The following is a 113,597-nucleotide window of genomic DNA, read 5'->3' as shown; positions in this document are numbered from 1 at the left end:
CAAAGTGACGTTTATCGCGCCGCCAATCGCCCGGTCGGACGCAACGCCGCTGGCAATGTGATAACTGAACGCACAAACATCCGGCAAGGCGCCTACACCGTGGTCAACCTGATGTCACGTTACGAGTTCGACCCGCACCTGTCCGCCTCGCTCAACGTCGAGAACCTGTTCGACAAGAAGTATTACGACAACGTCGGTTTCTATAACGGTGTGTATTGGGGTGATCCGCGTACGGTGACACTGAGCCTGGACTGGAAACTCTAGGCGCAGTTAATTCCCAATCGACGAAATCGGCAGATAATGTTCTCGCGACATTGCTTCATGGATGAAAAGCACCCGATATCCGTTTTGGGAGGCGAACCATGAAATGTACACCCTTGATCGTTGCCGGCCTGATGACGTTCGTTTCGGTCAGCGCATTTGCCGAAGGTGGCGCAGAACGCATGCGCTATTACTACGAAAGCCTGCGGCTCAGCCAACAGGAGAATCAAAGCCAGCAAACCGCTGAGGTCCGGGTTCCGGACGATCAAACGGCGCAAGTGACCGAGCACTACAAGCCTTGAACCGGCGTGGAATCTCGGACCTGTAGGAGCCAGCTTGCTGGCGATGGCGTCTTCAAAATTGCCATCGCCAGCAAGCTGGCGCCTACAGAACGTGGTGCGCGGTAGGTTAAAGAGGTTTGGTCCAGAACAGCATCCGGCCGTGCTCCGGATCGAACATGCCGGCGCTGAAGCCGAATTTAGCGTAGGACGACTGCGCCACGGCATTGCCTTCCAGCACCTCCAGCGTGATTTTGCAGCAGCCGCGCTGACGGGCGATTTCCTCGACCTTTTGCAGCATCTTCTGGCTCAGGCCCAATCCGCGAAACTGTTTCACCACCACTACGTCATGCACGTTGACCAATGGCCGACACGCAAACGTCGAAAAACCTTCAAAGCAATTGACCAGCCCTGCCGGTTCGCCCCCGACGAACGCCAGCACGCTGTACGCATGGGGACGTTTGGCGAGTTCCCTCGGAAGGTGCTCCAGCACCTCGGCCGGCAAAGAATGACCGATACCCATCGGGTCCTCGGCGTAATGATTCAACACCTGACCTATCGCCTCGGCATGCACCGGATTGGTGTAACTGGCCTGAAGCACTAGAATTTCTGCGGATTCCATTTCCACCTCGATTACACATGAATTGCCCCGGCGCGCAGATCGCGCCGCAGGGCACAGCGACCCTATCGCGAGTCCCGTTCATCGCGCAATCTTTAAACAGAGGTGCCCCAGATCAATGCTTCGGTCCACCCCAGTTCGGCGAAATCCGCCGCCCTCAGGCCCGACTCCCCGGCGCAGAAAAACTCGTCCAGTTGTGGTGGCGCAACCGACGTGCCGCTGAGCATGGCGTGTACCTGCCCGCGATGATGGATCTGATGCTCGAGCAGATGAGACAGCAGGCGCAAACGGCTGTCGTATTGCGGCGTGTCTCGGGCGATTGTCACGATTTTGCCCAGGTCGGCGTCGCGCATTTGCTCGCAGTAGGCGATCAAGCGGCGGTCAACCTGGGCCTGTTCGCGCTGCAGGTCAGCGGCAGTGGTGAACGGCTCGTCTTTGTTGAAGAACACCGTGCATTCAGGATGCGGAACATCGCCACGCAACTCCCGTTCCAGCGCATCCATGTAAAACCAGTCGCAGGTCAGGATGTGGTTGAGGGTCGCACGCAGGCTGGGGAAGAAACTGACGCGCGGCGCCGCCAGCTCCTCTGCGCTCAACTGGCTCCAGGCCTTGGCCAGTCGATGATTGGCCCAGGCGTTCTGATAAGCCATGGTCAGCAAATGGTGGGACAAGGGCTGATTCATGTTCGCGGCTCCTTGGGTTCAAGCGTCGGCGAAACGTTGCAGCTGCATTTCCTGTAGGCGACTGAGTGTGCGGCGGAACGGGAATTCCAGATAGCCTTCGGTGTAGAGCGATTCCATCGGCACCTGGGCTTCGAGGTACAGCGGCACTTTGCGGTCATAGCATTCGTCCACCAACGCGATGAAGCGCCGCACACCGTCGTCGTGCACCGACAATTGCGGCAACTCGCGATCACCCGCCACCACCCGCTCGACCCCGTCTTCGGTGCCACGGGCAATGCGGCCGGCGCGTTTTTGCGCGCTGAGGTTGGGCACGTCACTCAACAGAATAGCCCTGAAGGTGTCGCACAGGGCCATGAAATCCATGGCGGCAAAGGGTTGTTCACAGAGATCGGCGTATCGGCTCCAGAGCACGGTTTCACTGGCCTGCACCACATTCAGCGAGCGGTAACCGACCTTGATCGGTTCACTGGAGACTGACTGGCCGGCGGTCAGCGCCTTGAACACATCCTCCAACGCGCCGGGTTGCCCTGGCGCGGCGACCCAATAGCGTTGCAAACCAGCGCCGGGATGCAGGCGATGATCTTCGCCGCCATCCACCGCGATCACCTGCATGTGCTGCTTGATCGCCTCGATCGCGGGCACGAAGCGGTCGCGGTTGAAGCCATCGGCGTACAGCATGTCCGGCGGCTGATTGGACGTGCAAACCACCACCACGCCCTCCTCGAACATCACCTGAAACAAGCGCCCGAGAATGATTGCGTCGCCAATGTCGTTGACGAACAGCTCATCGAAACACAACACGCGGACTTCTTCGCTCAGCTCGCGGGCCAGGGCTTTGAGTGGATCGGCGGTGCCGGTCAGCTGAAACGAGCGTTGATGCACCCACCCCATAAAATGGTGAAAGTGCTGGCGACGGGCCGGGACCTGCAGGCTTTGGTAAAACTGATCCATCAGCCAGGTCTTGCCACGCCCAACCGGTCCCCACAGGTACACGCCCGTGACCGGCGTCTGACCTTCATGCAACGCTTCATGGCATTTTTGCAACGCCCAGACGGCATGTTCCTGGGCTTCGTCCTGGACGAAGCCCTTCTGTTCGATGGCGTGTTGCCAGGCGCTTAACGGGGAGTCGGCATTCATGCGCGGCAGTATGCCATCGTGACGCGACGTCTACAGTGAAATGTCCAGCCGAGCGATCTTGCCCTGCTCGTTCAGGCGAAACATGTAGCGCAATTCCAGCGGGCTGCCGGGAAACGTCCCGGAGATCAGGTTGTGCACCAGCACCTTGCCGGTGCGCTGTTGTACGTCGAGCACTTCGACCTTTGGCTGGTAACGCCGGGCGGTGTCTTGCATCCATTGGGCGATAGCCTGGGTGCCAATCCGGTGTTGACCTTCATCGAACACATTGGCGTCCTCAGCGAAAAAACTGGCGACCGTCGAGGTGTCGCGGGCATTGGCGGCAGCAATGTAAGCGGCGATGGCGGGCGCCAGTGCAGAGGCAGGATGGGACATGGTGACAGCTCCTTGTTGGTTGATTCTGAGGCCATGCTAGAACACGCCTGTGTCAGTTCTTGTCAGGAGTGAAACGCCCGGCTTCATCCAGTTGCATCTGCTTGCGCCAGGTGCGCAGCAGATCGCTGCGCCGCCCCGGATAACGCTCGCCCTGCTCGCTCGCCGCCGAAATCCGGTCGGTACGAAAAGTCCGATAGGCACTACGCAACTCACACCAGGCGACGATGATCCGCACTTCATTGAGAAACCCCAGCGCCAGCGGCCAGATCAGCCGCTGACTCGGCACTTGCTGTGCGTCCGCATAGTCGATGTGCAGCTTGGCCTGATCGCGAATCGCCTGGCGAAACGCATTCAGCGGCACGGCATTTGGCGCGAAGCCATAACCGGGCGGGCCCGGCATCACCGTAGGGTTGCGCAGAGCGTCCAGCGCTTCGGGGGCTAGTACCGCAGCAATCTTGGCCAACGCATCGGCTGCCGCTTTGCTCAACACTTCATCGCCGCGCTGATCCACGTAACGCAGCCCCAGCACGATGGCTTCGGTTTCATCGGCATTGAGCATCAACGGCGGCAGGAACAAACCGCTGCGCAACACGTAACCGATCCCCGCCTCACCGTAGATCGGCGCGCCCAGTGCGGTGAGTTCCGCGATGTCGCGATAGAGCGTACGCTCGGAGATCTCAAGCTCGCTGGCGAGTGTCGCCGCCGTGACCGGACGACTTTTGCCGCGCAGCACTTGCAACAAAGTCAGTAAACGCGTGGTGCGAGACACAATCGGCAGGCTCTTTTAGGAAAGGATGTCGCAGATTAGCAGAGCCCCCTGTCAGAAAGTGGCAGTAACCACGGGCCCGTTTTGCCACTCATGAAAAAGCACCTTGACTGAATACATGACTAGCATCATCTTAAATACATGTCTTACGACATTTATATTAATCCGCAGCGTCTTCCTTCAGGAGTCATCCCATGCATTACAAAGTGTTCGGCCGAAAAACCGGCTTGCGCGTTGCGGAACTGGCGCTGGGTGCCGGTAACTTTGGTACGGGTTGGGGACATGGCGCCGAACGCGATGAAGCCAAGCGCATCTTTGATGGCTACCTGGAGGCCGGCGGTAATTTCATCGACACCGCCAATGGCTATCAGGGTGGCCAGTCGGAAGCCATGCTCAGTGAATTCATCGCCGCTGAGCGCGATCGCCTGGTCATCGCCACCAAATACACGTTGGGGACTACGCCGGCCGCAGGCATTTCCTACACCGGCAACAACCGCAAGAACATGGTCCGCGCCGTGGAAGAAAGCCTGACACGGCTCAAGACCGACCACATCGACCTGTTCTGGGCGCACATGAGCGACGGTGTCACGCCCATGGAAGAAATCCTCCGTGGTTTTGATGATCTTGTGCGCGCCGGCAAGATTCATTATGCCGGGCTATCGAACTTCCCGGCCTGGCGCATCTCCCGCGCCGATCTGCTGGCTGAAGTTCGCGGTTTTGCGCCGATTGCCGCCATTCAGGTCGAGTACAGCCTCGCCGAGCGCACAGCTGAACGTGAACAACTGCCGATGGCCGAAGCGTTGGGGCTGGCCGCGACCTTATGGTCGCCGCTGGGTGGCGGGTTCCTGACCGGCAAATACCGCACCAACGACGAGAACAGCCGTGCCGCCAAACTGGGCATGCTGGTACACGCCGAGAAAAGTGCCCGCGAAACCGCCCTGCTCGACACCTTGCTCGCGGTCGCGGCAGAGCTGGACGCCAGCCCGACGCACGTGGCCATTGCCTGGCTGCGGGAAAAAGCCAAACGCTCGACCACGGCGCTGATTCCGATTCTGGGTTCGCGTACGCGTGAGCAGCTGGATGCGACGTTGGGCGCGTTGGATGTGCAGTTGAGTGCCGATCAGTTGTCGCGGCTGGATGGCATCAGCGAAGTGGCGAAGGGGGTGCCGCATGAGTCCATTGCCGGTTCTTTTGCACGGTTCAGCGGGGGCGAAACCCTGGATCTGCCAATAATCCCGGTCGCCTGAAAAATCTTCGCGGGCAAGCCTCGCTCCTACAGGTCATGCGCTATGTAGGAGCGAGGCTTGCCCGCGAAAGCGTCATCACGAACACCGCAAATCCGTACTACCGATCGACCTTATGCTTAGCCGCATACAAACACAGCATCTCCATCGCCAACGTCGCCGCCGCCAGTGAGGTAATGTCCGCACTGTCGTAGGCCGGCGCCACTTCCACCACGTCCATCCCCACCAGATTGATCCCGCGCAAGCCGCCGAGGATTTCCAGCGCCTGCACCGTGCTCAAACCGCCACACACCGGTGTGCCGGTGCCGGGTGCAAACGCTGGGTCGAGGCAATCGATGTCGAACGTCAGGTAAACCGGGTTGTCGCCGACCCGTGCGCGAATCGCTTCGACAATCGCGTCCACCCCACGCCGATGCACTTGTCGCGCATCCAGCACCTGAAAGCCCTGAGGATCGTCATTGGTGGTGCGCAAACCGATCTGCACCGAGCGCGACGGGTCCACCAGACCTTCCTTGGCCGCGTGCCAGAACATCGTGCCGTGATCGACGCGCTTACCCTCTTCATCCGGCCAGGTGTCGCTGTGCGCGTCGAAGTGAATCAACGACAGCGCCCCATGTTTACGGGCATGCGCCTTGAGCAGCGGGTAACTGATGAAGTGATCGCCGCCGAACGTCAACATGGCGCAACCGGCATTCAGAATGTGCTCGGCGTGGGCTTCAATGCTTTCCGGCACCGACTGCGGCGAGCCGTAGTCGAAGTCGCAATCACCGTAGTCGATCACCGCCAGATGATCGAACGGGTCGAACGCCCATGGCCAATGCCGCTCCCAGGCGATCCCGGTGGACGCCGCACGAATGCCGCGCGGTCCAAAACGCGCGCCGGGACGGTTGCTGGTGGCGGTATCGAACGGCACGCCGCTGACGGCCACGTCGACACCGCGCAAGTCGCGGCTGTACCGGCGACGCATGAAACTGGTGATACCGGCGTAGGTACTTTCGGCGGCAGTCCCGTAGAGACTGTCGCGGGTCATGGCCTGATCGTTTTGCACTGGGACGTCCATCAGGTGCTCCTTCTTGTTTATTTACTGGCGGCTACGGAAAGTGGTCCACAAACGGGTGCGCTGACGCATGTCCTTGAGGCTCATGCTGCGGTCGGCGTACAACCGCTCGCGCACATCGGCGAGGGGGTAAATGTCGGGATCGCTGCGTACTGCCTCATCCACCAGCGGTGTGGCGGCCTGGTTGGCCGTGGCAAAGAACAGCGTGTTGGTCAGCGCCGCCACGGATTCGGGACGCAACATGAACTCGATAAAGGCGCGGGCGGCTTCGGGGTGCGGCGCGTCCTTGGGGATGGCCAGGTTGTCCTGCCAGACCAGCGTGCCTTCCTTGGGAATCCGGTACGCCACTTCATACGGTTTGTTGGCCTTGCGCGCCTGATCGGCGGCCATGCTCGCGTCACCGTTGTAGGTCAAGGCCAGGCAGACGCTGCCGTTGGCCAGGTCGTTGATTTGCCGGCCACTGGCGACATACAGCACATTCGGCTGCAACTGATGCAATAACGCCTCGGCGGCTGACAGATCAGACTTGTCGGTGCTGTAGGGATCTTTACCGAGGTAGTGCAGCGCCAGGCCGATCACTTCCTGCGGCGAATCGATGATCGCCACGCCGCAATCTTTCAGCTTGCTGGCGTATTCGGGTTTGAACAGCAAGTCGAGGCTGTTGAGCGGCACATCCGGCAAGCGCTTTTTCACCGCTTCCACATTCATCCCGAGCCCGAGCGTGCCCCAGGTGTACGGCACGCCGTAGCGGTTGCCGGGATCGACCGCGGCGAGTTTTTCCAGCAAGTCCGGATCGAGGTTGGCGTAGCCCTTGAGGCCTTCGTGGGGAATCGCCTTCAACGCACCGGCTGCCAAACCCCGCGCCAGCACGCTGGACGACGGCACCACCACGTCATATCCGCTGCCGCCGGTGAGCAACTTGGTTTCCAGGACTTCCGAGGAATCGAACGTGTCGTAGCGCACGTGAATGCCGGTTTCCTGCTCGAAGCGCTGCAAGGTTTCCGGGGCCACGTAATCGGCCCAACTGTAAAGATTGACGACCTTCTCCTCGGCATGGGCCGACACGGAGGCGGCAAGGAACAGCGCGGGTAAACACAGCTTGAATAGAGGAGCCATGACGAACACCTGACCAGAGGAAGTGGCCCCAGCATGCGTCGTCGGATACATTGGAAAAATACCAAGTCAGTTACCCTGACTTTATTGCGGAGTAATGTTTGATGCTCGGCCAGCTTCACGATGTGGATCTGCAATTGCTGCGCCTGTTCGTCAGCGTGGTGGAATGCGGCGGTTTCAGCGCAGCCCAGGGTGAACTGGGTCTGAGCCAGTCGAGCATCAGCCAGCAAATGGCCAGGCTTGAAACCCGGCTCGGCTATCGGCTGTGCAGTCGCGGCAAGGGTGGATTCAGGATCACCCCCAAAGGTGAACAACTGTTGACCGCGACACGCGGACTGTTCGAATCCATTGAAGCGTTCCGTCATCAATCCAATGGCGTGGCCGGCCGGCTGATCGGCGAGGTGCGCCTGGGGCTGTCCGAAGCCGTGGATCAATCCGTGCTGCAACGGGTGGCCGAGGCGATCCGGCGCTTTCGCGAACGCGATGAGTCGGTGCGCATCGAACTGATCAGCGCCATGCCCGGCGAGATGGAGCGCTTGCTGCTGCAACAACGGCTGGACCTGGCGATCGGCTATTTCTCACAGGTGCAGAGCGCGTTTGACTACCGCGAACTGTTCACGGAAACCCAGCACTTGTATTGCGCCGCCGGCCATCCGCTGTTCACCGACGAGGCGCCGGACGATCAAGCGTTGCAGGCGTGCGACCGGGTGGATCACCCTTACCGTTTTTTGCGCAGCGACGAGCCCTTTCAGGGCAAGCGGTGCTCGGCGCGCTCGGAACAGGTCGAAGGCACCCTCGCCTTCATTCTGTCCGGCAAGCATGTCGGTTACCTGCCCAGCCACTTTGCCCGCAGTTGGGAAGACAAAGGATTGCTCAGGGCTGTGCGCCGCAGCGACATGAGTTTCGACGTGGCATTCCACCTCGCCCGCCACCGTGCGCAGGTGCCGGGGGATGCGCAGAAAGCCTTTGAAGAGGATTTGCTCGCCGCGTTCCCCTGAAGAACACAACAACCCCCTGTAGGAGTGAGCCTGCTCGCGATGGCGGTGGATCAGTCGACATTTATATTGACTGATCCACCGCCATCGCGAGCAGGCTCGCTCCCACAAGGGTTTTGTGTAAGTCGATGAATTTTCTGGCATCCTGCGCCTCCATTTTCTGACCCGGCCCGCCTTTCGGCACGCAAACCACCATGACCGCCTCTGAAAAAGCCCCTGCCCCGCGCCACAACGACCTGATCTACGGCCTCGACGACCGCCCGCATCTGACCGCCACCGTCTTCGCCGCCCTGCAACACGTCCTCGCCAGCTTCGTCGGCATCATCACCCCGACCCTGATCATGGGCAGCGCCCTCGGCCTGCAAAGCGAAATCCCCTATCTGATCAGCATGGCGTTGTTTGTCTCGGGGCTGGGCACCTTCGTCCAGGCGCGCAAGTTCGGCCCGATCGGTTCCGGTTTGCTGTGTCTGCAAGGCACCAGTTTCTCGTTCATCAGTGTGATCCTCAGCGCCGGTTTCATGGTCAAGGCCCGCGGCGGCGGCACTGATGAGATCCTTTCGACAATCTTTGGCGTGTGCTTTTTCGCCGCGTTCATCGAAGTGGTGTTGAGCCAGTTCATCGGCAAATTGCGGATGCTGATCACGCCGGTGGTAACCGGGACGATCATCACGCTGATGGGGTTGTCGCTGATCAAAGTCGCCATGACCGATATCGCCGGCGGCTTCGGTGCGACGGATCTCGGCGCCGCCAGTCATCTGGCGTTGGCTGCGTTGGTGCTGGGCACCATCGTGGTGCTGAACCGTGTTGATGTGCCGTTCCTGCGCCTGGGCGCCATCGTGATCGGCCTGACCCTCGGTTATCTCGTGGCGTGGCTCATGGGCCACGTGGATTTCGGCAGCATGCCCGACGTACCGCTGATGAGCGTGCCGGTGCCGTTCAAGTACGGTTTCAACTTCGACTGGGTGGCGTTCGTGCCGGTGGCGGTGATTTTCCTCGTGTCGCCGCTGGAGGCTGCCGGTGACCTGACGGCCAACTCGATGATTTCCCGGCAGCCGGTCAAAGGCCCGATCTACATTCGCCGCATCAAATCCGGCCTGCTCGCCGACGGCCTCAACTCGGCCATGGCGGCAGTGTTCAACAGCATGCCGATGGTGACCTTCGCGCAGAACAACGGCGTGATTCAACTGACCGGCGTGGCCAGCCGCTACGTGGCGTTTTTCATTGCCGGCCTGCTGGTGGTGCTGGGGCTGTTCCCGATGATCGGCGCGGTGCTGCAACTGATGCCGAAACCGGTACTCGGCGGCGCTGAACTGGTGATGTTCGGCACCGTTGCAGTGGCCGGGATCAAGATCCTCGCCGAAGCCGGCCTGCATCGGCGCAACATGCTGATCGTGGCGATTTCCCTCGGCATGGGCCTGGGTGTGGCGGCCGTGCCGGAGGTGTTGCGCGAGTTGCCCAAGGCGCTGCATAACATCTTTGAATCGCCGATTACCGTCGGCGCGTTGTGCGCTATCGTGCTGAACATCTTCCTGCCTGAGGAATTCATCGAGCTGGAAGAAGACGATTTCGATCCGGAAGCCTCGATCCTCCAGGTCATGGAAAACCCGGATGTCCCGGCCAAAGGTTAACCCGCCACTCTGTAGGAGCCGGCTTGCCGGCGATGGCGGCCGTGAGACTTGCGTTGATTATTCGGCCGCCATCGCCAGCAAGCTGGCTCCTACAGGGGGTGGTGTGTCAGAGGAAGCGGACACCGGGTTTGGCCCGTTCATCCACGGTCAACTCAAACACATCCGGGCGCGCGTAGTGGCCGACGACGTCGTAGTCGTAACGTGCGCGGATCAGGTCGTCGGTGTCGATTTCGGCGGTGAGCAGGCCGCGCTCACCGCGCAGCGGCCCGGCCAGAATGTCGCCCATTGGGCCAACGATTACGCTGCCGCCGGCAATCAACGGTCGATCCGCCGGCCAGTTGGCTATCTCTACGCCCAGCGCTTGCGGCGAGTCCTGAACCTGACAGGCACTGACCACAAAGCAGCGCCCTTCGTGGGCGATGTGGCGCATGCTCACCTGCCACATCTCCCGCTCGTCCACCGTGGGTGCGCACCACACCTCCACACCTTTGGCGTACATGGCGGTGCGCAGCAGCGGCATCATGTTTTCCCAGCACACCACCGCGCCGATCCGCCCGACCTGGCTGTCGATCACCGGTAACGTCGAGCCATCACCCTTGCCCCAGATCAGCCGTTCGGTGCCCGTGGGCATGAGTTTTCGGTGTTTGGCGACCAGTCCGGCCTGCGGATCGAAATACAACGCGGTGCAATACAAAGTACTGCCGGCGCGTTCGATGACGCCAATCACCAGATTGGCCCCGGTGCGCGCCGACAACCCGGCCAGCGCTTCGGTTTCTACGCCCGGGACGTCGATGGCATTGGCGAAATACCGGGCAAATGCTTCTCGACCTTCCGGCAGGCGATAACCCAGTTGCGTGCCGAACCCCTCGCCTTTCGGGTAACCACCGAGCAACGCTTCGGGCATGACCACCAGCGCCGCGCCGGCTTCAAGGATGGCGTTTTCGTAAGAGAGGATTTGCTCCAGGGTCTCGGCCTTGCCGCCGGGCAGTGCGCCGATTTGCAGTGCAGCAACGATTGACTTGGGCATTGCAGTAACTCCATTCGAATCGGGTGTTGCTCATTCTCAGGCGCTACCGGATCATGAATAAAGCCCCGTTCGCTGCTGAATGATATGAACTCCATGAATATCGCCACCGTCGATCTCAACCTGCTCAAAGTCTTCGAAGCCTTGCATGAAGAGTCCAGCGCCAGCCGTGCAGCGTTGCGTCTGGGCGTCACGCAGTCGGCGGTCAGCGCGGCGTTGCGCCGACTGCGCGAGGTGTATGGCGATCAGTTGTTTGTGCGCACCGGCCGAGGCCTGGCGCCGACGCTCAAGGCCAATCAGTTGAAACCGGTGGTCAGCGACGCGCTGAACAAATGCCGACAAAGCCTGGCGATGGTCGATCCGGCCGCCCATCGATACGAAGGCCGCTCGGTCACGGTGGGCATGTCGGATGATTTCGAAATTGCCTACGGCCGCCGCTTGATCGAAGAGATCGACCGTTGCGCGCCGAAGTTACGGCTGATCTTCCGCCAGACCCACAGCCAGATCGTCGCCCACGCGTTGATGGAACGCAGCATCGACCTGGCGATCACGGCCGGCGGGTTTGCCGAACGGTTGCTGAGTCGTCAGGTATTGGGGGAAGGCGATTATCTGTGTCTGGTTGACCCGAAGAGTCTGGCCGCGGGACAGCAAACCATCGACCTTGAGGAGTTCGTCACCCGTGAACATATTCTGGTGTCATCGGGTGGTTTTATCGGGATCACCGACGAAGGGTTGGCCGCGTTGGGCCTGAGCCGGCGGGTATGCGCTTCGACCACGCATTTCGCAGCGTTACCGCATCTGCTCAAGGGCAGTCAGGCGGTGGCGACCATCCCGGCGCATGCCGCCCGAAGCATCGCCGCACTCAGCGGGTTGACGTTGCTGCCCTGCCCGTTGGCATTGCCGCGTTACCCGATCGAGCTGGGCTGGCGTACCAGCACGCAGCTCGATCCGGTGGTGTTGAAAGTGCGTGAGGCGATTGTCGCGATTTTTGCGTGAAGCCGGCCTTATTTGGCCGCCATCAACCGATTGACTTCACTGCGCACCATGTTGGCGAATTCCGGAGGCGACATGCCGTCGAGTTCGGAGCGAACCCACTCGGCCCATTTGCCTTTGCGCTTGGCGCGTTCGCCAAACAAGCGTGCGGCCTCGCCTTTGGCTTTGCCCAGGTTGTTCTGCCAGAGTTCGAACAGACGGGATTTCTCGTCTTCAAGCGCTGCGCGCTCGGCAAGGGGTTTGTCGGCCAGATTGAAGCTCATGGGGAGTTACCTGCTGCGTAAATAGGCGACATCTTACACTGTAGGAAGAAATGTCCTGCGCAGGATTTTTCTACTGGAGGGCCTGCGCAGGTAAAATCGCTGCAACTTTTTCAATCGCCGCAGACTCCATTGTTCACTGCCCACTCACCTGCAAGGAGTATCCCAATGGCTCGGAAAACCGCCGCACAAGCCGCCGAAGACCAAATCAAGGATCAAGCGTTCAGCGAGCTTCAGGCGCTGATCGAAGAGTCGGAAAAATTGCTGAAAAGCAGTGCCTCGCTGGTCGGTGAGGAAGCGGACACGCTCCGTGGGCAAATCGCCCAGAAACTCCAGCAGGCGCGGGACTCGGTAACCCGCGTTCGTGACCGGACCCTGCCTGCGGTCGAAGCGACAGAAACCTATATCGGTGTTCATCCGTGGCAAACCGTGGCGATTTCCGCCGGTTTCGGTTTGGTTGTCGGGTTGTTGCTGGGCCGTCGTTAAGCCCGCAATAACACGTATTGAAATACGGTCACTGTAGGAGCCGGCTTGCCGGCGATAGCGGTCGATCAGCCAACATCTATATCGGCTGATCCGCCGCCATCGCCGGCAAGCCGGCTCCTACAAAGTCCGTGTTTTGACGCTAGATTCCGGCTAGTTCGCGCAGATTCGCCAGCGTATCCGCATCCAGCTGAATACCATCAGCGTTGGACTTGGCGCGCTGATGATGGCGGCGATCACCCGGCAACCGTTTGAGCCCCACACCGTGCATCTGCCGCACCAGTTCCTGGCTGCGCTCGGCAAAACTCTGCCCGGCGGCCTTGCTCGGATCGATCACGATCAACAGTTGTCCGGTCCATGGCGTCTTGGCACCAGGGTGGTTTTTCCAGTCGAATTCGAAGGAGAAATTGCCGCCGGTCAACGCCGCCGCCAACAGCTCCACCATCATCGACAACGCCGAACCTTTGTGCCCGCCAAACGGCAGCAACGCCCCACCCTCCAGAATCGCTTTCGGGTCCTGGGTCGGCTGACCGAGGCCGTCCACGCCCATGCCCGCGGGCAAGCGCTCACCCTTGCGTGCGGCGATCTGCACATCGCCATGGGCGATGGCGCTGGTGGCCAGGTCGAAGACAATCGGATCACCGTCCGCGCGCGGAGCGGCGAAGGCAATCGGGTTGGTACCGAACAGCGGGCGATCGGCACCGTGCGGCACCACGCAGGTCATGCTGTTGACCACGCTCAACGCCACCAGCCCTTCATAGGCGAACGGCTCGACGTCCGGCCACAACGCCGCGAAGTGATGGGAATTGCGAATCGCCAACACTGCGATCCCGGCGCTGCGGGCCTTCTCTACCAGCAAGGCGCGTGCGGCGGCGAGCGCCGGTTGGGCGAAGCCATTGCCGGCGTCGACCCGGACAAAACCCGACGCCACGTCTTCAACCACCGGCACGGCCAGGCCATTGACCCAGCCGCTTTTCAGCGTTGATACGTAACCGGGAATGCGGAACACGCCATGACTGTGGGCGCCATCACGTTCGGCACCGGCGCAGTTGAGGGCCAGTGCCCTGGCGACTTCGGCGGAGGTGCCGTGACGAACGAAAATGCGTTCGAGCAAAAGGACGAGAGAATCAAAATCCAGGGTTGAGTTGGCCGAACTGACTGCCATTTCAGGCGAAGCGGTCATCTGAAGCTCCAGTGTTATTTTTAGAGGCGGGCGACAGGTCGATTAAGCGCTTTTTTACCGGCTTCCTGTCAAGTCTCTCGCGCAAGCAATATGTACCGCACCCCGCCTTTTCCCGCCCCCTATTGTTGCCCCTCGACCCAACGATCTGCGCTGAACACCGCCGCAGTCCATCGAGGAAATATCATGACGACACCTGCACTGCCGTATTTTTTTGACGAAGCCCTGTCTGCATCCACTGCCGGGCAACCCGGCGAACGGGAAACCGCGCTGGGCTTTACCCTGGACGATCTGGACTGGCTGAACACGGTTTACAAGCCGACCCAGGCAGCCCGCAAAGCCCATGAAAAACCGATGCAGGCCTTCCAACTGCTGCTGTCTTTGCCCGCAAAGGCCGGCATTCCATTGGCCGGTGCCTTTGCCATGAGCCGGCCCAATAATGGCGCGGTCACGCTCTTCACACCGTGCAAAGGCCTGGTCAAATTCGCGGGCATGGCCGACCTCATAAGCAAACTCAAAGAATGGTTGGCGCAGGCCACTGAAAAAAGTGAGCTGTTGCGCTTCCACTCCATCGAACAACGCCTGCCCTTGGCCGCCGCCGCTGCACTCGATATTTCCACTCAGGAAATCGAAGGCACGGTATTCGAAGACCAGGAACTCACGCTCAAGCAACAGCAGGAACAAAACCTCAAGGCGATGGCGGACGAGTTGGTCAAGATGCCCACCTTGCAATCAATGCTGGACGAGGTCCTCAAGCACGCGTTGTCCAAGCCATTCCCCAAACTGGACCAGCGTCTGACGCGGCTGAACAGTTTTGTCAGTACGGGTTCTGCGTTTGATCAACGTGGAACGCCCCATGGGATTGCAACGATGTCACTGAGCGAGGCCCTCCTGCATTTTTACCTGACGAATCAGTGGCCGACGGGGGCCTCCAGGGTGTTTACCCATCCCGAGCACGCCACCGGCAGCAATGCCGACAACCAGACCTGGGAAAGCGCGGTAAAAAAAATCGCGCAAGGTTTTACGCCTCACCTGCACAGCCTGCTCGAGACCTTCTGGGACTCGCTCATGAGCAATGGCTTGTCGCGCCGGGCTTTTTTCACCGAGGGCCTGCAAGACACTTTTCACGCAAGGTTGTTAAACCAGCACCAGCAGGGCACTTTGACGACAGAGCAATACCTGCGACTGATGAATGTCAGCCTCCCCCCGGCCACGGTCGATCCCCTTCGCATCGAAAAAGTGCGGTTCACCGCCCCCTTCAAACAATTCGCAGAGCTTGCCTCGACCTTGATGATCGGCGGCGCGAACACGCTGGGTTTCCTGTACAGCCCGTCCCGCGGCATCGAGGCCACAAGCAACCTGCCAGCAGTGAAAAAAATCGCCCTGCAAATGCTCAACAGCGCAGAGCATGAAGACACGCTGCTCAAGTTCATGTCATTGAACGAACGCTGCACGTTTCTTGGACTGGTACTGAACGATCGGGTGATCGTCGGTGAACCCATCGTCGGCCCGGTGTTTGCAAGCGTGATGACTGACATCATTGATAAACAACGGCAAAACCTCAGCCATGCCTTGAGCCGTTACCGTGAAAGCGAAGGCACGCTGGACCCTCACGCCTTGCTCGACAATGCCCTGGACGTCCGGGCATTGATCGATCCCCGCTTGCTGCTGCCTGAAGCCGTGGGACGCTGGAGCACTCGACCGGACCATGGCGTGAATGCGCGGCCGGCCACCGTGCGCGCCGAGTCGGCCAAACAGGAGCTGTCGCTGCTGAGCTCGGTCGAACAGGCGCTTGATCAAGTCCTTGAAAACCACCCGGTCATTCCCACAACAACCCGCACGTTCGCCGCGGCGTAAAGCCTCGTCAGTTCATCATTGGCAGGTTTGAAATCGAGTTTTACCCACACACTGTCAACGGCACTGCGCAGTGAATTGAAGCTTCGCGCCGTCTCACGCACCCTGGGTGCGGCGGAACAGGCGATCATCAAAACCGTGCTCGATACGCCTACAAGCGCGGACCGAGCGGCATTGAACGGCTTTTTACCGGAGGTCTTTTCCCTGGCTTTGAAGGCCGGCACCGCGGCAACCCCACTGAAACTGGCCAGCTGTTTTGTCCTGACTGAACGGGGCGGCCTGGATCCGCTGCACTCGGGCAAGGCCATTCTGTGGACGCCGGCACTGGGATTTGAAGCCTTCAAGGCACTGACGCCGCTAAAGGAAGAGCTCGAACGACGCCTTAAAGACAAGAATCATCGTTCCATGCTTCTGGAAAATCTTGGCCGTAGCGAGCGATTGCCAGACAGGGCCTACACACTGGCGCCGCTGCAACAGGTCCATGGGCATTTTCTCGACAATGTGCAAAGGCCCTTTGTTGATCTGGACCAGAGCTCCATTACCCGCGCGCTGACCACCCCGCTCTCCCCCGCGCCGCTGGCCAGTCTGCTGAACCTGGTGGCCCTGCGTGAGCCGATGACCGGGCTAAGTCGCGCGAGCGACATTGCCCAGTCCCTGATCACCCAGCAAAAACTGCCGGCCTGGCTGGCCAAGGCGCCGATCAAAGACTTGATCCTGCATGGCGAATTGCTTCAGCAATATCTGCACAACGTCAAAGACGATCAGGACTACCTAACCGGCATCCGCTCATTGCAGCGCACCGCCCACCATGAACTGGAAAAACAACTCAAGGCCGACACGTTCAACATTGATCCGGACAAGGTCCAGGTCGAGATCAGCGCCAGCCCCTGGTCCGCGTCCAGCAAACAGACCCTGACCGATTTTGCGCTGGCTCACCTCAAGGACCTGGACACCGTCTTGCTCAAACTGACGTCGCTGGACACCACGGTCATTCCGGAGGGCATGGACGAACGCTACATCAAAGACCTGATACGCAACCTGAAACCGGGTGAACATCAGCAGAAAATACTCAGCGCGGCCCTTGCCGACACCGTGGCGAACGCGGATCGCCGGCAGCGTTTTTACACGCAACTGCCCTGGCAACTGATGCACCACGCTCACACGGAAAAACTGCAGGAACGCCTGAGCGAAACCGGGTTCGATCTGATCCGCCAGGTCATGGACATGCCAGACACCATCGCCCGTGCAGCCGTCGATGGCGCCCACGCGATCATCCGGCCCCTGGAGTTCCTCGGTGTCAGGATCGGACAAACCGTCAAAGTGCCAGGCGTCTACCTGATCGGCTCATCGGCCGATAGCACGGCGCCGCAGGTGCTTGTCGCCCCTCACAGTCCACGGCACGGGATCAAGGAATACCAAAGCGAAACCCAGCTGCTGGCAGAACTGAAGACGCGTGGCGCACTGCTCGACTGGGTGCTCATGAACCTGCCGCAACCTGAGCGGATCTTGCTCGAAACCCGAATGGCAACGCGCAGCAACCGGGCTACAAGAGCCGCACCTGTGGCAACGGACAATACCGATGCCGACGTCAAGCTGGCGTCCAACCCGATCAAGGGGCACCTGTTCGGGCACTTGTTCCATGAAAATGCCGCGTTGTTGGGCCGGTTGCTCGGTTGTCAGTCCGATAACCAAAAGCAGAGTGCATGGGCAACCATCAAACATGTTCTGGGCGAGGACCTGCACGAGGCGTATTCATTTTTCATGGGCAAGCTCGCCTACCCCGTCACGGTGTACCACAGCTACCTTGACATCAAACAATCCGCCGAAGACCTGCAAACGCACAAATGGGGTGCGGCCCTCAGAGAATTCATCAGCGGCATTGCTCAACTCGCTTCGTTGCGCCAATCGCTGGACACTCACGCACCGCCGACTTCCACGCCAGCCGAACCGCCACCGGAAAAAACCGATGCCCGCTGCAAATGGCAGGACATCAAGGTGACCGCCCCCGAGCGCACAGGCTTGAAGCGTCATGAAAGCCTCCACATCGACCTGGATTCGCTCAAGCCCGACTCAACGCCCGGGCTCTACGCGCACCCGACGACCAAACAACTTTACGGGCCGGTGGAAGGCAAAGTGTTTCCGGTGACCAAACGCGGCACCCACTGGCGTATTGCCGACTCAAAGGCGCTTGGCCCTTACCTACGGCAAAACGAATCGAAACAATGGGTGCTCGACCGGGATGCACCGAAGCCGCAGTTCGGCCTTCTCCGTCGGCTGGATACTCTGGCAGCGGCTTGGGAGGGCATGAACATCGACGCCCATGGAATGCGACAGATACGACGTTTTTACCCGCACAAGGCTCGGCAGATCGACCAGGCGCTTGACCAGGCAACGAGCTATGCCTGGAACAGCTTTCGAAACCTGCAGTTGCTGAAGAACACCAACGACACGGACACCCCCGTGCATCAACTCATCAAGCGTTTCATTGAAGTGCCTGAGGTGTTGCCGGAGCATGTCGAGAAACTGGAAAAAGTCGTGGGCGACATGTTTACCGCGTTGTTGGACCCTACGCTCAGAAAGGCCAGGTCCGATCGTTTTGTCGTCGGCCGGGTAAACGCTGGCGCCGACAGTACATTCGGCCTCACCATCCCGAATGACACCGAGAAGAAAATCTATCTGGCAGAAAAATTCTTCGATCCCGGTTTCGAGCATTACCGCCAATATCTTACCGACACGGCCTTCCCGATCCACACGCATGCCCGGGCGATAACGCTCCTGCATGAGCTTTCACACCTTGTTTGTAATACCGAGGACATTTCCTACCTTGACCCTGGCAGACCTTTCACCGACCTGATCGGCACGGCCAGCGCGACCGCCACTGATCTCAAGAATGCATTGACCGATGCTCAGGACACCGCACTGTCGATCAAGACACCTTACACACAATTGTTCATGACCCAGGATGCCGACACCGGCGTGTGGGAAGACCCGGGAAGTACGACTTATGAAAACACTGACCGGGTAAAAGCCCAACTTTTGACGTTGACCGGTGCAGAAAACCTGAGCGGTGCTCGCGAGACCTTCAAAAGGAACTCACTGACCCGGCTGGCGGTACAACTTGGAAATGCCGACAGCGTGGCCTGGTTAATCAGTCATCTCGGCCGCGAGTTACACGTCAATACACCTTGAGTCCAGAAAATAAACAGCCGTTTGATGGGTAAATGCCATGACGGCTGTTCTCGCAGACTGCCCTCAAGGTTAGAATGCAGGAAATCAGGATGAGTCAATGACCGACACCCCTCTCTCGCAAGCCCAATATGACGCCATCACCGATGCCGCTGCGCACTGGTGCATGCGTTTGCACGCCACCGACTGCACGGCTGAGGAACGGCAAGCATTCGAACAGTGGCTTGACGCTGATCCACTGCATGCGTTCGAGTACGAGGCCATGCTGGAGATTTGGGATGTCGCGGGAGATTTGCCTCGTCCCGAAGCCGTCATGCCCGTCGCTCGCCTCCAACCCACAACGCCTTGGCGCACGTTCGGCATCGCTGCCGCCGTGTGTGCCCTGGCGTTGCCGCTGGCGGCTTTTAGCGGGTGGAGCCTGGGCTGGATTCCCAACTCGTACCAGCATTTCGAAGCCAGCAATACGGTCCGCCAGGTCACATTGAGCGATGGCAGCCAGGTCGAACTGAACCTTGGCACCGAGCTGACTTACAGCAATTACAAGGATCAGCGTCGCGTCAGCCTGGAAAAAGGCGAAGCTTTCTTCAGAGTCAGCCACGACGCAAACCACCCGTTTATCGTTCGGGCGGCGGAAGGCAGAATCCGGGTCACCGGCACCCAGTTCAATGTCTGGATGTACGAGGATCAGGTGCGCGTCAACCTGATCGAAGGTTCGGTTCTGGTCAGTAGCAACAATGACCTGCCAGGTGATGGCCTGCGGCTTGAGCCATCGATGCAGGCGCGCTACAAACACGGCGACTTCACGCCGCAAATCAGCCAGACCTACGCCAACGACAGCTCGCTGGCCTGGCGTCACGGCAAACTGGTGCTCGATAACCTGGCGTTGTCCGAAGCCCTGCCATTGATCAATCGCTACCTGAACACCCCGGTGATGGTCGCCGACAGCAGCACCGGCTCAATCCGCCTCGGTGGCATCTACAACATCAAGGAACTCAACAGCCTTGTGGCGACGCTGCCCAAGGTATTGCCGGTCTACCTGACCCGCAACAAGGACGGCAATCCGGTTCTCAACTCCATGCCGCAGCAACCGCCTAAAAGCTGAAGGCCGCAACCCTTGCGGGGTGCGGCCTTCTTTCTGAACGCAAACACTGTTCGATTTACTGTTTGGCCACCTTCGCGGCTTTTTCATCCTGCTCGCGAATTGTCTGTGCCTGGTATTGCGGGTCCGAAGTGATCTGCTGTTCGGTGAACGGCAACACACTCAACTGTTTCTTCGAGAAGGCCAACGTCTGGTCATTGGCGTGCTTTGAGGCCGGGTCGCTGGACAACGAAAACGCCAACAGCCCTTTGGCCTGCGGTCCCTTGTCGTCGAACGTCACCACTTGCAAATAGCTGGTGCCACTGACCACTTCGCGTTTGCCGTCGGTTCTCGGCACGCTCTGAATCGCGTTATACACGCCCAGGGTGCCCGGTCCGCCGTGAATCGGCGTCTGCTGGCCACCGCTGCTGACCACCTGGATATCGCCCCAGCGGCTGTCCGTCTTGAGCCCCGATGTGTTGACCGATTCCACCGACGCCAGCATCGCCTCGCGCACAGCCTTGGCAACTTCCGCCCGCTCGACCGCCAGGCCGCGAGGCGTGTGTTGCGGGTCTTTCGGATCAAACACCACACGCCAGACATCGGGCGCTTCCTGCAGCGCATCCATGACATTCTGAAAATGTACAAACCCCACGCCGCTGTCCAGATTCGCGCTGCGGTCCCAGGCCTTCAGACTGGCACACAGCGGTGTGAGCGTCGGCGCATCGGCACCCAGGTCTTCAGCGCAGAATTTCAACAAATCAGGCATCACTTGAGTCGCCTGGTACACCTGATCGTCCATCACCATCTGTTGCAGATCGGTCGCGGCAATCGGGCCAGTCTTGTTCAGTGTGGCCAGGCGATCCAGGGCAAAACGTGAGCGCAGGCCCAACGGCTGGCTGTCCTGGCTGATCAGTGGCGAGAAACCGGTGAGCGGTTGTGCCGGGTTGGCCATCCACGCCGAATCGTTGGAGTGCTGCACAAAGTCCTTGCGCAACAGCTGCGGTAATGTGTCCGAGGCATAAATGCCTTTTTGCGCCGCCGCCGGGTCGATGTCCCAGGCACAGGCGCTGTTGGAACCGTCGAGCACGATCATCTGCAACCCGGCCCGTGGATCGCTGCACGCGGCCAGTTTGTCGACACTGACGTTCGGCACCACCGACAGGTTCATGTACAGCGTCTGCCCCTGATCGTCCGCCGCCAGGGTGTTGACCCACGGGATGCCCTGGATCTTGTGAACCGATGCCTGCAATTCCTTGAGGCTGACCGCACGATTCATCGCGTACCACTGCTGCAACACCCGGTCGTTATCGAGGTTGGCATCGCGCAGGCTGTAGGCGAACTGGTTATCCCAGTCCAGTTTTCCCGGCCATTGCACGATCGGGCCGAATTGCGAGCTGTAGATCACGCGAGAGACCGTCCGGGTCTGCCCGTCAGGCTGTTTCACCTTCACGGTCACGGTCTGCTGCTTCATCGGCAGCGACTTGCCGTCGAGCAAATAGCGGGTCGAGTCCTTCGGATCGAGTTGCAGGCGATACAGGGTGAAATGCTTGGACGAGTCCACGGTGTGGGTCCAGGCCAGGTGTTGATTGAAGCCGATGTTGATCATCGGCAAACCGGGCAGCGCGGCGCCCATCACATCAAGTTTACCGGGGATGGTCAGGTGCATCTGATAGAAGCGCATCCCGCCGACCCACGGAAAATGCGGATTGGCCAACAACATGCCACGGCCATTGAAGGAGCGTTCACTGCCCACCGCGACTGCGTTGCTGCCGCGATCCAGCGCGAAGCGTTGAATGCGCGCAGTGGCTAGCTGGAACTGCGCCGAGGCCTGCGTATTCTGCGCGACCGCTTTGGGTGGCGTGGCACCGGCCAGCGCTTCGGCAAACTGCCCGACGCCGCCTTCGACCAACAGGCGCCGCGTCAACTTGACCAGGTCCTGCGCGGTGATGTCCCGCACCCATTCGCCCTGGCATTGCTGCGGCAAACCTTGAGCGCGACGTTCCGCCAGCGAGCGGTTGTAACCGGCCACATATCCTTCAACGAGGTCGCGGACTTCCGGCGTCTGCGCCTGCCAGAACGCAGCGACCGCTTGCGGCGTATTCAACCAGTTGAAAAACACGTCGCTGACCTGATTTTCGCGCTCCTCGACCGTGAACTGCTCCGGGCCGAAATAACGTGAACGCTCGCCGTTCACCGTGGTGATCTCATTGGCCAGCAGGCACAGATTGTCCTGCGCGTACGCGTAGCCGATGCCGTAGCCGAGGCCACGTTCGTTGTCGGCACGAATATGCGGCACGCCGAAGCTGGTCCGGCGGATATCGGCCGTCGCCGAAGCATCCGGCTGGCTGCGCGCGTGTGCCGCAAGACTCAAGCCCACCAACACGGCGGCAAGGCTCAATCGGGTTAACTGCCTGGTAATAATCACACTCGCTCCTGATCCAAATGCACGCAAATAGCCCTTGTAGGAGCGAGGCTTGCCCGCGAAGAAGGAGTCCTGGCCAACATAAGTGTTGACTGATCCCCCCTCTTCGCGGGCAAGCCTCGCTCCTACAGGAACGAAATCCATGACAAAAATTTAGGCCGCCGGAGGGCGTTTCTGCGGGGGTTTACAAGCTTCTGACGTGATGGCAACAAAATTTCTACATCTGATCCTTCATGATTTGGGTGGCTCGTACGTCTTATTGAGTAAGAGCACCCAACACATCTTTCCGGTTCAGGCTCTGAAAAGGAGATATTGCATGTACAACTCGCAACTGCCAACGGACGGTAGCGCTGCGCCAATGGGCACTTCCATGGGCTCGGGCCTGTTCAATCCGCGTACTGAACGACACAGCAACGAACGGATCCGGGTACTGCTCAAGAGCTTCGGCCTGCGCACCAGCCTGATCCGCCTGAAAGTCATCGACGCCTTGCTGACCGCCGCCGAAAGCGATCGCAGTCTGGGTGTGCGCGGCGTCCACAGTCACCTGCTGGACCTGGATATTCCGCTGTCCTTTCTCAGTGTGCGCGAAGTGTTGAAACGCTTGTGCAGCGAAGGCGTGATCACCCTGAACCCGGACAAAAGCTACAGCTTGCACCCGCAGGCGTTCGCCGCATTGCACGGCGAATAACCTGCCCGTGGTGCGTCGCTCAGGGCTTGACCTTGCGACGCATCACGCCATTGATCACCACCACGATCACCGCCACGCCAATAGCGATGTACTGGAACAGTTTTTCGCTGATGACCCCGGCATTCTGCAAATACGAAAGGCCAAACATGATTCCCAGCACCACCAGGGAGATCAGAATCGAGTATTTCAAACGTTGCGACTGGGTCATTGCCCTTTTCCTTAAACAAAAAGCTAAAACGTAAGGCGAACCTGAAAATGTATCGGGTTTGTATCCGAATGCATGCCAAGCCACTACCGTTTTCCGGGGATGGGGCGCTGCAAACGGGGTCTCATGTTACAGCCGATGAAGCCTTTTGGCTGCATAGCGGCGATAACCATGAGGATTTTGAAATGTTCCGTCGAATCACACTGCTGATTCCCCTGCTGGCCATACTTTCCCTGAGCGGCTGCATTATTTTCCCCCACGGCGGATGGCACGGCGGCCACCATTACGACGGCCGTGGCGGACCGGGTTACTACCAACACCGTTAGGATTTTTCAGCGGCCTGAATGCTCTTTGACAAAGCCATTTCCCGGCTGCGCGCAAAGCTCAACCATCCAGTCGACAAACACCCGTACCCGCCGCGACAGCTGACGGTGAGGAGGATAGAGCGCCGCCAACGGCATCCCCGGTGGCGGCACCTCCCTCAGCACCTCGACCAGATTGCCCTCCTTCAATTGCCTGGCTACGTGATAGTACGGGGTCTGGACCAATCCATACCCCGCCTCACACGCCGCCAGATAACCGTCGGCACTGTTGACCGCCACATGTTTGGACAGATTGATCGGTTGTATCTGGCCATCGACCACAAACTCCAGCCCGAAACGTTTGCCGCTGTGACTGGAAACGTACTCCACCATTTCATGCCCCTCCAGATCGGCCAGGCACTGCGGCGTCCCGTGGCGTTGCAGATAACCGGGGCTGGCGCAGGTGACCTGATCCAGCATGACCAGCGGCCGCGCCACTAGAGAGTCGTCCAGTGACGAGCCGCCCCGGAGCACGCAATCGACGCCCTCGCGAATCAGGTCCACCGGCCGGTCATTCAAACCGATTTCCAGCTCGATCAAGGGATAACGGGCCGTGAACTGCGGCAAGGCCGGGATCACGATCAGGCGCCCCACCCCTGCGGGCATGTCCACGCGCAACAAACCCTTGGGGTTGTGACGCGCGGCGGAGAACACCGCTTCGGTTTCCTCCAGATCCGCCAGCAAACGCACGCAACGCGGGTAGTAGGCCGCGCCGTCGAGCGTCAGGCTGATCTGCCGCGTGGTGCGTTGCAGCAACTGCACGCCCAGATGCGCCTCCAGCTGTTTGATCAGAATGGTCACCGAGGCGCGGGGCAATTGCAGGCTGTCTGCCGCTTTGGCAAAGCCTCCCAGCTCGACGATCCGGGTGAATACGCGCATGGCGTTGAATCGATCCATTGTGCAGTCGTACCGGCTGATTATTTAGAAATTACTAATAGTGATAGCAGTTTTAGCTGGTTTATCTGGATTCTGTCGAGGTTAACAATGGGATCCACATTCACAGGGAGCTGATTTCATGCAAACACGTCAATTGGGTAAAAACGGTCCGCAGGTCAGCGCGATCGGTCTGGGCTGCATGGGCATGACCGATTTCTACACCACCGGCACGGACACCCGGGAAGCCACGGCCACCCTGCATCGCGCGCTGGAGCTGGGCATCAACCTGCTCGACACCGCCGACATGTACGGCCCGCACACCAACGAAGAACTGATCGGCAAAGCCATCGCCGGCAAGCGTGATCAAGTGTTCCTGGCGAGCAAGTTCGGCATCGTCCGCGATCCGGCGAACCCGACCGCCCGAGGGGTCGACGGACGCCCGGAATACATACGCGCCTCTATCGATGGCACCCTCAAGCGGCTCGGCGTCGAAACCCTCGACTTGTACTACCAGCACCGCATCGACCCGCAAGTGGCCATCGAGGAAACCGTCGGCGCCATGGCCGAACTGGTCAAGGCCGGCAAGGTGCGTTACCTGGGCTTGAGCGAAGCCTCGGCCACAACGCTGGAGCGGGCGCACCAGGTTCATCCGATCAGCGCGCTGCAAAGCGAGTATTCGTTATGGAGCCGGGATCAGGAAGACAACGGCTGCCTGGCCGCGTGCCAGCGACTGGGCATTGCCTTTGTCCCTTACAGCCCGCTGGGTCGGGGCTTTCTGACGGGCGCACTGAAAAGCCCGGACGATTTTGCGGCGGACGACTACCGTCGGTTCAGCCCGCGTTTTCAGGGTGACAACTTCGCGAAAAACCTGCTGCTGGTGCGGCAAGTGCAGGACCTGGCGGCGGAAAAAGGCGTGACGGCGGGTCAACTCGCGTTGGCGTGGGTGCTGGCCCAGGGTGATTACGTGATCCCGATCCCCGGGACCAAACAGCGTAAATACCTGGAAGAAAACGTGGCAGCGCTGGAAATCAAACTTGGCCGCGAAGAGTTGCACGCGCTGGAAGCGATCTTCCCGGCGAATGCCACCGCCGGCTTGCGTTACCCGGAAGAAATCCTGAAGTTGCTCGACCGTTAACCTGCGTCCGGCCCGTTCAATTGCCTGAACGGGCCGGCGCAATCCCGCCGTCCGTCACCTCCCTCCGTTCTTGTACGATCGTACCTAAAGCTCAACTTGAGCCAGCCGATAGCCCTTTGAAGCGTCCAGTTTCATACCGATACCCACAATAAGATCGCTGCTCAAAAGGACCCGGCCCCATGCCCGCATTCCGCACTATTCAGGCTCGCTACACGCTGTTTCTGGTCCTGTTCATTCTGCTGCTGTCCATTCTCACCGTGGTTGGCATCAGCCAACTGGTCGCGCCAAAGCTGCGCCACACCGAAGAACAAGTCGCGCTCAATCGCATCGCCGAAGTCGCCGAACAAATCCAGGGCGAACTGAGTAAGGTTCAGGCGCAACAGCGCAGCATCACCCAGACCATCCCCCTGCTCGACAGCGCCGCCATCGACACGGTCCTGCCGGGCCTGGTCGATCAGTACGGCGAACTGAAAGTCTTCGGTGGCGGTATCTGGCCCCTGCCCGGCCAGCGTGAAGCAGGACGCAACAAGTTCAGCACGTTCTGGCATCGCGATGCCTCGGGCAAACTGGCGGTCAATACCTTCTGGAACAGCGACGCCGCGCCTAACTATTACGACCAGAGCTGGTACAAGGGCGGCATGCAAACCCCGCGCGGGCAATGCGCCTGGGCAGCGGCCTATAAAGATGACGCCAGCGCCGAGCCGCGCACCAACTGCGCCATGGCGATCCAGAAAAACGGCGCTGCCTACGGCGTCTCGACCATCGACGTGACCCTGGGCTTCTTCAACGACCTGGTGGCGCGCAAGGAAAAAGACCTCGGTGCCGAAATGCTCATCGTCGAGGCCGACGGCAAGATCATCAGCAACAGCTCGCGCATCAGCGGACCGATCGTACTGAAGAACATCAGCGAACTGGCCGGCAACTCACCTTTCGCCAGCCAAGTGAAGGCCGGCTTGCAAAACCGTGATCAGGCGCAGCGCGTCGAGTTCGACAACAAGGGCGAGGCCAGCACCTTCTTCATGCGCCCTATCGAAGGCACGCCGTGGTTCCTCGCCACCGCCCTGCCGACCAAGATGATCACCGCCCAGCGCGACGACGTGCTCAGCACGCTGAGCCTGCTGCAAATCCCGATGGTGATCCTGCTGGTGCTGTTGCAAATCTATGCGATCCGCCAACTGATCCAGCGCATGAAAGCCCTGAAGGCCAATATCGACGCGCTGTCCGCCGGTGACGCCGACCTGACCAAACGCATCACCATTCGTGCCGAAGACGAGCTGGGCGCCATTGGCCACTCGGTCAACGCGTTCATCGCTTACCTGCAAAACATGATCGGCGAAGTCACCCAGGCCACAGGCGCCATGGCCTCCAGCCTCGACAACCTGCAACGCACCTCTGCGCATACCAGCCAGATTCTGGTGCGCCACGCTTCGGAAACCGATCAGACCGTCACCGCCATAACCGAAATGAGCTCGACCGCCGAAAGCGTGGCGCAGAACGCAGCTGAAACCGCCGCTTTCACTCAACGCGCCAACGAAAACGCCGACCGTTCGCGGGTCGTGGTGGGTGAAGCGTCCAGCAGTGTGATTGCGTTGATCGACGAAGTGGCCAGCGCCACCCATAAAGTCGAAAGCATGCAGCAAGACGCCCAGCGCATCACCGAAATCCTCGGGGTGATCGGCGCCATCGCCGGCCAGACCAACCTGCTGGCCCTTAACGCGGCCATTGAAGCGGCACGTGCCGGTGAGCAAGGTCGCGGTTTTGCGGTGGTGGCCGACGAAGTCCGCGCCCTCGCCGCCCGCACCCAGGCCAGCACCTCGGAAATCAACGAGATGCTCACGCGCCTGACCCAAGGCGTCAGTTCGTCGGTCAGCGCCATGGAAAACACCCAGGCCAGCTGCCAGTCAGCGGCCGATGCCACGGCGCGGGTCAACACCGGGCTGGACGAAATGGCCGGTTCCGTCAGCCATATCAACAGCCTCAGCACTCAGATCGCCACGGCCGCCGAACAGCAAAGTGCGGTGACGGAGGAGATCAACCGCAGCATGGTGCAGATCCGCCACATGGTGGATGAACTGGTGAAAAGCGGTCAGGCCAGTGAGCTCAATACCCGGCAGTTGCTGGAAGCCAACTCACGCGTCAGCGCGATCATGGGACGGTTCAAAGTCCGCTGATTGGCTGTAAGGCTTTTGTGTGCATATCCATTGTTTTGGTGATGGCTGATATGGGTTTCGCCCTTACGGCGAGTCACTTGGAAGAGCCCCAAGTAACCAAGGGCTCTTGCCCCTTTCGTTCGGTGCCTCGCTAAGGCTCGGCATGCCCTCGCTCCGGTCCTGCTCCGTGGGCCCGCCGCCATCGGCCATCCATGGCCGGGGGCGGCTAACCCGGCATCCATGCCGGGTTACCCACTACGCAGAACCTGCACTCGGCCTCTCGAGGGGGCGCTCAGATCAAAAGCGGAAGGCGAGCTAACGCTCGACCTGATGAGTGGTGAGAAGCAAAAGCAAACGCGATTCCCTGTAGGAGCGAGGCTTGCCCGCGAAAAACGACCGGACAACGCGTTCATTCAGACAGCACGCGTTATCGTTGACGTCCATCGCCAGCAAGCTGGCTCCTACAAGGGAAATGCACATACGTTTGGATAAATACGATCAACTGTAGGAGCCGGCTTGCCGGCGATGGCATCCGTCCAGTCAACCAATATGCTGGATGCCCCACTGCTATCGCCAGCAAGCTGGCTCCTACAAGGGAAATGCAAATGCGTTTGGATAAATACGATCAACTGTAGGAGCCGGCTTGCTGCGGGCGGCGTTCCGACGATGGCATCCGTCCAGTCAACAAATATGCTGGATGACCCACCGCCATCGCCAGCAAGCCGGCTCCTACAAGGATTGGCGTTTGCTTTTGATCTTCACCACTCATCAGGCCGAGCGTTAGCTCGCCTTCCGCTTTTGATCTTGAGGTGCACGCCCCCTCGAGAGGCCGAGCGCAGGTTCTGCGCAGTGGGCAACCCGGCATGGATGCCGGGTTAGCCGCGCACGGCCAGGGATGGCCGATCGCGGCGGGCCCACGGAGCAGGACCGGAGCGAGGGCATGCCGAGTCACAGCGAGGCACCGAACGAAAGGGGCAAAAGCGCTTTGGTTACTTTCGCGCTTTTCGAAAGTGACTCGCCGTAAGGGCGAAACCCATATCCGCCATCACCAAACCAATGGATATGTACACCAACCAAACCCCGTGCAACCCAGAATCCCCCACAACCCCAGCATTAATTCGAAACAATCTCGTCGCTCTTAACCGGCTAAAGTAGTCAAAATGCCTCTTTTTTGACCGCCATCCGAGTCGAGATCCCTCCATGCGAACCCATCTGCGTCTGGTCGCCCTGAGCGCCCTGTTCATTTCGTCCCTGGCCCAGGCCGCCGACCTCATCCCCATCGAGGTCCACCGCGACGCCAACTGCGGCTGCTGCAAAAAGTGGATCAGCCACCTGGAGGCCAATGGCTTCAAGGTCGAGGATCACGTCGAAGCCAACATGAGCGAATTCAAGCAACAGCACGGCGTGCCGCCACGTCTGGCGTCCTGCCACACCGGTTTGATCAATGGCAAATTCGTCGAAGGCCATGTCCCGGCCGATCAGGTGCTGGCCTTGACCAAGCGTGACGATCTATTGGGCGTGGCCGCGCCCGGCATGCCGATGGGTTCGCCCGGCATGGAAATGGACGGCATGAGCGACGCCTATCAGGTGATCGGCCTGAAAAAGGACGGCGCTGACGTGGTGGTGGCGGACTACCCCGCCGCCCATTGATGTCTGCGGCGTACATCGGGCTGTTTTTCGCCGCATTCGGTGCGGCGACCCTGCTGCCGTTGCAGTCCGAAGCGGTCCTGGTGGGGCTGCTGCTCAGCGAGCAGTACTGGCTCTGGTCGCTGCTGGCAATTGCCACGCTGGGCAACGTGCTCGGCTCGCTGCTGAACTGGTGGTTGGGTCGCGGTATCGAGCGGTTTCGCGAGCGGCGCTGGTTTCCGGTCAGCCCACGCCATCTGGACAAGGCCCGCATTCATTATCAGCGCTACGGTCATTGGTCGTTGCTGTTGAGTTGGGTGCCTGTCATCGGTGATCCCCTGACGCTGGTCGCCGGCGTCATGCGCGAACCGCTGGGGCGCTTCCTGCTGATCGTGACGCTCGCCAAAGGCGCCCGTTACGGCGTGCTGGCCCTGGCGACTCTGGGCTGGATCGGTTGAACCATCACCCGCCGCGATTGCCTGTGCTTAATGCCGCCCTAATCATGCCGATCCAGCATCGCCGATTTCCTCTGGAGTTCCCCATGCCCCTCGCACGCTCCCGCTGGCTTCCGAGCCTGCTGCTGACCGCCGCACTGCCGGCCATCGCGGCCGAAGGCCCGGAATATGGCCCCGAACTGCAAGGCTTCGAATACCCCTATACGCTCAAGCACTTCGCCTTTGAATCCCAGGGCCAGTCCCTGCAAATGGGCTACATGGACGTCGCCGCGCACGGCAAGGCCAACGGGCGCAGCATCGTGCTGATGCATGGCAAGAATTTCTGCGGCGCAACCTGGGACACGTCGATCAAGGCCTTGAGCGACGCCGGTTACCGGGTCATCGCGCCGGACCAGATCGGTTTCTGCACCTCCAGCAAACCGGACAATTATCAGTACAGCTTCCAGCAACTGGCGGCCAACACCCAACAACTGCTCAAAGCCCTCGGCATCCAGAAAGCCAGCCTGCTCGGGCACTCCACGGGCGGCATGCTCGCCACCCGCTATGCGCTGCAATATCCCGAGCAGGTCGAACAACTGGCGATGGTCAACCCAATCGGTCTGGAGGACTGGAAAGCCCTCGGCGTGCCCTATCGCACGGTGGATCAATGGTACGAGCGTGAGCTCAAGGTAACGGCGCAAGGCATTCACGACTATCAGCGCAACACTTATTACGACGGCCGCTGGAAACCCGAATTCGACCGCTGGGTAGACATGTACGCGGGCATGGCCAAAGGCCCGGGCAAAACCCGGGTGGCGTGGAACTCGGCACTGATTTACGACATGATCTTCACCCAGCCGGTGTACTACGAATTCAAGGACCTGAAGGTGCCGACGCTGTTGCTGATCGGCACTGCTGATTCCACGGCCATCAACAAGGACATCGCCTCCCCCGAGGTCAAAGCGAAAATCGGTCACTACGACGTACTCGGCAAACAGGTGGCGAAACTGATTCCTCACTCGACGCTGGTCGAATTCCCCGGCATGGGCCACGCGCCGCAAATGGAAGAACCGGCAAAATTCCACCAGGCCCTGCTCGCCTGGCTGAACAATTCCAACCCCGTTCATTGATGAGGTAAGGCGGATGGCTGTGCAGATTGCGGTACTCGATGACTGGCAGGATGTGGCGCGGCAGGTGGTTGACTGGTCGGCGCTGGACGCCATCGGCCAGGTGAGTTTCATCCATGACTACCCGGCGGATAACGAAACGCTGGCAGCACGGCTGGCCGGGTTTGAAGTGATCTGCGTAATGCGCGAGCGCACCCGTTTCGATGAAGACCTGCTGCGTCGGCTACCGACCCTCAAACTGCTGGTCACCGGCGGCATGCGCAACGCGGCCCTCGACTTGAAAGCCGCTGCTGCGCTCGGTATTCAGGTCAGCGGCACCGACAGTTACAAACACGCCGCGCCGGAACTGACCTGGGCCCTGATCATGGCCGCCACCCGCAACCTGGTTGTGGAAGCCAACGCTCTGCGTGCAGGTAAATGGCAACAAGGGCTGGGGGGCGACCTGCACGGCAAGACCTTGGCGATTCTCGGTTTGGGCAGCATTGGCCAGCGAGTCGCCCAGTTCGGCCAGGTGTTCGGCATGCGGGTAATCGCCTGGAGCGAAAACCTCACAGCCGAACGCGCCGCCGAAGTGGGCGTGACCTACGTCAGCAAGCAGGCGTTGTTCGAACAGGCCGACGTGTTGTCGGTGCATCTGGTGCTCAGCGACCGCAGCCGCGGCTTGGTCGACGCGCAAGCGCTGGACTGGATGAAACCCACCGCACTGCTGGTCAACACGGCTCGCGGGCCGATTGTCGATGAGGCGGCGCTGATCAAGGCGCTGCAAAAACGTCGCCTGGCCGGTGCGGCACTGGACGTGTTCGAGCAGGAACCCTTGCCCGCTCATCACCCGTTCAGGACCCTGGAGAATGTGCTGGCGACGCCGCATGTCGGGTACGTCAGCCAGCAGAATTACCATCAGTTCTTTTCGCAAATGATCGAGGACATTCAGGCCTGGTCAGCTGGAGAGCCGATCCGGTTGCTCAGCTGAGACCCGGTCATCGTTCATCGCCGGCTTGCCGGCGATTGCTCGCACCACAGATCTAACTGGCCTTCACCGCGACAAACGCCGCCGTCACATAAAGCACCGTCACCACGTCCTTGCCCCGCAATTCGGGCTCAGCGGCGATCAGCACGCGAATTTGCCCATCCACCTTCGCCCTTCCTGCACTGATAAAGCCGCGACAAAACGGGTGGACACCCAGATCGACCACGGACCTGTGTGCGCGTGCCTCGAAAAGACCGCCAGAAAGAAATGAATAATTGTTCACCCTGCGGTGTTCATGACAGCGAAGACTCATCATTTCGGCCTGCGGGATAACACCTTGCGTGCATGCTGCCGGGGCGTGGTTGAACTGAAACGAATAAACCAGTGGAGATCATCCATGAATACCCGTCTTACTGTTTTTACCGTTCAGCTACTGCTCGCCTTTGCGTTGTCCGCTACCCTTGCATTGGCCAATGGTGACGATGACGCACCGGCCAGGCCCAACTGCCCGAAAGGTCAGGTCTTCGACTCCAGGTCGCAAAAATGCGTGAGGCAGACCAGCGGCGAGGTATCCGATGCCGACCGCACCGATTACGCCTATCGGCTGGCAAAGGACGGTCGCTACGAGGAAGCCCTGGCACTGCTCGACACGCTGAAAGAACCCGACACCGCCAAGGCGCTCAACTATCGCGGCTACGCTACGCGTAAACTGGGGCGCACCGACGAGGGCATCGGTTACTACCTGCAATCGGTCAAACTCGACCCGCAATACGCGCAAGTCCGCGAGTACCTCGGCGAAGCGTATGTGATCAAGGGTCGGCTGGATCTCGCCCAGGAGCAGTTGCAGCAGATAAAATCGATCTGCGGCAGCACCTGCGAAGAATACCGGGACCTGGCTGAAGCCATTAACGATTCATCGAAAACCTGACAGGACGGAGGTCGCCATCGCCAGCGATCAGGCAATACGGGCAGAGCTGGGCCAGCACCTGGCGCGGTTATGGCGCTACGGCCTGCTGCTGTCCCGGCAGCGGCATGTCGCCGAAGACCTGGTGCAGGCCACCTGCGTGCGGGCGCTGGAGTGTGCCGGGCAATTTGTCCCCGGCAGCCGCCTGGACCGCTGGCTGCTGAGCATTCTGCATTCGATCTGGCTCAACGAAGTGCGCTCGCGCCGGGTGCGTCAGGGCCAAGGGCTGGTGGATGCCGACAACGCCTTGTCGTTCGACGGTGAATACGCCGCGCAAACTCACGTGCTCGCCACGCAGGTGATTCGGCGCGTCGATGCGCTACCTGAAGCGCAACGCGAAACGGTATTTCTGGCCTACGTGGAGGGCCTGTCCTATCGCGAAGTCGCCGAAGTCCTGGACGTGCCCATCGGCACGGTCATGAGCCGCCTGGCCGCGGCGCGGGCGAAACTGGCCGAGTACCCGCCCTTGCACGCGGTGTCGAACCCTTCCACAGGAGAACGTCGATGAACGATCACACGATGCCTACGGACGAGCAACTGGTGGCCTACCTCGACGACCAACTCGATAGCGATCAGCGCAGCCGCATCGACGCAGTCATCGCCGAAGACTCGATGCTCAACCTGCGCCTTCAATGGCTGGCCCGCAGCAGCCTGCCGTTCAAGGCCGCCTACGACGAACTGGCGCAACAGGCGCCCGTGGACCGCCTGCAAGCGATGCTCGACACCTTGCCCTCGCCTGCCCGGCCGGCGATAAATCGGCGCCGGTTCCTCGCGGCGGCAGCCGGCCTGGTGTTGAGCGGCGTGCTCGCGGACCGGTTGTTCCTTGGCTGGCAGGCGAGCCAGCACAAATCCAGCTGGCGAGGGCTGGTGGCGGACTACATGTCGATGTACGTGCCGCAAACCCTGGAACACTTGCCCAGCGACGAAGCCACTCAACGCGCGCAATTGCACACCATCGACGCACGCCTGGGGCTGCGCCTTTTGCCGGCTCAACTGAGCCTGCCACGCGTTGAGCTCAAACGCGCACAAATCCTCGAATACGACGGCATGCCCATCGCCCAGATTACGTATCTGGACCCGGCGCACGGTCCCATGGCGTTGTGCGTCACCCGCTCAAACAGCGGCAGTCGCCACTTCGCCCACGAGCGTCGGCACGGAATGAACGTGGTGTATTGGGCGGACATGGAACATGCGTGGATGCTGATCGGGCACAACCCGGCGTCGGAGCTGGAGGAAATGGCGAAGGTGTTGCGCAGTCGGCTAAGCGCGTGACCTGTCGAAGCCGGCTTGCTGGCGATGGGGCCATCAGACATTGCGTTGAATTCAAGGACGCCATCGCCGGCAAGCCGGCTCCTACACAGGTTTTGCGGCGGTCATCAGGCCGGGACCGGTAACCACAAACGGAACCGTGCGCCGCCCAGCGGAGACGGTTCGACGGTGAGCGTGCCGCCCTGTGCCTCCAGCGCCCGCCGACTGATCGCCAATCCCAGGCCAAAGCCACCCGTCGCCCGATCGCGACTGCGATCCAGTCGATAAAACGGCTCGAAAATCCGCTCGCGCTCGTCATCGGGAATGCCGATCCCATCGTCATCGACCCAGATTTCACACCCCTTGGCACAGACCTGAACCCCGATCTGAATACGCTTCTCGCAGTAGCGCATCGCGTTGCGCAGCAGGTTCTGAATCGCCCGGGCAGTCAGCCGAGGATCGAGTGTGAAGCGTTCGAGCTGGCCGTGAAGCAGCACGTCGATCACGATTTCAGGGGACTCCAGCTCCTCATCGACACTGCCCAGAATGCTGTCGATGAACTCATCCAGCGACACTTCCACCTGTTCCGGTAGCCGGGCCGGGTTTTGCAAGCGGCTATAGGACAGCAGCTCCAGCACCAACTCATCCAGTTCACGAATGTGCGCGACCAGCCCTTGCAGGCGCTCCCGACTGGCAGCCGGCAAATCGTCGGACAGTGCCAGCGCGAGGCCAAAATCCAGGCGGGTCAGCGGTGTGCGCAGCTCGTGAGAAACGGCGTTGAGCAAATCCCGCTGCTGGTTCAGCAGGTTTTCGATATCGCCGGCCATGGTGTCGAAAACGTTGGCCAGGCTACCGATGTTGGAGTGGGTGGGGATCTGGGTGCGCTCGCTCAAATGCCCCTTGCCGAAGCGTTCAGCCGTGCCTTTGAGCCGCTCCAGGTCGCGCCAGTGCGGACGCAGCCACAGCAACAGGCACGCGAGCATGGTCGCGCCGATCAGCACGTTGATGCTCCAGTACAGCAAGTTCACGTCCAGCGGGTCCGGCGGCACGACCATTTGCACGACGGTTTGCGAGTTCAACGGTGCCACCGCCAGCGTGCGCCAGCCCCAGTCGCCGATGCGCACGACATTCTCGCCACGCTGCAAACGTTTCTGTTCCGCCAGGGTCAGGCCGTCATCGTCATTGCGGCTGAGGACGATGTGCAGCGGGTTGAATTCCTTGTCCATCTCGGCCGCCAACGCTGGCCACTGCGTTTCGGGCACGGCGTGAAACTGCTTGACGATCAGCGACTGCAACCCGCGCGAGTAATCGAGGTTGTAGGTGACAAAGCGCTCCTGGAAGACCTTGATCACCACGTCCGGCACCAGATAGATCGCCGCGCTGTACGAAATGATCGTCACCAGGTACAGGCGAAAGAGGATTCTGAACATCGCCTCAGCATTCCCACTCGGAACGGCTGAACAGGTAACCCTTGCCCCACACGGTCTTGATCTTGCGCGCCTCGCCGGCATGGTCGTCGAATTTGCGCCGCAGCTTGGAAATCGCCACGTCCACCGAGCGGTCGGTGCCGTTGAATTCGATGCCGCGCAGGCGTTGCAGAATCTGGTCGCGGCTCAACACTTCGCCGGCATGTCGGGCCAGCACCACCAACAAGTTGTATTCGCCGCTGGACAGCTCGACCAGTTGTTCACGCCAGGTCACGGTGCGTTCGGACAGGTCGATGCACAAATTGCCCATGAGGATGCGGTCGTTGGCAGTCTGCGGTTCGCTGAGACTGCTGCGGCGCAACAGCGTACGAACGCGGGCCAGCAACACGCGGGGTTCGCAGGGTTTGGTGACGTAGTCATCGGCGCCCATTTCCAGGCCCAGCACCTGATCATGGCTGTCGTCGCGGGCGGTGAGCATCAGGATCGGCAGCGTGGCCGAATCCGCGCGCAACAAGCGACAGACTTGCAGGCCGTCGAGCCCCGGCAACATCAGGTCGAGGATCACCAGGTCCGGCGGATTGACCCGCGCACGCTCGCGCACGTGGTCACCGCGGCTGATCACGCTGACGGAGTAGCCGTTGCGTTCCAGGTAGCTGGAAATCAACTCGGAGAGCGCGGTGTCGTCTTCGACCAGGAGGATGTTGGGCATGGGTGTTTCCAGAGAGTGCAGTGGCGGCTGTTCGGGCCTCTTCGCGGGCAAGCCTCGCTCCTACAGGGATTGTTGTCGGCCATGGATTTCGCGGACGACACAAATCCTGTAGGAGCGAGGCTTGCCCGCGAAGGCGGCCTGACGTGCGCAATAAATTTCAAGCCATGAAGGATATACGCCCTCACCCGTGCCTGAGCAAAACCATTACACAATTTCACACAGCACCAACAAAGCTTCACCGCTACCCTCGTCGCCTCCCCGTAGGATGCGGGAGTTCATTATTGGGGTATTTACATGTCGAAGAACCTGCTTGCCAAGCTCAGCCTGCTTGCCCTGGCGTTGACGCTGAGCGCGTGTGACAAATCCACGAACGCTGAAGAGCAGGCGCCGTTGGCCACCGTGCGCATCGAGACCATCAAACCCCGGCCCCTGTCGATCACCAGCGAATTGAGCGGACGGATTGCCGCGCCACGTATTGCCGAAGTGCGCGCCCGGGTCGCCGGCGTGGTGTTGCAACGCGCCTTCCACGAAGGCAGCGACGTGAAAAAAGGCGACGTGCTGTTCCGCATCGATCCGGCACCGTTCAAGGCTGACCTGGACAGCGCCGAAGCCTCGCTGCGCAAGGCCGAGGCCAACGCCTACCAGGCCAGGCTGCAAGAACAGCGCTACGCCCAGTTGATCGAAGGCAATGCCATCAGCGGCCAGGATTACGACAACGCCCGGGCTGCCGTACGGCAAACCGCCGCTGAAGTCGCGGCCAATAAAGCCGCCGTGGATCGAGCGAAATTGAATCTCGGGTACGCCACCGTCACTGCCCCCATTTCCGGGCGCATCGGCCGCGCACTGGTCACCGAAGGCGCATTGGTCGGGCAGAACGAAACCACGCCGCTGGCATTGATCCAGCAGTTGAACCCGATTCATGCCGACCTCACCCAGTCGACCCGCGAACTCAACGACCTGCGCCGCGCCTTCCGTTCCGGCCAGTTGCAGGAAGTGGGTCAGGGTCAGGCCAAAGCCACGCTGATTCAGGATGACGGCAGCCTCTATCCGCTGCCGGGCAAGCTGCTGTTCACCGACATCACCGTCGACCCGGGCACCGGCCAGATCATCCTGCGCAGCGAGTTTCCCAACCCGGACCTCGACTTGCTGCCGGGCAGCTTCGTGCGGGTGCGCCTGGAACAAGCGGTGAACCAGCAAGGCATCAGCGTGCCGCAACGCGCCATTCAACGCGACAGCGCGGGTGTTGCGCAGGTGCTGGTGCTCGATGCGGAACTGCGCGTCGGCCAGCAAACCGTAGAGCTGGGCGCCGTGCAAAACGATCGCTGGATCGTCACTGCAGGCCTCAAGTCCGGCGACCGCATCGTCATCGAAGGCCTGCAACACGCCAAGCCCGGCGAGAAAGTACAGATCGACGATTCCCCTCTTCCACTTGCCCAGGTTTCTGGTCAGTAAGCAGGACGCTTTTCTATGCCGCAGTTCTTTATCGACCGCCCGGTGTTCGCCTGGGTGGTTGCCCTGTTCATCCTGCTGGCCGGTGCCCTGTCCATTCCGCAATTGCCGGTGGCGCAGTACCCCGATGTCGCGCCGCCGCAGATCGAAATCTACGCCGTGTACCCGGGCGCCTCGGCGCAAACCGTGGACGAAAGCGTGGTTAGCCTGATCGAGGAAGAGCTCAACGGCGCCGATCACCTGTTGTATTTCGAATCGCAAAGCAGCCTCGGCAGCGCTACGATCAAGGCGACTTTTCAACCGGGCACCAACCCGGAAATGGCCCAAGTGGATGTGCAGAACCGCCTGAAAGTCATCGAGTCGCGCCTGCCGCAAGCGGTCAACCAGCAAGGTTTGCAGGTGGAGAAAGTCTCCGCCGGTTTCCTGCTGCTGATCACCCTGACCTCCACTGACGGCAAACTCGACGACGTGGCGCTCAGCGATTACCTGGCGCGCAACGTGATGAACGAGATCAAGCGCCTGGACGGTGTCGGCAAGGCCCAGCTGTACGGCGCCGAGCGGGCGATGCGGATCTGGATCGACCCGCAGAAACTGATCGGTTTCAACCTGACACCGGCCGACGTCAACGCGGCCATCGTTGCGCAGAACGCCCAGGTTTCGGCCGGCAGCATCGGCGACCTGCCGACCCGCACCACCCAGGAAATCACCGCAACCGTTCTGGTCAAAGGCCAGCTGTCGACCCCGGAAGAATTCGCTGACATCGTGCTCAAGGCCAATCCGGACGGTTCCACCGTGCGCATCGGTGATGTGGCGCGGGTCGAAATCGGCAGCCAGGAATACCAGTTTGGCACGCGTCTGAACGGCAAGCCGTCCACCGCCGTCGGCGTGCAATTGTCCCCCGGCGCCAACGCCCTCAGCACTGCGACGCTGGTGCGGGCGAAGATGGATGAACTGGCGCGCTACTTCCCGGCGAATGTGGAATACAAGATCCCGTACGACACCTCGCCTTTCGTCAAAGTCTCGATCACCAAAGTGGTTTACACCCTGATCGAAGCGATGGTGCTGGTGTTCGCTGTGATGTTCCTGTTCCTGCAAAACTTCCGCTACACGCTGATTCCGACCCTCGTGGTGCCAGTGGCGCTGATGGGCACCTTTGCGACCATGCTCGCGCTGGGGTTCTCGATCAACGTACTGACCATGTTCGGCATGGTGCTGGCCATCGGCATTCTGGTGGACGACGCCATCGTGGTGGTGGAAAACGTCGAACGGATCATGGCCACCGAAGGCCTGTCGCCCAAAGAGGCGACGCGCAAAGCGATGAAGCAGATCACCGGGGCGATCATCGGCATCACTCTGGTGCTGGTCGCCGTGTTTATTCCAATGGCGTTCATGCAGGGTTCGGTCGGAGTGATCTACCGGCAATTCTCGCTGTCGATGGCCACCTCGATTCTGTTTTCGGCCTTCCTCGCCCTGACCTTGACCCCGGCGCTCTGCGCAACGCTGCTCAAGCCGATTGCCAAGGGTGAGCATCACGCCAAGGGCGGCTTCTTCGGCTGGTTCAACCGGCGCTTCGAGCAACTGACCGAGCGCTATCAGGGCTGGGTCGCTTATGCGCTGAAACGCAGCGGTCGTTACCTGCTGATCTACGGCGTGCTGCTGATCGGTCTAGGGCTGTGCTTCAGTCGTCTGCCCTCTTCGTTCCTGCCGGTGGAGGATCAGGGTTACACCATCACTGACATTCAACTGCCACCCGGCGCGAGCAAAAATCGCACGGTGCAGGTGGTCGAGCAGATCGAAGCGCACAACGCCACCGAACCGGGCGTCGGCGACAGCACGGTGATTCTCGGCTTCAGCTTCTCCGGCAGCGGGCAAAACGCGGCGCTGGCGTTTACCACGTTGAAAGACTGGTCGGATCGCGGCAGCGACGACTCGGCGAGTTCGATTGCCGACCGCGCCAACATCGCGCTGAGCCAGATCAAGGACGCCATGGCGTTCTCGGTCCTGCCGCCGCCGGTGGACGGCCTCGGCACCTCCAGCGGTTTCGAGTTCCGCTTGCAGGACCGTGGCGGCCTCGGCCATGCCACGCTGATGCAGGCGCGTACCGCGTTGCTGGCAGCCGCCGAGAAAAGTCCGATCCTGATGAACGTGCGCGAAAGCGCACTGGCTGAAGCGCCGCAGGTGCAACTGATCGTCGACCGTAAACAGGCGAATGCGCTGGGGGTTTCGTTTACCGACATCGGCAGCGTGCTGTCCACCGCTGTCGGTTCGGCTTACATCAACGACTTCCCCAATCAGGGGCGGATGCAGCGGGTGGTGGTCCAGGCTGAAGGCGATCAACGCAGTCAGGTCGCCGACCTGCTGAAGATCCACGTGCGCAACAGCAGCGGGAAAATGGTGCCGCTGTCCGCGTTCGTCCAGGCCAAATGGACTCAGGGCCCGGCGCAGTTGACCCGTTACAACGGCTATCCGGCAATCAGTATTTCCGGTGAACCGACGCCAGGTCACAGTACCGGTGAAGCCATGGCGGAAATCGAGCGACTGGTCGCGCAAGGGCCAGCGGGCCTGGGCCAGGAATGGACCGGGTTATCGCTGCAGGAACGGCTGTCCGGCAGCCAGGCGCCGATCCTGCTCGGGTTGTCGCTGTTGATCGTGTTCCTGTGCCTGGCGGCGTTGTATGAGAGCTGGTCGATTCCGACTTCGGTGCTGCTTGTGGTGCCGCTCGGTGTACTCGGCGCGGTGTTGGCCGTGACCTTGCGCGGGATGCCCAACGACGTGTTCTTCAAGGTCGGGCTGATCACCATCATCGGCCTGTCGGCGAAGAACGCGATCCTGATCATCGAGTTCGCCAAGAACCTGTACGACGAAGGCCACGACCTGATCGACGCCACCCTGCAAGCCGCGCGCCTGCGCCTGAGGCCAATCGTCATGACGTCCCTGGCGTTCATCCTCGGTGTCGTGCCGCTGGCGATCGCCACCGGCGCAAGCTCGGCAAGCCAGCAAGCCATCGGCACCGGGGTGATTGGCGGGATGATCACCGCGACACTGGCGGTGGTGTTTGTGCCGGTGTTTTTTGTGGTGGTGATGAAACTGGTGCGCAAGCGCCACAAGAAAACCTGACCGCACACATCCCCCTTGTAGGAGCGAGGCTTGCCCGCGAACGCGGTGTGTCAGTCGAGTGAAGTATTGACTGTTACAGCGCCTTCGCGGGCAAGCCTCGCTCCTACAGGGATCGGTGTTGGTCAGAGGGGTCCACGCTGGGCTAAGGTGTTTGCAATACCCCAACCCATCGAGCCTCCATGCCCTTCCTCGCCCGCACCCACCCTCGCCTGTCCGCCGCTGCGACCCTCGGTGTTGCGGTGGGCATTCTGGCTCCGGCCGATTCGATCATCAGCAAAATCCTCTTCGGCTGGAACACCGGGGTCTGGTCGTATCTGGTGCTGATGCTCTGGCTCGCCGCCCGCGCCAAAGCGCCGGATGTGAAACGCATTGCCGAAGTCGAAGACGAGAACGCCGGGCTGGTGCTGTTCGTGGTGTGCATCGCCGCCATCGCCAGCCTGGCGACCATCACCTTCGAACTGGTCGGCAGCAAGGACCTCGAAACCACCCGCAAACTGTTGCATTACGGGTTTACCGCGCTGACCGTCATCGGTTCATGGCTGTTGATCGGGGTGATTTTCAGCGTGCATTACGCCCGCCTGTTCTACACCTGGGCCGGCAAAGACCCGGCGCTGCGCTTCGCTGAAGGGCTGACCACCCCCAATTATTGGGACTTCCTGTATTTCTCGTTCACCATCAGCGCAGCCGTGCAGACCTCCGATGTCGGCGTGGCCACTCGGGAATTGCGCAAGATTGTGCTCGCGCAGTCGCTGATCGGTTTTCTGTTCAACACCGCGATTCTCGGGTTCTCGATCAACATCGCTGCGGGCCTGTTCAACTGAGCCGTGCACAAACGTTCTAGGCATCGCCCTCGCCACGGGCGTTAAATAACCCGGCAATCCGTCTCGCAGGTGCAGCATGACCACTCACAACTGGATCGACCTGGCCCAGGACGCCGACACCGGCATCGAGACGCTGCGCGCGCATTTCGAGGGCCACGCCTACGATCCGCACTGGCATGACAGCTATCTGGTGGGCGTCACCGAGCAAGGGGTGCAGCAATTCAACTGCCGGCGGGCCCGGCACCAGAGCACGCCGGGCAAGGTGTTTTTGCTCGAACCGGGTGACATCCATGATGGCGAAGCACCGACGGCAGACGGTTTCACCTACCGCATGCTGTACCTCGACCCGCAGTGGTTGAAACGCGAACTCAGTGCCGTGTTCGACAACGCGCCGGACAACAGTCAATTGAGCTTCGCCAATACCCTGGCCACCGACGTGCGTCTGGCCCACGCCACCAGCCTGGCGTTTCAGGCGCTGCACAACGGCGAGCTGAAAATCGTCCGCCAGACTGCCCTCGACGGTTTGCTCGAACGCCTCACCACTCACCTGCACTGGCGTGCCCGTTATGGCGAAGACCCGCGATTGCCGTTGGTGGCGCAGAAGGCTCGGGAATATCTGCACGCCCATGCCCACGAGGACATCGGCCTCGACCAACTGGCCGCCGCAACGGGCGTCGATCGCTTTCGCCTGACCCGCGCCTTCAAGGCTGCTTATGGCATCGCCCCGCACGCCTATCTGGTGCAATTGCGCCTGGCCACGGCCCGCAGAATGCTGGCCCGAGGCGAACAACCGGCCACGGTGGCCATGACGTTGGGGTTCGCCGACCAGAGTCATCTGGGCCGTTGGTTCGTGCGGGCCTACGGCCTGACGCCCGCGTTGTATCGCAAGCGCTGCTCAAATCTTCCAGACAGTTAACCGTGGGATTGTGAAGATCGACTTCAATGATCTTCACCGGAGTTTGCCCGCGATGCTGTCCACTTTCCCGACGTTACTGCCCTTCCTGTTGTTTGCGTTCGTGGCGTCGATCACGCCCGGCCCGACCAACATTCTGGTGTTGAGCAACAGTGCCCGATACGGCTTGGTGGCCGCCGTGCCGATCATCTTCGGCGCCTGTGCCAGCGCCGCGACAATTGTGTTGTTGGTCGGCAGCGGTGCCGGAGCGTCGTTGACCGCTTGGCCCTTCGTGCAAACCGCCATGCAGTGGATCGGCGTGGCTTGGCTGAGTTACCTCGCCTGGCAAATTTTCAACGCCCCGGCAGAGGCCGTCACCACCCAAAATGCCGATGCCCGGCTCGGTCTTTTGGGCGCTGCCGGCCTGCAACTGATCAACCCGAAAACCTGGATGATGGCGCTGGCGGTTGTCAGTGTATTTGCCGGGGCCGGCGAACAGCGCCTGACCCATGTGATGGTGTTGTCGCTGGCGTTCTTTCTGATTTCCCTGCCCTGCCTTGGGGTCTGGGCGTTGCTCGGCGCGGGCTCCACGCGCTGGTTGCGCTCACCTCGCTCAATGCAACGCTTCAATCGCTGCATGGCCCTGTTGCTGTTGGGATCGGCCTGGTTGAGTCTTTGGGCCTGAATCCCATTCGTCGGCCATTGTCGGACAATCGACGATGCGGGGCTTGACGGCGTATTTGCTTTTGGTGTCTTCTGAAACCGGTTTCAGTGCGATCTCAAACGCACGGACCTTATAACTCCAATAAGAAGGTTTCAGACCGTGAACGATTTCTCCGCCGCCCAGCGCAGCCGCGTGACCATGCTTGATGTCGCCGAACATGCCAAGGTCTCCAAGGCCAGCGTGTCACGGTTCATCGGCGAGGATCGCGCCTTGCTGTCCGATGCGATTGCATTGCGCATCGAACAGTCGATTGCCGAACTGGGTTATCGCCCGAACCAGATGGCTCGCGGTCTGAAACGTGGACGAACCCGCCTGATCGGCATGCTGGTCGCCGACATCCGCAACCCTTATTCGATTGCCGTGATGCACGGGGTGGAAACCGCCTGCCGTCAACACGGCTACAGCCTGGTGGTGTGCAACACCGACCGCGATGACGAGCAGGAATGCCAGCACCTGGCCCTGCTGCGCTCGTACAACATCGAAGGGCTGATCGTGAACACCCTCGGCCACCACCGCGACGAATTGCAGGAACTGCATCGCGAGATGCCGCTGGTGCTGGTGGACCGCAAGGTCGAGCACCTCGAAAGTGACATGGTCGGGCTGGACAACCCGGCAGCGGTCGAGATCGCCATCGCCCACCTTGAAGAACGCGGATACCGCGATGTGCTGCTGGTCACCGAACCGTTTGACGGCACCAGCTCACGGATCGAACGAGTCAGCAGTTTCAAGGCGCAGATCGCCCGGCGTTCGGCGCTGCGCGGAACGATGAGCGAAACCGGCAGTGACCTCACGGCAAACCTCAAGACTTTTCTCGATACCCCCGGCCCCGGCCCGAAGGCGCTGTTCTGCGCGAACGGGATTGCGGCGCTGGCCGCGACCCATGCGTTGCGCGAATTGCAGTGCACGTTGTTCGAGGATGTCGGCTTGATCGCCCTCGATGATCTGGATTGGTACCCGCTGGTGGGCAGCGGCATCACCGCCCTCGCCCAACCGACGACCGAGATGGGCGCGAGTGCGTTTGAATGCTTGCTCAAGCGCTTGCGCGGGGATGACGGGCCGGTGCGGACGATGGATTTTTCGGCTCGGTTGATTGTGCGTGGGTCGACCCTTGGGAATCTTCGGTGAATGCTACGACCCCTTCGCGGGCAAGCCTCGCTCCTACAGAGGCTCGCGATACCTCTGTAGGAGCGAGGCTTGCCCGCGAAGGGGCCCAAAAGATCACCACAAAACCTCATCCTTTTTTTTGAACAAAAATGAAACCGGTTTCAGAGGTCCATGACAATGCATAAACCACCCGTTTCCATCAGCCTCTCCAGCTACGGCGCCGACCTCGTCCGCCAGCGCGGTCAAGGCAGTTTCATCGATATCCTCGCCGCTGCGGGCGCCAGCCACATCGAATGGCGCGAAGAATTGCTGACCGTTGAAGACCCCACCCAACTGGCCGATGCCACCCGGGCGCAAGGCCTCGAAAGCGTGTATTCCTCGCCGATGGAATTGTGGCTGGCCGGCCAGTCGAAACCCAATCCGCAACTGATCACCGCCCTGCAACGCGCCCAGGCCTTCGGCGCCAATTGGCTGAAGGTGTCCCTCGGTTACTTCACCGACACCAGCGACCTGCAAACCCTCGCCCGGATCCAGGGCAAAAGCGCCGTGCAACTGCTGGTGGAAAACGATCAGACCCTGCACGGTGGTCGCATCGAACCGTTCCAGCGTTTTTTCGCAGCAGTCGAGCAACACAATCTGCCGATCAAAATGACCTTCGACATCGGCAACTGGCACTGGCAGGACCAGTCCGCCAGCAGCGCCGCGCGCCTGCTCGGGCGTCACGTCGGCTACGTACACTGCAAAGCCGTGTCACGCCGGGCCGACGGCAAACTGGTCGCCATGCCGCCTGCTGCCAGCGACCTGCATTCATGGGAACAACTGCTGCGGCACATGGCCCAAGGCGTGATGCGGGCCGCGGAATATCCGCTGCAAGCCGATGACCTGGTGCAACTCACCACCGAGCATGTCGCCGCCCTCGCCCACTTGGGGCAAGCACGCCTGGAGAGCGCTCATGTCTGAGATCGATATCCTGTCGTTCGGCGAAACCATGGCGATGTTTGTCGCCGATCAAAATGGCGACCTCGCCAACGTCGACCACTTTCACAAACGCATTGCCGGGGCCGACAGCAACGTCGCCATCGGTTTATCGCGACTGGGGTTCAAGGTGGCGTGGCTGAGCCGGGTCGGCGACGACTCTCTGGGGCGCTTCGTGATCGACACCTTGAAAAAGGAAGGCCTGGATTGCAGTAACGTTGCCCTCGATGCCGCACACCCGACCGGGTTTCAGCTCAAGTCACGCACCGACGATGGCGACGATCCCAGGGTCGAGTACTTTCGGCGCGGCTCGGCGGCGAGTCATCTGTCGCCGAAGTCGATCATCCCCGAACTGCTCAAGGCGCGGCACTTGCACGCCACCGGCATTCCTCCGGCGCTCTCGGAAACGGCGCGACAGATGTCTTTCGAACTGATGACGCGCATGCGTGAGGCCGGGCGCAGTGTGTCCTTCGACCCGAACCTGCGCCCGAGCCTGTGGGCCAGCACGCAACAGATGATCAGCGAAATCAACCGCCTCGCCGCCCTCGCCGACTGGGTGCTGCCGGGTTTGAGTGAAGGTCGCTTGCTGACCGGCTATGAAGACCCGGCTGACATCGCCGCGTTTTACCTCGACCAGGGTGCCGAAGCGGTGGCGATCAAGCTCGGCCCGCACGGCGCGTATTACCGCACGCATCTGGATGACGGTTTCGTGGCGGGCGTGCCCGTGGAAACGGTGGTCGACACGGTCGGTGCCGGTGACGGGTTTGCCGTCGGCATGATCAGCGCGCTGCTGGAAAACCACAGCGTTGCGGACGCCGTGAAACGCGCCAACTGGATTGGTAGCCGTGCCGTACAGAGTCGTGGGGATATGGAGGGGTTGCCGACCCGATCCGAGATGTCCATCGAATTCGAGACCGCTGTTCGCGGGCAAGCCGCGCTCCTACAGGTTTAGCGCGAACCTGTAGGAGCGAAGCTTGCTCGCGAAGAGGCCATCACTACCACTGCAAAAGCTTGATCTGACCCGTTACCTGCTGCGACAAAAACAACAAGCTCAGGAGCACCACTCATGAAAACCGCAACGCTCGCCACCCGCCGCTGGTGGTACATCATGCCCATCGTATTCATCACCTACAGCCTGGCGTACCTGGACCGCGCCAACTACGGATTCGCCGCCGCCTCCGGGATGGCCGCCGACCTGATGATCACGCCTGGCCTGTCGTCGATGCTCGGCGCACTGTTCTTCCTCGGCTACTTTTTCTTCCAGGTGCCCGGCGCGATCTACGCGCAAAAACACAGTGTGAAGAAACTGATTTTCGTCAGCCTGATCCTCTGGGGCAGTCTGGCGACGCTCACCGGGATCGTCTCCAACGCCTACTGGCTGATCGTCATTCGCTTCATGCTCGGCGTGGTCGAAGCCGCGGTGATGCCGGCCATGCTGATCTACCTGTGCCACTGGTTCACCCGTGCCGAACGCTCGCGGGCCAACACTTTTCTGATCCTCGGCAACCCGGTGACCATGCTCTGGATGTCGGTGGTGTCGGGCTATCTGGTGCAGCATTACAGCTGGCGCTGGATGTTTATCATCGAAGGTTTGCCGGCAGTGCTCTGGGCGTTTATCTGGTGGCGCCTGGCGGATGATCGTCCGGCCCAGGCCAAGTGGCTCAGCGACGCCGAAAAGCACGATCTGGAAAGCGCCCTCGCCGCCGAACAGGTGGGCATCAAGGCGGTGAAGAACTACGCCGAAGCCTTCCGCTCGCCGAAAGTGATCATCCTGGCCCTGCAATTTTTCTGCTGGAGCATCGGCGTCTACGGCTTCGTGCTGTGGCTGCCGTCGATCCTCAAGGCCGGCGCACAAATGGACATGGTCGAAGCCGGCTGGCTGTCGGCGCTGCCGTATCTGGCGGCGGTGATCGGCATGCTGCTGGTGTCCTGGGGCTCGGACAAACTGCAAAAGCGCAAACGCTTTGTCTGGCCGCCGCTGCTGATCGCCTCGATTGCGTTCTACGGATCGTACGCGCTGGGCGCCGAACATTTCTGGTGGTCGTACACCCTGCTGGTGATTGCCGGGGCCTGCATGTACGCGCCTTACGGACCGTTCTTCGCGATCATCCCGGAAATCCTCCCGGCCAACGTCGCCGGTGGCGCCATGGCGTTGATCAACAGCATGGGCGCGCTCGGCTCGTTTGGCGGCTCTTATCTGGTCGGTTACCTGAACAGCTCCACCGGTTCGCCGGGCGCGTCTTACCTGCTGATGAGCGGCGCGCTGATGTTTTCGGTGGTGCTGACGATTCTCCTCAAGCCCGGCGCCAGCGACCGGGAACGTCCTGCGGTTGCGCAAACACGCCCGACCGCCGCCCATCCTTGAATTGATGCAGAGATGAATACGATGAAAAAGCAGGTCGTGCTGTACAAGAAACTCTCACCGTTGCTGATGGCTCGCCTGCATGAGCAGACCGACGTGACGCTGATCGACAACCTCGACGCCGATGGCCTGGCGCAACTGCGCGAGGCCCTGCCCCGCGCTCACGGGTTGCTCGGTGCCAGTCTGAAACTGGACGCGGGCCTGCTGGATCTGGCGCCTAATCTGCGCGCCATCGCCAGCGTTTCGGTGGGCGTCGACAACTACGACATCGACTACCTGACCGAGCGGCGAATCCTGCTCAGCAACACCCCGGACGTGCTCACCGAAACCACCGCCGACACCGGTTTTGCGCTGATCCTCGCGACGGCCCGGCGCGTGGTGGAACTGGCGAACATGGTTCGTGCCGGCCAGTGGAACCGCAACATCGGCCCCGTGCATTTCGGCAGCGATGTGCACGGCAAAACCCTGGGCATCATTGGCATGGGGCGAATCGGCGAAGCGTTGGCCCAACGCGGGCATTTCGGTTTCGGCATGCCGGTGATCTATCACAGCCACTCGCCGAAACCGGCGGTGGAACAGCGCTTCAATGCGCAATACCGCAGCCTGCCAGAGCTGTTGCAGCAGGCCGATTTCGTTTGCCTGACATTGCCGCTGACAGTGGAAACCGAGGGGCTGATCGGTGCTGAACAGTTTGCGCTGATGCGTCCAGAGACGATCTTCATCAACATTTCACGGGGCAAAGTGGTGGACGAAACGGCGCTGATCGAAGCGTTGCGTTCCGGGCAGATTCGCGCAGCGGGGCTGGATGTGTTCGAACGCGAACCGCTGAACCCGGACTCGCCGCTGTTGCAACTGAACAACGTGGTGGCGACGCCGCACATTGGCTCGGCGACCCATGAAACGCGCGAAGCGATGGCGACGTGTGCGGTGGACAATCTGCTGGCAGCGTTGGCGGGTGAGCGGCCGAAGAATCTGGTGAATACGCGGGCGTGGAAGGATTAAGAGATTCGGCGCCTGCAAGTCAGTCTTCGCGGGCAAGCCTCGCTCCTACGGGATTACGCAGCACCTGTAGGAGCGAGGCTTGCCCGCGAAGGGGCCGGCATTGCCAACACAAATCTGTCAGGCCCGGCGCGCTTCCAGAAGATCCGCCGCACACAACGCAATCCGCCGACACGCATCCGCCAGTTTCCGTTGATCCACCACCAACCCGATCCGGATGTGCCCCGCCGCGCTCGGCCCGAACGCTTCACCGGCCAGCACCGAAACGCCATAGCCCTCCAGCAGCCGCTCGGCGAAGTGCTGGGCAGACAACCCGGTCTGGCGCACATCGACCATCACAAACATCCCGCCATCCGGCCGAACCGCCCGCACCCCCGGGCACGCACTCAGGCTCGCGCACACCAGGTCACGGCGTTGACGGTATTCCTCACGCATCATCGCCACTTCCGGCAGATCACCCTCCAGCGCAACCTGCGCCGCCTTCTGCACAAAGTCCGGAATGCCGAACAGCATGCACAACGACAGATGTTCCAGATGGTCAATCAAGGGTTTGGGCCCGATCACCCAACCGACCCGCCAGCCGCTCATGGCGTGGGATTTGGACAGGCTGTTGAGCGTCGCGGTGCGCTCGGCCATGCCCGGCAGGCTGGCCGGGCTGATGTGCTCGCCCTCGTACAACAGATCGCTGTAAACCTCGTCACTGATCAGCCACAGGTTGTGCCGAATGCACAGCGATGCCAGTTCCTGCCAGATCTTCAGCGACAGACTGGCACCGGAAGGGTTGTTCGGACTGTTGAGCAAAAGCGCGCGGGTTTTCGGCGTGATCAGCGCCGCGACATCCGCCGGATCAACGCGAAAGCCGTTCTCCGGACGCACCGCCACCGGCACCGCTTTCGCCCCGCAGGCACCGAACACGCCTTCATAGGTCACGTACATCGGTTCGGCGACGATCACTTCATCGCCCGGATCGAGCAGGCATTGCACGACCGAATACACCCCGCACTGGGCGCCGGGCGTCACAATCACCTGATCCGCATCGACCTCCTGACCGCTGCAACGTCGGTGACGGTTGACGATGCTGTCCCGTAGCCCGCGACTGCCGCGCACTTGCGAGTAATGCGTGTCGCCAGCCAGCAGGCTGTCAATGCACGCCTGGACGATGGGGCGCGGCGTATCGAAGTCCGGATCGCCCACCGACAACAGCAACACATCGACGCCCTGCTCTCGTAATTCCAATGCTCGGTAATGAATCTGCCAGGCCGCAGCGCCGTCTCCGGCAATTCGTTGGGTCAAGGCTGAATAGCGCATGTATTTCTCCAATCGCGCGTGTTCCTAGTCTCAACCCTATCTCAAATCACGAAACGCGCCACCTGCGCGGCATCACCGTGCACTTTGACACCCCTTGCAGAAAACGACCACCTGTCATATCTGACAGTAGACGGGTGCCACGCTATTTCGTTTAACTGGCCTCGATACCTCTGCAGTCGAGACGTGAGGTTCCACTTACCTTTTACTCAGAGCACTTAAATGTCGAATTTAAATCTGCAAATACAAGAACTCGAAGCCCCTGGAATTCTGGGTGCACTGCCAGATCTTCCCGGCGGCCAGGAAAACCTGCTGCCCGTCGAACAGCTTTACAAACCCCTTCTTATGTCAGTTCCTGACTGGGATGGAGTGTTTCCAACGCCACCAAACCAACGAGTACGTTTGGAGCTGCTAGTAAATGATGTTCGCGTCTATCAATTTGATTTCATAACACCCATTGACCCAAAAATATTCCCTCTCCAGCTTCCAATCGAGCCAAAGTACTTCATGGTCGAGGGCCGTTACAAAGCGAGCTACTCCCTGACCATCTCAGCAAACTCGGTTTTCTCCCAAGCGAGTTTTTTTACCGTTGATAAAACACCGCCAAACGCAGGAAACCCGGGCCAACAGGTGGGTATTCCAGATGAAGTCGAACAAAACGGAATCACCACTGCATACTTGGCTGAAAACAATGATTCAGTACCGATCGTCGTTTCTAAATATATTGATCAGCGAGCCGGCGATGTGATTTCACTGCGCCTGGGTAACTTCGCCAGCCCTCCTGTAGTGAATTGCACCGTGCATGACTCGAATTCCGACACGGTCATACCTGTGAAAGGAGAAATTATCCGCGTGATCGGTAATGGATTACATTACTTTTTTTACAGCCTGAAAGACCGTGCTAGAAACGTCGGCCCGATCTCTCAGTACCGCGCTGTCAACATTGTTTTGGATCAAAAATAGAAATCGCATTGCAGATGGCATTTGGCACTGGTTGCTTCCATGATGTGGCGGAACCGCCAGTGCCACGCAGCGATTCAAATCACAAACCGCGCCACCATGGCATTCAAATCAACGGCCAGGCGCGACAGTTCATGGGTGGCAGCGCTTGTCTGATTGGCCCCGGCAGCGGACTGGGTTGCCAGGTCGCGAATGTTCACCAGGTTGCGGTCGACTTCGCGGGACACCTGCGCCTGCTCTTCGGACGCGCTGGCGATCACCAGGTTGCGTTCGTTGATCAGATGGATCGATTGGGTGATCTGCTCCAGCGCGACACCGGCGGCTCGGGCCATTTCCAGGGTGCTGTGGGTGCGCTGATTGCTTTGCTGCATCGACGACACCGCCTCCCCCGTACCGTTTTGGATGCCGGCCACCATCTTCTCGATTTCCTGAGTCGATTGCGCCGTGCGATGCGCCAACGCCCGCACCTCGTCCGCCACCACCGCAAAACCACGCCCGGCTTCACCGGCACGGGCCGCTTCAATCGCGGCGTTCAGTGCCAGCAGGTTGGTCTGCTCGGCAATGGCGCGAATCACGTCCAGCACCTTGCCGATGTCCCGCCCCTGAGCGGCCAGGCCTTCGATCATCAGCGAGGTGTTCTGCACGTCGTGGGTCATGGTCTGGATCGCATCAACGGTTTCCACCACGCGGTCGCGACCTTCACGAGCAGCCTGGGTCGACTGGTTCGAGGCTTCGGAAGTCGACACGGCGTTGCGCGCCACTTCTTCCACGGCGGCGGTCATTTCGTTGACTGCTGTGGCGGCTTGTTCGATTTCATTGTTTTGCTGTTGCAGACCGCGGGACGCTTCTTGCGTGACCGTGCTCAGCTCTTCGGCGGCGGCGCCCAGCTGCGTGGCGGAACCGGCGATTTGCTCGATGGTTTTGCGCAAACTGGCTTGCATCGCGGACAAGGCGCCGAGCAAACGTGCCGGTTCATCCTTGCCATCGACTTCAATGACGTTGCGCAGGTTGCCGCCCGCAATGGTTTCAGCAGCCTGCAATGCACGGTTCAGCGGGGTGACGATGCTGCGGGTCAACAGCCAGGCCAGCAACACGGTCATCAGTGCGGCAATCACCGCAACGACCACGATGCCGGTGATGGCATTGCTGTAGTGTTCGCCCGCTTCGGCCGATGCGGTCTTGGCATCGGTGGTGTTGAGTGCCACCAGTTTATTGAGCTGCTCGCCCATCTGGTCGGTGCCGTCCTTGATCCGCGTATTGATCAGGGTGCGCATCTCATCCAGCTTGTTCTGCCGCGACAGCTCCATCATCTGGTTCTGCGCTTGCATGTAGGTGTCGAGGGTGGCGGTGAACGTCTTGTACAGCGCGGCTTCTTCTGGCTGGGCGGGCAAGGCTGCGTAGCTGGCCTGAGCGCTGCGCAGCTTGTCGGTGAGGACGCTGATGCGAGTCTGGGCTTCCTGCAACGCGGCGGGTTCGCGGTTGACCAACACCCGGAACGAGAGGATGCGCATGCGCAGGACGTTTTCCGTCATGTTGCCCAAAAACCCGATGCTGGGCAGTTGCGTCGTCTCCATGTCGACCGAGGCCTGGCGAATGGTCGTCATGCGGCTCACGGCAAATACACCCAGCACGATGACCAGCAAGGCAATGAAGGCAAAACCCAGGAAAGCTCGAGGCGCGATGTTCAGATTACGCAGGGACATAGGACGATACTCGGGTGATTGAGTCTTCGAGCGTCCTTGCCGTGATCACTGGCGGGCGGGCATTGAGGCGCACCGCTCAGGCTGGCGCCACTGTTGTAATTGGTTTGTGTGCGCCTGATATCTGTATCGGCTGGGGTTGAGGATTTTTGCGGGGATTTGCGAAATATATTTCAAGGGATTACGAGTGTTTCATCCGTGAAACACTGATCTTTGGTTCGCCGCGTCCCCCTGTAGGAGCGAAGCTTGCTCGCGAAGGTCGTCAACGATGACGCAGGTTGTCTGGATGAACGCGTTGCCCTCACGTTCTTCGCGAGCAAGCTTCGCTCCTACAATGGCCGTGGGGTATTCAGGATTGGCGTTTGGCGATACGCCAGACCCGGGCGATGTCGCTCGCCCGCTCACGCAACAACCGTGGCGCCTCGGTACACGCCTGCTCCAGGGTCATCGGCCCGCTCGCCAAGGCAAACGCGGCGTCGATGCCATGCGCGTACAGGGCCTGATAGCCCTCGCCCAAGGTGCCGGCGATGACGATGACCGGCACGCCGTGTTGTCCGGCGATGCGTGCGACACCAAACGGTGTCTTGCCGCGCAGGGTTTGCGCATCGAAGCGGCCTTCGCCGGTGATCACCAGATCGGCGCCCTTGACCGCATCGGCCAGACCGACCAACTCCGCGACCACTTCAACCCCGGCCTTGAACTGCGCGCCCAGGAAGGCCTTGGCGGCAAACCCCAGGCCACCCGCCGCGCCGCTGCCCGGCTCGTCACGCACGTCATTGCCGAGAACCTGGGCGCAAAGCCCGGCGAAGTGCCCGAGGGCGTGATCCAGCTGCTCGACCTGCGCAGGCGTTGCGCCTTTTTGTGGACCGAAAATCGCAGAGGCACCGTGGGGGCCGCACAGTGGATTGTTGACGTCGGCGGCGATGTCGAAGCGCACGTCGGTCAGACGTGGATCGATGTCACTGAGATCAATGCGCGCCAGTTGCGCCAGTGCCAATCCGCCGGGCGCCAGGGTTTGGCCTTGTGCATCGAGCAGTTTCACGCCCAGCGCTTGCATCGCCCCCGCACCGCCGTCGTTGGTGGCGCTGCCGCCAATCGCCAGGATCACCCGTTGCGCCCCGGCGTCGAGTGCCGCGCGGATCAACTCACCGGTGCCGAAGGTGCTGCTGATGCACGCATCGCGTTGCCCCGGCGGAACGAGTTGCAGGCCGCTGGCCTCGGCCATCTCGATGATGGCGGTGAGGCTCTGGGGCAACCAGCCCCATGCGGCGTCGACCGTTGTGCCCAGCGGTCCTTTGACGTGGGTGCGACGGAGTTGACCTTCGCAGGCGGCCAGAATCGACTCGACCGTGCCTTCGCCCCCATCGGCCATCGGGCTTTTGACCAGTTGCGCATCGGGCCAGACTTCAACCAGACCAAGGGCAATGGCATCGGCCACGCCTTGTGCGCTGAGGCTGTCCTTGAACGAATCGGGGGCGATGACGATTTTCATGCGAATTCTCCAGTTCCAATGCCCCCATGCTGCCAGCCGGCCTGAACAATAACGCCGGTCCGCTGCACAAGTGGCACGGAGGATTATTGTTCATTTTCACAAAACCCTGTGGGAGCGAGCCTGCTCGCGAAAGCAATCTCAAGTACGCCGAAAAAACTGTAGGAGCCCGGCTTGCCGGCGATGGCGATTTCGAGGACGCCATCGCCGGCAAGCCGGCTCCTACAAGGACGTGTTCACAACGTCATGGATTTGCGTCGGTTTGGGGGAGTAGTTGCACGCCGAGGTACAGCGCGAGCATGCCATCGAGGCGCAACGGGTCGACGCCGCTGAGCTCGGCAATCCGCTCCATCCGGTAACGCAGGCTGTTGCGGTGAATGCCCAGCGCATCGGCGCAGGCCTGGCTCTGGCCGTCGTGATCGCACCAACTGCGCAACGTCGCCAGCAATTGGCCGTTGCCGTCCTTGGCGATGACTTTGCGCAAGGGTTTGAGCAATTCGTCCAGCGCATCGTCGTTGCGATGGCGCCAGAGCATCACCGGCAATCGATAGCGGGTCAGCGTCAACAGACGAGAATGCGGCAGTACATCGCGCCCATAGGCCAGCAAGTCGCCGACCCGCCGATAGCAACGGCGCAAACCCGACAAGCCGTCGGCCTGCCCGCCCACGGCGATGCGCAAGATATTCCAGCCGAGGCCGTCGAGCTTTTCCAGCAAGCGGTCGTTCTCGATCGCCTGGTTGGCCGGCCGGCACCACAGCAACGACGACTTGGCCGAGCTTACGCACCAACTGTCCGGGTAGCGCGAGGTCAGCCAGGCGCTGAGTGCGTCGACGGTTTGCCCCGGACCGTGCTCCATTCCCAGCTCGAACAAATACGGCACCCGCGTCAGTTGCGGTTTGAGCCCAAGCTGTTGCGCCTCATCGATCAGGCGCGGCGAATCCCCTGCCTCGCTGAGCAGCAACGCCAGCAAGTCATCGCAACGCTGGCGCCGCCATTGCTGTTCGGCCTGCTGATTGCGCTGGCCCACCAGCATCTCGGCGGTCATGCGCACCAGTTCGGCGTAGGTGCGCAATTGCTCGGGTTCGCCGGTGATGCCGAGCACGCCAATCAGCCGTTGATCGAGCAACAGCGGCAGGTTGATACCCGGTTGTACGCCCTTGAGGTGGATAGCGGTTTGCGCATCGATTTCCACCACCCGCCCGTTGGCCAGCACCAGTTGCGCGCCTTCGTGCCGGGTGTTGACCCGCTCCGGTTCACCACTGCCGAGAATCAACCCCTGGCTGTCCATGACGTTGACGTTGTAAGGCAGGATGGCCATCGCCCGGTCGACGATGTCCTGGGCCAGGTCGTGATCGAGTTCGAACATTGTGGTGGTCCTTCAAAGCGCGGTTGTTCACCCGCACAGGGCTTGGTTGCAAACCCTGTGCTCAGGCACAAAGACAGCAGCCCTGAGGGTGGTCGAGACTCTCAGGGCGATCAACGTTACCCTTTGCATCGCAAAAAATCATAATAAAGAGAGAGCCCGCCATGTCACAGAGCGCCGCCGCTACCCAGGCCATCGTTGACGAAAAAAATGCCGTCTACAAACGCATTACCCTGCGTTTGATCCCCTTCATCTTCATCTGCTACCTGTTCAACTACCTCGACCGGGTGAACGTTGGATTTGCCAAGCTGCAGATGCTCGACGCGCTGAAATTCAGTGAAACCGTGTACGGCCTCGGCGCCGGGATCTTCTTTATCGGCTACGTGCTGTGCGGCGTACCGAGCAACCTGGCGCTGACCAAATTCGGCCCGCGCCGCTGGATCGCGCTGATGATGATCACCTGGGGCACGCTGTCGACCTGCCTGCTGTTCGTCACCACCCCGACCGAGTTCTACACCTTGCGCCTGTTCACCGGCGCGGCCGAAGCCGGGTTCTTCCCGGGCGTGGTGTTGTACCTCTCGCAGTGGTTCCCGACCTTCCGCCGTGGCCGCATCATGGCGCTGTTCATGTCGGCGATCCCGGTGTCCGGCCTGCTCGGCAGCCCGTTCTCTGGCTGGATCCTCAACCACTTCGCTGCGGGCCAGGGTGGCCTGGCCGGCTGGCAGTGGATGTTCCTGCTGCAAGGCATCCCGACCGTGATCCTCGGCGCCCTTGCCTACTTCCTGCTGAGCGACAGTTACGCCAACGCCAAATGGCTCACGCCGTTCGAGCGCTCGGTGCTGGAAGCCGACCACGCTGAAGACCTGGCCAACAAACCGAAAACCACCACCGACTCGCTGCTGGCGGTGTTCAAGAACCCGGCGATCTGGGCGTTCGGTTTGATTTACTTCTGCATCCAGAGCGGGGTCTACGCGATCAACTTCTGGCTGCCGTCGATCATCAAGAACCTGGGCTTCAACGATAACCTGGTGATCGGCTGGCTGAGTGCGATCCCGTACCTGCTGGCGGCCGTGTTCATGTTGATGGTCGGCCGCTCGGCGGACTTGCGCAAAGAACGTCGCTGGCATTTGGTGGTGCCCATGTTGATGGGGGCAGTGGGCCTGCTGATTGCCGTGAACTTCGCGACCACGCCTGCCATCGCCATCCTTGGCCTGACGATCGCCACCATGGGCGCCCTCACCGGCCTGCCGATGTTCTGGCCGGTGCCGACCGCACTGCTGAGCGCCGGCGCGGCTGCCGGTGGCCTGGCGTTGATCAACTCGATGGGCCAGATGGCCGGCTTCCTCAGCCCGTACCTGGTCGGTTGGGTCAAGGACACTACTGGCTCGACCGATGCCGCGTTGTACTTGCTGGCGGGCGTGATTGTCTGCGGCAGCCTGCTGGCGTTGCGCATGACCCGCACCCTGCGCGTCTGACATCTGTCCCCTGTGGGAGCGAGCCTGCTCGCGATAGCGGAGTGTCAGTCAACATAGCTGTTGAATGTTGAACCGCAATCGCGAGCAGGCTCGCTCCCACATTTGATTGTGGGGGGGCAATAATTGTGTTTGCCCCATGCGGTTGTTCTGGTATTTGATTGAGCCTTTCCCACTGGTAAAAGGATTTCGTCATGAGCTACCGCACGCTGGGTCACTCGGGATTGCAGGTGTCCACCCTGACCCTGGGGACCATGATGTTCGGCGAACAGACCAGCACCGAAGATTCCCTGCGGATCATCGACAAGGCCTGGGACCAGGGCATCAATTTCATCGACACCGCCGACGTCTACACCAACGGTCGCTCTGAAGAGATCGTCGGCGAAGCGATCGCCGGCAACCGCCACGAATGGGTGCTCGCCACCAAAGTCGGTTTCGGCCCGGTGGACGGTGTGCCGAACCGCAGCGGCCTGAGCCGCAAGCACATTTTCAATGGCATCGATGCCAGCCTCACGCGCCTGGGCACCGACTACGTCGACCTCTATTACCTGCACCGCGAAGACCACAACACGCCGCTGGAAGTGACGGTGTCGGCCATCGGCGACCTGATTCGCCAGGGCAAAATCCGCAACTGGGGGTTGTCTAACTACCGCGGCTGGCGCATCGCCGAGGTCATTCGCGTGGCCGACCAACTGGGTGTCGACCGCCCTGTCATCAGCCAGCCGCTGTACAACATCGTCAATCGTCAGGCCGAAACCGAACAGATCACCGCCGCGCAGAACTACGGTTTGGGCGTTGTGCCTTACAGCCCGCTGGCGCGCGGCGTGCTCAGCGGCAAATATGCGCCGGATGTAAAACCGGATGCCAACAGCCGCGCCGGGCGCGCCGACAAACGTATTCTGGAAACCGAATGGCGCGTCGAATCCCTGCGCATCGCCCAGCAGATCCAGCAATACACGCAAGATCGCGGCGTCGGTATCGTCGAATTCGCGATTGCCTGGGTGCTGAACAACAGCGCCGTCACCTCGGCCATTGTCGGGCCGCGCACCGAAGAGCAATGGGATGCCTACACTAAGGCGCAGGCGGTGAAGATCACGGCGCAGGATGAAGCGTTTATCGACTCGCTGGTGACACCGGGGCATGCGTCCACGCCAGGGTTCAATGATGTGAGCCATTTCGTGTCGGGCCGTAAACCCCGTAACACCTGAAGAAACACATAACCACTGTAGGAGCGAGCCTGCTCGCGATGATCTGTCAGTTGATACCGATGTGGCTGATACACCATCGCGAGCAGGCTCGCTCCCACAGGGTATTGCCGTGTTGCAAATATTGATCATCCGGACAATATTCAGCACAAAAACCACGTATCCTCCGCACCCCGTTTCACGTTCAACTTCGCGAGGACAGTTTGTCTAAAGGTATCGCTCTATCGGTTTCGGCCTCTGTGCTGTTTGCCGTCATGTATTACTACACCTCACTGCTCAACCCGTTGAGCGGTGTGGAAATTTTTGGCTGGCGCATGCTGCTGACAGTGCCGTGCATGACCGTGTTCATGGTGGTGTCCCGCGAATGGAAGCGTGTGGCCGAGCTCGTTCGCCGAGCCATCGCCCAGCCAAAACTGATTGCCGCCCTGATCGCCTCTTCGGCCCTGCTGGGCGTGCAACTCTGGCTGTTCATGTGGGCGCCGCTCAACGGCTACAGCCTTGATGTGTCGCTGGGCTATTTCCTGTTGCCACTGACCATGGTCCTGACCGGACGGCTCGCCTACGGTGAGCGCCTCTCCTATCTACAGAAAGTTGCCGTGTTTTTTGCCTGCCTCGGTGTGATCAACGAGCTGTATCAGGTCGGTGGGTTTTCCTGGGCGACGTTGCTGGTGTGCATCGGCTATCCAACGTATTTCGTCCTGCGCAAGCGTCTGGCGACGGACAACCTCGGCGGCTTGTGGCTGGACATGGCGTTGATGCTGCCGGTGGCCTTCTGGTTCGTACAGACCGGCGAGCAAGGTTTCAATGTGTTTGATCAGCATCCGTGGCTGTCACTGTTGATCCCGCTTCTCGGCGTGATCAGTGCGTCGGCGCTGGTGATCTACATCATCGCCAGCCGGCTGTTGCCCTTCAGCCTGTTCGGGCTGTTGAGCTACGTCGAGCCGGTGCTGTTGCTTGGCGTTGCGTTGTTGCTCGGGGAAAGCATCAAGACCGGGGAATGGCTAACCTACATTCCGATCTGGATGGCGGTGCTGGTGCTGATGTTCGAAGGGTTCAAGCACATGATGCGACAACGCCGCCCTTAACAGACACACAAAACAAATGTGGGAGCGAGCCTGCTCGCGATAGCGTCGTCAAACTCAACATTGATGTTGGCTGACAGACCGCTATCGCGAGCAGGCTCACTCCCACAGTTTTTATCGGTGGATCAACTTAGTCGGTGGAGAGCACACCACGACGAACCTGGTCGCGTTCGATCGATTCGAACAGTGCCTTGAAGTTGCCCTCGCCGAACCCGTCATCGCCTTTACGCTGGATGAATTCGAAGAACACCGGGCCCATCAGGGTTTCCGAGAAGATCTGCAACAGCAGACGCTTGTCGCCTGACTCGGACGAACCGTCCAGCAGGATGCCTCGCGCTTGCAGTTGATCAACCGGTTCGCCGTGGTTCGGCAAGCGGCCTTCAAGCATTTCGTAATAGGTTTCCGGTGGCGCCGTCATGAAGCGCATGCCGATGCTTTTCAGGTGATCCCAGGTCTTGATCAGATCGTCGCTGAGGAACGCCACGTGCTGGATGCCCTCGCCGTTGAACTGCATCAGGAACTCTTCGATCTGCCCTGCGCCCTTGGAGGACTCTTCGTTCAACGGGATGCGGATCATGCCGTCCGGCGCGGTCATCGCCTTGGAGGTCAGGCCGGTGTATTCGCCCTTGATGTCGAAGTAGCGGATTTCACGGAAGTTGAACAGCTTCTCGTAGAAGTTCGCCCAGTACGCCATGCGGCCGCGATACACGTTGTGAGTCAGGTGGTCGATGATCTTCAGGCCGGCACCGACCGGGTTGCGGTCAACGCCTTCGATGAACACGAAATCGATGTCGTAGATCGAGCTGCCTTCACCGAAACGGTCGATCAGGTACAGCGGCGCGCCGCCGATGCCTTTGATCGCCGGCAGGTGCAGTTCCATCGGGCCGGTTTCGATGTGGATCGGCTGAGCGCCGAGTTCCAGTGCACGCTTGTAGGCCTTTTGCGAATCCTTGACGCGGAACGCCATGCCGCACACCGACGGGCCGTGCTCGGCCGCGAAGTACGAAGCGACGCTGTGGGGTTCGTTGTTGAGGATCAGGTTGATCGCGCCCTGGCGATACAGGTGCACGTCTTTGGAACGGTGGGTCGCGACTTTGGTGAAGCCCATGATCTTGAAGATCGGCTCCAGCGTGTTCGGGGTTGGCGATGCGAATTCAATGAATTCAAAGCCCATCAGGCCCATCGGGTTTTCGTATAAATCTGCCATGGTCGGCGCCTCATCATTTTCTGGTCAATTAACGAATCGTTAGTTGCTGGCAATGCTGAGACCGGCGGGTGGCGCGCAGGAGATGCCCCGCACGCTGCGCGCGAGGAAGTCACCGTAGATCAATTGAAACCCAAAACTCTTCATTGTCGACCCAAGGCTATTACGGGCGAGGCTTCTGCTGCCAGAAGCTATTTATTCTTATATGCGTAACCGGATTCTACACAGCGTAAATAGATTTGTCCGCCTTCTGTATCAAATCCCCTTTTTCCCTACTCGCGCAAGGGGTTTGTTGCAGAGGAAAATCCCCGCCAGAATCAGCCCGCCGCCCAGACACATCGTCAGGGTCAATTGCTCGCCGAGCAGCAACGCACCCAGGATGACAGCGGTCAGCGGATTCAAGGCGATGAACACCCCGGAACGGGTCGCGCCGATTTTGCGCAGGCCGTCGTAATAGCCAATATACGCCAGCGCCGAGCCCAGCACGCCCAGATACATCAGGCTCAACCATTGCGACGAGTCAAGGCTGACCAGCGCCGCAACACTCACCTCGCCCCCGACGGCACTGGCCACCCAGAGCATCACCGTGCCCAGCAAAATCGAATACGTCACCGTTTGCACCGGCCCCAGGGTTTGATTCAGATCTTTGGAGAACAGTGAGTAAATGCCCCAACCGAGCACGCAGCCGAAAATCAACAGATCACCGAACCAGGCATCCGCCTGACCGGCCAGCAATTGCGGATGACGACTGACAATCACCAGGCTTGCCCCGGCAATGCAGATCGCGATGCCGATGACTTTAGCTCGACTCAAGCGCTCCTTGAACAACAGCCACGAAGCCAATCCGATCACGGCCGGGTTCAGCGCCACGATCAATGACGCCCGCGAGGCATTGATGTAGTGCAGGCCATAGAAGAAGCACAGGTTATAGAAAAAAATCCCGAAGAAGCCCAACAGCGCCAGTTGCAACCATTGCCGAGGACCCGGCCGAGCCAGTGGAATGCGCGCGAGCAGCAAAAACAGGAGCAGCGCCGCGCTGGCCAGCAAAAAACGCAGGCTGGCAGCGAACAACGGGCTGAGGCTGTCCGCCAGAAACCGCCCCGCGACGAAAGTGCCGCCCCAAATCATGGTGACCGCCGCGAGTTTGAAATAAACCGCGACATCGGAAGGCTCCGACAGGCTTTGCTCACATGCAGTCATAAGTCTCCAGAACGACAGATCGATTCGATGGCGTATCATTTCGCTAATATTCGTTCATCGTAAAATGAGTAAAAGCTCATGACCCTCACTCAGCTGGAGATCTTCTCGCTCGTTGCCGAACTTCACGGCTTTACGGCGGCGGCCAATCGTCTGGGCATTTCTCAATCCGCGGTGTCTCACGCCCTCAAGTCGCTGGAACAGGAACTGGGCGTCGAGCTGCTGCGGCGGCATCAGTCTCAGGTCGAACTCAGTGACATCGGCCAACAGCTGCTGTTGCGCGCCCGGGCAATGCTCGGGTTGGCCAACACCTTGCGCCAGGAAGCGGCGGATGCCCGCGGCATGAAACGCGGCACATTGCGCATCGGCTCGTTCGGCCCGACCTCGTCGATCAAGTTGTTGCCGACGATTCTGCAGCACTACCGCGCCGCGCACCCCGGCATCGAGGTGCACATTGATGAAGGCCCCGACCGCCAGGTGATCCAGTGGCTGGAAGAGCGACGCATCGACATCGGCTTCGTGGTGTTGCCCGAGGAGCGCTTCGACACCTTTGCGTTGTTCGAGGACCAGATGGTCGCGTTGCTGCCCGCCCATCATCCGCTGGCGGCTCGCACCAGCCTGACCCTGGGCGATTTGTGTCACGACCCGTTCGTGCTGACCGAGGCCGGCTCTTCGGAGCTGGTGTCCCGTTTGTTCAGTGCCGCGCGGTTGACGCCTAACATCCGTTATCGCTGCTCGCAGTTGCTCAGCACGCTGGATACCGTTGGCCGGGGCGATGCGTTGACCGTGGTCGCCGAAGGCTCGCTGCCCACGCATCACGACGACCGCTACCTGAAAAAACCGCTATCGCCAGCGATCGCACGCCAGGTCGGCCTGGCCGTGCTCGACCAACGCCAGAGTTCACCGGCGGCACTGGCCTTTATCAAACTGGCCACAAACCTGGCCTACCGTTGAGCGGCATAAGCCACAAAGGCCAACTATCATGGCCTCTGACCGAACTCTTTTGGGGAGGCGTGCCGTTGTCCTGCCTGCATTTGAGAGCCCTATTTCATCGCTACAGGTTTCGCAAATGCCACTGACTGTAAAAACCCGCCGCCAACGCGGCAGACGGATTATTGTCACCGTATTGAGTGGTTTGCTCCCGATGTTGCTCGGGTTCGCCATTCTTTACCTGCAAGCTGAGCGCGCGCTTGAGCAAAGCACCCGACTGACCGCCGAAGAAGCCATCCGCCAATTCGAACTGATGCTCGACAACACCGCGCAGGCCGCACGCGAATTGCTGCCGCTGGCCGGGAAAAGTTGTATTGACGTCAATCTGGCCTTACGCGAGCAAGTCACCCGCCGCCCGTTTGTGCGCTCGACCAATCTGGTGTGGGACGACACCAATTACTGCAGTTCTTTGTTCGGCGACTTTCGCGAAAAAATCGAGGTGGGCGACTACAGCAACGGCACGTTGCAACTGATGAAAGGCAATCTGGTCACGCCCGATTCCGCGGTGTTGGTGTACCGCATCGGCGAAGGAAAAAAAGGCGCGCTGAGCACGCTGGACGGTTATCACTTGAGCAACGTACTGCGCATGATCGGCCGCTCGACAATACTGATGCTGCAAGTCGGCCCCCATTGGCTGACCGCCGATGGCCAGTTCCATCAAGACCCCCTCCCCACTTTGCCCGTGGCGCAAACCAGACTCGGCTCCTCGCGCTACGCGTTCTCTGTAACAGCCGGATTTCCCGAAGGCGAAACGTGGCGCTACATGAGTAGCGAATATCCGCCGCTGTTCAGCTTGCTGATCTTCTTCGGCGTGGTGTCAGGTTCCATCGGGCACATTCTGCAGAAGCGCTCTTCATCGCCGAGTCATGAGCTACAGCGTGCGCTGGAAGCGGCGGAGTTCATTCCTTACTTTCAGCCGGTGGTTCATGGCGACAGCAAGAAATGGTCAGGCACCGAGGTGCTGATGCGCTGGAAGCACCCGAAGGAAGGGCTGGTTCGTCCCGATCTGTTTATTCCGTTCGCCGAGCACTCCGGGCTTATCGTGCCCATGACCCGTTCTTTAATGCAGCAAACCGCCGCATTGCTGGCGCCCTTGTCGACCTCATTCGAAAGCCCGTTTCACGTGGGCATCAACATCACTGCCAGCCACTGCAAGAACCTGGAACTGGTCGAAGATTGCCGGACATTTCTGGGCAACTTTGCGCCGGGCTCCATTCACCTGGTACTGGAGCTGACCGAGCGCGAACTGATCGAGCCCACCGCCATCACGCTGCAGTTGTTCGAGCAACTTCATGCGCTGGGCGTGATGATCGCCATCGATGACTTCGGCACCGGTCATTCAAGCCTGGGTTATCTGCGCCAGTTCAATGTCGACTTCCTGAAAATCGACCAGAGCTTTGTCGCCCTGATCGGCGCCGACGCCCTCTCCCGGCACATTCTGGACACCATCATCGAACTCTCCGCCAAGCTCGATCTGGGCATCGTCGCCGAAGGCGTGGAAACCGAAGAGCAAAGTGACTACCTCACCGCCCATGGCGTGAACTTTCTGCAAGGATATCTGTTCGGCAGGCCGATGCCCGGTGAAGACTTCATTAAGGCATTAAGTCACCATTAACTAATGGCATTAAGCGACGAGACAACGGCGATGCGCACCAAATTGAATCAAAAGACTACTCTCGTTACATGAAGAAAAAGTCAGGATTTACTCTTTGCTCATTAACTACTACAATTTTTCATGCCTGCTATAAATTGGCAGGTGAGCCACTATCACCGAGTCGCTACAAGGCTCTTGGCTTATAGCTTTGTTTGCGGTTGGTATCAGCCAAACACACTATTGGAGTAAAGATATTGTCCAGACTCGCTGAATTTCGTGCAGCTGAAAAGGCCCTTCAAGAGCAGCTCAAGCAGCTGGAATCCCTGAAGAACGATGCCGGGCTCAAGAAAGAAATCGAATTCGAAGAAAAGCTCCAGGGGCTGATGAAAACCTACGGCAAGAGCTTGCGCGACATCATCGCCATTCTCGATCCGAACCCGGCAAAATCCGGTCTGCAGCAGGCCGCCGCGCCGAAAACCCGCCGCGCTCGCGTGGTCAAGGTTTATCAGAATCCGCACACCGGTGAACTGATTGAAACCAAGGGCGGCAACCACCGCGGCCTGAAAGCCTGGAAGGAACAATACGGTGCTTCCACCGTTGACTCCTGGCTTCGCGGCTAAGCACTCGCGGTGACAAAAAAAGCCCTGCATCAAGCAGGGCTTTTTTATGGATACCTGTTAAATGCAACGATTGAAATCGATCAATTCGCTACATATCGACTAACTTTGTGCTTAATCCCTTTGGGTATCTAAACATTGCGAAATGCACGACCGTGCAAACCGTTATCTAAAGTTTCAAGCTGTTACGAGCAGCCTCTATTTCACCCAGGCTTGCCTTGTAAGCCTCTGCCTGCCCTGCGTACGAAAGAACATAAGCCTTATCGGCATCCACCGCCGCGACCAATGTTTGCGAAAGCACGTGGCGTCCGTTCTGCGTAATGGTGCAGGTAGTTTCCAGTGCCTCCAGGCGGCTCAACGTTGCCGAATGGATTTTGTTGCACACGCTTTGATAACCGCCCTGAAAGAAGTCCTTTTGCACGGACTTGCGCATTTCCAGCAGCACACCTTGCAGATTGACCTGATGACCGCTTTCCACTGTCGTCATGGTCAACTCCATGACCATCAACGGCACACCGCCTTGATCGTTTTTCACCGCGCGCTGCCGGGACACTTGAGGCGTGGCCTGATCTGGCGGGGTCGTTTCGACTTCCCAGCCATCTGGCCAGGTCACGATCGGGGCATCCGCATGAGCACAGGTAACGCCTGACAACAGGAAAATCAGAACGAACAGCGATTTACAGGATCGGGTCATTGCAATGAATACTCACGGATTGAGCGATAAAGTCTGAGCCTCGTCCGCCTGTCAGGCAATAGCGGGTGGTTTGGGTTTGGTGATGCCTGCGCCCTTGCGTATCATTGGCGTCATTCGTTAGCCCCACTTATTTTCCGGAGGGCCCATGAGCCTGCACGAATTGAACACCTTCCCAGGCGTCACCGCCCAACCTGACACCGCAACGCAGAACTTCGTGTTCAACCACACAATGCTGCGGGTCAAAGACATCACCAAGTCCCTGGATTTCTACACGCGGGTCCTCGGTTTCTCGCTGGTGGAAAAGCGCGACTTCCCGGAAGCCGAGTTCAGCCTGTATTTCCTGGCGCTGGTCGACAAGAACCAGATCCCGGCCGATGCCGCAGCCCGCACCCAATGGATGAAGTCGATCCCCGGCATCCTTGAGCTGACCCACAACCACGGCACCGAAAACGATGCTGATTTCGCCTACCACAACGGCAACACCGACCCGCGCGGTTTCGGCCACATCTGCATCTCGGTCCCGGACATCGTCGCTGCGTGCGAACGCTTCGAAGCGCTGGGCTGCGATTTCCAGAAGCGCCTGAACGATGGCCGCATGAAGAGCCTGGCATTCATCAAGGACCCGGATGCTTACTGGGTCGAGATCATCCAGCCAGCGCCGTTGTAAACATCACCACGTCCCTGTAGGAGCAGAGCTTGCTCGCGAAGGCGGTGTGTCAGTCTGCATATCTATTGACTGACACACCGCCTTCGCGAGCAAGCTCTGCTCCTACAGGGTTTTGTGTTTTCAGCGTCCGGTTTATGCCGGGGCCGATGTCCGGATCAAGTGATCGAATGCACTCAGGGAAGCCTTGGCGCCCTCGCCTACTGCAATCACGATCTGCTTGTACGGCACGGTCGTCACGTCACCGGCAGCGAACACGCCCGGCATCGAGGTTTCACCACGGGCATCGACGATGATCTCGCCGCGAGGCGACAACTCGATGGTGCCTTTGAGCCAGTCAGTGTTAGGCAGCAGACCGATCTGCACGAAGATACCTTCAAGGTTCACCGTGTTGAACTCACCCGAATCGCGATCCTTGTAGACCAGCCCGGTCACCTTCTGGCCGTCACCCTTCACTTCACTGGTCAGTGCGCTGGTGATGACATCGACGTTGGGCAGGCTGAACAACTTGCGTTGCAACACCGCATCGGCGCGCAGCTTGCTGTCGAATTCCAGCAGCGTGACGTGGCTGACAATACCGGCCAGATCGATCGCCGCTTCAACGCCGGAGTTACCGCCGCCGATCACCGCTACGCGCTTGCCTTTGAACAGCGGACCATCGCAGTGCGGGCAGAAACACACGCCTTTGGCTTTGTATTCCTGCTCGCCCGGCACACCCATTTCACGCCAGCGGGCGCCGGTGGCGAGGATCAGTGCCTTGGTCTTGAGGGTCGCGCCACTTTCGAAGCGAACCTCGTGCAACTCGCCGGGATTCTTCGCCGGGATCAGCGCGGTGGCCCGTTGCAGGTTCATGATATCGACGTCGTATTGCTTGACGTGCTCTTCGAGCGCGCTGGCCAGTTTCGGCCCTTCGGTCTCCTGCACGGAGATGAAGTTCTCGATGGCCATGGTGTCCAGCACCTGCCCACCAAAACGTTCAGCTGCCACACCGGTGCGAATGCCTTTACGGGCGGCGTAGATCGCTGCCGAAGCACCGGCCGGGCCACCGCCGACCACCAGCACATCAAAGGCTTCTTTGGCGCTGATTTTCTCGGCCTGACGCTCGGCGCCACTGGTGTCGATCTTGGCGAGGATTTCTTCCAGGCCCATACGGCCCTGGCCGAAAATCTCGCCGTTCAGGTAAATGCTTGGCACGGCCATGATCTTGCGATCATCGACTTCGGCCTGGAACAACGCGCCGTCGATAGCGACGTGACGGATGTTCGGGTTGAGCACGGCCATCAGGTTCAGCGCTTGAACGACGTCCGGGCAGTTCTGGCAGGACAGCGAGAAGTAAGTCTCGAAGCTGAACTGGCCTTTGAGCGAGCGGATCTGTTCGATCACTTCCGCACTGGCTTTCGAAGGGTGGCCACCGACTTGCAGCAGGGCCAGCACCAGCGAGGTAAATTCGTGGCCCATCGGGATGCCGGCGAAACGCAGGTTGATGTCGGCACCGGGGCGGTTGATCGAGAACGATGGTTTACGCGTGTCGTCACCGTTGTCGAGCAAAGTAATTTGGCTGGAAAGACTGGCAACGTCTTTCAGCAGTTCGAGCATTTCCCGGGATTTCGCACCGTCGTCGAGGGATGCAACGATCTCGATCGGCTGGGTGACCCGTTCCAGGTACGATTTCAACTGGGCTTTAAGATTGGCGTCCAACATACGGGCGATTTCCTTTGCTTTTCTTGAGGCGAAAAAAAGCCCGAGCGAATCTCGCCCGGGCTTTTCTATTGGGCGGTGCAGCTTACTGAGTAGGTGCGGAGTTCCGCCCTTTGAAGCGTGTCACAGACTTAGATCTTGCCGACCAGGTCCAGGGACGGAGCCAGAGTGGCCTCGCCTTCTTTCCACTTGGCTGGGCAAACCTGGCCTGGGTGAGCAGCGACGTACTGGGCAGCCTTGATTTTGCGCAGCAGCTCGGAAGCGTCACGGCCAACGCCGCCATCGTTCAGCTCAACGATTTTGATCTGGCCTTCTGGGTTGATCACGAAGGTGCCACGGTCAGCCAGACCAGCTTCTTCGATCAGTACGTCGAAGTTGCGGGAGATAGCGTGGGTCGGGTCGCCGATCATGGTGTACTGGATTTTGCCGATGGCTGGCGAAGTGTTGTGCCAGGCAGCGTGAGCAAAATGGGTGTCAGTGGAAACGCTGTAGATCTCGACGCCCAGTTTCTGGAACGCGTCGTAGTTGTCAGCCAGGTCTTCCAGTTCAGTCGGGCAAACGAAGGTGAAGTCTGCTGGGTAGAAGAACACAACCGACCACTTGCCTTTCAGGTCAGCGTCCGAGACTTTTACGAAGTCGCCGTTTTTGAATGCGTCAGCTTTGAATGGTTTAACTTGGCTGTTGATGATAGGCATCGTTGACTCTCCGTCAGGGGTTAAGAAGTTGATGGAGTGAACTCTACCCACTCGACGGACGGATGGCTCATTGGCAAACCTCATGCTGCTGATTGGTTTTCGCTATTAGCAGACAGTATTAATAGAAGGAAAAGGTATCTAGGGCGCCAACGGCTTTTCCGAAATCCGCGTCATCCCCAGAAACGGACTGGCTTCTACGTAACGCATGGCCGATTTCATATCCTTCCAGCCGACGTAACTCATCAGCGATTTCAAATCCCAACCGCTTTGATGAGCCCACGTGGCAAAACCCCGTCGCAACGAATGGCTGGTGTAGTGCTCGGCCGCAATGCCGGCGCGCTCCAGTGCCTGGCGCAATAACGGGATGATGCTGTTGGCGTGCAAGCCCTCTTCGCTCAAATGGCCCCAGCGGTCGATGCCACGGAACACCGGCCCGCGCACCAATGCGGCCTCGGTCATCCAGTCGATGTATGCCTGCACCGGACACAATCGCTGCAACGCCGGTGTCTGGTAAGTCTTGCCAAGGTTTTCGCGGTCGCTCTTGCTGCGAGGCAGATACAGGGTGATGCCTGAACCGGCACTGGCCTGCACGTGTTCAATCTGTAGGCGGCATAACTCGTCGCTGCGGAAACCGCGCCAGAAACCCAGCAAGATCAGCGCCCTATCGCGCCGGGCTCTTAACAGCGCCGGTCGATCGTCTTTTGATTTCGCGGTTTGTGCCTCCTGCTCAAGCCAGACCACCACTTGCTCCAGATGCTGAAGCTGCAATGGCTCAGCCTGCTTCTCCTGTGCCGGGTGCAGCGCACGAATGCCTTTGAAGACTTTGCGCACCACGGGCGCCTTGGTCGGATCGGCAAACCCCTGGCTGTTGTGCCACTGCGCCAGCGCCGACAACCGCAGCTTTAACGTATTGATCGATAACTCACCCGCATACGCCACCAGATAGCGCGCAACGCTATCAGCCGTGGCCGGTAGAAACCCGCCCCAATCGACTTCGAAATGTTCGATGGCCGCCCGGTAGCTTCGGCGAGTGTTGTCGCGCGTGGCGGCTTGCAGGTAACGATCCAGATCGCTCATGGCGGTGACTCCTGTAGGAGCGAGCTTGCTCGCGATGGACGTAAACGATGACGCTAACTGCCTGAGTGATCGCGGTGCCTGGAGGTTTTTCGCGAGCAGGCTCGCTCCTACAGGAGGGTTGTGTACGGAAATGGAGCTACGAACAATTCAGGATCGCTGTCACACGGGGTAATACCAGTATATCCCGTGTGAATACTTAACGTATTTAATGTTATTTATTGGCGTGGTACATTGTTCACTTTAGTGGTACGTACCACAGTACGAAATCGTAGGAGAGTTCATGGCACGCGGTGGTGTTAACAAAGCAGTGGTGCAAGCGGCACGCTTGGCAATTCTGGCTCGCGGTGAAAACCCCAGCATCGATGCAGTACGGATCGAAATGGGCAATACCGGCTCGAAAACCACTATTCACCGGTACTTGAAGGAGCTGGATGACGGCGCCGAGCCGGTAGCGCCCTCCTCCGAACCCATCGATGACGAGCTGGCCGGGCTGGTCTCGCGCCTTGCGCAACGGCTCAAAGAGCAGGCGCAGGAACCCATCGATCAGGCACGCGCGCAGTTCGAACAGCAACGAAAAAACCTGGAAAGCCAGCTGACAGACGCCCAGGAAGCCAACAGCGAATTGCAGCAGCAGTACGAGATTCAAACCCTGGCGCTGACGCAGGAGTCCGACACCCTGCACAACACCCTGTCGATGCTGCAGACCGAGCAAACCCGTAACGCAGGAATGAATCAGGCGCTCGCTGATTTCGAGTTGCGCTTGCAAGACAAGGACGAGCAGATCCGCTCCCTTGAGGAAAAGCACCTGCACGCCCGTGACGCACTGGAGCACTACCGCAACGCCGTCAAAGAGCAGCGCGAGCAGGAACAAAGCCGCCATGAAGGCCAGGTGCAGCAGATTCAGATGGAGTTGCGCCAGGCCCAGCAAAGCGCCCTGGTGCGCCAGGATGAAATCACCCAACTGCACCGCGACAACGAACGCCTGCTGACTGAAAACCGCGGCACATTGCGCGAGTTGAGCCTTTTGCAAGAACAGCTCAAGCACACCCATACCCGCCAGGATCAACTGCTGGAACAGGTCAACCGGATCGACAGCGAACGCACCCTCCTCCAGGAACGCCTGCGCGCAGCACTGCTGGAGAGCCAGTCGCTGAAGCAGAACGTCGAGGAACAGTCGCAGATAAACAAGGCGCTGGAAATTGAACTACTGAAGACTCAGGCGAGCCTCGATGAAAGCGTGCGCCTGGCAGCGGTCATTGCGACAGCGCCAGACGCAGCCAAGGCCGATTAACTCGCGACCGGTGTACGCATGGTGACGAACTCTTCGGCGGCCGTCGGGTGCACGCCGATGGTTTCGTCGAAGTCGCGCTTGGTAGCGCCCGCCTTCAAGGCAATCGCCAGACCTTGCACGATCTCGCCGGCATCCGGTCCGACCATGTGGCAACCCAACACCTTGTCGGTTTTGCCGTCCACCACGAGCTTCATCAGCGTGCGTTCCTGACATTCGGTCAGGGTCAGCTTCATCGGGCGGAAACGGCTTTCGAAAATCACCACGTCATGGCCGGCCTCACGAGCCTCTTCTTCCGTGAGGCCGACTGTGCCGATGTTCGGCAAGCTGAACACGGCCGTCGGGATCATCTTGTAATCCACCGGGCGATACTGCTCAGGTTTGAACAAGCGACGCGCAACGGCCATGCCTTCAGCCAGCGCAACCGGCGTGAGCTGGACCCGGCCGATCACATCGCCCAGCGCGAGGATCGATGGTTCGGCGGTCTGGTATTGCTCATCGACCTCGACGAAGCCTTTCTTGTCGAGTTTGACCCCGGTGTTTTCCAGCCCCAGGTTATCCAGCATCGGACGCCGGCCAGTGGCGTAGAACACGCAATCCGCCTCCAGTTCGCGACCGTCCTTGAGCGTAGCCTTCAAGCTACCGTCGGCGAGCTTTTCAATGCGCTCGATGTCGGCATTGAATTGCAGGTTCATGCCACGCTTGGTCAGTTCTTCCTGCAAGTGCTTGCGCACCGCGCCGTCGAAACCGCGCAGGAACATGTCACCGCGATACAGCAAGGTGGTTTCGGCGCCCAGGCCGTGGAAAATACCGGCGAACTCAACGGCGATGTAACCGCCACCGACAACCAGCACACGTTTTGGCAGCTCTTTGAGGAAGAATGCCTGGTTGGAGCTGATCGCGTGTTCATGCCCCGGAATCTCCGGAATCTGCGGCCAACCGCCCGTGGCGATCAGGATGTTCTTTGCAGTGAAGCGCTCGCCATTAATCTCGACCGTATTAGGATCGACGATCTTCGCGTGGCCTTCATGCAAGGTCACACCGCTGTTGACCAGCAGGTTGCGATAGATACCGTTCAGGCGATTGATCTCGCGATCCTTGTTGGCAATCAGCGTTGCCCAATCAAACTGTGCTTCGCCCGGCGTCCAGCCAAAGCCCGAAGACTGCTCGAAGTCTTCGGCGAAGTGCGCACCGTAGACCAGCAACTTCTTCGGTACGCAGCCGACGTTCACGCACGTACCGCCCAGATAGCGACTCTCGGCCACGGCCACTTTCGCGCCAAACCCGGCCGCGAATCGCGCAGCCCGCACACCGCCGGAACCGGCACCAATCACATAAAGGTCAAAATCGTAGGCCATTTTCAATCTCCTCGGCAGGCAAACAGCATACCCGCAGACGTCCGTTGGGCAAGCGCTGCAAACGATATGGGGCCGGAAAATGAAAAAGCCACCCGAAGGTGGCTTTTAAGAAACAAGCAGGTCAAACGCTATCAGTAAGCCTTGCCAGTCTTGTAGAAGTTCTCGAAGCAGAAGTTGGTCGCTTCGATGTAGCCTTCAGCACCACCGCAGTCGAAACGCTTGCCCTTGAACTTGTAGGCAATGACGCAACCGTTTTGCGCCTGCTTCATCAGGGCGTCGGTGATCTGGATCTCGCCGCCCTTGCCTGGCTCGGTTTGCTTGATCAGGTCGAAGATGTCCGGGGTCAGGATGTAACGACCGATGATCGCCAGGTTCGACGGTGCGTCTTCAGGGGCTGGTTTCTCGACCATGTTGCGAACGCGGTAGAGGTCATCACCGATCAGGTCACCGGCAATTACGCCGTACTTGTTGGTTTCCTGCGGATCGACTTCCTGGATCGCAATGATCGAGCAGCGGTACTGTTTGTACAGCTTGACCATCTGCGTCAGTACGCCGTCACCGTCGAGGTTGACGCACAAGTCATCCGCCAACACCACGGCGAAAGGTTCGTCGCCGATCAGCGGACGACCGGTCAGGATGGCATGACCCAGGCCTTTCATTTCGGTCTGGCGAGTGTAGGAGAAAGAGCACTCGTCGAGCAGTTTGCGGATACCGACCAGGTATTTCTCTTTGTCGGTGCCCTTGATCTGGTTTTCCAGCTCGTAGCTGATGTCGAAGTGGTCTTCCAGGGCGCGCTTGCCACGACCGGTAACGATGGAGATTTCGGTCAAACCGGCATCCAGAGCTTCTTCGACGCCGTACTGGATCAGTGGCTTGTTTACCACCGGCAGCATTTCTTTGGGCATGGCTTTAGTCGCTGGCAGGAAGCGAGTACCGTAACCGGCTGCTGGGAACAAGCATTTCTTGATCATAAAAGTCCTTGAAAGGGCTGTGTGTACGAGTTTCGGCGCAGTCTAATCAGGCGGCGTGCACCTTACAATGCCCCGCACTGGCTAACCGATGCCAACATAGAGAAATATTCTTGCGGATAGTTCCGCAGAACGTCGCGATGCCTCTTATAGATAGCAGATTTTCGGGGCTGCACAGGCGACAACCGAGCATGCAATCGCACCCACCCTACACCCATCAACACCGGTTGCGTGCGTTTGGCGTTATCATTGCGCAATTGAACCAGCCAACGAGGCAGATAGATGTCGGTAGCAAAAAGTGTCAACGGGTTCCTGATCAATCAGGCGAAAGACGGCCAGTGGTGGGTAGCCAGCGTCAGCGGCGAGAATATCGCCGGGCCATTCCCGACTGAAGCGTTGGCGATTGAAGTGGCGTCTGTATTGGAACTCGAACACCCGGAGCCGAAGCGCCGCGGCAAGGACAAGTCCTGATCCGGAGCCGATTTGCATGACCAAGCCCTGCCTCGCGCAGGGCTTTTTTGTGATTGGATGAAACGAAGTGGCCTTTCGCTATAACCTTTTGATGCCGGCGCTGTCACAGGCTTAGCCCATCACCCTGACGACGACAACGACATGAATAGATTTTTGCCTTTGATTGCGATATTGGCCCTGAGTGGCTGCGCCACCTCTGAAAAGACTTACCTGGGCAATGGCGAAACAGGCCTGTCCATCGACTGCTCCGGCGAAGCCAATTCCTGGGCCTCCTGCTATGAAAAAGCCGATGCCTCCTGCGCCGGCACCGGCTATCGAATCGTCGGCACTGACGGAACCCCGTCGACCAAGGAGAGCGACAAGACCCTCGGCGTCGACGTAGGCAACTACAAAAACCGCAGCGTCGTGGTGGTCTGCAAGTAAGGCGCCCTGCCCTACATGTGAATTTCGGCGAACTTGATCCCGAGACCGCGCACGGTCTCGATCAGATCGTCGAGACGACTGAAGGATTCGACTTCATCGTTATCGTCCACCAGAAAATAGCTGCGCCCGGCGCTTTTCTTGAAAAACACGATCCATTCCCCCGGATCAGCCGGATTTTGAATCACATGGGTAGCAGAGATGTGACCCTCTGCGTGCCGTTCCCGTACCTGCTCTCGCTTCATGCTCGACTCCAGAAATGACAATGCCGCCAAAGCGTTGCTTTGACGGCATCGATGCTGACTGTCGCCAGTCTATCAGCCGGAAATGCACGCCGTGGCGGCATCGCGCACATCCATGGGGCGTAATGGCACATTGGAGATGCGCTCATGCAGCTTGATGCTGCTGCCACTGGAACGTTCTTCGATATCAAATACAGCGGCCGGACCCGAGGAGAACTTCTGCGGCACGATGACCCGCACGCCGTCTTTGCCCTGGGGCTCGACTTGCAGGGCACCGCGGCTGCCGGCCAGTTTCTCGGTCAGGCATTGCGCGTACTCATGGGGCTTCTTGCCTGAAATCACGTTCATGGTGGGCAGCGTCTCGTTGATTTCCGAGACACTCGCACAACCACTCATCGCCAACACCAATGGCAAAACCCACGCACCCCACTTCATAAAAAACCTCCGATAAAGCCCCTCCGACAGCACAAATGCTGGTTTTCTCCGAGGCCCACTGCTTTTATCGCTCATAGAATTCCGAATAACTGTTTTTAATTGTCAAAGCGGAGCCCGACGACCGGATAATAACCCGTTCGGGCTGATAAACTGCGCCCATCGCCCATGCTATCGTTTTGATTTTGTAGAAAAAGCCCTTCTGGAGGCGCCTCATGAAATTTATCCACCAGCGCGAGCACCTCAATGAAGACGACATCGTCGTCATCCAGTGCTCGCAAATGTGCAACATCCGCTTGATGAACGACGCCAATTTCCGCAGCTTCAAGAATGGTGGCCGTCACACTTACCATGGTGGTGCATTCGACACCTTCCCGGCCCGAATTACTGCACCAAGCACCGGTTTCTGGAACATCACCATCGACACCGTCAACCGTCGGGCGATCAGCGTGACCCGCAAACCGACCTTGTCCCACTCGATCAAGATCATCCGCCGCTCCACCACGAAACTGAGCTGAGCACCGCCCGACTCGAACACAGGCAGATATGACCGTGACCCAAACAACCAAGTACGTCATCAAATACAAACTCAACGGCGAACGCCGCTTCGAATTTGCCCAGCTTGAAAACGGCACCGAAGCAGAAGCCAAAGCCGCGCTGGACGCCATTCATGGCCAGGGCGAAGACGTCATCAGCGAGATCAGCGTCAGCAAAGCGCTGTAACGGGATTCGGAGCGACAACCGGGATGTCTGCTCCGTCCGTTGAATTCGACCGCAAGCGCCGGAGTGTTCACGACGGCAGCGTTCCCTAGACTGGCCACCTCAACCCTGGGTTAAGGAGTCAGCACATGTTTAACGAGCGTACGCTCGATACACTCGACTGGGACAGCCTGTACCAGCAACTCGATCAGGATGGCTGCGCCATCATCCGGTCATTGCTGAGTGCCGAAGAGTGTGACGACATCAGCGCGCTCTATGCGAAACCAGAGCCTTTCCGCTCACAGGTCATGATGGCCCGCCACGGCTTTGGCCGCGGCGAGTACAAATACTTTCGCTACCCGCTGCCGGATCTCGTCTGTCGAATGCGCAATGCGCTTTACCCGCGACTGGTGCCGATTGCCAATCGCTGGTACGAGCAGATGGACTTGCCGATCCGTTTCCCCCCGAAGCACGAGGCGTTCCTTGAGCGCTGTCATGCCGCCGGTCAGGAGCGCCCAACGCCGTTGTTGCTGCAATATGGGCCACAGGACTACAACTGCCTGCATCAGGATCTGTACGGTGAACACGTTTTTCCACTGCAAGTGGCGATTCTTCTGTCAGAGCCAGGCGAAGATTTCACCGGCGGCGAGTTTGTACTGACCGAGCAACGGCCACGGATGCAGTCTCGCCCCCAGGTGATTGGCCTGAAGAAAGGTGACGGGCTGATCTTTGCCGTCAACCAACGACCAGTCAAAGGCGTTCGCGGTTTCTACCGGGTCACGTTGCGCCACGGGGTCAGTCGCCTGCACAGCGGAAAACGGCATACCCTTGGAATCATCTTTCACGATGCGACATGACCCCATGACCCCGAGCACATTCGACCTGTTTGCCGACGCCGAGCCCGAGCAGCTACCTCGGCGCGAGCAGATCGGCGAACAGTCTTGCGTACTGAGAGGCTTTGCCCTGCCCTGGCTGGATCGTTTGCTGCCTGCACTGGATGCGGTTCTGGCCGCCGCGCCGCTTCGGCAGATGGTCACGCCCGGCGGCTTCATCATGTCGGCAGCCATGAGCAGTTGCGGCACCTGGGGCTGGACCACCGACCGCAGCGGTTATCGCTACACCCGCAATGATCCGCAAACCGACGCGCCCTGGCCGGCTATGCCCGCAGTGTTTTTGGCGCTCGCACAAGCGGCAGCGCACGAAGCCGGTTTTGCTGATTTCGTACCCGATTCCTGCCTGATCAACCGTTATGTCCCCGGCGCCAAAATGTCTTTGCATCAAGACAAGGATGAAGCGTCCTACGCAGCACCGATCGTTTCGGTCTCCCTGGGCTTGCCGGCGATGTTCCTGTTCGGCGGGTTTGAACGCAGCGATAAAAGCCAGCGAGTACCACTGTTGCACGGCGATATCGTGGTCTGGGGCGGCGTTGATCGCTTGCGTTATCACGGTGTCTTGCCGATCAAGGACGGTCAGCACCCGCGAATGGGCGAGCAACGGATCAACTTCACATTTCGTACCGCAAAATGAATCCCCGAATTTGACCGCAAGCCCCGGAGTGCGACGACTGCGCCGGCTGGTTAATCTGAATCAAACAGGTCAACGGACAAGAAGCCATGACACGCCAATCGACAAGAATCGCCACCGAAAACGATCCGCGCTGGGCCGCCGTCGTCGCACGCGATCCCCGCGCAGACGGGCAGTTTGTGTATGCAGTGAAAACCACCGGCATCTATTGCAGCCCCAGCAGCCTGGCGCGCTTGCCCAAGCCGCAGAATGTCGAATTCTTCGACACCGCCGAGCAAGCCCAGGCGGCCGGCTACCGCCCGAGCAAACGCGCGGCGAAGGATCAAAGTGACGTCGCCGCGCAACATGCCGCAACGGTGGCTGCCGCGTGCCGTCAGATCGAGACCGCAGAGCATCTGCCGGCACTGAGTGAGTTGGCCGACGTGGCGGGCCTGAGCAGCTTCCACTTTCACCGAGTTTTTAAAGCCGTGACCGGATTGACGCCCAAGGGCTACGCCACGGCCCACCGTTCACGCAAGGTTCGCCAACGCTTGATCGATGGAGGTTCGGTGACCGATGCCTTGTATGACGCCGGTTTCAATTCCAATAGCCGATTTTATGAGGCGGCGGATCAATTGCTGGGGATGAAACCTGGCGATTACCGTGCCGAAGGCCAGAACAACGACATTCGGTTTGCCGTCGGCCAGTGTTCTTTAGGGGCGATTCTGGTGGCGCAAAGCGAACGCGGGGTGTGCGCGATTCTGCTGGGCGATGATCCGCACCAACTGGTGTGCGACCTGCAGGACAAGTTTCGGCGGGCCAATCTGATCGGCGCCGACCACGGGTTCGAGCAGTTGATCGCCCAGGTTGTCGGGTTTATCGAAGCGCCGGCTATCGGCCTGGACTTGCCTCTGGATGTGCGCGGCACGGCGTTTCAGGAGCGCGTCTGGCAAGCCCTGCGGGAGATTCCTGTCGGCAGCACCGCCAGCTACGCCGACATCGCGCAGCGCATCGGCTCGCCGAAAGCGGTGCGCGCCGTAGCCCAGGCCTGCGGCGCGAACAGCCTGGCGGTGGCGATCCCGTGCCACCGCGTGGTGCGCAGTGACGGCAACTTGTCGGGGTATCGTTGGGGCGTGGAGCGCAAGCGGCAGTTGTTGGAGCGCGAAAGCCAATAAATCAAAAGATCGCAGCCTGCGGCAGTCGCAGGCTGCGATTTTTGCTTTCAGCGATTCACATCCACCACCACACGGCCACGCAGCTGACCGGCGAGCAATCGCGGTGCCGCATCGATCGCCTCACTCAAACCGATTTCGTGGCTGATCAGCGGCAGCAAGGCAAAGTCCAGATCCTTGGCCAGACGGTTCCATGCCAATACCCGCTTGGCTTTGGGTTGGGTCACGCTGTTGATTCCGGCCAGGGTCACGCCGCGCAAAATGAACGGGGCGACAGAGGCCGGAAAGTCCATGCCTTGCGCCAAACCACACGCGGCGACAGTGCCGTTGACTTTCGTGCTGGCACAGGCGTTGGCCAAGGTGTGACTGCCGACCGAGTCGATCACAGCCGCCCAACGCTCCTTGGCCAGTGGTTTTCCCGGCTCGGACAATGTCGCGCGGTCGATGATTTCGCTGGCACCCAATTGCTTGAGGTAGTCGTGTTCAGAGGTGCGGCCAGTGGACGCGACCACCCGGTAGCCGAGCTTGTTCAGCAGCGCGATGGCGAAACTGCCTACACCACCGTTGGCACCCGTGACCAGAACGTCACCCTGCTCAGGCGTCACACCGTTATGTTCCAAAGCCAGGATGCTCAGCATCGCCGTGTAACCGGCCGTGCCGATCGCCATTGCCTGGGCAGCGGTGAATTCCCGAGGCAGCGGAATCAGCCAGTCGCCATTCAGGCGCGCCTTCTGCGCCAATCCGCCCCAATGCCCTTCACCGACTCCCCAGCCATTGAGTACGACTTGATCACCGACCTTGTAGTCCGGATGCCCACTGACTTCGACAGTCCCCGCCAGATCAATGCCCGGCACCATCGGGAATTTTCGCACCACCGGGCTGCTGCCGGTGATCGCCAGACCGTCCTTGAAGTTCAGCGTGCTGTACGCCACACGCACTGTCACATCGCCCTCGGGCAGTTGATCGTCATTGATCTCTTGCAGTGTGGCCCGGTAACCGCTGTCGTCTTTGTCGATCAAAATGCCTTGGAACATTGTCGTCTCCTGTCAGATCATTCAGTTGTCGTGCTACTGGAATATCACACTGCAACCTTTTGCCGTACCCGACTTTAAGCCAATCCAGGAATGCCCCATCCTGAAACCCGATGGGTCTTGCGCCTGTCTTTGCTGATACAAGTCCCGTCCTGCAGCCCTGCCCCGTCATGACCCGGAGAACCTTGAAATGAGCCAATGGCCAGACACCCGAATTATCGATTTGCTGGGGATCGAACTGCCGATCATCCAGGCTCCGATGGCTGGCGCAACCGGTTCGGCCATGGTCATCGCCGCGAGCAATGCCGGCGGCCTGGGCTCGATGCCCGCAGCCATGCTGACCACCGAGCAGTTGCGCGAAGAATTGAAGACCATTCGCCAACACACTCAGCGCCCGATCAACGTCAACTTCTTCTGCCATCAGCCGCCCCCTGCCGACGAGCAGCGTGCCCGGGACTGGAAGAATCTGCTGCAACCCTACTACCGCGAACTCGGCGTGGATTTCGACGCACCGACGCCGGTATCCAATCGCGCGCCGTTCGATAACGCGACCTGTGAAGTGATCGAAGAATGTCGTCCCGAAGTGGTGAGCTTTCACTTCGGCCTACCGGAAAAATCCCTGCTGGATCGCATCAAGGCAACCGGGGCGAAAGTGCTGTCTTCGGCGACGACTGTCGAAGAAGCCGTCTGGCTTGAGCAGCATGGCTGCGACGCGATCATCGCCATGGGTTACGAAGCCGGTGGCCATCGGGGCATGTTTCTCAGCGACGATTTGAGCAGCCAGGTGGGCCTCTTCGCGCTGCTGCCGCAAATTGTCGACGCGGTGAAAGTGCCGGTGATTGCCGCTGGCGGCATTGCCGACGCACGGGGCGTGGCGGCGGCGTTTCTGTTGGGCGCGTCCGCGGTGCAGGTGGGCACGGCGTATTTGTTTACGCCGGAAGCCAAGGTCAGCGCCTCTCACCACAAGGCGTTGCGCACGGCCAAAGAAAGCGAGACTGCCGTCACCAACATTTTCACCGGCCGCCCGGCACGCGGGATTCTCAATCGCGTGATGCGCGAACTCGGACCGATCTGCGATAAAGCACCGGCCTTCCCGTTGGCAGGTGGGGCGTTGATGCCGTTGCGGGCAAAGGGCGAAGCGGATTTCAGCAACCTCTGGGCCGGGCAGGCATTCAGGTTGGGGGGTGAGATGACGACAGCAGAATTGACGCAGCGTCTGGCCCAAGACGGCTTGGCAAAACTGTTGCACCGCTAGGCACAAGACCTGGGGCGAGGCGTTTCGCCGCAATGCAATCGAGATCAACACATTCCGTTTGCAGGCAATTCGCTATATATTCCGCTATATAGCGTTTTAACCCCTCGCTGTCCCTGCCTACAACGGAGCCGTTTCATGACCATTCGTGCCTCACGTTTTGCCCCTACTTGCCTGGCGAGCCTGCTTGCTGTGTTCGCCATTGGCGCGGCCCAGGCGGACGAAGTCCAGGTCGCCGTCGCGGCCAACTTCACCGCGCCGATCCAGGCTATCGCTGCTGATTTCGAGAAAGACACCGGGCACAAACTGGTCACCTCCTTCGGTGCAACCGGCCAGTTCTATACGCAGATCAAGAATGGCGCGCCGTTTGAAGTGTTCCTCTCGGCGGACGACACCACCCCGCAAAAACTCGAAGCCGAAGGCGACATCGTCAAGGGCTCGCGCTTCACCTACGCCGTTGGCACCCTGGCGTTGTGGTCGGCTAAAGAAGGTTACGTCGATGCCAAAGGGGATGTGCTGAAAAAGAACGAATATCAGCATCTGTCCATCGCCAACCCGAAAGCCGCCCCTTATGGCCTGGCTGCCACCCAGGTTTTGGCCAAGCAGGGCCTGACCGACAAGGTCAAGGACAAGATCGTTGAAGGCCAGAACATCACCCAGGCTTATCAGTTTGTCTCAACCGGTAACGCAGAACTGGGCTTTGTCGCCTTGTCGCAGATCTACAAAGACGGCAAAGTCACCAGCGGTTCGGCGTGGATCGTTCCAGCCAGCCTGCACGACCCGATCAAACAAGACGCGGTGATCCTCAACAAAGGCAAGGACAACCCGGCTGCCAAGGCGCTGGTTGACTACCTCAAAGGTCCGAAAGCCGCTGCTGTCATCAAATCCTACGGTTACCAACTCTAAATGACCCTGTCGAGTGCCGATTTTTCCGCCATCTGGCTGACCCTGAAACTGGCGTCCCTGACGACGGTTATCCTGCTGGTGATCGGCACCCCGATTGCGTTATGGCTTTCGCGCACCCAATCGTGGCTGCGCGGCCCGGTCGGGGCGATTGTCGCCCTGCCCCTGGTGCTGCCGCCCACGGTGATCGGTTTTTATCTGTTGCTGGCGCTGGGCCCTAACGGCTTTATCGGCCACTTCACTCAATCGCTGGGGCTCGGAACCCTGACGTTCAGTTTTGCCGGATTGGTGATCGGCTCGGTGCTCTATTCGATGCCGTTCGTGGTCCAGCCGTTGCAAAACGCTTTTTCTGCCATTGGCACCCGCCCACTGGAAGTGGCTGCGACCTTGCGCGCCAATCCCTGGGACACATTTTTCAGCGTGATCCTGCCTCTGGCCCGACCGGGGTTCATCACCGCCGCGATTCTCGGTTTCGCCCACACCGTCGGTGAGTTTGGCGTGGTGCTGATGATCGGCGGCAACATCCCCGACAAGACCCGCGTGGTCTCGGTGCAGATCTACGATCACGTCGAAGCCATGGAATACGCCCAGGCCCACTGGCTGGCCGGGGCGATGCTGGTGTTCTCGTTTGCCGTGTTGCTGGCGCTGTACTCCAGCCGTAAAACCAAAGCGGGCTGGAGCTGATCGATGATTCAAACACGTCTGAAACTGAGGTATTCGGGGTTCGCCCTGAATGTGGACTTGCAACTGCCCGGCCGTGGCGTCACCGCGCTTTATGGCCATTCCGGCTCGGGCAAGACCACCTGCTTGCGCTGCATCGCAGGCCTGGAACGGGCCGAACAAGGCTTTATCCAGGTCAACGATGAAGTCTGGCAGGACAGCGACAAGAAGATTTTCGTAGCGCCGCACAAACGCGCGATCGGCTATGTCTTCCAGGAAGCCAGTCTGTTTACGCACCTGTCGGTGTTGGCGAACCTGCAGTTCGGCCTCAAGCGAATCCCCAGACAACAACGCCGGGTCGACATGGCGCACGCGACGGAACTGTTGGGCATCGGTCATCTGCTGGACCGCCATCCGCAGCACTTGTCGGGTGGCGAGCGACAGCGTGTCGGCATTGCCCGCGCGCTGCTCACCAGCCCAAAACTGTTGCTGATGGACGAACCGCTGGCGGCGCTGGATTCGCAACGCAAAGGCGAAATCCTGCCCTACCTGCAAAGGCTGCACGATGAGCTGGACATCCCGGTGCTGTACGTCAGCCATTCCCAGGATGAAGTGGCGCGACTGGCCGACCACATCGTCCTGCTCAGCAACGGCAAAGCCCTGGCCAGCGGCCCTATCGGCGAAACGCTGGCCCGGCTCGATTTGCCTTTGGCGTTGGGCGATGACGCCGGCGTGGTGATCGAGGGCCACGTCAGTGCCTATGACGCCGATTATCAGTTGCTGACCTTGCAACTGCCAGGCACCGCTCTGAACATCCGCGTGACGCACACGCCGATGGACCCCGGCCAGGCGTTGCGTTGCAAGGTCCAGGCGCGCGATGTCAGCCTGAGCCTGCACAGCGCCGAGCAAAGCAGCATCCTCAACCGTCTGCCGGTGACCGTGATCAGTGAAATGGGCGCAGACAACGCCGCCCACGTGCTGATCCGCCTGGACGCAGCCGGCACACCGCTGCTGGCGCGAATCACCCGCTACTCCCGGGATCAATTGCAGGTGCATCCCGGCCAACAACTCTGGGCGCAAATCAAAGCGGTGGCGGTGCTGGCGTAAACCCGCTGGCACGACTGCACTGGCAAGCGGTCAATGGCTGTAACGGCCCCTGATTCGTCGCCAAGGACTACCGCCATGCCCGATTCCGCGCTGACTGATGCGCTGCCACCTGACCTGCATTATGTCGATGACACCCAGCCCGGCATCGCCCGCAAGAAACTGCGTGGCAAGTTCTGCTACTTCGACCCGTGCGGAAAACGCATCACCGACCCAAAGCAAATCAAACGTATCAATGCCCTCGCCGTCCCCCCGGCCTACACCGACGTTTGGATTTGCGCCGACCCGCGTGGGCATCTGCAAGCCACTGGCCGTGATGCCCGGGGGCGCAAGCAATACCGTTATCACCCGCGCTGGCGCGAAGTGCGCGATGCCGACAAATATTCGCGCCTGCGGGATTTCGGGCTCGCCCTGCCGAAACTGCGCAAACAGCTTGAAACGCTGTTGGCCGCGCCGGGCTTCAGCCGTGACAAGGTCATGGCCACGGTCATTACCTTGCTCGACGCGACATTGATTCGGGTCGGCAACACGCAGTACGCCCGGGACAACCGCTCGTATGGGCTGACCACGCTGCGCAACCGGCACGTCGAGATCAACGGCAGTGCGATCCGGTTCCAGTTCCGGGGCAAGAGCGGCGTCGAGCACCAGATCACCGTGAAAGACCGGCGCCTGGCACGAATCATCAAACGCTGCCAGGAGATTCCAGGGCAGAACCTGTTTCAGTATCTGGATGAAAGCGGCGAGCGGCACACCGTCAGTTCCTCCGACGTCAACGCCTACCTGCAAACCCTCACCGGCACCGACTTCACCGCCAAGGATTACCGCACCTGGGCTGGTAGCGCGCTGGCGTTGTCGGTGTTGCGCGGTTTGCAGTGGGAACCGGAATCAGACGCCAGGCGGCATGTGGTGGAGATGGTCAAGAACGTCGCCAGGCAACTTGGCAACACCCCGGCAGTTTGTCGCAAGTGCTACATCCACCCGGCGGTGCTTGAGGGTTTCCTGATGGGGGCATTGGCCGAGTTACCGCGCCCGAGAACACGTAAAGGCTTGAAGGCCGAGGAAGTCGGGCTGGCGATGTATTTGGAGAAGATGATCGAGGCGACTCAACCGACGAACTGACCTGTTCATTTTTTGCGCGATCACCAATGGCTTCTATAGTTGTTGTGACACAAATTAGCTTCGAGTGAAGCCATGGAAGACATTTACGTTGTTAAGCGCTGCAACAAGATCATCGTTTATGGCCGCCGAGCCGGGGATGACCAACATCAGCCACCTGAAGCCACCTTCTGGTATCGCATCACCGATACGCGGACTAACGGCTACATCGGCGACGGCTACGATCTTGAAGAAAAAGCCCAACGCGCGTGCGATCAACTCAATGCCCGATCGCAAGTGGTGGCCCGACAAGGCTGAAGTCCGGGTCTATACTGAAAAATGGCTGAGGGAACAGCGACCCCATCGGCAGAAAGCTCGCTCCTTGCGGGCTTTTTGCTGCCACTGCCAGGTTTCTTGAACGGAGGTGTTTGCCATGTCCGAAAAAGAGTCCATCACCACCCTGCTCACCCTGCTCGACTCGCGCCAGGTTCGCTTGGCCGCAGCGTGCAAGGAAATCGCCGACTGGGTCGATCATCAAGGCGGGCACCCGACCGCCCTCAGGATTCGTGATCGCCTGAACGACATCGAGAAGGACACGCCGCTGATTCGTAACACGCTGTCTTCGCTCAAACCTGTCGAGCCGCCGCTGCCGCGGTTCAGATGATTCGATCTGGACTCCGGACACGAGCGCACGGCCAGGACGCATGAACGGCGACGATGATCGTCACCGGGTGCGTCCTTGCCTGATCACCTGCTGCTGAATCCCAAACCCGGCCCTGTACCGGGATTTTTTTTGCCCGGTCATTTCACACAGCCTTCACAACTCACGCCTTACTGTAGCCCTACTCCTTTTGAAATATCCCTTGGCCCGCCCGCATGCGGGCCTTCTTTTTGCTCGCCTGCATTCAACGAACGTCATCACTCGCGGGAGGTCAAACAGTCACACGTCACGAAGGAGGCGTCTGATGGTTACTCACTTCAAAGTTGCCGGGCATCTGGCTTGCGGCCACAAAGGCAGCAAGCTCACCTCAACCACTGAACTGAACCGAGTGAAATGCAGAAGTTGCCGAAACACCGATGCATACAAGGATGCACGCAAAGACCAACGCAACGCGGCACGCCGCGCAGCACGCAAAGCCAAAGCTACTCACACTGCCAATGACTGGCGCGCAGCATGGGTCGAGCGGCTTACCGCCATGGCCGGGCTGCAACGGTTGCCCCGTGGCTTTAGCGGTCAACCATTCGTTTAACTGACAGGTTCGGCGGTTGAAGCACGTTCACTCGGCCCGGCCGCCGGCCCCATGATTTCTCGCAAAGACATCCGCTTGAACGCTTCCACCAGCGCGCGTCCCTCCTCGGGAGCGCATGAGATGGCCAGGCGCATTGTCGCCTCGCCCAGACTCCAGATCAGAAAGGCAGACGCCTGAACCTGTTGTATATCGCTGCTGGGGTTTACCCGCAGCATCGCATCCGCCAATAACCCGCCGGCAATCCGACACTCCTGCAGTTCCAGCGCCATGAGTTGCTTGTCTGCCTGCATGCCTGACCAGATGTCACGCATCGCCGGTGTCGCCAGGAAGATCTCGTAATACTCGTCCAACAGCTGTGAAAAGGCCTCGCGCAGCCCTTGCGCGTCCTCGACCGCAGCCATGGCGACTTCGATACAACGACGGCTTTCGGCGTTATAGCGCTCGGCCAAGGTGCGAATCACCGAACTCTTGTCTGGAAAATACTGATAAAGCGAGCCGATCGAAATCCCGCACATTTCGGCGATTTCACTCATTTTCACTTGATCGCTGCCCTTGCTCGCAATCAATTGCGTCCCCGCCGCCAGGATTCGCTCCTGGCGTTCGCGGCTGCGCTGCTGCGTGGGATTGCGCCGGACAGGTTCTGAAACGGCTTGCTCGTGGGCTTCGGTGGTTTTCTTCGGCACTGGCGTGCTTCCCGATCAATAACATGACATAGCCTCACCTTAGCACCGCCCGTACGTCGGTTTCACCGGTTCTTCCGGTTGACGATAAAACATGAGCGTTTATCATCTTTTTAAACATGAGCATCACTCACATTAAACCGATGGAGATGAACGCGATGAAAACCACCCAAGAGACAATCCTGATTCTCGGCGCAACAGGCAAAACCGGGCGACGGATCACTCAACGGCTGCAAGCGGCCGATGTGCCTGTTCGTTTAGGCTCTCGTGGGGCGGATCCGGCGTTCGACTGGGAGGATCGCTCCACCTGGGAAGCGGTGCTTGAGGGAATTCACGCGGTGTACATTTCGTTCCAGCCAGACCTTGCGGTCCCCGGTGCGGTTGAAACTGTGCAGGCATTCACCGATTAGGCCGTTAAAAGCGGCGTCCGCAAACTGGTGCTGTTGTCAGGGCGCGGCGAAGTTGAAGCTGAACAGGCAGAACGCGTCGTTCAAAACAGCGGCGTGGACTGGACCATCCTGCGGGCCAGTTGGTTCTTTCAGAACTTCAGCGAAGCGCACTTTCTTGAGCCAATCCTGCAAGGAGAACTCGCCCTCCCCGTCGGCAACATCGCCGAGCCCTTTGTCGATGCGGAAGACATCGCCGAGATTGCGGTAGAGGCGCTGACCAAACCGGGGCACTCAGGCCAACTCTATGAGCTGACGGGACCGCGCGCGCTGACCTTTGCAGAGGCCACCGCCGAAATTGCCCACGCGTCCAAACGCGATGTCGGTTTCGTCGCCGTGCCACCCGACGCCTATCGCCAGGCGCTGGAACAGGCCCAACTACCAACAGAGCTGATTGAACTCGTGCTGTACCTCTTCACCACCGTACTCGATGGCCGCAATACACCGGTGGCTGACGGCGTACAGCGTGCACTGGGTCGCCCGGCGCGGGACTTCAGCGACTATGTTCGCCGCACGGCGGCTACGGGTGTCTGGGGTTGAGATCAGCCGAATAGATTATTCGACGATCAGTTCAATAGCGCTGTATACCATTTCATTTTTGGCGATAAGCGTTTTCCTCAGCTAGGGTTTCTATCGCATCGATTCTGCCCCGACGATGTGGGCAGGCGCCCGATCAAGGAGGAGTAAATGACGACGATCCGTGAGGCGGAAGAAGAATACTGCCGCTGGTCCAGCCCGATCTTGCTGGAGCTCAAAGCAAGAGAACATCAGCTTGATCCGGCAGCTCGTCAGGCATTGCAAAATATATTGCGAGAAAGAAGGCTCGTTGACACCGGCAACCCTTCCGGCGCTGATCGACGCAAGGCGAATCAGCCTGCTGACAAAAGCGGCAAGTGAAAATAGTTGACCGGAAACAAACAAGGGTTTGCATCAGCTTTCACTGGCAAACCCTTGATTTTATAAATTACGGTAAGAGTCCCACTCAAGCCGGTTCGCAGGTCAGCCTCCACGACTGTTCAAACAACTCCCCAGCGTTTCGGCTTTCAAACTCTTCCTCCAGTAAAACTCTGCTATCGCGAGGAAGTGCGATGAACCTTGAAAAACCGACCATTCCCCCGAAGCTGTTTCTACTGTTCACCTCGCCGCAAAATACCTGGTGCCTGGAGTCAATGTTCCTGAACACCGCGGATTGAGGATCTTTCAGATAATCCCTGACAAGGTTTTTAGCCTGGTACTCCATGTAGTAATTGAAGTACGCATACCTTGACGCGTAGACCACGCTCGCCAGAACGATGCCCGATACCACCAGGTACTTAAGTGCCTTCCATGCCATCCTGGGCCTCGCAAGAAGATGAAGTCGGCAAAGTGATCGTTCGCAGATCACTTCGAGAAATAGCCGAGTAAAAATGAAAAAGGCCTGCGTGAGGTATCTCACGCAAGCCTTTGATATTCATGGTGCCCGAAGCCGGAATCGAACCGGCACGCCCTTACGAGCGGGGGATTTTAAGTCCCATGCGTCTACCAGTTTCGCCATTCGGGCGGTAGCGCGGTCAGGCAGTCTGATGGCTGACAAATGATGATCTGTCAGTTCTGACGCCTGTGCAGCAGAGGACGAAATATATACATCCCGTCCCGGTGAAGCAAGTTTGCAAACGCCCATTTCAAGACTAAATCTTGCAGGACAACGCAAATAAAAAAGCTCCGTAAATCATCGATCTACGGAGCTTGTTTAAAGTGGAGGCCGAGGTCGGAATCGAACCGGCGTAGGTGGATTTGCAATCCACTGCATAACCATTTTGCTACTCGGCCTCAAACATCTGATGTCATGTAGCACAACACCAAACGCGTACAGTCTTGGAGAAGATCTAGATCTAACTCCTTGAAAACATTGAGCTTTTTCAGCGGTCAGTGCTTTCGATGGCGTGAATTATGTACTGATTTCCGAAGGCTGGCAACCCCTTGATTTCAAAAAAAATTTGCCGGGTGCTTTGCATGTTGCGACGCAGGCTCAACGCTTCGCCCGCGCGCGCCAATACGGCTTCAGCATGCCCCCGGCCCGCTTAGTGCCCGCGAATGTAGTACTCCAACTGCCGGATCAAATCGGCCTGCTCGACAATCGCCTCTTTGACCAGGTCGCCAATCGACAACAACCCGATCAACTCGCCGCTATCCAACACCGGCAGATGCCGCAGGTGGCTGTCAGTCATGACTTCCATGCAGCGCTCGATGCTCTGCTGACTGTCGGCTGTCACCACCGGCGCGCTCATGATGTCGCGCACCGGTGTGCCGACCGAGGAGCGTCCTTGCAGAACAACCTTGCGCGCATAGTCGCGCTCGCTGATAACGCCGACCACCTGCCCTGCTTCGATGACCGGCAGCGCGCCCACATTCTTCTCGGCCATCATTTTCAGTGCTTCAAGCACCATCTGGTCTGGCGCGATGCTATGCACGTGCTGGTTTTGCACGACCTTCAGTTTCAGTAGCTGTGCGGCTGTTTTCATGGTTCCCTCCGCTATCGTTGCTCATTGCCGATGCTTGACCTCAAGCCAGCCCGACTTCCACCACGTCGCCGTTAAGCCGCACCGGCCAGACCCGCAACCGTTGCTGCGGGTACTCCAGGCAACTGCCATCCTCAAGACGGAAATGCTGTTTGTAGATTGGTGAAGCAACCACGAGGTCCCCCTTGATGCTGCCGACCAACCCGCGCCCGATGACGTTCGCCCCGGATTGCGGGTCATGGTTGTCGATGGCGTAGAGGCTTCGCCCCTCCGCGCCCGGCAGGTAGAACAGCGCCACTTGTGCGCCGTCGAGCCACACGACGACGCCGGAGTTAGAGACAAGGTCCTGCTGCTCGCACACGCTTTGCCAGACATCGCTGTCGGCCAGGGAATCGATGCGTTGGGTAGTGGACTGGCTCATCAGGCAATCTCCTCGGTGACAGGGATCAGGTTGAGTTCGGCGGCCATGATCGGGCGCCGTTGGCCGCGTTCCTGGACAAAATGGATGTCCGGGTCCGGGCGTTTGTCGTTGACGAAGGTCCGGAAGCGCTTGAGTTTTTCCGGGTCTTTGAGGGCGTTTGCCCACTCGCATTCGTAGCGGTCGACCACCAGTTGCATCTGCGATTCGAGTTCGGCGCCGAGCCCGAGGCTGTCGTTGATGATCACCTCTTTGAGGAAGTCGAGGCCGCCCTCCAGGCTTTCGCGCCACACCGAGGTGCGTTGCAGTTTGTCGGCGGTGCGGATGTAGAACATCAGGAAACGGTCGATGTAGCGGATCAGCGTGGCATCGTCCAGGTCTGTGGCGAACAGCTCGGCGTGGCGCGGGCGCATGCCGCCGTTACCGGCGATGTAGAGGTTCCAGCCCTTCTCGGTGGCGATCACGCCGACGTCTTTGCTCTGGGCTTCGGCGCACTCACGGGTGCAACCGGACACTGCGAACTTGAGCTTGTGCGGCGAGCGCAATCCCTTGTAGCGGTCCTCGATGGTCAGGGCCATTTGCACGCTGTCCTGCACGCCATAACGGCACCAGGTGCTGCCGACGCACGACTTCACCGTCCGGGTCGATTTGCCGTAGGCGTGCCCGGTTTCGAAACCGGCTTCGATCAGCTCGGCCCAGATGTCCGGCAGTTCATGCAGCTGCGCGCCGAACAGGTCGATCCGCTGACCGCCGGTGATTTTGGTGTAGAGGTCGTATTTTTTCGCCACGACACCGATCGCGATCAGTTTGTCGGCGGTGATTTCACCACCGGGAATGCGCGGCACCACCGAATAGGTGCCGTTTTTCTGCATGTTGGCCATGAAGGTGTCGTTGGTGTCCTGCAACGGCACCAGCGATGCGTCCATGATCGGCTGGTTCCAGCACGACGCGAGAATCGAGCCCACGGCCGGTTTGCAGACGTCGCAACCGGTGTGGCCACGGCCGTGTTTGGCCAGCAGTTCTTCGAAGGTGATGACCCCTTCTACGCGGACCAGCGCATACAGTTCCTGACGGGTATAGGCAAAGTGTTCGCACAGGCTTTTGTCGACACTGACGCCCCGGGCGATCAACTCATGTTCGAACACTTGCTTGAGCAGACCGGCGCAACCGCCGCAGCCGGTGCAGGCTTTGGTCTGAGACTTGAGCAGGCCCAGGTCGGTGCAGCCGCCATCGATGGCCGAGCAGATGGAACCCTTGGTGACGTTGTGGCACGAGCAGACCGTGGCCGATTCGGGCAACGCGCCCGGGCCCAGGGTCGGCGCGCCTTCGGATGACGGCAGGATCAGGCTGGCGGGTTCCCCCGGCAAGGCAATCGCGTTCTGCATGTATTGCAGCAGCGTGTCGTAATAGCTGTTGTCGCCAACCAGCACCGCGCCGATGACATGCTTGCCCGAGGCATCCACCACCAGCCGTCGATAGCTGGCCGTGGTTTCGTCGATGAACTGATAACTGCGTGCGCCTGGCGTGTTGCCATGGGCATCGCCGATGGAGCCGACGTCAACGCCCAACAGCTTGAGTTTGGTCGACATGTCGGCGCCCAGAAACGGCTCGGCCGTGTCGTTGCACAGACGTGCCGCCACACCGCGCGCCATCTGGTAGCCCGGCGCGACCAAGCCGAACAGGCCGCCGTTCCAGGAGGCGCATTCGCCGATGGCGTAAATGTCCGGATCGCTGCTCAGGCATTCGTCATTGATCACTACGCCGCCGCGCGGGCCGATCTCCAGCGCGCATTGCCGGGCCAGCGCATCTTGTGCACGGATGCCCGCCGAGAACACGATCAGGTCGGTTTCAAGAAACTCGTCGTTGGCGAAGTTCATGCGGTAGCGATATTCCTCGCCCGCGCTGATCGATTGAGTAGAGCGCGACAGGTGCACACCGACGCCGAGTCTTTCGATCTGCGACTTGAGCGCGAGCCCACCCATTGTGTCCAGCTGCACCGGCATCAAGCGCGGGGCGAATTCCACCACATGCGCTTCCAGGCCGAGGCTTTTCAGGGCATTGGCGGCTTCAAGGCCCAGCAGGCCACCGCCAACCACGACGCCGCGTCGGGCATTGGCTGCTGCGGCACGGATCGCATCGAGGTCTTCAAGGGTTCGATACACCAGGCGCGAATCGCCTTCGGCACCTTCGACTGGCGGCACAAACGGGTAAGAGCCGGTGGCCAACACCAACTTGTCGTAAGGGATGCTGCCTTGCGCGGTAATCACCTGGCGACGGGTGCGGTCGATTTCCAGCACCGGCACACCCAAATGCAGGGTGACGCCCGGCGTCTGGTAAAGCGACGCATCGGACAGCGCCAACGATTCGGCATCACGCCCCGAGAAGTACTCGGACAGATGCACGCGGTCGTAGGCACGCATCGGCTCCTCGCTGAAGACGTGCAGCCGATACTGGTCAAGCGCGCCCCGCTCAATCAACTGCTCGACGCAATGATGTCCGACCATGCCATTGCCGATCACGATCAGCGTTTGCACTTTGTTCAACGCGGCAACATTGGAATTCATAAGAAGCACCCGGCTAAAACGGTTCAAAAAGCAAAAAAAAACGCCTGAAACCTTGCGGTTCCAGGCGTCTTTGCCTGTTCTTTTGCGGTGTTAGCACCAGACGTCTATGCCTGATCCACCGATGTTGCCCATGATTCGATCGTCGTTGACCGAGGGGGCTGCCCACTCGACTGCGTTTATGGTGGGCCTGTCCGGTGTATTGCAGTGTTTGTGCCAGATCGCGAAAACGCTGATTGCGCAGCGTTTTTCAGGCGCGAGCAGCGAACAGGTTCCAGACTTTTGCCTTCGCATAGTGCAGACCGAGGCCTCACGGCTTTATAAAAGTGCATTCATGGGCATTACAGGTATTTGAGCCAGGCGATGTCGCGACGTCGGGCCTTCAGCCCGGAAAACCAGCGGACCGGGCGATAAAGCGCAATGGCCAACAGGATTGCGGCGATCCAAACCGCGCCTACCGAGTCGAAACCGAAGTACGCGCCCTGATTCAATCCGAACAGCGCTACAGCGATGAGGTACAAAACCTTCAGTGCGTAGAGGTGCAACAGATAGAAGAACATCGGCGCTGATCCAAACACCGTCAAGGGACGCAACCATTGGCTCTTCTGCAAGTGCTCAAACCATAGAAGCAGCAAGCATCCGAGACTCAGGGTCAGCGCAATGAACAGCAGCGACGGCGGGTATTTGGTGATGTTGAAAAAACTCATCAGTGTTTGCACGGACGTATCGCCAACGCTCCATGGCTTCTCGCCATAGCCGTTGAGCAGCCGCAGTGCGACGAAACCGGCCAGCCCCAAAACGCCACACAGCAGCAATTTGCGTTGGCGCCCCGTGGCCTGCGCCGCTCGCCCGAACCACGGGCCCATGGCGTAACCCAAACCAATGACTCCTATCCACGGCAGCACCGGATAGGACGTGCGCAACCGAAACCCTTCGGACAGTTCGATCCAGCCGCGATCATGGAGGATCGCCCATGGCACGTGCATCGCCGATTCGATCGGAAAATGCAGACCGTCCAGCACGTTGTGACCGGCGATGATCGCCAGGCTCAAGAGCAACAACACCGGGCGCGGCAGCCAGACCATCACCGACAGGGCCAGCATGCTCAAGCCGATGGCCCAGATCACCTGCATGTAAATGACGGTCGGCGGAAACTGGAACGTCCAGGCGAAGTTCACCAGGGTGAACTCAAGCACCACCAGAAACAGCCCGCGCTTGAACAAGAAGCTGCAAACGTCGGCCTTGCCGGCGTACTTCTCACCGTACAGCCAGGCCGACAGACCGGTGAGCAGCACAAAGACCGGTGCGCACAAATGAGCAAGCGTGCGACTGAAAAACAGCGCCGGCTCGGTCGTGGTGATGTCCATCGGGTCGGACACTTGCCGATGCAGGAAAAAGGTTTCGCGGACGTGATCGAGCAGCATGAACAGAATCACCATGCCCCTCAATGCATCGATGGAAAGAAGCCGGCCAACTACCGTGCCGGTGGAGCGAGAAGGTGCAAGGGTCATGGATGTTTCGCAACGCAAGGGGTGAATAAACGTGTCCCACAGGACAGCCTGCCGGGCACCTTATATTGTTACCCTATAACATCTCAAAGCATTTTTTTAGTTTGTGCACATTTAGAAGGAAACCATGTAGGAGCGAGCCTGCTCGCGATGGTCGTTAACGAAAACGCGTGTTGCCTGGGTAAACGCAGCGTCCTTTAAACCATCGCGAGCAGGCTCGCTCCTACAGTGTTAATGTTGAAATGTTTTGTTTCATTAATCAGACACCTGCAAAGGAATGCCTTCAACAATGGACTTCTCACTCAAGCACCTGGCCGCGACAACGTTGATGCTGGCCAGTCTTTCGTCGTTCACCACAGCAGCGCACGCCAACATTACCCCGCAGCAAGGCGCGGCCATTCTCAAGACGTTCAGTGACGCATCGATCACGGATTTCAGGCAGTTCCTGACAAGCGTGGCCAAGAGCGATCTGGCCAAAACCGACGACCTCGGCACGGCAATCTCTGCCTTCCTCGACAACAAGAGCCTTTCCGCCGACCAGCAGAACGAAATCCATCGCCTGCTCGGCCTCTATGCGCGGGTGAAATACGGCAGCGCCGCCACCGAGACGCTGCGTGAACTGGTGGCCATCCCGACCTTCCGCGTGGACGGCGTTGCCCAGCACGACAACCCTGAATTCATCAAGATCGCCGACAAGATCAAGAGCCTGGCCCAGGCCTTCAACCTGACCTTTCGCAACGTCGACAACCGCGTCTATGAAATCTCCCTCGAGGGGAGCGGCGATGAAGTGGTGGGCATTCATGCCCACGCCGACGTGGTGCCCGTGACACCGGAAAACTGGGTCCTGAAAGACGGCACCCGCCTCGATCCATTCAAGGTCACCCTGATTGGCGATCGCATGTATGGCCGTGGTACCGAAGATGACAAAAACGGCATCGTGGTGGCGCTCTACGCCATGAAAGTCATCAAGGAAGAAAAGCTGCCGCTGGCGAGGAATTTCAAACTGCTGGTGGACACCACCGAGGAAACCAGCGGCGACGCCATCCCTTATTACTTCGAACACAACCCCACACCCAACTACAACCTGGCGCTGGATGGCGGTTACCCGGTGGTGATCGCCGAGAAAGGCTACGGCACCGTCATGGCCAACTTCCCCAAGCGCAAGGCTGACGGCAAGGGTGCTGAAATCGTCTCGATGACTGGCGGCCTGGCCACCAACCAGATTCCGTCGGCGTCGGTCGCCACCCTGCTGAGTGACAAACCCGCCGAGCTGGCCGCCAGCCTGCAAAAGGCCGGTACCGAATACGCCAAGCGCAATGGCGACGATTTCGAGGTGACGGCCAAGGTCGTCGGCAAAGACGTCACGCTGACAGTCACCGGCGTTTCCGCCCACTCCTCCGAGCCCGAGTCCGGAATCAACCCGGTGGCGAGAATGCTGGTGTTCATCAACAGCCTCGACGGCAAGGTCGCCCTCAAGCACAACCACATCACCGACGCGGCCCGCTACGCTGCCGACAACTGGGGGCTCGATTATTTGGGTGGCAAATTGGCGGTCGGTTTTTCCGATGCGTTCATGGGGCCGTTGACCACCTCCCTGACCTTTGTCGGGATGGATGAAAACACCTTCAAACTCGCGGTCAACCTGCGCGTACCGAAGGGCAAGTCCCCGGAAATGCTCAAGCGCGAAATCGCCGACAAGCTGGACGCCTGGAGCAAGAAATCCCAGGTTGCGGTGGCCTTCGATTACTCGATCGCCGAACCGATGTACCGCAATCCCGAGGGTGAATGGGTCAAGGCGCTTCTCGCCGTGGCCAGCGAAAACCTGGGCATGGAACACAAATTCGGCACCTCGGCCGGCGCCACTTCGGTCCATGAACTGCCCAACGGCGTGCAGTTCGGCCTGGCCCGGCCCGAAGTCAAATACACCGGCCACACCGACAACGAGTTCAAGACCGTCGACCAGTTCCTGCTGGACTTGCAGATCGTGACCGAGATGTTCGGGCGCATCGGCCAGTTGCCAAAACTCTAAGCCCTCCCCTTCGGACCCGCTGCTCTGGCGGGTCCGACGCTTACAACGTCCTGACCCACTTTCCTGAAGCAGTCTTTTCACGCCTTGCCATCATCGTTGCCTCCAGAGCAACGATCTCTGAATTAAGTTGCTCTTGCTGCCATTGGTCAATGGAGCGAGCATCGCTCTCGACACCGGAGCGGCTGCGAGCGCCACATCCTGCCGGCTGTCTTACCTCCCCCGCACGCGCACAAGCCCCGACAGAGGGCCTACGGGAGAGTCATGTCTAATAAAAACAAGAGTTAAATTATGACCAGAGACAAAGGCAAACTGTGTGTACTGCTGTTTACCGGGGCTGGCGCCAACCTTGCCCAAGCCGCCGACAGCGGATTCGTCGAACAGTCCACCGCTACCCTGCAAACCCGAAACTATTTTTTCAGCAGAGACTTCTCCGATATCCGAGGCTCGGAAAAATCGATGGTTCAGGAATGGGCCCAAGGGTTCATCCTCAACTTCAAATCCGGCTACACACCCGGGCCGGTAGGATTCGGCCTGGATGCCATCGGCAAATTCGGCATCAAGCTCGACAGCAGCCCCGACCGGGTCAACTCGGGGTTGTTGCCGGTCAAGGACGATGGCCATGCCGCGGACAATTATGGTCGCCTCGGGTTGGCGGCGAAGATGCGCGTTTCCAAAACCGAGCTGAAGGTCGGTGAACTGCAACCCAACCTGCCGACACTGGTCTTCAGCGACATCCGCTTGCTGCCCCCGGCCTATCAGGGCGCGAGCATTACCAGCAGCGAAATCCCCGGCCTGACGCTGCAAGCCGGACATTTGACCTCCACAACCCTGCGCAATGAAGCCGGTGAGAGCAAACTCCAGGCGTTGCTGGGCAACAAGCCGCAACGGCAAGTGTCGAGTGATGCCTTCAACTACGTGGGCGGCGATTACGCGTTCAACAGTAACCGCACCACCGTGAGTGCCTGGCATTCCCGACTGGAAGATATCTACGAGCAAAACTTCTTCGGTTTGAAACACAGTGTGCCGGTGGGCAGTTGGGTGCTGGGCGCCAATCTTGGTTACTACGACGCCCAGGAAGAAGGTCGCAAACTGGTGGGCAAGGTCGACAACCAGTCCTTCTTCTCGCTGTTATCGGCCAAGCTCGGTGGTCATACGTTCTATGCCGGTTACCAGGGCATGTACGGCGACAGCCCCTTTCCTCGCGTGTTTCTCAATGTCAGCGCCCTTGGCAACGAACTGCCGACCTACGAGTTCGTCTCCACCCATGAGCGCTCCTTTCAACTGCGCTATGACTATGACTTCGCGGCCCTCGGTGTGCCTGGCCTGCTAGCCAGCACACGTTATGTCACCGGCGACAATGTGAAGACGGGGATGGGCTATGAAGGCAAAGATCGGGAGCGTGACCTCGACCTCAGTTACACCTTCCAGTCAGCCCCATTGAAAGGCCTCGGCGTGCGAGTGCGCAACGCGGTGGCACGCTCCAACTACCGCACGGATATCAACGAGAACCGACTGATCATCAGCTACACATGGACGCTGTTCTGATTTCTAAAAACAAGTGTGGGGGCGAATCACTTCGCCCCCACAGGTTTTACTGTTACCCGGCCTTCAACTGACTTCCACGGTCATCTCGATTTCGACACAGGCACCCAACGGAATCTGTGCCACACCGAATGCCGAGCGCGCGTGTTTTCCCTTATCCCCAAACACCTCGGCCAGCAGCTCCGAGGCACCGTTCGTGACCAGATGCTGCTCGGTGAAACCGGACGTTGAATTCACCAGGCTCAGCACTTTGACAATCCGCGTGACCCGATTCAGATCGCCAAGATGCGCGTGCAGCGTCGCCAACAAATCGATGGCGGTCAAACGTGCGGCCACATAGCCCTCCTGTGTCGTCAGCGTTTCGCCCAGCTTTCCTGCCCAGACTTTACCGCCTTGCTTCGCGATATGGCCGGACAGGTAAACGACGTTGCCACTCTGCGCACTCATTACATAGGCAGCAGCGGGAGCGCCGGTGGCGGGCAGCTCGATACCGAGGTCTTTCAGGCGGGTATAAACATCATGTTCAATCATGGGTTTTCCTCGAATAGAACGTGCCAACGCCCGGAACTTCCGGGCGCTGGGCTAGTTGAAAAACGGTTGATCCGGTTGTTTAGCCGGGTATCGATTCGCGGCTGAAGGCGTCGACTTCCTGCACCAGGCTCTGCGCTGCCATCATCACCAGAGCACGGCCTTTGTCCGGGTTGGCCAGGGACGGATCCGAACCCATGCGGCCATCCGGATGGCGTGCGCGGAAATCCAGTGCTTCGCGAATCGGCCCCCACGGAGCGATCTGCGGCGAGTACTCGGCGGACTTGATGGAATCCGGGTAGGCCCATTGGGTCACGGCAATTTCGGACGGCGTGGCATGAATGCCGTGCCCCTCAGGAAACTGCTCCCGCGCCAACTCACCGATTCCCTCCAGATCCCACCAGTTGCACAACTTCAGCGCGAACCCTGCAGGGCGTCGAGCGAAGCTTGCTTCGGCGTAAAGCTCCGAGAACGCCGCTTCAATCGATGCGACGTTGCCGCCGTGGCCATTGAGGAAGAGGATTCTTTCAAACCCGTGGGCGGCCAACGAACGCACCCAGTCGCCAATGGCCGCAATGAACGTCGAGGGGCGAAGTGAAATGGTCCCGGGGAATCCAAGATGGTGTTGGGCCATGCCGATGTTGAAGGTCGGTGCTATCAGGATGTCTGCCGACTTCTGCGCTTCGCACGCAATGATTTCGGGGCACATCCAGTCGGTCCCCAAAAGACCGGTCGGACCGTGTTGTTCATTGGAGCCGATCGGGATCACGATGGTGCGGCTGCGTTCAAGGAATTGCCCGATCTCGGCCCAGGTCGATAGGTGTAAAAGCATGTGGGTTCTCTCTTTAAAAGGGTTCCTTTCGGAACACGATTGATCAAGTGGGAGGCGGTTGATCAACCCGCGCTGAATTCAGAAACAGGGCGCTCACGTGGTTGCCGTTTGGTGGCAAGGATCACGAACGCTGCACACAGGAAGACGCAACCCACAACGACGATGCCGAGATTGGCGCTGCCGGTTGCCGTTTTTGCCCAGCCAATCACCGCAGGCCCCCAGAAGCCACCGGAAAGCCCGATGGTGTTGATCAAGGCAATGCCTCCCGCCGCCGCATCACCCTTGATGTGCTCGGAGGGCATCGCCCATAACACGGTGTAGGCCATGAACATCATGGCGGTCGCCACGGTCAGCAGAACCAGCGACGCCATCAGGTTGCCGTCGGCAAAGGGATACATAAGCAACAGGATGGCGCCAATGCCCGCAGGGACTGCGCAGTGGTAGCGTCGTTCGCCGACCCGGTCGGACCGACGCCCTATCCAGTACATGCCGCATGCCGCCGCGACATAGGGAATCGCGGCATACCAACCCAGCTGCATGGTGTCGTTGACGCCCTGGGCCTTGAGAATTGCCGGCAGCCAGAAACTCATGGCGTAGATCGAGAAGATGATGCAGAAATAGGCTGACGCGAGGATGTAGATTTTCGGGTCGCGTAACACCGCCCGGAACGAATGGGCTCGCCCCGACGATGTGCCGAGTTCACTCTCCAGCAGTGTCCTTTCTTCAACACTCAGCCATCGAGCCTCCGAGGGCCGATTGGAGAGAACAAAATAGGTCAGGATGCCAAGGAACACGCAAGGCAGACCTTCAATCAAAAACATCCATTGCCAGCCGGCCAGGCCACCAACGCCTTCGAACGTGGTGATCAGCCAGGCAGACAGCGGACCGCCGATAATGCCGCCGATGGGACCGGCAATAAACACGATCGCAATGGCCCGCGCCATGCGCTTCGGGCCGTACCAGCAAGACAGGTAATAGATCATGCCGGGGGCAAAACCGGCTTCGAATACGCCCAGCAGAAAACGCATCGCATAAAACATCGGCACGTTGCGCACAAAGAGCATGCAGGCCGATGTGATGCCCCAACACACCAAAATGCGGCTGAAGGTTTTTCGCGCCCCCACCTTCGGCAACATCAGGTTGCTCGGCAACTCAAACAGCACGTACCCCAGAAAGAAAATACCCGCGCCCGCTCCGTAGGCCGCATCGGACAGTCCGAGATCATTTTGCATCTGCAATTTGGCGAAGCCGACGTTGATCCGGTCCAGATACGCAAAGACGTAGCAAATGAACAGGAGTGGCAACAGCCGCCAATTGAGCTTGCGGTAAAGGGCAGAAACGGCATCACTGCTTGCCGGTGTCAGTAAGGTTGACATGCGAGTCTCCAATTATTCTTGTTGGTCTGCGTTCTTGCCAAAGAATGTTGCACCGGCACCGCAGGCCCAGCAAGAGCAACTAAGTTCGTGTATCGTTGCCCTACAGGCAACACAAACTTTCTGGCGAGAGGGCCCGGGATGCGCGAGATCAACCAACAACGGCTGCGGTATTTTCATGAAGTGCTGGTCCACGGCTCGATTCGTGGCGCGGCGGACAGCATCAATACGTCGCCCTCCGTTATCACGCGCCAGATCAAGCTGCTGGAAGAGGAACTGGGCGCAAAACTGTTCGAGCGCCAGGCTCGCGGCGTGCAACCCACCGAGGCAGCGGCGCACTTGCTGGAGTTCTGGCGCGGTTATCGATCACACCAGGAGAAACTCGAAGACCAGCTTCAAGCGATCAAAGGCCTGCAACAGGGCCAGGTGCGAGTCGTCATCAGTGAGGGCTATGTCGATGCCTTGGTCGACAACGTGCTCGCCCCCTTCTGCAAACAGTACCCCAAGCTCGATGTCAGGCTGGACATCCTTCCCGTCGACGACGTGCTGAACGAAGTCGCCGAAAACCGTGCGCACATCGGCCTTGCCTACAATCCGCCGCCGCATTCGCAAATCGATTACCGCGCGACGTCATCGCAGCCAGTGATGCTGTTGGTTCGCCCCGATCATCCATTGGCAGTGCGAGGGGGAACGGCAACCGTCGAGGACATACTCACCTGCCGACTGGTGCTGACGCCCCCCACCTTCGGTATCGGGCATGCGATCAAGATGCTTGAGTACGCCGAGAAAATCGAAATCCGCCCGGCACTGGTCAGCAACTCCCTCGCCGCACTCAAGCGCCTGGTGGCCTCCGGAGATTTCACCTCGTTGCTCGGCGAATTCGCTGCCTATCGGGAAATCGAACAAGGCAGCCTCGCGGCGGTACTGATCGACCATCCACTGTTTCTGGGCGTGGAGGCGAAACTGCTGGTGAAGTCCGGCCGACCGCTGGCCGCGCCGGCTCAGGAGCTGCTGAACTGGATGTTGCAGCGCTTGCCGATGTTTGGGTCGGGTGACGGAATCAGATTGGCTTCTCGGTGATCTCAGCGCTGTTTGCTGATCGGCGCAATGAAATCGCTGGAATGAAAAAAGAGGCTGATGCCTCTTTTTCTAATGCCAACCAAAAAAAACGCACAAAAAAAAGCGCCACTCATTGAGTGGCGCTTTTTCTGTATTTGGAGCGGGAAACGAGACTCGAACTCGCGACCCCGACCTTGGCAAGGTCGTGCTCTACCAACTGAGCTATTCCCGCGTCTTGGTGGTGCGCATTCTATAGAATCCAGAAGCTCCGTCAACCCCTTGATTCAAAAAAGTTTTATTTATTTTTCCACATCGGTCTTCAGATGCGGCCAGGCAGCCCGCAGGTATTGAACCATGGACCACAATGTCAGGCCCGCAGAGATCATCAGCAAGGCGTAACCCACCAGGACCCAGAACGTGAAGTCCGACGGATTGGCCAGCAGGATCACCAGCGCCAGCATCTGCGCAGCGGTTTTCCATTTGCCCAGGTTCGACACGGCGACGTGAGCGCGAGCGCCGAGCTCGGCCATCCACTCGCGCAATGCCGATACCACGATCTCGCGACCGATGATCACGGCAGCCGGCAGCGTGAGCCACAAATTACCGTGTTCCTGCACCAGCAGCACCAGCGCCACGGCGACCATCAGCTTGTCGGCCACCGGATCGAGGAACGCCCCGAACGGCGTACTTTGCTCCAGACGACGAGCCAGGTATCCGTCCAGCCAGTCTGTGGCGGCGGCAAACGCGAAGACCGAAGCGGACGCCAGGTAGCTCCATTGGTAAGGCAGGTAGAACAGTAAAATGAAGATCGGGATAAGCAGGACGCGTAGAACGGTAATCAGATTAGGGATATTCATCGGCACAACTGGCTACGAGGTGAGGGGGCATTCTACTCGCTGTGCAGATTTGCATAAATCAACTCTGCGAGCTTTTTACTGATCCCGGGTGCTTTGGCGATCTCTTCGATGCTGGCACGAGACAGCTCCTGCAATCCACCAAAATGTTTCAACAAATCGCGCCGACGGGTCGGACCCACCCCGGCTACACCCTCAAGCGTAGACGTACGGCGCGTTTTGCCACGGCGGGCACGGTGTCCGGTAATTGCAAATCGGTGGGCTTCATCGCGGATCTGCTGGATCAAATGCAGTGCCGGAGAATCGCCACGCAAGGTAAATTCGTGGGCGGCGTCATTGAGGTACAAGGTTTCGAAACCGGCCTTGCGCGTCGCACCCTTGGCCACGCCCAACAGAATCAGGTCGGGCACCGCCAGTTCATTGAGCACATCGCGTGCCATGGACAACTGCCCCTTTCCGCCGTCCACCAGCAGAATGTCCGGCAACTTGCCCTCCCCGTCCTTCAGTTTGCTGAAGCGCCGGGTCAGGGCCTGGTGCATTGCGGCGTAGTCATCGCCCGGCGTGACGCCCTCAATGTTGTAGCGCCGGTAATCGGACTTGATCGGGCCTTCAGGGCCGAACACCACGCAGGACGCCACGGTCGCTTCGCCGCTGGAGTGACTGATGTCGTAGCATTCGAGGCGCTGCGGTGGCTCATCCAGTTTCAGCACGTCGGCCAGGGCATCGAAACGTGCCGCAACGTGTTGGCGGTTGGCCAGGCGCGCGCCCAGAGCCTGCTCGGCATTGGTCACGGCCAATTGCTGCCAGCGTGCCCGCGTGCCACGAACCCTATGACTGATGCTCAGTTCACGACCGCGCAGCTCTTCGATGGCCGCGATCAGGGTCGGGAAGTCTTCGTGAACCACGTTGACGATCAGCTCGCTCGGCAAGTCGCGTTCGGGGCTGCTGACGAAGTACTGACCGAGAAACGCGGCCATGACTTCAGAGACGTCTTCCTCAATACCCACCTGCGGAAAGAAATTCTTGCTCCCCAGCACCCGTCCGCCGCGCACGCTGATCAAATGGACACAGGCACCGCCCGGATTGACGAACGCGGCGATGACGTCGACGTCACCGGTCCCGCCTTCCATGCTCTGTTGATCCTGGACCCGGCGCAGCAACGAGATCTGGTCGCGGAATTCGGCGGCACGTTCGAATTCGAGGTTGATCGCCGCCTCTTCCATGCCGGCGGACAATTCATCGGTCAGCGCATTGCTGCGCCCTTCGAGGAACATCACCGAGTGACGAACGTCCTCGGCGTAAACCTCGGGTTCCACCAGCCCCACGCACGGCGCCTTGCAGCGTTTGATCTGGTATTGCAGGCATGGGCGTGTGCGGTTCTTGTAGTAGCTGTCTTCGCACTGGCGAACGAAAAAGGTTTTTTGCAGCAGGCTCAGGCTTTCGCGAATCGCCCCGGCACTGGGATAAGGGCCGAAATATTTGCCCTTGGCCTTTTTCGCCCCACGATGAATGCTCAGGCGCGGGAACTGACCGTCGGAAAGAAACACGTACGGGTAGGATTTGTCGTCGCGCAGCAGAATGTTGTAGGGCGGGCGCCATTCCTTGATCAGCGTCTGCTCAAGCAGCAAGGCTTCGGTTTCATTGGCCGTGATCGTCGTTTCGACCTGGGCGATACGCGCCACCAGCGCAGCGGTCTTGGGCGCGAGGCCGGACTTGCGGAAGTAACTCGACAGACGATTCTTGAGATTCTTGGCCTTGCCGACGTAAAGCAGGCGTGCCTCGCTGTCGAACATGCGATAGACGCCTGGGCGTCCGCTGACCGTCGACAGGAAAGCACTCGGATCGAAGGTGTCAGTCATTTTCAGAGGCTGGCATCAACCATGCCGTGACGAACTGCCAACAGCGTCAATTCGACATCGCTGCTGATCGAAAGCTTTTCGAAAATTCGGTAACGGTAGGTGTTCACGGTTTTGGGCGACAGGCACAGTTTGTCGGAAATGATCTGGACCTTCTGGCAGCCGACAATCATCAACGCGATCTGGATTTCCCGCTCCGACAGTGCGTCGAAGGGCGAATCGTTGGTCGGCTGAAAGGATTTGATCGCCAGTTGCTGGGCAATCTGCGGGCTGATGTAGCGTTGCCCGGCAAACACCAGGCGGATGGCCTGAACCATTTCCGGCAACCCGGCGCCCTTGGTCAGGTAGCCCGCGGCCCCGGCCTGCAACAAACGTGTAGGAAACGGATCTTCCTCGCACACGGTGACCGCGACGACCTTGATATCCGGATGACTGCGCAACAATTTGCGCGTGGCTTCAAGACCGCCGATACCCGGCATCTTGACGTCCATCAGCACCACATCGGGTTTCAACTCACGCGCCTTGAGCAGGGATTCTTCCCCGGACTCAGCCTGGCCGACTACTTGCAGGCCATCGATGTCAGCCAGCATTCGTGTAATGCCTGTACGAACGAGATCATGGTCATCGACTACTAGCACCCTAATCAAGCAGACACCTCGCGATATGGTCTTATTGAGTTGCCGACACCTTAGCAAAAAGCAACTGGCAGACCTAGCGGCAAGCGTCATATAAAAAGTTTCAATACATCTTGAAAGGCTTGTCTCATGCGTGTTTCAGCGATGCGAGGCATCGATATCGCGCTGCATTCTCAGGAAACACTCGTCTTTGCCGACCACTGCCAGGCCCTTTCGCTCGTATAACGCTTTCGCCGGATTATTTTCAAAAACCGTCAGGCGCAATGCCGGGCGTCGTTCCTTGCACGCCATTGCCAATACCTGATCGATCGCCCAGGAACCGGCGCCCTGCCCCCGGAACACTTCGAGCACGTGTAACTCACGGATATACAAGGCCCTTGCATCCCGACTCAGGCTTACATAACCCAGCCGTACATCATCACGGACGATCAGCCAGTTTTCCCGCCCCGCCCAGGCCACATCAAAAGCCTCGTCCTGCCACAGCAGATCGTGCTGAATGTAGTAGCGGAGCATGGTTTTACAGGTCAGTTCACGAGCAAAGTCGAGGTCTTGCGATGTCGCAGGACGTAATTCGAATCCCATCAGGCCTCCGCGACGGCGACGACGCGCCCCGTCCAGCTGTCAGCATTGCGGCGAGCAATGACCAGCAGATTGCCCGTGCCAGGTGCGGCAGCGATCAGCGAACCGTCCGACGCCCAGATGGCGCTGCGTCCTGCCGACTCCCAACCCCCCGTCGCACCGCCATGGTTGGCCATCAGCACCGCCATCGAATGTTTGACCGCATAGCCTTGCAACAACGCAGTGTCGGGGGCGTAACCATTTTCGGTGATCAGCACACCTGCGGCATACAGGTCGGCGCCCTGTTGCGCCGCTGCGGCCGCATGACTGGCGTGGGAAAAATCGGCGCACACCGCCAAGGCTATCGTATCGCCGCCGATGGTCAGGGGCGAACCGCCAGTGCCCGGCGCAAACGCTACTTCCTCGCCGGGATGCAGATGCTGCTTGCTGTAGACCCCGAGTGAACCATCGGCGCCCAGTACCAGCGCTCCAATCAACACCGGCGAATGCTCCGACAGACGAACAGGCATCCCGACTATGGTCGTTACGCCGACTTCCTGCGCAAAATCGCGCAACGGTTGCAGCACCGAATCCTTCGGTGCAATGGCCAGCTCAGCCGCCAGCCCGCGCTCGTACCCGGTCAGTGACAGCTCCGGAAACACCAGCAACTGCACGCCCTGCTCCGCCGCCACCTGCATGAAGCGTTGATGCCACGCAATATTGGCGGCCAGGTCTCCAGCGATGGAGATTGATTGAGCGGCGGCGATGGTCAGCGTCGTCATGGTTCGTCCTTGTGACGTTGTGTTTTTGTTTAAACGGCGAGTGTGTCACAACCGCCGACGCACTCAAGCGATAGAAAACGCCGCCAGTAACCAATAGCAATTTCTGATTGAATCCGTGTACCGGCCTCTAGTAAGCTCGGCGCATCCATCGGAGACAGACCATGTTCAACGCCCTCTCACAGCTTCGTACCGCCAGCGCCCCGCGCTCGGTTGCGGCTGCCCGGGTGAATGTCGTTTGCGCTTCGGTCAGCTTTTATTTTGGGTATTGGTTTAGCCACTGGCGCGCCTGATACCCACACGGCGCCCACTTTAAACGGGTCGCCACCAGAGAATTCTCAACCCCCGGTCGGCCTCCCGACCGGGGGTTTTGTTTTTTCAGCCCCCACACTTTTTAGCAACAACACAGACATTTTGAGGATTCACGACATGAACTACGCCACTTATTACCGTCACGACAGTTTTACCGCCTGGCGATTTAGCAGCCTCCGCTCGGGACAGCCTGCCGCCTCCGATCGGTCACCCACAGGTGGCAAGCACACACACGCAGCCAATCCGGCCAATTGTCGAACACCCCAGTAGGGCCGAGCGCGCGGGAACGAACCCGCCGCCCGCCCAGGAAGCCTGAACATGAACTCGTCCGTCTCTGCTTTGCCGCTGTCCACCCTGAGCCCTGCCAATGAAGCGCTGACCTTGCGCCTGCCGAGCTCATTGCAACTCAAACAGCAACTGCCGCTCAGCAACGCCCTGACCCGGCAAGTCGCCGCCCACCGCGATGCGGTCCGCGCGATTCTCAACGGTGAAGACTCCCGTTTGCTGGTCATCGTCGGTCCTTGCTCGATTCACGATCCGCAGTCCGCCCTCGAATACGCCAGTCACCTCGCCCGCCTCGCCGCCGACGTCAGCGATGAAATGCTGCTGGTGATGCGCGCCTACGTCGAAAAACCCCGTACCACCGTCGGCTGGAAAGGCCTGGCCTACGATCCGCACCTGGACGGCAGCGACGACATGGCCGGTGGCCTGACCCTGTCACGGGAGCTGATGCGCGAAATGCTTCGACTCGGCCTGCCGATTGCCACCGAACTGCTGCAACCGATGGCCGCCGGGTACTTCGACGACCTGCTCAGTTGGGTCGCCATTGGCGCCCGCACCACTGAATCGCAGATCCACCGGGAAATGGCCAGCGGCCTGAACATGCCGGTCGGCTTCAAAAACGGCACCGATGGTGGCGTCGGTGTTGCCAGTGACGCCATGCGCTCGGCCGCTCATCCGCATCGGCATTTCGGTGTCGACAGCCAGGGGCACCCCGCGATCATCCAGACGCCCGGCAATCCTGACACTCACCTGGTATTGCGCGGCGGTCATCGCGGCCCGAACTACGACCGCGCCAGCGTCGCTCAGGTGAACAGTGATTTGACCAAGCTGAAAATCCCGGCCCGAATCATGGTCGATTGCAGCCACGCCAACAGCGGCAAAGACCCGCTACGTCAACCGGCGGTGTTCAACGATGTGCTTGAGCAGCGTCTGCAAGGTGATCACTCGCTGATCGGGATGATGATTGAGAGTCACCTGTTCGAGGGTTGCCAGCCGCTGAGTCCGTCGCTTCAGTACGGTGTATCGGTGACGGATGGCTGCCTTGGCTGGGAGGGGACTGAAACGTTGTTGCGTTCAGCGGCGGAACAGCTGAGAACCGCACGCGGCTGACAGGCAAATGACATTCCGGAGGTAGGTCATTGCAGAACTCTGCGCTACCTCCGATTAAAGGACGTCCGGACATTCCGAAAAGAGCCTCCTGCTGATTCGAATATTCGTACATTCCCTATTCCGTTTTCACCCATTCACAGCGGCTTCTTCATACATCGCGCAAACGTCCGGGTGCTTTAGAGTGGGCCCCGGACACACTCACGAACTCCCGCGAAAAGGTATGAACATGCAACGGAATGCAAGCACCCTCCATCCCATCCTGTTGGTCCACGGCCTGTTTGGTTTCGATCGGATCGGCCCTTTCGAACTGTTCCATGACATCAAGCAAACCCTCAGGAGCGCCGGCGCCAGAGTGTTCATCCCACACCTGTCGGCTACCCATACCAATGAAGCGCGAGGTGACCAGCTTCTGGCACAGATCGAACGGGTGCTGGAAGGGACCGGTGCAGACAAGGTCAACCTGATCGGGCACAGCCAGGGAGCGCTGGCCGCCCGCTATGCCGCAGCGATAGCGCCGCAAATCGTTGCGTCGGTGACCTCGGTTAGCGGGCCCAACCATGGCTCGGAACTGGCGGATTTCCTGCGCAAGGCGCTGACGCCTGGACAGCTGCCGGAACAGGTCGCCGATACGGTGGCCACGTTGTTCGCTGACTTCCTGTCCTTGTTGAGTGGCGACCGCCACCTGCCACAAAACGCGATCGCTGCGCTCAATGCCTTGACCACCGAAGGCGTCAGCGCGTTTAACGAGAAATACCCTCAAGGACTGCCGAAAACCTGGGGCGGCAAGGGCAGCGAGCGGGTCAACGGCGTTCGCTACTATTCCTGGAGCGGAACCCTGCAGGGCAACCTCCTCGATGAAGGGCTCAACGCACTTGACCCACTGAATGGGTGCTCCCGTGCTTTTGCCAGGTACTTCACCATCGAGGCTGAGCAAAACGACGGCATGGTCGGCCGCTTCAGCTCTCATCTGGGCAAGGTGATCCGCTCCGACTATCCGCTAGACCACCTGGACAGCATCAGCCAGACAGTCGGTCGGGTTCGCAAAGGCATCGACCCGATTGACCTGTACGTGGAACATGCCGAACGTCTGCGCAAGGCGGGTCTGTGACCCGAGCGGAACTTTGAGGAGAAATAGCCTACTGAATCCGGTAGGCTGAGCACTTTACTGAACATTAGAAGGAGTATTTTTCCATGGCTAAAGCCACTGCCCGTCACATCCTGGTTGCCAGCGAAGACAAGTGCAACGAACTCAAAGCCCAAATCGAGGCTGGCGCCGATTTCGCCGAAGTTGCCAAAGCCAACTCCACTTGCCCGTCCAGCCGTCAGGGCGGTGACCTGGGTTCGTTCGGTCCGGGCCAGATGGTCAAGGAATTCGACACCGTGGTCTTCAGCGCACCGATCAACGTCGTGCAAGGCCCGGTCAAGACCCAGTTCGGCTACCACTTGCTCGAAGTGACCAGCCGTCAGGACTGAGTCATTCGCGTAGTTTCATGCACAACGGCCCGCCTTTTGGTGGGCCGTCGTGTTTCGGGTACGTGATACGACTGGCGAGGGACGCGCCGCTAGCGTACAAATTGCGGTTATCGATCACCCGGCTCTAAGGCTGAAAATGCGACTGGCTTTCCCTGTTTTGTTGTTCACTGCCGTGACCCTGCTACTGGGCGCCGCCGGTGTGAACGCCGCACCGCAACACGCGCTGACCGTCTACGGCGAACCGCCCAAGTACCCGGCCGGCTTCAGTCATTTTGCCTACACCAATCCGCAAGCGCCCAAGGGCGGTACGATGCGTCGCTCGGCGATCGAGATCGGGCATTTCGACCATGTCCTGCCTTATATAGACAAAGGCATCGGCGTGACACAGATCGACGGCTTGATCTATTCGCCGCTGGCCCAGCGTTCGCAGGACGAGCCGTACACCGTGTACGGTCTGGTGGCGCAGAAGATGGAGCGTTCGGATGACGGCTTATCGCTGCGTTTCTACCTCAACCCCAAGGCTCGCTTCGCCGACGGCAAGCCGATCACCGCCGAAGACGTGCGTTACACCTTCGACCTGCTGATGACCCAGGGCAGCCTGCGTTATCGCACCCAGTTCGCCGACGTCAAAGGCGTCGAGGTGGAATCCCCGCTGACGGTGCGTTTCGACTTCAAAAGCAACGAAAACCGTACCCTGCCCCTCGACATCGCAACCTTGCCGGTGTTTCCCGAGCACTGGTGGAAAACCCGCGATTTCGCCAGCGGTGGTGGTTACGAGCCACCACTGGGCAGCGGCCCGTACAGGGTAGGCAAGGTCGACTCCGGGCGCAGCATCACCTTCGAACGCAATCCGGACTGGTGGGGCAAGGACCTGCCGGTCAGCCGTGGGCTGTACAACTTCGATCACTTCAGCATCGAGTACTTCGGCGATACCGATGTCGCACGTCAGGTGTTGCGCGGTGGTGCCTACGACTACAACCGCGAATTCTCCGCCACCGCCTACTCCATCGGTTACGAAAGCCCGGCCCTCAGCGACGGTCGCCTGCAAAAGGCGCACCTGGCCAGAGAAGCGCCGCAATCGGCCCAGGGCTTTGTGTTCAATCTGCAGAACCCGATGTTCCAGGACCGCCGCGTCCGCCAGGCACTGGTGATGCTGTGGGATTTCGAATGGAGCAACCGGCAGATGATGCGCGATATGTATATCCGCCAGCAGAGTTTCTTCTCCAACTCCGCCCTCGCCGCCCGCAGCCTGCCGGATGCTGCCGAACTGGCGATTCTCGAACCGCTGCGCGGGCAGATCCCCGACGAGGTGTTCACCAAAGTCTTCGAAGCGCCGAAAACCGACGGCAGTGGCGTGATCCGCGACAAACAACTGCAAGCACTGGATTTGCTCGAACAGGCCGGCTGGAAACCCGATGGCGATCAATTGGTGAATGCCGAGGGCCAGCCGCTGAGCTTTACCTTCCTGGTCAGTCAGAACGGTATGGACCGTTTGCTGTTGCCTTACAAGCGCACGCTGAAGCAGATCGGCATCGACCTGAACATCCGCCGCATCGACTCCTCCCAATACGTCAATCGCCTGATGTCCCGGGATTACGACATGATCGTCACCGGCTACCCGGTCACCACGTCGCCGGGCAACGAGTTGAATAACTATTTTGGTTCGGCAGCGGCCAACGATCCGGGCTCCAACAACTACATGGTGTTGAAGAACCCGGCGGTCGATACGCTGGTCAACGGCCTGGTCCGCGCCACCACCCAAGCCGACATGTTGCGCTACGCCCATGCGCTCGACCGGGTACTGCAATGGAACTATTACTGGATTCCCAACTACTACCCGCCGGGCAGTTCGACCGTGTGGTGGAACCGTTTCGGCATTCCCAGCGTGCAAGCAGCCAATGACGAAGCCATCGAGAGCTGGTGGGAAGTGAGCACCACGCCGCTGACCAACCAACAGATGACCGCCGAACTGATCAAGCGCGGCAAACCCGGAGGGCCGCACTGATGTGGGCTTATATTCTGCGGCGCCTGCTGCTGATCATTCCGACCCTGGTGATCATTCTGCTGGTCAACTTCGTCATCGTTCAGGCCGCGCCAGGCGGCCCGGTCGAACAGGCGATCGCGCACCTGCAAGGCATCGGCGGCGCCAGCGTCGGCGGCGGCTCCGGCGAGGTCATGAGCGGCAGTTCGCGAGCCAGTCGCGGCCTCGACCCGCAACTGATCAAGGAAATCGAAAAGCAATACGGCTTCGACAAACCGGCCCATGAACGCCTGTGGTTGATGCTCACCAGTTACGCGCGACTGGACTTCGGCAAAAGCTTTTTCCGCGGTGCCACGGTCACCGACCTGATCCTAGAAAAAATGCCGGTGACCATTTCCCTCGGGCTCTGGGCCACGCTGATCACCTATCTGGTGTCGATCCCGCTGGGCATCCGCAAAGCCGTGCACCACGGCAGCCAATTCGATATCTGGAGCAGCACCGCGATCATCATTGGCTACGCGATGCCGGCGTTCCTGTTTGCGATGTTCCTGATCGTGGTGTTCGCCGGCGGCACGTCGCTGAACTGGTTTCCGGTGCGCGGCCTGGTCTCGGACAATTTCGACTCGCTGTCCACCGTGGGCAAGATCGCCGACTATTTCTGGCACCTGGTATTGCCGGTCACGGCGCTGGTCATCGGTGGGTTTGCCACATTGACCATCCTGACCAAAAACTCCTTCCTCAATGAAATCACGCGCCAGTACGTGGTCACGGCGCGCGCCAAAGGCATGAGTGAACGTCGCGTGCTGTACGGCCACGTGTTCCGCAACGCCATGCTGCTGGTGGTGTCGGGCATTCCCCAGGCGTTCATCAGCGTATTTTTCGCCGGTTCGTTGCTGATCGAGGTGATCTTCTCCCTCGATGGCCTGGGCCGCATGAGCTATGAAGCCGCAGTGTCGCGGGATTATCCGGTGGTGTTCGGTTCGCTGTTCATCTTCACGCTGTTCGGCCTCCTGATAAAACTGGTCGGCGACCTGTGCTACACACTGGTCGACCCGCGTATCGACTTCGCCGCGAGGAATGCCTGATGTTCAAGCTTTCGCCGTTGGCGCGCCGCCGTTTCGACCGATTCAAGAAAAACCGCCGTGGCTGGTGGTCGCTGTGGCTATTTGTCGGCCTGTTTTTGCTGACCCTCGGTGGCGAGCTGATCGCCAACGACAAACCGCTGGTGGTCAGTTATCAGGGCTCGTTGTACTTCCCGGCGTTCAAGCGCTACACCGAGCAGGCGTTCGGCGGGCAACTGCCGTTCCAGGCGGATTACCGCAGTGACTATGTACAGAAGCTGATTAAAAAGGACGGCGGCTGGCTGCTGTTTCCGCCGATCCCGTTCAGCGACGACACGCCCAACTACGACCTGAACAAACCGGCACCAAGTCCACCGTCGAATGTGAATTGGTTGGGCACCGACGACCAGGCTCGCGACGTGCTGGCACGGGTGATTTTCGGCGCGCGAGTGTCGATTCTGTTTGCACTGATGCTGACCTTTGTCAGCGCACTGATCGGCATCGCCGCCGGCGCGCTGCAAGGCTATTACGGCGGCTGGGTCGACCTGATCGGCCAGCGTTTGCAGGAGGTCTGGTCGGGTCTGCCGGTGCTGTACCTGCTGATCATTCTGTCGGGGTTTGTCGAGCCGAATTTCTGGTGGCTGCTGGGGATCATGGCGTTGTTTTCCTGGCTGGCACTGGTGGACGTGGTGCGTGCCGAGTTCCTGCGCGGGCGCAACCTCGAATACGTCAAGGCTGCGCGGGCACTGGGCCTGACCGACCGCAAAGTCATCGTGCGGCACATCCTGCCCAACGCGATGAACGCGACGCTGAGCTACCTGCCTTTCATTTTGACCGGGGCCATTTCGACGCTCACCGCGCTGGACTTCCTCGGTTTCGGCATGCCGGCCGGCAGTGCCTCGCTGGGCGAGTTGATCGGTCAGGGCAAGCAAAACCTGCAAGCGCCGTGGCTGGGGCTGACCGCGTTTTTCACCCTGGCGCTGATCCTGTCTTTACTGGTGTTTATCGGCGAGGCGTTGCGAGATGCCTTTGACCCTCGATCCTGACGCGGACTGTTGATATGAGTAACAACCTGATCGAAATCCGTGACCTCTGCGTGGCCTTCAGCGGCCAGACCGTGGTGCGCAACCTGTGTCTGGACATCCGCCCCGGTGAATGCCTGGCGCTGGTGGGTGAGTCGGGTTCCGGCAAATCGGTGACCGCACACTCGATCCTGCAACTGCTGCCCGAGACCGGCACCGAAACCAGCGGCAGCATCCGCTATCGCGGCAAGGAGTTGCTCGGCGCTTCGTCCAGGGTTTTGCGAGAGTTGCGGGGCAACCGCATCGCCATGATCTTCCAGGAGCCGATGACCTCGCTCAATCCGCTGCA

At 59.7% G+C, this 113,597-nt stretch carries 108 protein-coding genes, 3 tRNA genes and 2 pseudogenes (2 of these 113 cut by a window edge); 66 read left to right on the top strand and 47 right to left on the bottom strand.

The window, feature by feature from the left end; genetic code table 11:
* Both IB246_RS02700 and IB246_RS02695 read left to right on the top strand, forming a co-directional pair.
* A protein-coding gene (locus IB246_RS02700; RefSeq protein WP_008040247.1) for a TonB-dependent siderophore receptor crosses the window boundary here: on the top strand, positions 1–264 show its final stretch. The gene continues 1,971 nt to the left of window position 1, outside the view; the window shows 264 of its 2,235 coding nt (coding positions 1,972–2,235); its start codon lies beyond the left edge, outside the window; the stop codon is at positions 262–264.
* A gap of 98 nt (positions 265–362) precedes the next feature.
* On the top strand, positions 363–563 hold the full coding sequence (locus IB246_RS02695) for a hypothetical protein (protein ID WP_008040245.1): 201 nt from the start codon (positions 363–365) through the stop codon (positions 561–563).
* A 106-nt stretch (positions 564–669) separates the two neighbouring features.
* Here IB246_RS02695 and IB246_RS02690 read toward each other — a convergent pair whose 3' ends face one another.
* From IB246_RS02690 to IB246_RS02670, 5 genes are all read right to left on the bottom strand, one after another.
* Positions 670–1,161: a GNAT family N-acetyltransferase gene (locus IB246_RS02690; RefSeq protein ID WP_008040243.1), complete on the bottom strand. Its 492-nt coding sequence runs from the start codon at positions 1,159–1,161 to the stop codon at positions 670–672.
* 92 nt (positions 1,162–1,253) lie between these two features.
* Positions 1,254–1,841 carry a DinB family protein gene (locus IB246_RS02685; RefSeq protein ID WP_008040241.1) on the bottom strand — a complete coding sequence of 196 codons (588 nt, stop codon included), beginning with the start codon at positions 1,839–1,841 and terminating at the stop codon, positions 1,254–1,256.
* 18 nt (positions 1,842–1,859) lie between these two features.
* Complete coding sequence (zapE, locus tag IB246_RS02680; protein ID WP_008040240.1) at positions 1,860–2,978, bottom strand: cell division protein ZapE; 1,119 nt, start codon at positions 2,976–2,978, stop codon at positions 1,860–1,862.
* A gap of 30 nt (positions 2,979–3,008) precedes the next feature.
* Positions 3,009–3,350 carry a nuclear transport factor 2 family protein gene (locus tag IB246_RS02675; RefSeq protein ID WP_008040238.1) on the bottom strand — a complete coding sequence of 114 codons (342 nt, stop codon included), beginning with the start codon at positions 3,348–3,350 and terminating at the stop codon, positions 3,009–3,011.
* Between the two features lie 52 nt (positions 3,351–3,402).
* Positions 3,403–4,119, bottom strand: coding sequence for a helix-turn-helix transcriptional regulator (locus tag IB246_RS02670; RefSeq protein WP_008040237.1), 717 nt, complete (start codon positions 4,117–4,119; stop codon positions 3,403–3,405).
* 191 nt (positions 4,120–4,310) lie between these two features.
* Here IB246_RS02670 and IB246_RS02665 point away from each other — a divergent pair, with 191 nt between their 5' ends.
* Positions 4,311–5,363, top strand: a complete 1,053-nt coding sequence (locus IB246_RS02665) for an aldo/keto reductase (protein ID WP_008040235.1) — start codon at positions 4,311–4,313, stop codon at positions 5,361–5,363.
* A gap of 97 nt (positions 5,364–5,460) precedes the next feature.
* On the opposite strand, the gene speB is transcribed toward IB246_RS02665, so the two are convergent.
* Together speB and IB246_RS02655 are read right to left on the bottom strand one after the other, a co-directional pair.
* Positions 5,461–6,420 carry an agmatinase gene (gene speB / locus IB246_RS02660; protein ID WP_008036666.1) on the bottom strand — a complete coding sequence of 320 codons (960 nt, stop codon included), beginning with the start codon at positions 6,418–6,420 and terminating at the stop codon, positions 5,461–5,463.
* Between the two features lie 21 nt (positions 6,421–6,441).
* The gene (locus tag IB246_RS02655; RefSeq protein ID WP_008036664.1) at positions 6,442–7,533 is read right to left on the bottom strand and encodes a polyamine ABC transporter substrate-binding protein; all 1,092 of its coding nucleotides are present in this window, start codon (positions 7,531–7,533) and stop codon (positions 6,442–6,444) included.
* 101 nt (positions 7,534–7,634) lie between these two features.
* Here IB246_RS02655 and IB246_RS02650 point away from each other — a divergent pair, with 101 nt between their 5' ends.
* Together IB246_RS02650 and IB246_RS02645 are read left to right on the top strand one after the other, a co-directional pair.
* Complete coding sequence (locus IB246_RS02650; protein ID WP_008036661.1) at positions 7,635–8,528, top strand: LysR family transcriptional regulator; 894 nt, start codon at positions 7,635–7,637, stop codon at positions 8,526–8,528.
* Positions 8,529–8,719: 191 nt separating this feature from the next.
* Positions 8,720–10,153 carry a nucleobase:cation symporter-2 family protein gene (locus IB246_RS02645; RefSeq protein WP_008036659.1) on the top strand — a complete coding sequence of 478 codons (1,434 nt, stop codon included), beginning with the start codon at positions 8,720–8,722 and terminating at the stop codon, positions 10,151–10,153.
* A gap of 106 nt (positions 10,154–10,259) precedes the next feature.
* On the opposite strand, the gene IB246_RS02640 is transcribed toward IB246_RS02645, so the two are convergent.
* Positions 10,260–11,180 carry a carbon-nitrogen hydrolase family protein gene (locus tag IB246_RS02640; RefSeq protein WP_008029947.1) on the bottom strand — a complete coding sequence of 307 codons (921 nt, stop codon included), beginning with the start codon at positions 11,178–11,180 and terminating at the stop codon, positions 10,260–10,262.
* An 84-nt stretch (positions 11,181–11,264) separates the two neighbouring features.
* Here IB246_RS02640 and IB246_RS02635 point away from each other — a divergent pair, with 84 nt between their 5' ends.
* On the top strand, positions 11,265–12,173 hold the full coding sequence (locus IB246_RS02635; protein WP_008036657.1) for a LysR family transcriptional regulator: 909 nt from the start codon (positions 11,265–11,267) through the stop codon (positions 12,171–12,173).
* Positions 12,174–12,181: 8 nt separating this feature from the next.
* Here the strand turns inward: IB246_RS02635 and IB246_RS02630 are convergent, their stop codons facing one another.
* Complete coding sequence (locus IB246_RS02630; protein ID WP_007937833.1) at positions 12,182–12,433, bottom strand: hypothetical protein; 252 nt, start codon at positions 12,431–12,433, stop codon at positions 12,182–12,184.
* Positions 12,434–12,598: 165 nt separating this feature from the next.
* On the opposite strand from IB246_RS02630, the gene IB246_RS02625 reads away from it, so the two are divergent.
* On the top strand, positions 12,599–12,916 hold the full coding sequence (locus tag IB246_RS02625) for a DUF883 family protein (protein WP_008036654.1): 318 nt from the start codon (positions 12,599–12,601) through the stop codon (positions 12,914–12,916).
* A 139-nt stretch (positions 12,917–13,055) separates the two neighbouring features.
* On the opposite strand, the gene IB246_RS02620 is transcribed toward IB246_RS02625, so the two are convergent.
* Complete coding sequence (locus tag IB246_RS02620) at positions 13,056–14,096, bottom strand: Ldh family oxidoreductase (protein WP_008036652.1); 1,041 nt, start codon at positions 14,094–14,096, stop codon at positions 13,056–13,058.
* Between the two features lie 183 nt (positions 14,097–14,279).
* On the opposite strand from IB246_RS02620, the pseudogene IB246_RS02615 reads away from it, so the two are divergent.
* Together IB246_RS02615 and IB246_RS02610 are read left to right on the top strand one after the other, a co-directional pair.
* Positions 14,280–19,136, top strand: a pseudogene (locus IB246_RS02615) (dermonecrotic toxin domain-containing protein).
* 97 nt (positions 19,137–19,233) lie between these two features.
* Complete coding sequence (locus IB246_RS02610) at positions 19,234–20,235, top strand: FecR family protein (protein ID WP_008036649.1); 1,002 nt, start codon at positions 19,234–19,236, stop codon at positions 20,233–20,235.
* A gap of 55 nt (positions 20,236–20,290) precedes the next feature.
* Here IB246_RS02610 and IB246_RS02605 read toward each other — a convergent pair whose 3' ends face one another.
* Positions 20,291–22,639 (bottom strand): acylase, encoded by a 2,349-nt coding sequence (locus IB246_RS02605; RefSeq protein WP_032832310.1) that lies wholly within the window; start codon positions 22,637–22,639, stop codon positions 20,291–20,293.
* A 313-nt stretch (positions 22,640–22,952) separates the two neighbouring features.
* Here IB246_RS02605 and IB246_RS02600 point away from each other — a divergent pair, with 313 nt between their 5' ends.
* Complete coding sequence (locus tag IB246_RS02600; RefSeq protein WP_008043684.1) at positions 22,953–23,324, top strand: hypothetical protein; 372 nt, start codon at positions 22,953–22,955, stop codon at positions 23,322–23,324.
* A 19-nt stretch (positions 23,325–23,343) separates the two neighbouring features.
* Here IB246_RS02600 and IB246_RS02595 read toward each other — a convergent pair whose 3' ends face one another.
* Positions 23,344–23,532: a hypothetical protein gene (locus IB246_RS02595; protein ID WP_008024801.1), complete on the bottom strand. Its 189-nt coding sequence runs from the start codon at positions 23,530–23,532 to the stop codon at positions 23,344–23,346.
* A 182-nt stretch (positions 23,533–23,714) separates the two neighbouring features.
* On the opposite strand from IB246_RS02595, the gene IB246_RS02590 reads away from it, so the two are divergent.
* A complete protein-coding gene (locus tag IB246_RS02590; RefSeq protein ID WP_008024803.1) occupies positions 23,715–23,855 on the top strand; it encodes a hypothetical protein in 141 nt (46 codons plus the stop codon).
* 6 nt (positions 23,856–23,861) lie between these two features.
* Here IB246_RS02590 and IB246_RS02585 read toward each other — a convergent pair whose 3' ends face one another.
* On the bottom strand, positions 23,862–24,788 hold the full coding sequence (locus IB246_RS02585) for a LysR family transcriptional regulator (RefSeq protein ID WP_008043687.1): 927 nt from the start codon (positions 24,786–24,788) through the stop codon (positions 23,862–23,864).
* 118 nt (positions 24,789–24,906) lie between these two features.
* Here IB246_RS02585 and IB246_RS02580 point away from each other — a divergent pair, with 118 nt between their 5' ends.
* From IB246_RS02580 to IB246_RS02540, 9 genes are all read left to right on the top strand, one after another.
* The gene (locus IB246_RS02580; protein ID WP_008043688.1) at positions 24,907–25,902 is read left to right on the top strand and encodes an aldo/keto reductase; all 996 of its coding nucleotides are present in this window, start codon (positions 24,907–24,909) and stop codon (positions 25,900–25,902) included.
* Positions 25,903–26,081: 179 nt separating this feature from the next.
* A complete protein-coding gene (locus IB246_RS02575) occupies positions 26,082–28,073 on the top strand; it encodes a methyl-accepting chemotaxis protein (RefSeq protein ID WP_008043689.1) in 1,992 nt (663 codons plus the stop codon).
* A gap of 1,179 nt (positions 28,074–29,252) precedes the next feature.
* Positions 29,253–29,702 carry a DUF411 domain-containing protein gene (locus IB246_RS02570; RefSeq protein WP_008036830.1) on the top strand — a complete coding sequence of 150 codons (450 nt, stop codon included), beginning with the start codon at positions 29,253–29,255 and terminating at the stop codon, positions 29,700–29,702.
* A complete protein-coding gene (locus IB246_RS02565) occupies positions 29,702–30,136 on the top strand; it encodes a YqaA family protein (protein WP_008036831.1) in 435 nt (144 codons plus the stop codon). The genes IB246_RS02570 and IB246_RS02565 overlap by 1 nt, the downstream gene beginning before the upstream one ends.
* A gap of 83 nt (positions 30,137–30,219) precedes the next feature.
* The gene (locus IB246_RS02560) at positions 30,220–31,242 is read left to right on the top strand and encodes an alpha/beta fold hydrolase (RefSeq protein WP_192229989.1); all 1,023 of its coding nucleotides are present in this window, start codon (positions 30,220–30,222) and stop codon (positions 31,240–31,242) included.
* Positions 31,243–31,255: 13 nt separating this feature from the next.
* The gene (locus IB246_RS02555; RefSeq protein WP_008036836.1) at positions 31,256–32,209 is read left to right on the top strand and encodes a D-2-hydroxyacid dehydrogenase family protein; all 954 of its coding nucleotides are present in this window, start codon (positions 31,256–31,258) and stop codon (positions 32,207–32,209) included.
* Between the two features lie 394 nt (positions 32,210–32,603).
* Positions 32,604–33,134, top strand: coding sequence for a tetratricopeptide repeat protein (locus IB246_RS02550; RefSeq protein WP_008031136.1), 531 nt, complete (start codon positions 32,604–32,606; stop codon positions 33,132–33,134).
* Between the two features lie 46 nt (positions 33,135–33,180).
* A complete protein-coding gene (locus tag IB246_RS02545; protein ID WP_202949142.1) occupies positions 33,181–33,678 on the top strand; it encodes an RNA polymerase sigma factor in 498 nt (165 codons plus the stop codon).
* Positions 33,675–34,442, top strand: coding sequence for an anti-sigma factor family protein (locus tag IB246_RS02540; RefSeq protein WP_008036838.1), 768 nt, complete (start codon positions 33,675–33,677; stop codon positions 34,440–34,442). The genes IB246_RS02545 and IB246_RS02540 overlap by 4 nt, the downstream gene beginning before the upstream one ends.
* A 104-nt stretch (positions 34,443–34,546) precedes the next feature.
* On the opposite strand, the gene IB246_RS02535 is transcribed toward IB246_RS02540, so the two are convergent.
* A complete protein-coding gene (locus IB246_RS02535) occupies positions 34,547–35,848 on the bottom strand; it encodes an ATP-binding protein (RefSeq protein ID WP_008036839.1) in 1,302 nt (433 codons plus the stop codon).
* A 4-nt stretch (positions 35,849–35,852) separates the two neighbouring features.
* Positions 35,853–36,554: a response regulator transcription factor gene (locus tag IB246_RS02530; RefSeq protein WP_008031130.1), complete on the bottom strand. Its 702-nt coding sequence runs from the start codon at positions 36,552–36,554 to the stop codon at positions 35,853–35,855.
* Positions 36,555–36,848: 294 nt separating this feature from the next.
* Here IB246_RS02530 and IB246_RS02525 point away from each other — a divergent pair, with 294 nt between their 5' ends.
* From IB246_RS02525 to IB246_RS02480, 10 genes are all read left to right on the top strand, one after another.
* Entirely contained in the window at positions 36,849–38,006 is a 1,158-nt protein-coding gene (locus tag IB246_RS02525) for an efflux RND transporter periplasmic adaptor subunit (protein ID WP_008036840.1), read from the top strand.
* Positions 38,007–38,021: 15 nt separating this feature from the next.
* Positions 38,022–41,120: an efflux RND transporter permease subunit gene (locus IB246_RS02520; protein ID WP_008036841.1), complete on the top strand. Its 3,099-nt coding sequence runs from the start codon at positions 38,022–38,024 to the stop codon at positions 41,118–41,120.
* Positions 41,121–41,299: 179 nt separating this feature from the next.
* Positions 41,300–41,941: a DUF1345 domain-containing protein gene (locus IB246_RS02515; RefSeq protein ID WP_008036842.1), complete on the top strand. Its 642-nt coding sequence runs from the start codon at positions 41,300–41,302 to the stop codon at positions 41,939–41,941.
* Between the two features lie 76 nt (positions 41,942–42,017).
* On the top strand, positions 42,018–42,857 hold the full coding sequence (locus tag IB246_RS02510) for an AraC family transcriptional regulator (RefSeq protein ID WP_008036846.1): 840 nt from the start codon (positions 42,018–42,020) through the stop codon (positions 42,855–42,857).
* 52 nt (positions 42,858–42,909) lie between these two features.
* Positions 42,910–43,518: a LysE family translocator gene (locus IB246_RS02505; protein WP_008036847.1), complete on the top strand. Its 609-nt coding sequence runs from the start codon at positions 42,910–42,912 to the stop codon at positions 43,516–43,518.
* Positions 43,519–43,656: 138 nt separating this feature from the next.
* Entirely contained in the window at positions 43,657–44,682 is a 1,026-nt protein-coding gene (locus tag IB246_RS02500) for a LacI family DNA-binding transcriptional regulator (RefSeq protein WP_008036849.1), read from the top strand.
* A 156-nt stretch (positions 44,683–44,838) separates the two neighbouring features.
* Positions 44,839–45,621 (top strand): sugar phosphate isomerase/epimerase family protein, encoded by a 783-nt coding sequence (locus tag IB246_RS02495; RefSeq protein ID WP_008036852.1) that lies wholly within the window; start codon positions 44,839–44,841, stop codon positions 45,619–45,621.
* Positions 45,614–46,588 (top strand): sugar kinase, encoded by a 975-nt coding sequence (locus IB246_RS02490; RefSeq protein ID WP_008036854.1) that lies wholly within the window; start codon positions 45,614–45,616, stop codon positions 46,586–46,588. Before IB246_RS02495 ends, IB246_RS02490 begins: the two co-directional genes overlap by 8 nt.
* Before the next feature lie 114 nt (positions 46,589–46,702).
* Positions 46,703–48,001, top strand: coding sequence for an MFS transporter (locus tag IB246_RS02485; protein WP_008036856.1), 1,299 nt, complete (start codon positions 46,703–46,705; stop codon positions 47,999–48,001).
* A 21-nt stretch (positions 48,002–48,022) separates the two neighbouring features.
* Complete coding sequence (locus IB246_RS02480; protein ID WP_008036858.1) at positions 48,023–49,000, top strand: bifunctional glyoxylate/hydroxypyruvate reductase B; 978 nt, start codon at positions 48,023–48,025, stop codon at positions 48,998–49,000.
* Between the two features lie 117 nt (positions 49,001–49,117).
* Here IB246_RS02480 and IB246_RS02475 read toward each other — a convergent pair whose 3' ends face one another.
* Positions 49,118–50,305 carry a pyridoxal phosphate-dependent aminotransferase gene (locus tag IB246_RS02475; RefSeq protein WP_008036860.1) on the bottom strand — a complete coding sequence of 396 codons (1,188 nt, stop codon included), beginning with the start codon at positions 50,303–50,305 and terminating at the stop codon, positions 49,118–49,120.
* Between the two features lie 219 nt (positions 50,306–50,524).
* On the opposite strand from IB246_RS02475, the gene IB246_RS02470 reads away from it, so the two are divergent.
* On the top strand, positions 50,525–51,265 hold the full coding sequence (locus IB246_RS02470) for a hypothetical protein (RefSeq protein ID WP_008036861.1): 741 nt from the start codon (positions 50,525–50,527) through the stop codon (positions 51,263–51,265).
* Between the two features lie 74 nt (positions 51,266–51,339).
* Here IB246_RS02470 and IB246_RS02465 read toward each other — a convergent pair whose 3' ends face one another.
* The 3 genes from IB246_RS02465 to IB246_RS02455 all read right to left on the bottom strand — a co-directional run bounded on the left by IB246_RS02465 (position 51,340) and on the right by IB246_RS02455 (position 55,817).
* Entirely contained in the window at positions 51,340–52,965 is a 1,626-nt protein-coding gene (locus IB246_RS02465) for a methyl-accepting chemotaxis protein (protein WP_008036862.1), read from the bottom strand.
* A gap of 346 nt (positions 52,966–53,311) precedes the next feature.
* Complete coding sequence (locus tag IB246_RS02460; protein WP_008036863.1) at positions 53,312–54,454, bottom strand: glycerate kinase; 1,143 nt, start codon at positions 54,452–54,454, stop codon at positions 53,312–53,314.
* Between the two features lie 241 nt (positions 54,455–54,695).
* Positions 54,696–55,817, bottom strand: a complete 1,122-nt coding sequence (locus IB246_RS02455) for a sugar diacid recognition domain-containing protein (protein ID WP_008036866.1) — start codon at positions 55,815–55,817, stop codon at positions 54,696–54,698.
* Between the two features lie 161 nt (positions 55,818–55,978).
* Between IB246_RS02455 and IB246_RS02450 the strand changes: the two genes are divergently transcribed.
* The 3 genes from IB246_RS02450 to rarD all read left to right on the top strand — a co-directional run bounded on the left by IB246_RS02450 (position 55,979) and on the right by rarD (position 59,576).
* Complete coding sequence (locus tag IB246_RS02450; protein WP_008031098.1) at positions 55,979–57,289, top strand: MFS transporter; 1,311 nt, start codon at positions 55,979–55,981, stop codon at positions 57,287–57,289.
* Between the two features lie 191 nt (positions 57,290–57,480).
* Complete coding sequence (locus IB246_RS02445) at positions 57,481–58,494, top strand: aldo/keto reductase (protein WP_008036869.1); 1,014 nt, start codon at positions 57,481–57,483, stop codon at positions 58,492–58,494.
* A 200-nt stretch (positions 58,495–58,694) separates the two neighbouring features.
* The gene (gene rarD, locus IB246_RS02440; RefSeq protein ID WP_008036871.1) at positions 58,695–59,576 is read left to right on the top strand and encodes an EamA family transporter RarD; all 882 of its coding nucleotides are present in this window, start codon (positions 58,695–58,697) and stop codon (positions 59,574–59,576) included.
* A 127-nt stretch (positions 59,577–59,703) separates the two neighbouring features.
* Here rarD and hppD read toward each other — a convergent pair whose 3' ends face one another.
* Positions 59,704–60,780 carry a 4-hydroxyphenylpyruvate dioxygenase gene (hppD, locus tag IB246_RS02435; RefSeq protein ID WP_008031092.1) on the bottom strand — a complete coding sequence of 359 codons (1,077 nt, stop codon included), beginning with the start codon at positions 60,778–60,780 and terminating at the stop codon, positions 59,704–59,706.
* A 252-nt stretch (positions 60,781–61,032) separates the two neighbouring features.
* On the bottom strand, positions 61,033–61,977 hold the full coding sequence (locus IB246_RS02430) for a DMT family transporter (RefSeq protein ID WP_008036872.1): 945 nt from the start codon (positions 61,975–61,977) through the stop codon (positions 61,033–61,035).
* Between the two features lie 78 nt (positions 61,978–62,055).
* Between IB246_RS02430 and IB246_RS02425 the strand changes: the two genes are divergently transcribed.
* From IB246_RS02425 to IB246_RS02415, 3 genes are all read left to right on the top strand, one after another.
* The gene (locus IB246_RS02425; protein ID WP_008036873.1) at positions 62,056–62,928 is read left to right on the top strand and encodes a LysR family transcriptional regulator; all 873 of its coding nucleotides are present in this window, start codon (positions 62,056–62,058) and stop codon (positions 62,926–62,928) included.
* Between the two features lie 115 nt (positions 62,929–63,043).
* On the top strand, positions 63,044–64,579 hold the full coding sequence (locus IB246_RS02420) for an EAL domain-containing protein (RefSeq protein WP_008036877.1): 1,536 nt from the start codon (positions 63,044–63,046) through the stop codon (positions 64,577–64,579).
* 233 nt (positions 64,580–64,812) lie between these two features.
* Positions 64,813–65,178, top strand: coding sequence for a histone-like nucleoid-structuring protein, MvaT/MvaU family (locus tag IB246_RS02415; protein WP_008031084.1), 366 nt, complete (start codon positions 64,813–64,815; stop codon positions 65,176–65,178).
* 166 nt (positions 65,179–65,344) lie between these two features.
* Here the strand turns inward: IB246_RS02415 and IB246_RS02410 are convergent, their stop codons facing one another.
* Positions 65,345–65,869 carry a DUF4946 domain-containing protein gene (locus tag IB246_RS02410; protein ID WP_008036879.1) on the bottom strand — a complete coding sequence of 175 codons (525 nt, stop codon included), beginning with the start codon at positions 65,867–65,869 and terminating at the stop codon, positions 65,345–65,347.
* Between the two features lie 145 nt (positions 65,870–66,014).
* On the opposite strand from IB246_RS02410, the gene gloA reads away from it, so the two are divergent.
* On the top strand, positions 66,015–66,536 hold the full coding sequence (gene gloA / locus IB246_RS02405) for a lactoylglutathione lyase (protein ID WP_008031081.1): 522 nt from the start codon (positions 66,015–66,017) through the stop codon (positions 66,534–66,536).
* A gap of 132 nt (positions 66,537–66,668) precedes the next feature.
* Here the strand turns inward: gloA and ahpF are convergent, their stop codons facing one another.
* From ahpF to IB246_RS02390, 3 genes are all read right to left on the bottom strand, one after another.
* Positions 66,669–68,234, bottom strand: coding sequence for an alkyl hydroperoxide reductase subunit F (gene ahpF, locus IB246_RS02400; protein ID WP_008036882.1), 1,566 nt, complete (start codon positions 68,232–68,234; stop codon positions 66,669–66,671).
* Positions 68,235–68,362: 128 nt separating this feature from the next.
* Entirely contained in the window at positions 68,363–68,926 is a 564-nt protein-coding gene (gene ahpC / locus IB246_RS02395; protein WP_007975937.1) for an alkyl hydroperoxide reductase subunit C, read from the bottom strand.
* A 138-nt stretch (positions 68,927–69,064) separates the two neighbouring features.
* Positions 69,065–70,003 carry a site-specific integrase gene (locus tag IB246_RS02390; RefSeq protein ID WP_008036884.1) on the bottom strand — a complete coding sequence of 313 codons (939 nt, stop codon included), beginning with the start codon at positions 70,001–70,003 and terminating at the stop codon, positions 69,065–69,067.
* Positions 70,004–70,283: 280 nt separating this feature from the next.
* On the opposite strand from IB246_RS02390, the gene IB246_RS02385 reads away from it, so the two are divergent.
* Positions 70,284–71,294: a DNA-binding protein gene (locus IB246_RS02385; RefSeq protein ID WP_008036886.1), complete on the top strand. Its 1,011-nt coding sequence runs from the start codon at positions 70,284–70,286 to the stop codon at positions 71,292–71,294.
* Here IB246_RS02385 and gorA read toward each other — a convergent pair.
* Both gorA and galU read right to left on the bottom strand, forming a co-directional pair.
* A complete protein-coding gene (gorA, locus tag IB246_RS02380; RefSeq protein ID WP_008036888.1) occupies positions 71,291–72,649 on the bottom strand; it encodes a glutathione-disulfide reductase in 1,359 nt (452 codons plus the stop codon). The two genes, IB246_RS02385 and gorA, sit on opposite strands and share 4 nt — an antisense overlap.
* Before the next feature lie 131 nt (positions 72,650–72,780).
* Positions 72,781–73,620, bottom strand: coding sequence for a UTP--glucose-1-phosphate uridylyltransferase GalU (gene galU, locus IB246_RS02375; protein WP_008036893.1), 840 nt, complete (start codon positions 73,618–73,620; stop codon positions 72,781–72,783).
* 279 nt (positions 73,621–73,899) lie between these two features.
* On the opposite strand from galU, the gene IB246_RS02370 reads away from it, so the two are divergent.
* Together IB246_RS02370 and IB246_RS02365 are read left to right on the top strand one after the other, a co-directional pair.
* Positions 73,900–74,088, top strand: coding sequence for a hypothetical protein (locus IB246_RS02370; RefSeq protein ID WP_008036894.1), 189 nt, complete (start codon positions 73,900–73,902; stop codon positions 74,086–74,088).
* A 141-nt stretch (positions 74,089–74,229) separates the two neighbouring features.
* Positions 74,230–74,511 carry a hypothetical protein gene (locus IB246_RS02365; RefSeq protein WP_008036896.1) on the top strand — a complete coding sequence of 94 codons (282 nt, stop codon included), beginning with the start codon at positions 74,230–74,232 and terminating at the stop codon, positions 74,509–74,511.
* 11 nt (positions 74,512–74,522) lie between these two features.
* Here IB246_RS02365 and IB246_RS02360 read toward each other — a convergent pair whose 3' ends face one another.
* Positions 74,523–74,753 carry a hypothetical protein gene (locus IB246_RS02360; protein ID WP_008031064.1) on the bottom strand — a complete coding sequence of 77 codons (231 nt, stop codon included), beginning with the start codon at positions 74,751–74,753 and terminating at the stop codon, positions 74,523–74,525.
* Positions 74,754–74,825: 72 nt separating this feature from the next.
* The gene (locus tag IB246_RS02355) at positions 74,826–75,185 is read right to left on the bottom strand and encodes a hypothetical protein (protein WP_008036898.1); all 360 of its coding nucleotides are present in this window, start codon (positions 75,183–75,185) and stop codon (positions 74,826–74,828) included.
* A 212-nt stretch (positions 75,186–75,397) separates the two neighbouring features.
* On the opposite strand from IB246_RS02355, the gene IB246_RS02350 reads away from it, so the two are divergent.
* The 5 genes from IB246_RS02350 to ada all read left to right on the top strand — a co-directional run bounded on the left by IB246_RS02350 (position 75,398) and on the right by ada (position 78,559).
* On the top strand, positions 75,398–75,700 hold the full coding sequence (locus IB246_RS02350; protein ID WP_008031060.1) for a DUF1883 domain-containing protein: 303 nt from the start codon (positions 75,398–75,400) through the stop codon (positions 75,698–75,700).
* A 34-nt stretch (positions 75,701–75,734) separates the two neighbouring features.
* Positions 75,735–75,905, top strand: a complete 171-nt coding sequence (locus IB246_RS02345) for a hypothetical protein (RefSeq protein ID WP_162130704.1) — start codon at positions 75,735–75,737, stop codon at positions 75,903–75,905.
* A gap of 125 nt (positions 75,906–76,030) precedes the next feature.
* Positions 76,031–76,738 (top strand): 2OG-Fe(II) oxygenase, encoded by a 708-nt coding sequence (locus tag IB246_RS02340; protein ID WP_008036900.1) that lies wholly within the window; start codon positions 76,031–76,033, stop codon positions 76,736–76,738.
* Entirely contained in the window at positions 76,728–77,408 is a 681-nt protein-coding gene (alkB, locus tag IB246_RS02335) for a DNA oxidative demethylase AlkB (RefSeq protein ID WP_008036901.1), read from the top strand. Before IB246_RS02340 ends, alkB begins: the two co-directional genes overlap by 11 nt.
* Before the next feature lie 86 nt (positions 77,409–77,494).
* Entirely contained in the window at positions 77,495–78,559 is a 1,065-nt protein-coding gene (ada, locus tag IB246_RS02330) for a bifunctional DNA-binding transcriptional regulator/O6-methylguanine-DNA methyltransferase Ada (protein WP_008031054.1), read from the top strand.
* 47 nt (positions 78,560–78,606) lie between these two features.
* On the opposite strand, the gene IB246_RS02325 is transcribed toward ada, so the two are convergent.
* Positions 78,607–79,590: an MDR family oxidoreductase gene (locus IB246_RS02325; RefSeq protein ID WP_008036902.1), complete on the bottom strand. Its 984-nt coding sequence runs from the start codon at positions 79,588–79,590 to the stop codon at positions 78,607–78,609.
* Positions 79,591–79,777: 187 nt separating this feature from the next.
* On the opposite strand from IB246_RS02325, the gene IB246_RS02320 reads away from it, so the two are divergent.
* From IB246_RS02320 to IB246_RS02285, 8 genes are all read left to right on the top strand, one after another.
* Positions 79,778–80,842, top strand: coding sequence for an NAD(P)H-dependent flavin oxidoreductase (locus IB246_RS02320; protein WP_008036904.1), 1,065 nt, complete (start codon positions 79,778–79,780; stop codon positions 80,840–80,842).
* 135 nt (positions 80,843–80,977) lie between these two features.
* A complete protein-coding gene (gene modA, locus IB246_RS02315) occupies positions 80,978–81,745 on the top strand; it encodes a molybdate ABC transporter substrate-binding protein (protein WP_008031048.1) in 768 nt (255 codons plus the stop codon).
* Positions 81,746–82,426: a molybdate ABC transporter permease subunit gene (gene modB, locus IB246_RS02310; RefSeq protein WP_192227047.1), complete on the top strand. Its 681-nt coding sequence runs from the start codon at positions 81,746–81,748 to the stop codon at positions 82,424–82,426.
* A gap of 3 nt (positions 82,427–82,429) precedes the next feature.
* Complete coding sequence (gene modC, locus IB246_RS02305; protein WP_008036907.1) at positions 82,430–83,509, top strand: molybdenum ABC transporter ATP-binding protein; 1,080 nt, start codon at positions 82,430–82,432, stop codon at positions 83,507–83,509.
* A gap of 75 nt (positions 83,510–83,584) precedes the next feature.
* Complete coding sequence (locus IB246_RS02300; protein ID WP_008036908.1) at positions 83,585–84,625, top strand: DNA topoisomerase IB; 1,041 nt, start codon at positions 83,585–83,587, stop codon at positions 84,623–84,625.
* A 72-nt stretch (positions 84,626–84,697) separates the two neighbouring features.
* The gene (locus tag IB246_RS02295; RefSeq protein ID WP_008036909.1) at positions 84,698–84,919 is read left to right on the top strand and encodes a hypothetical protein; all 222 of its coding nucleotides are present in this window, start codon (positions 84,698–84,700) and stop codon (positions 84,917–84,919) included.
* Between the two features lie 115 nt (positions 84,920–85,034).
* On the top strand, positions 85,035–85,265 hold the full coding sequence (locus IB246_RS02290) for a hypothetical protein (protein ID WP_008031039.1): 231 nt from the start codon (positions 85,035–85,037) through the stop codon (positions 85,263–85,265).
* Positions 85,266–85,566: 301 nt separating this feature from the next.
* Positions 85,567–85,851 carry a hypothetical protein gene (locus tag IB246_RS02285; protein WP_008036910.1) on the top strand — a complete coding sequence of 95 codons (285 nt, stop codon included), beginning with the start codon at positions 85,567–85,569 and terminating at the stop codon, positions 85,849–85,851.
* On the opposite strand, the gene IB246_RS02280 is transcribed toward IB246_RS02285, so the two are convergent.
* Positions 85,848–86,534, bottom strand: coding sequence for a TetR/AcrR family transcriptional regulator (locus tag IB246_RS02280; RefSeq protein WP_008036911.1), 687 nt, complete (start codon positions 86,532–86,534; stop codon positions 85,848–85,850). The genes IB246_RS02285 and IB246_RS02280 overlap by 4 nt on opposite strands.
* A gap of 155 nt (positions 86,535–86,689) precedes the next feature.
* Here IB246_RS02280 and IB246_RS02275 point away from each other — a divergent pair.
* Positions 86,690–87,517, top strand: a pseudogene (locus tag IB246_RS02275) (NAD(P)H-binding protein).
* Between the two features lie 147 nt (positions 87,518–87,664).
* Positions 87,665–87,874: a hypothetical protein gene (locus IB246_RS02270; RefSeq protein WP_008031035.1), complete on the top strand. Its 210-nt coding sequence runs from the start codon at positions 87,665–87,667 to the stop codon at positions 87,872–87,874.
* Between the two features lie 85 nt (positions 87,875–87,959).
* Here IB246_RS02270 and IB246_RS02265 read toward each other — a convergent pair whose 3' ends face one another.
* The 7 genes from IB246_RS02265 to IB246_RS02235 form a co-directional block, all read right to left on the bottom strand.
* On the bottom strand, positions 87,960–88,310 hold the full coding sequence (locus IB246_RS02265; RefSeq protein WP_008036925.1) for a hypothetical protein: 351 nt from the start codon (positions 88,308–88,310) through the stop codon (positions 87,960–87,962).
* A 120-nt stretch (positions 88,311–88,430) separates the two neighbouring features.
* Positions 88,431–88,517 (bottom strand) — tRNA-Leu (locus tag IB246_RS02260).
* A 195-nt stretch (positions 88,518–88,712) separates the two neighbouring features.
* Positions 88,713–88,786, bottom strand: a tRNA-Cys gene (locus IB246_RS02255).
* A gap of 251 nt (positions 88,787–89,037) precedes the next feature.
* Positions 89,038–89,478, bottom strand: a complete 441-nt coding sequence (locus IB246_RS02250) for a CBS domain-containing protein (protein WP_008029579.1) — start codon at positions 89,476–89,478, stop codon at positions 89,038–89,040.
* Between the two features lie 40 nt (positions 89,479–89,518).
* A complete protein-coding gene (gene nirD, locus IB246_RS02245) occupies positions 89,519–89,896 on the bottom strand; it encodes a nitrite reductase small subunit NirD (RefSeq protein ID WP_008037086.1) in 378 nt (125 codons plus the stop codon).
* The gene (gene nirB, locus IB246_RS02240) at positions 89,896–92,457 is read right to left on the bottom strand and encodes a nitrite reductase large subunit NirB (RefSeq protein WP_008037087.1); all 2,562 of its coding nucleotides are present in this window, start codon (positions 92,455–92,457) and stop codon (positions 89,896–89,898) included. The genes nirD and nirB overlap by 1 nt, the downstream gene beginning before the upstream one ends.
* Before the next feature lie 338 nt (positions 92,458–92,795).
* Positions 92,796–93,965, bottom strand: a complete 1,170-nt coding sequence (locus tag IB246_RS02235) for a DUF1624 domain-containing protein (protein ID WP_032832325.1) — start codon at positions 93,963–93,965, stop codon at positions 92,796–92,798.
* A gap of 286 nt (positions 93,966–94,251) precedes the next feature.
* Here IB246_RS02235 and IB246_RS02230 point away from each other — a divergent pair, with 286 nt between their 5' ends.
* Together IB246_RS02230 and IB246_RS02225 are read left to right on the top strand one after the other, a co-directional pair.
* Positions 94,252–95,991, top strand: a complete 1,740-nt coding sequence (locus IB246_RS02230; protein WP_008037090.1) for a dipeptidase — start codon at positions 94,252–94,254, stop codon at positions 95,989–95,991.
* Positions 95,992–96,279: 288 nt separating this feature from the next.
* Positions 96,280–97,536, top strand: a complete 1,257-nt coding sequence (locus IB246_RS02225; protein WP_008037092.1) for an OprD family porin — start codon at positions 96,280–96,282, stop codon at positions 97,534–97,536.
* 63 nt (positions 97,537–97,599) lie between these two features.
* Here IB246_RS02225 and IB246_RS02220 read toward each other — a convergent pair whose 3' ends face one another.
* The 3 genes from IB246_RS02220 to IB246_RS02210 form a co-directional block, all read right to left on the bottom strand.
* Positions 97,600–98,064, bottom strand: a complete 465-nt coding sequence (locus IB246_RS02220) for a RidA family protein (RefSeq protein ID WP_008037093.1) — start codon at positions 98,062–98,064, stop codon at positions 97,600–97,602.
* A gap of 79 nt (positions 98,065–98,143) precedes the next feature.
* The gene (locus IB246_RS02215) at positions 98,144–98,893 is read right to left on the bottom strand and encodes a creatininase family protein (RefSeq protein ID WP_008037094.1); all 750 of its coding nucleotides are present in this window, start codon (positions 98,891–98,893) and stop codon (positions 98,144–98,146) included.
* A 62-nt stretch (positions 98,894–98,955) separates the two neighbouring features.
* The gene (locus tag IB246_RS02210; protein ID WP_008037095.1) at positions 98,956–100,269 is read right to left on the bottom strand and encodes an MFS transporter; all 1,314 of its coding nucleotides are present in this window, start codon (positions 100,267–100,269) and stop codon (positions 98,956–98,958) included.
* Between the two features lie 138 nt (positions 100,270–100,407).
* On the opposite strand from IB246_RS02210, the gene IB246_RS02205 reads away from it, so the two are divergent.
* Positions 100,408–101,346, top strand: a complete 939-nt coding sequence (locus IB246_RS02205) for a LysR family transcriptional regulator (RefSeq protein ID WP_008037096.1) — start codon at positions 100,408–100,410, stop codon at positions 101,344–101,346.
* Between the two features lie 135 nt (positions 101,347–101,481).
* On the opposite strand, the gene IB246_RS02200 is transcribed toward IB246_RS02205, so the two are convergent.
* From IB246_RS02200 to IB246_RS02175, 6 genes are all read right to left on the bottom strand, one after another.
* Positions 101,482–101,557, bottom strand: a tRNA-Gly gene (locus IB246_RS02200).
* Between the two features lie 67 nt (positions 101,558–101,624).
* The gene (gene pgsA, locus IB246_RS02195; RefSeq protein ID WP_008029556.1) at positions 101,625–102,182 is read right to left on the bottom strand and encodes a CDP-diacylglycerol--glycerol-3-phosphate 3-phosphatidyltransferase; all 558 of its coding nucleotides are present in this window, start codon (positions 102,180–102,182) and stop codon (positions 101,625–101,627) included.
* A 32-nt stretch (positions 102,183–102,214) separates the two neighbouring features.
* On the bottom strand, positions 102,215–104,038 hold the full coding sequence (gene uvrC / locus IB246_RS02190; RefSeq protein ID WP_008037102.1) for an excinuclease ABC subunit UvrC: 1,824 nt from the start codon (positions 104,036–104,038) through the stop codon (positions 102,215–102,217).
* Between the two features lie 2 nt (positions 104,039–104,040).
* Positions 104,041–104,682: a UvrY/SirA/GacA family response regulator transcription factor gene (gene uvrY, locus IB246_RS02185; RefSeq protein ID WP_008015884.1), complete on the bottom strand. Its 642-nt coding sequence runs from the start codon at positions 104,680–104,682 to the stop codon at positions 104,041–104,043.
* A 126-nt stretch (positions 104,683–104,808) separates the two neighbouring features.
* Positions 104,809–105,252, bottom strand: coding sequence for a GNAT family N-acetyltransferase (locus IB246_RS02180; protein WP_008037103.1), 444 nt, complete (start codon positions 105,250–105,252; stop codon positions 104,809–104,811).
* The gene (locus IB246_RS02175) at positions 105,252–106,010 is read right to left on the bottom strand and encodes a carbon-nitrogen hydrolase family protein (protein WP_008037104.1); all 759 of its coding nucleotides are present in this window, start codon (positions 106,008–106,010) and stop codon (positions 105,252–105,254) included. Before IB246_RS02175 ends, IB246_RS02180 begins: the two co-directional genes overlap by 1 nt.
* Positions 106,011–106,637: 627 nt before the next feature.
* Here IB246_RS02175 and IB246_RS02170 point away from each other — a divergent pair.
* The 7 genes from IB246_RS02170 to IB246_RS02140 form a co-directional block, all read left to right on the top strand.
* Complete coding sequence (locus tag IB246_RS02170) at positions 106,638–107,711, top strand: 3-deoxy-7-phosphoheptulonate synthase (RefSeq protein ID WP_008037105.1); 1,074 nt, start codon at positions 106,638–106,640, stop codon at positions 107,709–107,711.
* A gap of 226 nt (positions 107,712–107,937) precedes the next feature.
* Complete coding sequence (locus IB246_RS02165) at positions 107,938–108,819, top strand: esterase/lipase family protein (RefSeq protein WP_008037106.1); 882 nt, start codon at positions 107,938–107,940, stop codon at positions 108,817–108,819.
* Between the two features lie 83 nt (positions 108,820–108,902).
* Positions 108,903–109,184: a peptidylprolyl isomerase gene (locus IB246_RS02160; RefSeq protein WP_008029538.1), complete on the top strand. Its 282-nt coding sequence runs from the start codon at positions 108,903–108,905 to the stop codon at positions 109,182–109,184.
* Between the two features lie 136 nt (positions 109,185–109,320).
* Entirely contained in the window at positions 109,321–111,189 is a 1,869-nt protein-coding gene (locus IB246_RS02155) for an extracellular solute-binding protein (protein ID WP_008037108.1), read from the top strand.
* The gene (locus tag IB246_RS02150; RefSeq protein WP_008029533.1) at positions 111,189–112,250 is read left to right on the top strand and encodes a microcin C ABC transporter permease YejB; all 1,062 of its coding nucleotides are present in this window, start codon (positions 111,189–111,191) and stop codon (positions 112,248–112,250) included. Before IB246_RS02155 ends, IB246_RS02150 begins: the two co-directional genes overlap by 1 nt.
* Positions 112,250–113,272: an ABC transporter permease gene (locus IB246_RS02145; protein ID WP_008037110.1), complete on the top strand. Its 1,023-nt coding sequence runs from the start codon at positions 112,250–112,252 to the stop codon at positions 113,270–113,272. The genes IB246_RS02150 and IB246_RS02145 overlap by 1 nt, the downstream gene beginning before the upstream one ends.
* Positions 113,273–113,286: 14 nt before the next feature.
* Positions 113,287–113,597: the 5' portion of an ABC transporter ATP-binding protein gene (locus tag IB246_RS02140; RefSeq protein WP_008037112.1), read on the top strand. 1,270 nt of this gene lie beyond the right edge of the window; only the first 311 of its 1,581 coding nucleotides appear in the window; its start codon is at positions 113,287–113,289; its stop codon lies beyond the right edge, outside the window.

The sequence above is a fragment of the Pseudomonas sp. PDM01 genome, from assembly GCF_014852325.1.
Classification (GTDB): Bacteria; Pseudomonadota; Gammaproteobacteria; order Pseudomonadales; family Pseudomonadaceae; genus Aquipseudomonas; species Aquipseudomonas migulae.
This window is presented reverse-complemented; position numbering and strand designations above follow the sequence as displayed.

Excerpts from the sequence above, each read along its gene's own strand:
- IB246_RS02630 (WP_007937833.1), bottom strand. The coding sequence starts at position 12,433 with ATGAGCTTCAATCTGGCCGACAAACCCCTTGCCGAGCGCGCAGCGCTT.
- IB246_RS02520 (WP_008036841.1), top strand. The coding sequence starts at position 38,022 with ATGCCGCAGTTCTTTATCGACCGCCCGGTGTTCGCCTGGGTGGTTGCC.
- IB246_RS02215 (WP_008037094.1), bottom strand. The coding sequence starts at position 98,893 with ATGCTTTTACACCTATCGACCTGGGCCGAGATCGGGCAATTCCTTGAA.
- IB246_RS02610 (WP_008036649.1), top strand. The coding sequence starts at position 19,234 with ATGACCGACACCCCTCTCTCGCAAGCCCAATATGACGCCATCACCGAT.
- IB246_RS02320 (WP_008036904.1), top strand. The coding sequence starts at position 79,778 with ATGAGCCAATGGCCAGACACCCGAATTATCGATTTGCTGGGGATCGAA.
- IB246_RS02530 (WP_008031130.1), bottom strand. The coding sequence starts at position 36,554 with ATGCCCAACATCCTCCTGGTCGAAGACGACACCGCGCTCTCCGAGTTG.
- alkB (WP_008036901.1), top strand. The coding sequence starts at position 76,728 with ATGCGACATGACCCCATGACCCCGAGCACATTCGACCTGTTTGCCGAC.
- IB246_RS02510 (WP_008036846.1), top strand. The coding sequence starts at position 42,018 with ATGACCACTCACAACTGGATCGACCTGGCCCAGGACGCCGACACCGGC.
- IB246_RS02150 (WP_008029533.1), top strand. The coding sequence starts at position 111,189 with ATGTGGGCTTATATTCTGCGGCGCCTGCTGCTGATCATTCCGACCCTG.
- IB246_RS02490 (WP_008036854.1), top strand. The coding sequence starts at position 45,614 with ATGTCTGAGATCGATATCCTGTCGTTCGGCGAAACCATGGCGATGTTT.
- IB246_RS02535 (WP_008036839.1), bottom strand. The coding sequence starts at position 35,848 with ATGTTCAGAATCCTCTTTCGCCTGTACCTGGTGACGATCATTTCGTAC.
- IB246_RS02250 (WP_008029579.1), bottom strand. The coding sequence starts at position 89,478 with ATGAAAACAGCCGCACAGCTACTGAAACTGAAGGTCGTGCAAAACCAG.
- gloA (WP_008031081.1), top strand. The coding sequence starts at position 66,015 with ATGAGCCTGCACGAATTGAACACCTTCCCAGGCGTCACCGCCCAACCT.
- IB246_RS02650 (WP_008036661.1), top strand. The coding sequence starts at position 7,635 with ATGCTCGGCCAGCTTCACGATGTGGATCTGCAATTGCTGCGCCTGTTC.
- IB246_RS02300 (WP_008036908.1), top strand. The coding sequence starts at position 83,585 with ATGCCCGATTCCGCGCTGACTGATGCGCTGCCACCTGACCTGCATTAT.
- IB246_RS02220 (WP_008037093.1), bottom strand. The coding sequence starts at position 98,064 with ATGATTGAACATGATGTTTATACCCGCCTGAAAGACCTCGGTATCGAG.
- IB246_RS02560 (WP_192229989.1), top strand. The coding sequence starts at position 30,220 with ATGCCCCTCGCACGCTCCCGCTGGCTTCCGAGCCTGCTGCTGACCGCC.
- IB246_RS02470 (WP_008036861.1), top strand. The coding sequence starts at position 50,525 with ATGTCGAATTTAAATCTGCAAATACAAGAACTCGAAGCCCCTGGAATT.
- IB246_RS02480 (WP_008036858.1), top strand. The coding sequence starts at position 48,023 with ATGAAAAAGCAGGTCGTGCTGTACAAGAAACTCTCACCGTTGCTGATG.
- IB246_RS02555 (WP_008036836.1), top strand. The coding sequence starts at position 31,256 with ATGGCTGTGCAGATTGCGGTACTCGATGACTGGCAGGATGTGGCGCGG.
- IB246_RS02495 (WP_008036852.1), top strand. The coding sequence starts at position 44,839 with ATGCATAAACCACCCGTTTCCATCAGCCTCTCCAGCTACGGCGCCGAC.
- IB246_RS02410 (WP_008036879.1), bottom strand. The coding sequence starts at position 65,869 with ATGACCCGATCCTGTAAATCGCTGTTCGTTCTGATTTTCCTGTTGTCA.
- ada (WP_008031054.1), top strand. The coding sequence starts at position 77,495 with ATGACACGCCAATCGACAAGAATCGCCACCGAAAACGATCCGCGCTGG.
- IB246_RS02165 (WP_008037106.1), top strand. The coding sequence starts at position 107,938 with ATGCAACGGAATGCAAGCACCCTCCATCCCATCCTGTTGGTCCACGGC.
- IB246_RS02570 (WP_008036830.1), top strand. The coding sequence starts at position 29,253 with ATGCGAACCCATCTGCGTCTGGTCGCCCTGAGCGCCCTGTTCATTTCG.
- ahpF (WP_008036882.1), bottom strand. The coding sequence starts at position 68,234 with ATGTTGGACGCCAATCTTAAAGCCCAGTTGAAATCGTACCTGGAACGG.
- IB246_RS02645 (WP_008036659.1), top strand. The coding sequence starts at position 8,720 with ATGACCGCCTCTGAAAAAGCCCCTGCCCCGCGCCACAACGACCTGATC.
- nirB (WP_008037087.1), bottom strand. The coding sequence starts at position 92,457 with ATGAATTCCAATGTTGCCGCGTTGAACAAAGTGCAAACGCTGATCGTG.
- IB246_RS02655 (WP_008036664.1), bottom strand. The coding sequence starts at position 7,533 with ATGGCTCCTCTATTCAAGCTGTGTTTACCCGCGCTGTTCCTTGCCGCC.
- gorA (WP_008036888.1), bottom strand. The coding sequence starts at position 72,649 with ATGGCCTACGATTTTGACCTTTATGTGATTGGTGCCGGTTCCGGCGGT.
- IB246_RS02425 (WP_008036873.1), top strand. The coding sequence starts at position 62,056 with ATGACCCTCACTCAGCTGGAGATCTTCTCGCTCGTTGCCGAACTTCAC.
- IB246_RS02595 (WP_008024801.1), bottom strand. The coding sequence starts at position 23,532 with ATGACCCAGTCGCAACGTTTGAAATACTCGATTCTGATCTCCCTGGTG.
- IB246_RS02485 (WP_008036856.1), top strand. The coding sequence starts at position 46,703 with ATGAAAACCGCAACGCTCGCCACCCGCCGCTGGTGGTACATCATGCCC.
- IB246_RS02170 (WP_008037105.1), top strand. The coding sequence starts at position 106,638 with ATGAACTCGTCCGTCTCTGCTTTGCCGCTGTCCACCCTGAGCCCTGCC.
- IB246_RS02155 (WP_008037108.1), top strand. The coding sequence starts at position 109,321 with ATGCGACTGGCTTTCCCTGTTTTGTTGTTCACTGCCGTGACCCTGCTA.
- modC (WP_008036907.1), top strand. The coding sequence starts at position 82,430 with ATGATTCAAACACGTCTGAAACTGAGGTATTCGGGGTTCGCCCTGAAT.
- IB246_RS02160 (WP_008029538.1), top strand. The coding sequence starts at position 108,903 with ATGGCTAAAGCCACTGCCCGTCACATCCTGGTTGCCAGCGAAGACAAG.
- IB246_RS02230 (WP_008037090.1), top strand. The coding sequence starts at position 94,252 with ATGGACTTCTCACTCAAGCACCTGGCCGCGACAACGTTGATGCTGGCC.
- IB246_RS02205 (WP_008037096.1), top strand. The coding sequence starts at position 100,408 with ATGCGCGAGATCAACCAACAACGGCTGCGGTATTTTCATGAAGTGCTG.
- IB246_RS02365 (WP_008036896.1), top strand. The coding sequence starts at position 74,230 with ATGAATAGATTTTTGCCTTTGATTGCGATATTGGCCCTGAGTGGCTGC.
- IB246_RS02640 (WP_008029947.1), bottom strand. The coding sequence starts at position 11,180 with ATGCCCAAGTCAATCGTTGCTGCACTGCAAATCGGCGCACTGCCCGGC.
- IB246_RS02235 (WP_032832325.1), bottom strand. The coding sequence starts at position 93,965 with ATGACCCTTGCACCTTCTCGCTCCACCGGCACGGTAGTTGGCCGGCTT.
- IB246_RS02145 (WP_008037110.1), top strand. The coding sequence starts at position 112,250 with ATGTTCAAGCTTTCGCCGTTGGCGCGCCGCCGTTTCGACCGATTCAAG.
- IB246_RS02690 (WP_008040243.1), bottom strand. The coding sequence starts at position 1,161 with ATGGAATCCGCAGAAATTCTAGTGCTTCAGGCCAGTTACACCAATCCG.
- IB246_RS02525 (WP_008036840.1), top strand. The coding sequence starts at position 36,849 with ATGTCGAAGAACCTGCTTGCCAAGCTCAGCCTGCTTGCCCTGGCGTTG.
- uvrC (WP_008037102.1), bottom strand. The coding sequence starts at position 104,038 with ATGACTGACACCTTCGATCCGAGTGCTTTCCTGTCGACGGTCAGCGGA.
- IB246_RS02370 (WP_008036894.1), top strand. The coding sequence starts at position 73,900 with ATGTCGGTAGCAAAAAGTGTCAACGGGTTCCTGATCAATCAGGCGAAA.
- IB246_RS02585 (WP_008043687.1), bottom strand. The coding sequence starts at position 24,788 with ATGGATCGATTCAACGCCATGCGCGTATTCACCCGGATCGTCGAGCTG.
- IB246_RS02550 (WP_008031136.1), top strand. The coding sequence starts at position 32,604 with ATGAATACCCGTCTTACTGTTTTTACCGTTCAGCTACTGCTCGCCTTT.
- IB246_RS02355 (WP_008036898.1), bottom strand. The coding sequence starts at position 75,185 with ATGAAGTGGGGTGCGTGGGTTTTGCCATTGGTGTTGGCGATGAGTGGT.
- IB246_RS02290 (WP_008031039.1), top strand. The coding sequence starts at position 85,035 with ATGTCCGAAAAAGAGTCCATCACCACCCTGCTCACCCTGCTCGACTCG.
- IB246_RS02340 (WP_008036900.1), top strand. The coding sequence starts at position 76,031 with ATGTTTAACGAGCGTACGCTCGATACACTCGACTGGGACAGCCTGTAC.
- IB246_RS02515 (WP_008036842.1), top strand. The coding sequence starts at position 41,300 with ATGCCCTTCCTCGCCCGCACCCACCCTCGCCTGTCCGCCGCTGCGACC.
- IB246_RS02420 (WP_008036877.1), top strand. The coding sequence starts at position 63,044 with ATGCCACTGACTGTAAAAACCCGCCGCCAACGCGGCAGACGGATTATT.
- IB246_RS02210 (WP_008037095.1), bottom strand. The coding sequence starts at position 100,269 with ATGTCAACCTTACTGACACCGGCAAGCAGTGATGCCGTTTCTGCCCTT.
- nirD (WP_008037086.1), bottom strand. The coding sequence starts at position 89,896 with ATGAGCCAGTCCACTACCCAACGCATCGATTCCCTGGCCGACAGCGAT.
- IB246_RS02180 (WP_008037103.1), bottom strand. The coding sequence starts at position 105,252 with ATGGGATTCGAATTACGTCCTGCGACATCGCAAGACCTCGACTTTGCT.
- IB246_RS02620 (WP_008036652.1), bottom strand. The coding sequence starts at position 14,096 with ATGACCGCTTCGCCTGAAATGGCAGTCAGTTCGGCCAACTCAACCCTG.
- galU (WP_008036893.1), bottom strand. The coding sequence starts at position 73,620 with ATGATCAAGAAATGCTTGTTCCCAGCAGCCGGTTACGGTACTCGCTTC.
- IB246_RS02430 (WP_008036872.1), bottom strand. The coding sequence starts at position 61,977 with ATGACTGCATGTGAGCAAAGCCTGTCGGAGCCTTCCGATGTCGCGGTT.
- IB246_RS02580 (WP_008043688.1), top strand. The coding sequence starts at position 24,907 with ATGCAAACACGTCAATTGGGTAAAAACGGTCCGCAGGTCAGCGCGATC.
- hppD (WP_008031092.1), bottom strand. The coding sequence starts at position 60,780 with ATGGCAGATTTATACGAAAACCCGATGGGCCTGATGGGCTTTGAATTC.
- IB246_RS02285 (WP_008036910.1), top strand. The coding sequence starts at position 85,567 with ATGGTTACTCACTTCAAAGTTGCCGGGCATCTGGCTTGCGGCCACAAA.
- IB246_RS02665 (WP_008040235.1), top strand. The coding sequence starts at position 4,311 with ATGCATTACAAAGTGTTCGGCCGAAAAACCGGCTTGCGCGTTGCGGAA.
- IB246_RS02460 (WP_008036863.1), bottom strand. The coding sequence starts at position 54,454 with ATGAAAATCGTCATCGCCCCCGATTCGTTCAAGGACAGCCTCAGCGCA.
- IB246_RS02475 (WP_008036860.1), bottom strand. The coding sequence starts at position 50,305 with ATGCGCTATTCAGCCTTGACCCAACGAATTGCCGGAGACGGCGCTGCG.
- IB246_RS02625 (WP_008036654.1), top strand. The coding sequence starts at position 12,599 with ATGGCTCGGAAAACCGCCGCACAAGCCGCCGAAGACCAAATCAAGGAT.
- ahpC (WP_007975937.1), bottom strand. The coding sequence starts at position 68,926 with ATGCCTATCATCAACAGCCAAGTTAAACCATTCAAAGCTGACGCATTC.
- IB246_RS02325 (WP_008036902.1), bottom strand. The coding sequence starts at position 79,590 with ATGTTCCAAGGCATTTTGATCGACAAAGACGACAGCGGTTACCGGGCC.
- IB246_RS02675 (WP_008040238.1), bottom strand. The coding sequence starts at position 3,350 with ATGTCCCATCCTGCCTCTGCACTGGCGCCCGCCATCGCCGCTTACATT.
- IB246_RS02225 (WP_008037092.1), top strand. The coding sequence starts at position 96,280 with ATGACCAGAGACAAAGGCAAACTGTGTGTACTGCTGTTTACCGGGGCT.
- IB246_RS02385 (WP_008036886.1), top strand. The coding sequence starts at position 70,284 with ATGGCACGCGGTGGTGTTAACAAAGCAGTGGTGCAAGCGGCACGCTTG.
- IB246_RS02455 (WP_008036866.1), bottom strand. The coding sequence starts at position 55,817 with ATGTTCGAACTCGATCACGACCTGGCCCAGGACATCGTCGACCGGGCG.
- IB246_RS02350 (WP_008031060.1), top strand. The coding sequence starts at position 75,398 with ATGAAATTTATCCACCAGCGCGAGCACCTCAATGAAGACGACATCGTC.
- IB246_RS02505 (WP_008036847.1), top strand. The coding sequence starts at position 42,910 with ATGCTGTCCACTTTCCCGACGTTACTGCCCTTCCTGTTGTTTGCGTTC.
- IB246_RS02635 (WP_008036657.1), top strand. The coding sequence starts at position 11,265 with ATGAACTCCATGAATATCGCCACCGTCGATCTCAACCTGCTCAAAGTC.
- IB246_RS02450 (WP_008031098.1), top strand. The coding sequence starts at position 55,979 with ATGTCACAGAGCGCCGCCGCTACCCAGGCCATCGTTGACGAAAAAAAT.
- IB246_RS02565 (WP_008036831.1), top strand. The coding sequence starts at position 29,702 with ATGTCTGCGGCGTACATCGGGCTGTTTTTCGCCGCATTCGGTGCGGCG.
- IB246_RS02445 (WP_008036869.1), top strand. The coding sequence starts at position 57,481 with ATGAGCTACCGCACGCTGGGTCACTCGGGATTGCAGGTGTCCACCCTG.
- modA (WP_008031048.1), top strand. The coding sequence starts at position 80,978 with ATGACCATTCGTGCCTCACGTTTTGCCCCTACTTGCCTGGCGAGCCTG.
- IB246_RS02540 (WP_008036838.1), top strand. The coding sequence starts at position 33,675 with ATGAACGATCACACGATGCCTACGGACGAGCAACTGGTGGCCTACCTC.
- IB246_RS02390 (WP_008036884.1), bottom strand. The coding sequence starts at position 70,003 with ATGAGCGATCTGGATCGTTACCTGCAAGCCGCCACGCGCGACAACACT.
- IB246_RS02295 (WP_008036909.1), top strand. The coding sequence starts at position 84,698 with ATGGAAGACATTTACGTTGTTAAGCGCTGCAACAAGATCATCGTTTAT.
- IB246_RS02695 (WP_008040245.1), top strand. The coding sequence starts at position 363 with ATGAAATGTACACCCTTGATCGTTGCCGGCCTGATGACGTTCGTTTCG.
- IB246_RS02175 (WP_008037104.1), bottom strand. The coding sequence starts at position 106,010 with ATGACGACGCTGACCATCGCCGCCGCTCAATCAATCTCCATCGCTGGA.
- IB246_RS02600 (WP_008043684.1), top strand. The coding sequence starts at position 22,953 with ATGTACAACTCGCAACTGCCAACGGACGGTAGCGCTGCGCCAATGGGC.
- IB246_RS02575 (WP_008043689.1), top strand. The coding sequence starts at position 26,082 with ATGCCCGCATTCCGCACTATTCAGGCTCGCTACACGCTGTTTCTGGTC.
- IB246_RS02270 (WP_008031035.1), top strand. The coding sequence starts at position 87,665 with ATGACGACGATCCGTGAGGCGGAAGAAGAATACTGCCGCTGGTCCAGC.
- IB246_RS02590 (WP_008024803.1), top strand. The coding sequence starts at position 23,715 with ATGTTCCGTCGAATCACACTGCTGATTCCCCTGCTGGCCATACTTTCC.
- pgsA (WP_008029556.1), bottom strand. The coding sequence starts at position 102,182 with ATGAATATCCCTAATCTGATTACCGTTCTACGCGTCCTGCTTATCCCG.
- IB246_RS02465 (WP_008036862.1), bottom strand. The coding sequence starts at position 52,965 with ATGTCCCTGCGTAATCTGAACATCGCGCCTCGAGCTTTCCTGGGTTTT.
- IB246_RS02360 (WP_008031064.1), bottom strand. The coding sequence starts at position 74,753 with ATGAAGCGAGAGCAGGTACGGGAACGGCACGCAGAGGGTCACATCTCT.
- modB (WP_192227047.1), top strand. The coding sequence starts at position 81,746 with ATGACCCTGTCGAGTGCCGATTTTTCCGCCATCTGGCTGACCCTGAAA.
- zapE (WP_008040240.1), bottom strand. The coding sequence starts at position 2,978 with ATGAATGCCGACTCCCCGTTAAGCGCCTGGCAACACGCCATCGAACAG.
- IB246_RS02685 (WP_008040241.1), bottom strand. The coding sequence starts at position 1,841 with ATGAATCAGCCCTTGTCCCACCATTTGCTGACCATGGCTTATCAGAAC.
- speB (WP_008036666.1), bottom strand. The coding sequence starts at position 6,420 with ATGGACGTCCCAGTGCAAAACGATCAGGCCATGACCCGCGACAGTCTC.
- IB246_RS02265 (WP_008036925.1), bottom strand. The coding sequence starts at position 88,310 with ATGGCATGGAAGGCACTTAAGTACCTGGTGGTATCGGGCATCGTTCTG.